The organism is Streptomyces sp. NPDC042102, assembly GCF_055582305.1.
The window spans coordinates 838,505-953,847 of the sequence record NZ_JBVJDL010000001.1 but is presented as its reverse complement, the minus strand read 5'-3'; the positions used below and the strand labels follow the sequence as shown (position 1 = coordinate 953,847).

Here is a 115,343-nt window from a genome sequence, read left to right as displayed (position 1 = left end):
GATCATGACGGACTCGAAGGGGAACATCAGGGTCGCGACCAGCACCGTGAACACGGCCCTGCGGCCCGGCCAGGCGGCGCGCGAGAGGGCGTAGCCGCCCATCGCCGCGAACACCAGGTTCGAGGTGACGGCGAGCGCGGCCACCGTGAGGGTGTTGCCGGCGTACGTCAGCAGCGGGAAGGACTCCGCGACGCGGACGTAGTTGTCGAGGGTGGGCCGCGCCGGGAGGATCCCGTCGTAGACGTTCTCGCCGCGGCCGCGCAGGGAGGTCAGGAACTGCCATACGAGGGGGCCGAGCATGACGACCAGCATCAGCAGCAGGGTCAGGTAGCGGACGGCCGGTCCGAGCCGGCGCCGGCGGCTCACGCCTCGTCCCCCTTCGACAGCCGGTGCCCCAGCAGGCTGAAGACCAGCGTGAGCAGGAACAGCAGCAGGGACAGGGCGGCGGCGTAACCGGTCTCGCCCGCGAAGCCGAGGCCGACCTGCCGGATGAGGAACGGCAGCGTACGGGCGCCGCCACCGGGGCCGCCGCTCTCGCCGCCGAGGATGTAGATCTCGGTGAAGACGCGCAGCGCGGAGATCGCCGACAGGGTGCCCACCAGCAGCATCATCGGCTTGACCTGGGGGACGGTGATGCTGAAGAAGCGGCGGACGGGCCCGGCGCCGTCCAGGGCGGCGGCCTCGTACAGGGAGACGGGGACGTTCCCGAGGGCTGCGAGGTAGAAGACCATGTAGTAGCCGAGGCCCTTCCACACGGTGACGATCATCGCGGAGAACAGCAGCATGGTGGAGTCGGTCAGGAAGGGGATGGGCTCCGAGACGATGCGCAGCCGCAGGAAGACGGTGTTGACCAGGCCGTCGCTGCGCAGCACCCACTGCCAGATCAGGCCGACGACGACGGCCGAGGCGATGACCGGGGTGTAGAACGCGGACCGGAAGAGCCCGATGCCGGGGACCTTCGTGCGGACCAGGACGGCGAGGGCCAGCGGCAGCAGCACCAGTGCCGGGACCACGACCACCAGGTACAGCACGCTGTTGCCGGCTGCGGTCCAGAAGTCGGGGTCGGCCAGCGCCCGGCGGTAGTTCGCCAGGCCGACGAAGCCGCCGCCGCGCAGGATCTGCGCGTCGGTGAGGGAGAGGATGACGGTGTTGACGAACGGCCAGAGGCTGAACAGCACCACGAGGCCCAGGCCGGGGGCGAGGAACAGGTAGGGGACCCACCACCTGCGGTGCACGAGGCCGGTGTCGGCCCCCAGGGGCGTGCGCGCGGTCACGAGCGGCCGGCGCCGGCCCGCAGCAGCCGGTTCGCCTCCTCCTGGGCCTTCTTCACCGCCGTCCGCGCGTCCTGCTCCCCCGTGATGGCCTTCTGCACCTCGCGGACGACCGCGTCGCCGACCTGATTGGTCCACTGCACGGGGGTGTTGGCGTCGAGCTGGGCGCCGCGCAGCTGTTCGGCGCCGATCGCGCGGGCGAGGGTCTCGGCGTCCGTGCCGTCGCCCCGGTCCGAGAAGTACGGGTCGTCCAGGCCCTTGGCGTTCGAGGGGTAGATGGTGGCCTGCTTCGAGAAGGCCACCTGGTTGGGGCCGTTGGTGACCCATTTGGCGAACTCGGCGGCGGCGTCGGGATGCCGGGTGTCCTTGCGGATGCCGAGGGACTGGGCGTAGATCCCGATGTGGCCGAGGGTGCCGGTGACGGCGCCGGCGACGTGGGTGTCGGCGTAGATCTGCGGGGCGTTGCGCTTGATGTCCTTGACGAAGCCCGGGGAGCCGGGGCCGAAGACGAGTTTGCCGCCGCCGTAGAGCTGGTTGACGTCGTCGGCCTTGAGCAGCGATTCCCTGGGCATGGCGCCGGCGGCGTAGAGCTTCTTCATCCGCTCCACCCACGCCACGGCCGCCTCGGTGCCGAAGGTGAACGCGTCCGCGCGGGCGTTGAGGATCGGGATGCCCATCTTCTGCCAGTCCCCGGGCAGCCGGCCCTTGGGGTCGGCCATGAACGCGGCGTACCGGCCGCCGGAGGTGGCGGCGATCCGCTCGGCGTAGTCGAAGAACTGCTCGACGCTGGTCGGCGGCCGGTTCACGTCCAGGCCGGCCTTCGCGAAGAGCTGCTTGTTGTAGGTGAGGATCTCCGGGGTCACGTACCAGGGGTACGCGTAGACGCTCTCGCCCCTGCCGGGGAGCTTGAACTGCTCCCAGGCGCCCGGGACGTAGTCCCCGGCGGCCCCGGGGTCGAGCCGGGCGACGTCGGCGAGCATGCCGCGGTCGCCGAGCAGCTGGAAGGAGTCGGTGGAGAGGTTGACGACGTCCGGCAGGGCCCCGGCCTGCGCGTCGGCGACGAGCTTCTCGTTGTAGCCGTCGCCGGGGACGTCCTCCCACACGACCTCGACGCCCGGGTACTTCTTCTCGAACGCGTCGATGACGCCCTGGACGTATCCGGTGAACGTGGGCTTCAGCTGGAGCGTGCGGAACGTGATCTTTCCCGCCACCTCGCCCGTTCTGCGGGCCTCGGGCACCTCCTGCCCGCTCCCGCCGACCCCGCAGGCCGAACCGGCCAGCAGGACGCCGGCCACCAGGGTGGTGAGGGCCGTACGGGACACCGTGGAACGAGTCATCGTCAGCCGCCTTGGAGGAGTCCCGGCCCCGCTGCCGGAAGGGCGCGGACCACGGTGTCCGCAAAGCGGGATGCCGTCAATGCGGCAGGCGCTCGCGCTGGCCGACACCGGCTCGGTCACCGGCCGCGGACGGCGGATTGCACGGCCCGCGGACCCGCCCGACGGCCATGCCGGCGACCTGGGCTGATGCGCTTTAGTCGCAAAGCCCCGGGCGGCGGGCCCGATTCCCCGCGGAACCGGTCCCGCCGCCCGAGGTTGACTTCTTATCGACGGTCCGGGAAAGCGTGCACTAATACGCTTTAGCTCCCGGCGGCTGCGGCTTCTGCCGCTCCTACTGCATGGCGTACTGGACCTTCTCCGCGAGCTTCCCGTCCTTGTAGCAGAACCGGAAGACCGTCTCCTTGCCGCCCTTGGGGTCCGCGCTGGAGATGAACCACGAGCAGGTCGCACCGGCCGGCTCGGCCGGACCGCCGTCCTTGAGGGCGGACTTGATGAAGGTCTCGCCGGTCGGGAGTTTGCCCCGGACCTCGCTCTCGGCGTCGCCGGTCTTGACCGCCTCGTAGACGGCGGGGTCGACGAGGGTCTTGTCGGCGGCGTCCAGGACGGCCCCGACACCGAAGACCAGAGCCACGACGATGCCGATGAGGGCCACCAGCCCCACGCCGCATCCGATCAAGCACCCCTTGCGCTGCGCCACGCCCGTTCCTCCATGCCCTGCACTGCTGCGATCTGCTGACGATCAGACCTTCGCAGGGGGGCGGGGCGCCGCGCTGTCCTCCAAAGTCGTGCGCCGTACCGACGATCGTCGCCCGGGTACGGGCGGTGCCGGTGCCGCCGGACGGTCCCTACAGGCGCTACAGGGCGCTACAGGTCTGAGGGATCGGTGTTGGCGCCGCACAGGACGACGGCGACCCGCTTGCCCAGGGATCCGGGGGCCTCGCGCAGGGCCGCGAGGGCGGTGGCGGCGCCGGCCTCGACCACGATCCGGTGCTCCTCCCACAGCGCGCGCCGGGCGGCGGCGACGGCGGGGTCCGGGACCAGGACCGACACCACGTCCGCGTGCCGGGCCGCGGCCAGGGCGTCCGCCGAGACCCGGGTCGCGCCCAGGGAGTCCGAGGCGATCGAGTCGACGGTGACGTCCACGGGCCGGCCGGCCTCCAGGGCAGCGTTCAGGGCCCGGCAGTTCTCGGGCTCGGCCGCGACCACCCGTATGCCGTGCGCGCGGGCGGCGGTGGCCACCCCGGCGAACAGCCCGCCGCCGCCCACCGCGACGACCACGGTGTCCAGGTCCGGCAGGCCGGCGCGGATCTCCTCGAGGAGGGTGCCCGCGCCGGCGGCGACGAGCGGGTGGTCGTACGCGTGGCTGCCGAGCGCCCCGCTGCGCGCGGCGAACTCCTCACAGGCGGCCTGCGCCTCGGCGTACCGCTCCCCCGCCAGTCGTACGTCGGCCCCGTAGCCGCTCAGCCGGTCGACCTTCACGCGCGGGGCGGTCACCGGGAGGAAGACGGTGGCGGGGATGCCGTGGGCGCGGGCCGCCCAGGCGCAGGCGAGGCCCGCGTTGCCGCCCGAGGCAATGGTGACGCCCGCGTCGGGGAGGGCGCCGGCCGCGCGGTGGGCGGCGAGGAAGTTGGCGGCGCCGCGCGCCTTGAAGGAGCCGGTGTGCTGGAGGAATTCCAGGGCGTACCGGACTCCGTCGGCGGCGGGCGCGAGGGCCACGGGGCGGATGTGTCCGGCGATCCGGTCGGCGGCGGCGCGTACGGCGGCGTGGTCGAGCTGCTGTTCCATCGGAGGACTCCACTTCGCGAAACGGGCGGGACGGGCAGGACGGGCGGGACGGGCAGGGCCCGCGGGGCGGCGCCGGGGCGACCGCCCCGGTGCGCACGCCGGGGTCCGCGGCGGTCAGCGGGCCGGGCGGGCGGCCTCGATGAGCTGGCGCAGGGCGCCGTAGTACACCTCGTGATCGGTCAGCGGCGGCAGTACGGCGGCCGTCTCGCCGCCGAGTACGGGGAACTCGGCCGGGTCGAGGGCGGCCAGGGCGGCGCGCGAGGCGGCGGTGACGGCGGCCGGGTCGCGGTGGTCGACGAACGCGGCGCTGCCGAGGGTGAGCAGGTACATCCGCCGGTACGCGGTCATGGCCTCGGCCGGGGTCATCCCGGCGGCGATGCTGTCGGCGAGTGCGGGTTCGACCAGGCGGGCGAGCAGCTGCCGGCCGAGCCAGGGGCGGCCGCCGCGCAGCACGAGCAGTCCGGGGTGGGCGGTGAGCAGCTGGTACAGGCGGGTGAAGCGCCGTTCGGTGGCCTCGGCCCAGTCGGTCCCGGCGGGCACCTCGGGGAGCCGGCCGGCGAGGTGTTCGGTGCACAGGTCCAGCAGGCCCGCGAGGTCTCCGCAGCGGCGCTGGACGGTGGCGTGCGAGACGTCGAGCCGGTCGGCGAGGGCGCGGAAGCTCAGGGCGTCCGGCCCTTCCTCGTCGATGAGGCGCAGGGCGGCCACCGCGATCGCCTCGGGGGTGGCGCGGTCCAGGGCGGCTGATCTCCTCGGCATGAGATACACCGTAACATACGACGTATCATCCTCTCCCCCCTCACCGCGACCGCACCCATATTGCTGGTCATGGCGGCACAAAACACCCTCCCGCGTTGACAGGGAGTAGCCGGACCGGTGCACTGAGCGAACAACAGCCCGTCGGTACGCCCCCCACGTCAAGGAGTCCTCGTGCCGCCTCGCCTGCGCGCGCTTCCCTGCCTGACCGCGTCCGCCCTGCTCGCCGTGGCGCTGGCCGCCGCCCCCTCGGTCGCGGAGCCCACCGCCACCTCGGACACCCCGCTCGCCCTCACCCCGCCGATGGGCTGGAACAACTGGGCGCACTACATGTGCGACATCGACGAGCGGAAGGTCGTCGCGAACGCCGACGCGCTCGTGTCCACGGGGCTCGCCGCCAAGGGCTACGACACGGTGACCGTCGACGACTGCTGGATGGAGAAGCAGCGCGACGCCGACGGCAACCTGGTCGTCGACCGGACGAAGTTCCCGCACGGCATGGCCTGGCTCGGCGACTACCTGCACGCCAAGGGGCTGAAGTTCGGCATCTACGAGGACGCCGGCTTCCTGACCTGCGAGCGCTATCCCGGCAGCGGCACCCCCGACGGCGGCGGGCAGGACCACTTCGCCCAGGACGCACGGCTGTTCGCGTCCTGGAAGGTGGACTACGTCAAAATGGACGGCTGCAACATGTGGGTGCCGCCGGGCCGGACGAAGGAACAGGCCTACCGCACCGCGTACGAGGCGGTCGCCCGGGCCCTGCGCGACACCGGCCGGCCCATGGTCCTGTCGGCTTCGGCGCCCGCGTACTTCCAGCAGGGCGAGTGGGGCGGCTCCGACTGGCACAAGGTGCTCGGCTGGGTCGGGCAGAGCGGCCAGCTGTGGCGCGAGGGCCGTGACATCAAGGTCTACCAGCCGGCCGCGCCCGCGACCTCGCGCTGGAGCTCGGTGCTCGGCAACTACGGCTACAACCGCTGGCTCACCCGCTACGCGGGCCCCGGCAACTGGAACGACCCCGACTTCCTGATCGCCGGGGCGCCCGGCCTGACCGACGCCGAGTCCCGCAGCCAGGTCGCACTGTGGGCGATGATGGCGGCCCCGTTCATCCTCTCCTCGGACGTCTCCCGGCTCACGCCCGGCGGCCTCGCCGCCCTCGGCAACACCGACCTGATCGCCCTCGACCAGGACCCCCTGGGCCGCCAGGGCGCGGTGGTCTCCGCCGACGGCGGCTCCGACGTCCTGGTACGTCCGCTGGCGGGCGGCCACCGCGCCGTCGCCGTGCTCAACCGGACGTCCGCCGCCCGGGACGTGTCGGTGGCGCTGGCCGACATCGGGCTGCGCGCCTGCACGGTGACCGCGAAGAACCTCTGGACCGGCCGGAGCGCCGAGGTCTCCAGCACGCTGACGGCGACGGTGGCCGCGCACGACACGGTGGTGTGGCGGCTGACCCCGCACGGCTGCGCGCAGCCGGTGGCCACCGGGCAGATCACCGGCGACGGCGTCCGGTGCCTCGACGGCCAGAACACCACCGGCGTGGGCGCGGTGGTGCTCTCCGCGTGCACGGGCGGCTCGGACCAGCGCTGGACCCTGGGCGAGGACTCCTCGCTGCGGCTCGGGGACGAGTGCCTCTCGGCCGGCGAGGGCGGCACGGTCGAGCTCGCCGCGTGCGCGGGCGGACAGGACGGTCAGCGCTGGACGGCGCTGCGCAACGGCACGCTGATGGAGGACGTGGGCGGGCAATGCCTGCGGGCCCCGGCGGCCGGCGCGACCGGATCCGCGGCCCGGCTGAGCCTGGCCGCGTGCGGCGACCACCAGGTGGACCAGCTCTGGGCACTGCCGGTCTGACGGCCGCGCCGGACGCCCGTCCCCCGCGCCGGAAGCCGGGTCCGCCGCGCCGCAAGCCGGGTCCCCCGCGCCGGAAGCCGGGAAAGATCACCCTCCCGTGGGAATCCGGGCACTCGTGAGGGCGACAGCGCCCCGGGCGGTTGGCGCCCGGGGCGGGGTACTCGGTTCACTGACCAGGTGTTGACCAGGGGCGGTCTCCGGAGGGATCCGGCGGCCGCCCCTTGCGATGCCCGCGACCGCGGTCACGCGACCACCCGGCCGCGCGACCGCCCGATCCACAGGAGTGCACCGAGCGATGTCCGAGACCGAGCAGGAGCGTCAGGCCGGGGCCGCGTCGTCCGCCGCCGGCGGATGGGCCCCCGCCGCCACACTGGAGTTGCTGGCCCATCTCGCGGCGGGGGTCGCCGACCTCGCCCTCGACCAGTTACGGCAGTCCGCCGACCGGGCACAGGACGCCATGCGCCGCTCCGATCTGCGCGAGCTGCTCACCGACGGCGTGGTGGAGCTGCGCAAGCGCGGGGAGCTCGCCACTCAGCGGGTCGGCGGCGGCACCGACAACTACCTGGAGATCATGGCCCGGCGCGCCGCCGAGAAGGCCGGCCGCCCCCGTGCATGACCACGCCGGCTTCAAGGAGCGCATCGACGGCGTGCTGACGGCCCTGGCCGACGAGGAGGAAACGGCCCTCCTCGCCCTGCACCCCGAACTCCATCCGCTGTCCGAACAGGTGCGGCGCTCACTGGCGCACGGCAAACGACTGCGGGCCGCCTTCCTGTACTGGGGGTGGCGGGCGACGGGGCAGCCGGACTGCGAGGGCGTGATCCGGGCGGCCGCCGCGATGGAGCTGGTCCACGCGGCGGCCTGTACGCACGACGACATCATCGACGACAGCCGGATGCGGCACGGCCGGCTCACCGCGCACGCCGCGTTCGCCGCGGCCGGACGGCGCCCGGTCGCCCTCGCGATGATCCTCGGCGATCTGCTGATGGGGTACGCGGGGCACGTCTTCACCACGTGCGGACTGCCGGGCGGCTACCTCGCCCGGACCGTGCCGCTGTGGTCGACGCTGCTGCGCGAGACCGCGGCGGGCGAGTTCCTGGAGGTGCTGCGCACCGACGCCCCCGCCCGCGAGCCGAGCGTGACGCAGTCGCTGGAAGTGGCCCGCTACAAGACCGCCAAGTACACGGTCGAGCGGCCGCTGCACCTGGGCGCCACCCTCGGCGGCGCCCCCCGCGCCCTGCTGGAGGCCTTCTCCGCGTACGGGCTGCCGCTCGGCGAGGCCTTCCAGCTGCGCGACGACCTGCTGGGCACCTTCGGCGAGCCGGACCTGACCGGCAAGTCGAACCTGGACGACCTCCGGGACGGCAAACCCACCGCCCTGCTCGCCCTCACCATGGTGGCGGCGACCGAGGACGAGCGCCGGCTGCTCGCCAAGCTGGTCGGCAATCCCGACCTCGGCGACGAAGAGGCGCGGTCGGTGCGCGAGTTGATGGAGCGCTGCGGGGCGCGCGAGCGCGTCGAGGACATGATCACCCGGCGCATCCACCGGGCCACGGGCGCGCTGGACCTCGTGGCGATGCCGGCCGAGGCGCGTACGGCGCTGCACGAGCTGGCCGGTACGGCGGCCGACCGGGCCCGGTGACGCGGCCGTCCGGGCCCCCGTGACAGCGGCGGAACGCTCCCGCCGCGACGACGACTTGATCTCGAGAGAACGAGGACCGAAGTGAACCCCACCCCCACCGCCCCGCCGCGCCCCCGCTACGACGACGCCGCGCTCGACGTGCTGGCCACCCAGGGCGATCCGCTCGCCGACGAGACCGTGGCCACGATGTTCGCCCGCGGCGAGGTCGGCGACCTCAACACCCTGATGCGGTTCTTCACCACCGCCGGCCACCAGCTGCCCGACCGGATGCCGGCCGCGGCGACCGCGTACTTCGAGGCCACCTCCGTACCTCCGTCCTGGGTGGACTGGGACGTGATGGAGCAGGCCCGGCTGTTCTTCATGGACAACGCCGCGCACATCAACACCGGCCTGTCCTTCGCGTCGATGCCCGCCTGCTACGCGATCCCGCGGGTGGCCCGGCTGCTGGCGGCGAGCCACTCCATGGACTACCCCTCGCGGCGGATGGCCAACACCGGCCAGTTCGTGACGTACCTGATGCAGACGAACGCCTTCGAGGACGGCAGCAAGTTCATCCCGGCCGTGCAGAAGGTGCGGCTGCTGCACGCGGCCGTCCGCCACCACCTGCGCGAGGGCGGCCACTGGGACGTCGCCGCGGACGGACTGCCGCTGTCCCAGGAGGACATGATCGGGGGTCAGGTCTGCTTCTCGCTGCTGGTGCTGGACGCCATGCACCGGCTCGGGGTGCACATGAGCGAGGAGGGCGCGGAGGCGTACTTCTACGCGTGGCGGGTGGTCGGCGCGATGCTGGGGTGCGACATGGACTCCGTACCGCGCGACCTGACGGAGGCGCGCCAGTACACGGACCTGTACCTGACGCGCAATCTCGGGCCGTCGCAGGACGGGGTGCGGCTGAACGCCCAGCTGATGCGGCTGTACGAGGACGTGGTGCCCGGCACCTTCTTCGACCCGATCGTGCCGGCGACCATCCGCTTCCTGGTCGGTGACACGATCGCGGACTGGCTGGAGATCCCGCGCGGCCCCTGGGACGCGGCCGCGAAGGCGGTGCCGGTCGTCCTCGGGCTGCTGGAGACCATCGAGGACAGCAGCCCGCTGGCCGAGTGGGCGATGGACAAGGCGGGCTCGCTGGTCACCGGCTTCGAGCTGGCCTCGCTCACCCGGGGGCGGGTGATGCACCACGCGATCCCGGCGGAACTGAGGACCGAGTACGGGGTGAAGCCGCCGCGCACGGGGCGCTGGGTGCCGCCGGCGCCGAGCCCGGCGTTCTGACGCGTCATGCTGGAAGGGTGAACGCGGACACGAACGACGTACGGCGGCCCCGGCACCAGAGGGGCCTGGCCGCGCTCGGCGGCCTGGTCGCCGCCTTCGCCGGACTGTGCGCGGCCGAGCTGGCCGCGGCGGCGCTGCGGCCGGAGGCGCGCCCGGTCAGCGCGGTGGGCGCGGTGGTGGTCGACGTGACGCCGGAGGCCGTGAAGCAGTGGGCGATCCGCCAGTTCGGGACCGCCGACAAACTGGTGCTGACGGTGGGGATCGTCGTCCTGCTGGCCGTCATCGCCGCCGCGGCCGGCCTGCTGGCCCTGCGCCGGCGCGCGGCCGGGGTGGCGGTGGCCCTGGCGTTCGGGGCGGCGGGCGCGGCGGCCGCGGCCACCCGCCCCGGGGCGACCTGGCGCGACGCCCTGCCGTCCCTGGCCGCCGGGGCGGTCGCGGCGGCGGTGCTCTGGCTCCTGTCCACGGCCCTGACCCGGCCCGGCCCCCGGCCCACCGGAAGCGGGGCCGACGCCCGGGGGGCCTGGGCCGTGGACCGGCGGGGCTTCGGCCGGCTGGCGGCCGGGGCCGTCGCGCTGTCGGCGGCCGCCGGGTTCGCCGGGCGGCGGCTCGGCGCGTACGGCTCGGCGGACGCGACGGCCTCCCGGGCCGGGCTGCGGCTGCCGCCGCCCGCGGTACCGGCCGGCCCGGTACCGCCCGGCGCCGACCTGCGGGTGCCCGGCACCCAGCCGTATCTCACCCCCAACCCCGACTTCTACCGCGTCGACACCGCCCTGGTCGTGCCCCGGATCGACGCCGGCACCTGGCGGCTGCGCATCGGGGGCGACGGGGTCCGCACCCCCCTCACGCTGACGCTGCCGGAGCTGCTCGCCCGCCCCCTGGTCGAGCGGGACATCACGCTGACCTGCGTGTCCAACGAGGTCGGGGGGCCGTACGCGGGCAACGCGCGCTGGCTCGGCGTACGCCTGGCGGACCTGCTGCGCGAGGCCGGGGTGCGGCCGCCGTCGCAGGGCGGTCCGGCGGACCAGCTGGTGGCGCGCTCGGTGGACGGGATGACGATCGGCACGCCCGTCGAGACGGTGATGGACGGCCGCGAGGCGCTGCTGGCGGTCGGGATGAACGGTGAACCGCTGCCGTTCACGCACGGCTTCCCCGTCCGCATGGTGGTGCCGGGCCTGTACGGCTACGTGTCGGCGTGCAAGTGGCTGCGCGAACTGCGGCTGACGTCCTTCGACGCGTACGACGCGTACTGGGTGCGCCGAGGGTGGGCGGCGCAGGCCGTCATCAAGACGCAGGCGCGGATCGACACCCCGCGCGCCTACTCCTCGCCCCGCGCGGGGCGCGTGGCGGTGGCCGGGGTGGCGTGGGCGCAGCACCGGGGCATCGAGCGGGTCGAGGTACGGGTCGACGGCGGCCCCTGGCACGAGGCCCGGCTCGGGGCGGCGGACAGCGCCGACACCTGGCGGCAGTGGGTGTGGCCGTGGGAGGCGACCCCGGGGCGCCACACCCTGGAGGTCCGGGCGACGGACGGCACGGGCGCCGTACAGACGGCGCGCCGCGCGGCCCCCGCCCCGGACGGAGCGAGCGGCTGGCACGCGGTGACGGTCACGGTCACGGACGGCTCCTGACCGGCGCCACGGCCGCGTGCGTCGCCGGGCCGGGGCCCACGGCCGTGGGCGGCTCCGGGCGGTGCCCGGGACGCATCCCGGGCGACTCCTTGCCGGGCACGCGACGGCCGCTCGATGATGGGCCTGCCCGGGTCGCATCGGACGGGCGGACGGGGACGGGGCCGGGCGGACCGACGGGGGACGACATGCTGGCGAGGGAATTCGGGTATCAGGTCGCGGCGCGGCCCGCGCTGTTACAGACGCCGGGCGCGGCGGCCGCGGTTCGGGCGACGTGGCAGGCACGCAAGTCCAAGGCGTGGGGGCCGGTCAATATCGCCCTCATGGTCTTCTGTGTCGCACTCCTCGTGGTCACGCTCGGCACGGTGAACCTCCTCTTCGCCCTGGCCGGCGCGGCGTTCTTCGCAGGCCTCTGGGGGTGGGCCTCGTCCCGTATGCGCAAGCCGCTGGCCGACGCGGAGGAGGTGCTGCGGACGCAGCCCTGGCAGGTGTGGCCCGTCCGGGTCGTCACCACGGGCGACAAGAACTGGCCGCACGGGCTGCATCTGCTGGCGCCCGACCGGACGGTGGCGGCGGCGTTCGTCTGCCGGATGCCCGAGGACGTGTGGCGGGGCATGACCGACGGACGGGGCCTGGTGTGGTTCTGCGGCGATCTGCGCTTCCTCTGCGTGGCCGCCGCCCCCGGCGGCAGCCCGGCGTGGGAGGCCTTCCCCGCGGCGCTGCCGGCGCAGCCCGTGGGCGGCGGGACCGGCGGGCTGGAGGACGAACTGGTCCGGGAGGCCGCCCGGGCCGCCGTCTGGAACCTCTTGCAGTAACCGCGCGCCGCCGTGGCGCGCCCTCGGCCATGGGGACGGATCGTGGATTGGCCGCATGGAGCTGACCGGTACGGCGTTCATGCTCAGCGAGCCGTGAGTGCCTCGTCAGTCAGGCCCAGGTGCCGTCGGAAGGCGTCGCGCCCCTGGTCCGTCAGCCGCACGACGCGGGAGCCTTCGGCCGGCACGAGCCAGGACTCCTGAACCGCATGGTGGAATACGGCCGCGGCGACCGCGCCCGCCAGATGCAAACGCCGCTCCGTCCAGTCCAGGCACGTGCGTACGTGTGGTGCCGTTTTCTGGGTGATGCCCGTGTCCGTGAGCCATGCGGCGCCCGGGGGAGTAAGGACCGGGCCGAACTCCCAGTCCAAAAATCCCTGTTCGGTCATCGCGTCGGTGATCGCCACGGACAAGGAGCCGCCGAGATGGTCGTAGCAGATGCGGGCGAAGGCCACGGCACGGTGCTGGCGGGCGGCAACGAGCGAGCGGACCGGGACGAGCTGCTGCGGTGCCCGGGCGGCAAGGGCTTCGATCATCTCGGCGATGGCGGGGTCCGCCAGGCGCACATAGCGGTGCCGGCCCTTGCGCTCCTCGGCCAGCAGGCCGCCGGTCACCAGCCGGTTCAGGTGGCTGGTCGCTGTGGACGGTGCGATCCCCGCGAGCTGTGCCAGTTCCGTCGCTGTCCACGCGCGGCCGTCGAGCAGCGCGAGGCAGAAGGCGGCGCGGGTGCGGTCGGCCAACAGCGCCCCCAAGGCGGCGAGGTCCGGTTCCTTGGCGTAGATATCGGGGCTGATCACAGCACCATTGTCGGCAGCCGATACTTCGACGCACATCGAAACGTCCCGCCCCTAGCGTCTTGAGGCATGACGACTGATGCCCACCTAGTGGTCCGGCCGAGCATCCTCTACTTCGGCACGCCCGTGGTCCTGCTGACCACCGAGAACGATGACGGCACGTTCAACCTTGCCCCGATCTCCTCCGCCTGGGCACTGGGACAGCACATCGTCCTGGGCCTGGGCAGTGAGAGCCGGACCGCACACAACCTCGCGGCGCGCTCCGAGTTGGTGATCAACGTTGCCTCGCCAGAGCTGTGGGAGCAGGTGGAGCGTCTGGCACCGCTCACCGGGGCCAACCCGGTGCCCGAGAGCAAGCGGGCGGTATACCGATACGAGCCCGACAAGTTCGCCGCGTCCGGGCTCACCCCGGCCGATTCCCACATCGTGAGGCCGCCGCGCGTCGCCGAGTGCGCGCTGCAGTTGGAGGCACGGGCCCGTGCACTGACGCCGGGCGGAGCGGGTCTTTTCTTCAGCGTCGAGTGCGACGTGCTCCGCGTCCACGCCGACGAACGCATCGTCGTGCCGGGCACGCACCACATCGACCCCGCGCTCTGGAACCCGCTCATCTACAACTTCCGCCACTATCACGGTCTGGCACCGGAGGTCGGGTACGGCTTCCGCTCAGAAACGGTGAATACAACGACCCGTGCTGCATGACAGCCCCTCGGCGTCCAACCGAACGGCAAACAGAGCCGCGACCGAATTTCAGAACGCTGTGACCGCGGAAAGAGGTTGTGACAGCTTCGCACGATGCCCCGAACTTGATCGCTCGGGCGGGTGATCGCCGGGCATGAGCTCAACCGTGGCCGCGTTGACGCCGGGCGGCTGCGGCGGACCCTTGCCACGCTGCCGCAGCCGAAGGCGGCCGACAACCGGCTCGTCCTCCTGGTGCCAGCTCCTCGATGCCGTCCGTCTCGGCTTGGAGGACGACGTCGCCGAGGGCGACGCGGACATCCTGATCGTCTTCGACGCCGGATACGACGCCCCGCGCATGGCCCACCTGCTCGACGGGCTGCCGGTCGAGGTGCTCGGCCGATTGCGCTCGGACCGGGTGATGCGCGGGCCCGTGCCCCTCCCCTGGTCTCGCCGCCTCAGGGCGGACGGCCACCCAAGCACGGCAAGGAATTCCGCTTCGTCAAGCCCGAGACCTGGCCAAAGGTCGACCATCTGCCTGGCGGCGGCGACCCGCTGCCGGTCTGGCTGTGGTCCAGGATGGCCAAGCAGACGCTCGGCTGGACCCGCCCGAAGATCCGTACCCCCCGAGGCGGCGGACCGGTGGACGTGGCTGATCATCACCGCCCACACCGGCTCCTCAAGGGGATTCTGGGGCGAGGAGCCGCCGCAGTGCCGTTGGTGTGCGGCCGAGGTAATGGCGCATCGTCCGGCAGAGGTGGGCCTGATCGGAGAAACCCAGGTCGGCGGCGAGGGTGGCGAGGCTGTCCTCGCCCGCGTCCAGCCGGTCGAGGGCCCGGCCGACACGGACCCGGTTGCGGTAGCGGGTCAGGGAGACTCCCAGCTCGCGGGTGAACGCGCGGCTCAGACGGTAGGGCGAGACACCCAGGAGCTCCGCGAGCGGCAGCAGTCCCTCGGAGGCGGGGTGGGCCTCGCCGATCGCGCGCCGGGCCGCGGCGACGAGCGTCGCCTCGTCTCGGGTGGGACGGGCGCCGGGCGGTACGGCGCCGGAGACGGCCTGGCCGACGGTGGCGGAGAGCAGTCCGAGGAGTTCCTCGGTCACCGCGTGGTCCACGTCGCCGGTACGGGTCGACGCGAGGACGCGGCGGTGGGCCAGGTCGAGCCGGGCGTCCACGTACACGCTCTGTCGAGCCGGGTGGGCGTCCTGACCCGCCACAGCCCTCCACAGTGCGGGCGTCATGCTGATCGAGGTGCACTCGTCGCCCCCGGCGGCCGGGTGCGCGAAGCGCTCCTCCTCGCCCGGCACGCCGAGATAGGCCACGGTCGGATCGACGTCGGCCGGGGTGCCGGCCGCCTGCCTGCGGAACCGGCCGCGCCGCACGAGTACCACCCGGTAGTCCTCGCGCACCTCCGCCTGTGACCAGCGGGTGTGGTCGTCCCGGCAGCTGACCGTGGTGATGCGGAAGTCGGGCCGGGTGGCGAGGACGGTGGAGGTGAGCACTTTTGAAAGCTACACCGGGGGTCGGACATCGGCCCCGCGCAAGGATCTTCAAGACCGGGATGGGGCGTGGCGAGCAAGCTGAGCGGCGTCGCACTCAAACCCGTACCGCGCTCAAGGAGTCGCCGTCATGTCCGCTCTCGCGAAGATCAGCACCGTCGTCATCGATTGTGGTGCCCCGGTCCCGCTCGCCGAGTTCTACAGTCAGGTCACCGGCTGGGAGATCACTTACAGTGGCGAGGACTTTGCCTCCCTGGCCGACGGGGAGCACCCCGGCCTGGCTTTCGTACGCATCGAGGGCTACCGGGCACCCGGCTGGCCCGACGGCCGCAATCACGCCCACCTCGACTTCACGGTCCCCGACCTGGAGGAGGCGGCCGACCGGATCCTCGCCCTCGGAGCGTCGAAGCCCGAGTTCCAGCCCGGCAAGGATCAGTGGGTCGTCCTCACCGATCCCGAGGGGCACCCGTTCTGCCTCACCACCGGCGCCTGACACGTCACCCGACAGGAGGAGGGCACATGGCTCACATCTACAAGGAATTCCTCATCGACAACTCCCCGGAGAAGGTCTGGGAGGCTCTACGCGAGGTCGGAGCCGTGCACCAGCGGCTGGTGCCGGGCTTCGTCACGGACACCCGTATGGAGACGGACACCAGAATCGTGACCTTCGCGAACGGTGTCGTCGTGCACGAACTGATCGTCGACATCGACGACGCGTCCCGCCGGGTGGCCTACGCGGTGATCGGCGGCTCGATGGCGCCGAAACATCATCACGCCTCGATGCAGGTCCTCGCCGACACCGACGGGCGCAGCCGGTTCGTCTGGACGATCGACGTGACGCCCGACGAACTCGCCGGACCTATCAGCGAGATGGCCGAGCAGGGCGCGCGCATCATGCAGGAGACGCTGAAGGCCACCCCGGTCCCGACGGACAGGTAGGGGGCCTCGCGCCGGGGGCCGGACCGAGGGGCTTCTCGGGCCGGCCCCCGGCGTTCCGATCACAGGTCGAGCTGGTACCGGACCGTCTCGTGCATGGGTACGTGCTGTCACCACGCCCAGCACAGCGATCACGCCTACGAGCTCCTGGTGGGGCCGGAGTGGTTCCGGGCGTGCGGCGGGAACGAAGGGGTTGGGCTCGTGGCCGGTCGGAAGTGGTGGATGGCGATGATGGTGGCGGCCTTGGTGTCGCCCGGGTGGGGTGGGCTGCCGGCGCAGGCCGAGGAGGCCAGGCCGGCCCTGGAGAAGGTCGCGCCCACACCGCTGGAGGTCACCGCGCTCACGTAGGCGCCTGTCCGTCGGAGCTGCCGTCCGGGGAGCGGTCGCTGGGTCCGCTCCCCGGTCGGGCAAGGCGTTCGCCCGGTGGTTCAGAACCAGGTGAGGGTGAGGGGGAAGGTGGTGGTGGCGGTGGCTCCGGTGGAGTCGGTGACGGTGGTGGTGATCTGGAGGGTGCCGCTGCCCCAGGGTTTGCCGCTGATGCGGCCGGTGGTGGCGTCGATGGTCAGGCCCCAGGGCAGGCCGGTGGCGGTGTGGCGCAGGGGCGGCTTGCCGCCGGTGGCGGTGATCTGGATGGTGCAGGACTGGTTGAACTTGCAGGTCTGCGGGCCCGGGTTGACGACCTTCAGATCACCGGCGGTCGGCGTGGGGGTCGGGGTCGGGGTGCCGGTGCAGCCCGGGGTGGCCTCGGGTGGCAGTGGGACCCGCCAGATCTGGGGGTCGTTCTCCGAGCCGACCAGCAGGGAGGTGCAGTCGGCGTACGTGAGGGTCTCGCCCTGGGACTGGGCCGGCAGGGCGACGTCGGCGAGCTTGGTACCGGAGGTGTCGTACACGGCGGCGGTGTTGGCGCCGAGCGGGCCGCCGCTGCGCAGCGCGTACGAGGCGCCGGAGGGCGAGAAGGCGCCGTCGGTGGCGAAGACCGGGCCCGGCCGGACGGCGGTGAGGGTGTTGACCCGGTCGGGCTGCGGCGGCAGCGGGGCCTTGTACAACTGGCCCGCCGCGCCGATCAGTTTGCTCGCGACGTACCACTGGCCGGTGACCGGGTCGGCGAGCAGGGACTCGGCGTCGTGCCGGCCGTCGGCGTACGCGAAGCGGTACGAGGTCGGCGTCACGGTGGCGTTGGCGAGGGTGTCGGGTTCGGGGAAGGCGTGGACGGTGATCTCGGCACGGCCGCTGAGGTTGTCGCCGATGTCGCCGACCAGGACGGTCGCCCGGCCGGTGGCGTCCTGCTCGAGGGCCAGGCCCTCCCAGTCGGTGTTGGCGGCGCCGGAGACGGTGAGGGTGGCCCGCAGCCGCCCGACGGCGGTGGAGCAGTCGATGGCGAAGACCTGGTTGGTGTTGCCGCTGTCGTTGACGGCGTAGAAGACGCCGGGGTGCTTGCGGCTCATGGCCAGACCGCTGAGCTCGGCCAGACCGCCGGGCAGCGTGCACTTCTTCTCCGGCGCGAGGGCGGCGGCCGCGAGGTCCGCGTCCGCGGCGGCACGGGCCGGGCCCGGCCACGGGACCTGCGCGGCGGAGGCGGTGGTCATCAGGGCGACCGCCGGCAGCGTCGCCGCGAGGGCCGCGGTCAGCAGGGCGGCGGCCCAGGGGGGTGTGAGGAGTCGGGGCATGCACCCAAGGTGACGGATCGTCAGTGGCTGGGCCAGGGGCGGCCATCCCCTCTTCGAACATGGTTCAATGCCGGGCCGGCATGACTGCGGCGCCCGGCGGCGCATTCCGGTCGGCATTCCGGTGAGCGTTCCGGTCGGCATTCCGGTGAGCGTTCCGGTCAGCGCGCGGGTTCCCGTACAGGAGCGTTGTGCCGGGCGTGGGCGATGAACGCGCGGGCGGCCCGGCTGAGCGGGCGCCGGGCGTGCGCGATGCCCACCGGGCGCAGCAGCGGCGGGGTGAAGGAGCGGATCTCCGCGCGGTGGCCGAAGGCCCTGAGCACCACGTCCCGGTACCAGATGAGCGAACCGCGGCCGTCGGTCACACCGGTCACCCAGGCGAGGCGCTCGTCGACCTCCAGCGTCGGTACGGGGCGCACGCCGAGGCAGCTGAACATCGCCTCCATCTCGGTACGGCGGCCCGTGCCGGGGGTGGGCAGCACCATGGGCAGGCCGTCGAGCGCACGGAAGGGCACCGGGTCGGGTATGGCGGAGCCGAGGGGTGAAATCAGGACGACTTCACGCTCCTGGATGTGGTGGGTGGACAGCTCCTTGTCGATGGGCAGGTCCACCAGCGCCAGCTCCGAGCGGCCCTCGGTGAGTTCCAGCACCACGGCCTCGCGGCTGCCGCACTGGTTGAGCCGCACCTCCACGCCGGGATGTCGCATGGTGAAGTCCGGCACCAGGTCGACGGCCAGGTCGAGGGCGAGGGTGGGAGTGGCGACGACGGCGAGTGTGGCCCGCGCGTTCCTGCCGTGCGCCGCCCCGATGTCGTCGATCGCCTCGACGGCGTCGAGCACGGTACGGGCGAGGCGGACCACGCGGGCACCCTCGGGGGTGAGATCCACTCCCCTGCCCCGGCGGGCGAGGAGTTCGACGCCCAGGTCACGCTCCATGGCCTGGACGGCCCGGGAGAGGGCGGACTGCGCGACGAAGACCGAGGCCGCCGCGCTCGTGATCGAGCGGCAGTCGGCGACGGCGACCAGGTAGCGAAGCTGCGCGAGTGTGGGGGTCATGCCGGGAAGGTAACGGCGGGACCGTTCCGCTGTAAGGGCCGCAAGGTGAACAACCGTCCGCTTCACCGGCAACCTTCATACCCGGTCGGCTCCGAGGCATACCGCTGCGGCATGACACGGCTTCCGACGCTCCGGGCGGCCGGCCGCCCGGCCCCATGTGAACCGCGGGTAACACCGCAGGCCACCGCTACGGAAGGGGATCCTCCGCGGTCGTCCGGGCGACCTTGGCCGGAGTCCGGGGGGCGATAGAACACGTTCTGCGCCGCCGTTGACACTGAACGGCGGTCACCGCACGATTCATCGCGGCATCAGGGACATTGACCACTGCTCAAGCCCGCTCTCCACGGCGGGCCGCCCGGCCACCCGAGCCCCCGCATCCCGGCGGTGCGGCTCGCGTACCCCCGCGTACCCCCCGCATCCCCCCGCTCCGCGTCGCGCCGCACCCGTCCCCCCGTGCAATAGCGCGCCGTGACATGTGACACCGCAACGGATTGCACCGGAAGAGGAGCGCCCGTGACCCCCACGCCCGCCGAGTCCGCCCCCGTTTCCGCCCCCGTTTCCGTCCCTGTTTCCACCCCCGCCTCCGCCCCCGTTTCCGTCCCCGCCCCCGCCCCCGACCGCGATCTCGTCGTCGCGCTCAGCCCCTTCGAGGAGCCGGGCGCCCGCGTCGTCGCGGCCGCGGCCCGGGCCGGGGCGCTCGGCCTGCTCGATCTCGGCCGGGATCCCGCCCCCGCCCGCCAGGCCTTCGCCGAGCTGGCGCGCCGGCTGGGCCGCCCGTACGGGGTGCGCGTCCCGGCGTTCTGCCCGCTCGGGCCCGGTGAGCTGCCCGAGGCCGTGGACACCGTACTGCTGGCCGATCCGGCCCGGTACGGCGAGGCGCCCGCCTGGGCGGACGGCGGACGGCGCCGCGTGTGGGCCGAGGTCACCGGGCCACGGGAAGCCCTGGCAGCGGTCGCGGCCGGAGCGGACGGGCTCGTGGCCAAGGGCCACGAGGCCGGCGGCCGGGTGGCCGGGAACACCACGTTCGTCCTGCTCCAGCAGCTGCTGTCGGACCCGCGCATCGGGGTGCCGGTGCGGGCCCTGGGCGGGATCGGCCCGCACACCGCCGCCGCGGCGGTGGCGGGCGGCGCGGCGGGGGTGGTGCTCGACGTCCAGCTGGCCCTGACCACCGAAGGCGAGGCGGAGCTGCCCGCCGACGTGGTGGCCGCGCTGCGGGCCATGGACGGCTCCGAGACCCGGGTGACGGACGGGCACCGCGTCTACACCCGGCCCGGACTGACCCGGCCCGCCGGGCCCGTCGCCGGGCTGCTGGGCGCGCGGGGCCTGGAGCGGCAGCTGCTGCCCGTGGGCCAGGACGGCGCGACGGCGGCCCGGCTCGCGCGGCGGTACCGGACCACGGGCGCGGTCGTGCAGGCCGTACGGGCGGCCGTCACCGGGCATCTGGCCGACGCCGTACGGGCCCGGCCGCTGCGCCGGCGCCCGGCGGACCGTCACCTCCCGGTGGCACAGGGCCCCATGACACGGGTCAGTGACCGGGCGGCGTTCGCGCAGGCCGTCGCGGCGGAGGGCGGCGTGCCGTACCTGGCGCTGGCGGTGATGCCGGGCCCGGACGTCGCGCGGCTCCTCGCGGAGACGGCCGAGCGGCTGGGGGACCGGCCCTGGGGCGTGGGGCTGCTCGGGTTCGCGCCGCCCGAGCTGCGCCGGGAGCAGCTGGCGGCGGTGGCCGGGGTGCGGCCGCCGTACGCGATCATCGCGGGCGGCACCCCGGCGCAGGCGGCGCCGCTGGAGGCGGCCGGGACGCGTACCCATCTGCACGTGCCGTCGCCGGGGCTGCTGGAGCAGTATCTGGCCGAAGGGGCGCGCCGGTTCGTCTTCGAGGGTCTGGAGTGCGGTGGCCATGTCGGGCCGCGGGCCTCCTTCCCGCTCTGGGAGGAGCAGATCGAACGGCTGCTGGGCTGCGGCGACGTGGCCGCGCTGGACGTGCTGTTCGCGGGCGGCATCCATGACGCGCGGTCCGCGGCGATGGCGGCCGCGGCGGCCGGGCCGCTCGCCGGGGCCGGCGCGCGGGTCGGGGTCCTGATGGGGACGGCGTACCTGTTCACGGCGGAGGCGGTGGCCGCCGGGGCGGTGCTGCCCGGGTTCCAGCAGGCCGCGCTGGACTGCGAGGAAACGGTTCTTCTGCATACGGCGCCGGGTCATGCCACGCGGTGCGCCGACACCCCGTACGCCGACACGTTCGAGGCCACCCGGCAACGGCTGGCGCAGTCCGGCACCCCGCCGCGCGAGGTGTGGGAGGAGCTGGAACGGCTGAACCTCGGCCGGCTGCGCGTCGCCAGCAAGGGGCTGCGGCACGGCGAGGACGGCCGGCCGGTGCCGGTGGACGAGGAGGTCCAGCGTACGGACGGGCTGTTCATGATCGGACAGGCGGCGACGCTGCGCCGGGCCACCACCACGGTCGCCGCACTGCACGCCGAGGTCGGCGAGGGCGCCACGGAGCTGCTGGAGCGGCGGGCCCGGGAACTGGCCGCGCCCACCGCACCGGAGGCCGCCCGCGGGCCGGTCCCCGACCCGCTCGACATCGCCGTCGTGGGCATGGCCTGCGCCTACCCGGGCGCGCCGGACGTCGACCGGTTCTGGGCGCAGGTCGTGGCCGGAACGGACGCGGTGACCGAGGTGCCCGCCGAGCGCTGGGACCCGGAGCTGTACTACGACGCCGACCCGGCGCGGGCCGGTGAGCGCACCCCGTCGCGGTGGGGCGGCTTCCTGGCACCGCTGCCCTTCGACGCCCTCGCGCACGGTATCCCGCCCGCCTCGCTCGCCGGGATCGAACCGGTCCAGCTGCTGGCCCTGGAGATCTCGGCGCGGGCCCTGGACGACGCCGGCTACGGCAAGGGGCGCGACTTCGACCGCTCCCGCACCTCGGTGGTGTTCGGCGCGGAGGCCGGGACCGAGCTGGCCGGCGCGTACGGGCTGCGCGCCCTGCACCCCTCCTACCTCGGCGAGCTGCCGCCCGGGCTCGACGAACAGCTGCCCCGGCTCACGGAGGACTCCTTCCCCGGGATCCTGGCCAACGTGATCGCGGGCCGGGTCGCCAACCGGCTCGACCTGGGCGGCGCGAACTGCACCGTGGACGCGGCCTGCGCGTCCTCGCTGGCCGCCCTGGACCTGGCCTGCCGTCAGCTGCGCGACGGCGACAGCGACATGGTGCTGTGCGGTGGCGCCGACGTGCACAACGGGATCAACGACTACCTGATGTTCGCCTCGGTGCGGGCCCTCTCCCCCACCGGGCGCTGCCGGCCCTTCGACGCGAGCGCCGACGGGATCGCGCTCGGCGAGGGCGTGGGCGCGCTGGTCCTCAAGCGGCTGGCGGACGCCGAACGCGACGGCGACCGGGTGTACGCCGTGATCAAGGGGGTCGGCGCGGCCAGCGACGGCCGCTCGCTCGGGCTCACCGCGCCCCGGCCGGAGGGCCAGCGCCGGGCGCTGGACCGGGCGTACGAGCGGGCCGGGATCAGCCCCGGCGAGGTGGGTCTCCTCGAGGCGCACGGCACCGGCACCGTGGTGGGCGACTCCACCGAACTGGCCGTTCTGACCGACCTGTTCACCGAGGCCGGGGCACCAGCGGGCAGCTGCGCCCTCGGATCGGTGAAGTCGCAGATCGGCCACACCAAGTGCGCGGCCGGGCTGGCCGGGCTGATCAAGGCGGCGCAGGCGGTGCACACCGGGGTCCGGCCGCCGACCCTGCACGTGGCGGAGCCCAACCCGGCGTGGCGCGACGGTGCCGGTCCGTTCGTCTTCGACACCGACGCGCGGCCGTGGCCGGTGCCGGTGGAGCAGCGGGTGGCGGGCGTCAGCGCGTTCGGCTTCGGCGGCACCAACTACCATGCGGTGCTCGCCGGTTACGGCGGCGCACCGGAGCCCTCCCACGCGTTGCGGGACTGGCCGGCGGAGCTGTTCTGCTTCCGCGGCACCGACCGGCGGGCGGCGGGCCGGGCGATGGCGCGGCTCGCGGCCCGGCTGGAGGAGAACGACGCCGCCGGGCGGCCGTGGGCGCTGCGGGACCTGGCGGCGGAGGCCGCGGCCGGCGGCTCCGGCGCGGTGCGGGTGGCCGTCGTGGCGGCGGACCTGGACGAGCTGGCGGAACGGCTGGAGCGGGCGCGCGCCTTCACCGCGGGCGACGGGGTGCACGTACGGGCCGGGTCGGCCGATCCCGGGCAGGTCGCCTTCCTCTTCCCCGGCCAGGGCAGTCAGCGGCCGGGCATGCTGGGCGGGCTGTTCATGGCGTTCCCGGCGCTGCGGCAGCTGCTGGACGGGGCGCCCGACGTGGCCGCGGCGCTCTTCCCGCCGTCGGCGTTCACGGCCGGGGCGAAGGCGGAGCAGCGGGCCGCCGTGACCGACACGCGGATCGCGCAGCCGGCGCTGGGGCTGGCCGGGGCGGCGGCGTACCTGCTGCTCTCGGCGGCCGGGGTACGGCCGGACTGCGTGGCCGGGCACTCGTACGGCGAACTGACCGCCCTGTGGGCGGCGGGCGCCTACGACACCGACACCCTGCTGCGGCTGAGCACCCGGCGGGCGGAGGCGATCGTGGCGGCGGCCGGCGACGACCCCGGGACGATGGCGGCGGTGTCCGCCGCGCCGGAGGAGATCCGGGACCTCGTGACGCGGTCCGGCTGCGCGGTGGCGAACCACAACGGGCCCCGCCAGACGGTGATCTCCGGCCCGGCGCAGGCGGTGGACGCGGCGGTCGCGGCCCTGCGCGCGGCCGGATTCGGCGCCGACCGGATCCCGGTGGCGTGCGCCTTCCACAGCGAGGTGGTGGCGGGAGCCTCCGCCGCCCTCGCCGACGAGCTGGCCGGGACGGTGGTTGCCGACGCCGCCGTCCCGGTCTGGTCCAACACGACGGCCCGGCCGTATCCGGCGGACCCGGACGGCGTACGCGAGCTGCTGGCCCGTCAGCTGGCCGAACCGGTGCGGTTCGTGGAGCAGATCGAGGCCATGTACGCCGCCGGGGTACGGACGTTCGTGGAGGCGGGCCCCGGGCGCGTGCTGACCTCCCTGGTCGGCCGGATCCTGGGCGAGCGCCCGCACACGGTGGTCCCGCTGGACGTACCCGGCGAACCGGGGCTGATCCGGCTGCTGAGCGCGCTCGCCGAACTGGCGGCGGCGGGCGTGCCGGTCACCCCCGACCCGCTCTTCCGGGGCCGCACGGCCCCGCTCCCGGACCGCGCCCCGCGCCGGCCGGGCTGGCTGGTCGACGGCCACCTGGTACGGACGGCGGACGGCGCCCCGGTGGCGGGCGGTCTGCGCCCGGCGACGCGGGTGGCGCCCGTGGCGGGGGTGGCCGGGGGCGAGGTGGCCGGGGGCGAGGTGGCCGGGGCCGGGGTGGTGCCGGCGGGCACCGGCCCGGCGGCCGCGACCGGCCCGGTTCCGGCCGGCCCGGTTCCGGCCGGCCCGGTGCCGCTGCGGGCCGGGGGCGGCGCCGACCGGCGCGAGGAGACGGTCATGGAGTACCTGCGGGGGATGCGCGAACTCATCGCCGCCCAGCGGGACGTACTCCTGGGGTACCTGGGCGCGGACCCGGCGCACCGGCCGGCCGCACCGCCGGCCCCCGTGTGGTCGGTCCCCCTCGACGCCGCCACGACGATGACGGACTACGGCGCCGATGCCGGTGCCGCTGCCGGTGTGACGGATTCCGGCCCTGGCCCGGGCGCGCAGGCCCCGGCCGGCGGGGAGGCGGACGCCCCCGTGGCCCGGACGGCGGCGGAGGTCATGGACATCGTCCTCGACATCGTGCACACGCGCACCGGCTACCCCCTGGACATGCTCGAACCCGAACTGGACCTGGAGGCCGACCTCTCCATCGACTCCATCAAGCGCGTCGAGATCATCGGAGCCCTGGCCGACCGCATCGGCCTGTCCCGCGAGCCCGGGGACTCCGCCGAGTCCGCCGTGGAGGAGCTCGCGCGGATCAAGACGCTACGCGGGATCGTCGACTGGCTCACCGCCCACCACGCACCCCGGCCGGAACCGGCACCAGCACCGGGGCCGGCGCTGAACGGCACGGTGCGGGACACCGCCTCACCCGGCGGCGTGGCAGCGCCCGAGGACCCACCGGCGCCCACCACTCCCGTACGGCGGCTGCGCGTCGAAGCCGTGGCACTGGACGCGCCGCGGTCCCGGGACGCCGGGGAGGCGCTCGGCGGGCGGCTGTTCGGGGTGGTCGAGGACGGGCAGGGCGTGGCGCTCGCGCTGACCGGCCTGCTCCGGGCGCACGGCGCCGAGGTCCGTCCGCTCACCGAAGGCGCGCTGGCCGGGACCGCCGACGCGGACGGCCCCTCCGACGGCACGGACGGGCCCGGCGGACTCGACGGGCTCGACGGGCTCGACGGGCTCATCGATCTGAGCGCCCTGCGGCCCGGACCGCATCCGGTGCTGCCCGAGACCTTCCCCGGGCTGAAGCGGGCCCTGACCGGCGGCGTGCGGTGGCTGCTGCTGGTCACCGCCGCGGGCGACACTGCCGCGGACCCCGTCCCGGGCGCCGGGCTGCACGGCTTCGCGCGCAGCGCCGCCATCGAGTACCCGGGCGCGCTGGTGCGCGCCGTGGACGTGGCCCCCAAGGACCGTACCGAGCGGATCGCGCAGCAGCTGCTGGCCGAGCTGTGCGCGCCGGAGGAACCGGCCTCCGTCGCATACTCCGCGGAGGGCCGTCGCCACGCCCGCCAGGCGGTCCCCGCACCCCTGCCCCCGGCCCGCGGCTCCCTGCCCCTGGACACCGGCTCCGTCGTCCTGCTCACCGGTGGGGCGCGCGGTATCACCGCCCGCACGGCCCGCGCGCTCGCCCGGGCCACCGGCTGCCATGTCGAGCTGATCGGCCGCACTCCGCTGCCCGCGGCGGACGAGGACGCGTTCCCGCACGCCGGCGACCGGGTCGCGCTCCGGGCCGCGCTCATCGCGAACGGGCTGCGCGCGCCCTCGGCCATCGAGGCCGCGGCGAGCCGGATCCTCGCCGGGCGCGAGGTCCGGGCCACGCTCGCCGCGCTCGACGGCACCGCCGCCTCCGTCCGCTACCACTGCGCCGACGTCACCGACGAGGCGGCCGTACGGGCGGTCGTCGCGGACGTACGGGCCCGGCACGGGCGGCTGGACGGGATCGTGCACGGCGCCGGCACGCTGCGCGACGCGCTGCTGTGCGACAAGGAACCGGCGGCCTTCACCGAGGTGTTCACCACCAAGGTGGCCGGTGCCCGCCACCTGGCCGCCGCGGCCGCCGAGCACGGTGCGGCTCCCGCGCCCGCGTTCCTGGCCCTCTTCGGCAGTGTCGCGGGCGTCTACGGCAACCGCGGCCAGTGCGACTACGCCGCCGCCAACGACGCACTGGACGGCCTGGCGCACTCCTGGGCGGAGTCCTTCCCGGGCCGGGTCCTGGCCGTGGACTGGGGCCCGTGGGCGGCAGAGGCGGGCGGGATGGTCACGCCGGAGCTCGAGCGGGCCTACGCACGGCGCGGCATCCCGCTGATCGCGCCGGACGCGGGCACGGAGGCCTTCCTGGCCGAACTCGCGCACCGTCCGGACGGTGGCGACGGCGACGACGGCCGCGGCGACGTCCAGGTGGTCCTCATGGCGGCCGACGACGCGGACGCGGCCACGGACACGGGCGAGGGGAGGAACGGCCGTGGCTGACCCGCGCCGGGGCCCCCGGCCGACGGACGCCGCGATCGTCGGCATGGGCGCGGTCTTCCCGGGTGCCGCCGATCTGGCCGCGTACCGCCGGAACCTGTTCGCCGGCACGGATGCCATCACCGAGGTGCCGCCCGGGCGTTGGGACCCGGAGGTGTACTACGACCCGGCCGGCGCCGAGGGTCCGGCGGTCAGCGACCGCTTCTACTGCCGGCGCGGCGGCTTCGTCGACGAACTCGCCGCCTTCGACCCGACGCGGTTCGGCATCATGCCGTCCGTCGTCGACGGCGCCGAGCCGGACCAGATGCTCGCCCTGCACGCGACGGCCGAGGCGATCGCCGACGCGGGCGGCGAGGACCGGCTGCCCGCCGACCGGTCGCGGATCGGGGTGGTGCTCGGCCGGGGCGGGTTCATGGGGGTGGCGACCGCCCGGCTCGACCAACGGGTGCGGACGGCCCATCAGTTGGCGCAGACCCTGCGCGAGCTGGCGCCGGAGCTGGGTGAGGAGCGGATCGCCTCGGTACGGGCCGCGTTCCAGGAGGCGCTGGGTCCGGAGCGGCCGGAGGCGTCGATCGGTCTGGTGCCGAGCTTCACCGCCGCCCGGACCGCGAACCGGCTGGACTTCCGCGGCCCCGCGTACACCCTGGACGCGGCCTGCGCCTCGTCGCTGCTCGCGGTCGACCAGGCGGTGGGGCTGCTGGCGGGTGGCGGGTGCGACGTGGTGGTCGCGGGCGCGGTCCACCACTGCCACATCGCCACGCTGTGGAGCGTGTTCACGCAGCTGCGGGCGCTGAGCCCGAGCGAGCGGATCCGGCCGTTCGACCGGCGCGCGGACGGCACGCTGCTGTCGGAGGGGACCGGGGTCGTGGTCCTCAAGCGGCTCGCGGACGCGGAACGCGACGGCGACCGGGTGTACGCGGTGATCCGCGGGACCGGGGTGGCCGGGGACGGCCGGGCGGCGAGCCTGATGAGTCCGCTGGTGGCGGGACAGGTGCGGGCGCTGGAGCGGGCCTGGCGAGGGGCCGGGCTCGATCCCCGGGCCGCGGACGCGCTGGGCCTGCTGGAGGCGCACGGCACGGGCACGCCGGTGGGTGACGCCGCCGAACTGGACACGCTGGCCGAGGTGTTCGGCCCGGCGGACGGCTCCGCCGCACCGGTGGCCCTGGGCTCGGTGAAGTCGATGCTGGGGCACACGATGCAGGCCTCCGGCATGGCCGGGCTGATCAAGGCGGCGCTGGCCGTGCACGCGGGGGTGCTGCCGCCGACGCTGCACGTGGAGGAGCCGCACGCCGGGCTGGCCCGTACCCGGATGCGCCCGGTGACGTCGGCCGAGCCCTGGCCCCGGGGCTCCGCCCCCCGCCGGGCGGGCGTCAACGCCTTCGGCTTCGGCGGCATCAACGCCCACGTCATCCTGGAGGAACCCCCGACGGCCGCCCGCCCGTCCCCACCGGCCCCGGCCCGCCGCTTTCTCCCACCCCCGAGGCCGACGGCCCCCCTGACGCCGGTGGGCGCGGCGCCCACCGGCGTCCCCGGCCCGGGCTCGGGAGCCGGGGTGAAGGGGGCCGCCGGTGCGCGGGACGACGTACTGCTGCTGGCCGCCGACGACCCGGAGGCCCTGGCGGCGCTGCTCGCCTCCGGCCGGCGTCCGGCCGCGGCCGGGGACGGGCCGTGCCGGCTGGCCGTACTGGACCCGACACCGCAGCGGCTCGCGCTGGCCGCCAAGGCGGTGGCGCGGGGGCGGGCCTGGCGGGGCCGCGGGGACGTGTGGTTCACACCGCGCGGGCTGCTGGAGCCGGGCGGCGGCGGCCGGGTGGCACTGCTCTTCCCCGGCCTGGAACCGGAGTTCGCTCCCGTCGTCGACGATGTCGCCGCCCGCCTGGCGCTGGAACCGCCCTCCCTGACGCGCGGCGGCGAGCTGATGGAGCGCGCCCTCGACGCGATCGCGGCGGGCCGCTTCTTCGCCGGGGCCCTGGGCGAACTCGGGGTCCGCGCCGACGTACTGGCCGGGCACTCCCTCGGCGAGTGGGCGGCGATGGTGGTGGCGGGGATGTATCCGCGCCGGGCGGTGGACACCTTCCTGGGCTCGCTGCGGCCGGACTCGCTCCGGGTGCCGGACCTCGTGTACGCGGCGCTCGGCTGCGGCGCCGGGCGGGCCGAGGCGGCGCTGGCCGGACTGGACGGGGTGGTGGTCAGCCACGACAACTGCCCCCACCAGTCGGTGGTGTGCGGGACCCCCGACGCGGTCGTGCAGGTCCTGGCGCGGTTGCGGGCCGAGGGGGTACTGGGCCAGGAACTGCCCTTCCGCTCCGGCTTCCACACCCCGATGTGGGAGCCGTACCTCGGACAGGTCCGCGCCGCCTTCCAGCGGCTGCCGCTGCGGCCGCCGACGCTGCCGGTGTGGTCGGCGACGACGGTGTCCGCTTATCCGGAGTCACCCGAGGCGGTCCGTGAGCTGGTCGTACGCCATCTCCTGGAACCGGTCGACTTCCGCCGGCTGACCCTGCGGCTGTACGAGGAGGCGGGCGTACGCGCCTTCGTGTCCGCCGGCCCCGGCAGCCTCACCGGCTTCGTCGAGGACACCCTGCGGGGGCGGGACCACCTGGCGGTGGCCATGTCCATGCCCCGGCTCTCGGGCCTCGCGGGCCTGCGGCGTACGGCGGCCGCGCTCTGGACGGAGGGCCTGACCCCCGACTGGTCCCGCCTGACCGGCACGGTGGGCGACCCAGGGGCGGCCGGCTCCCCGTCCGGCTCCACGTCCGGCACGCCCGGTACGGAATCCGGCACCGCGTCCGCCGACCCCACGCCCGGCACGCGTCCCGGCGCCGCCACCGGCCGCGCCGTCGCGTTGGACCTCGGCTCGCCCCTGGTGCGGCTCGGGCCGGCGGCTCGTGAGGGGGGTGGGCTGTCCGCCGTGGGGCGTGCCCCGGCCGGCCCCGGGCCGCGCCGGGCGGCGCCCGCCGGCTCGCCGGTGCTGCTGTCGGCGCTGGACGCCGTCCTGGACGACGCCCGCTCGGCGGCCGACGACGTCGCCGCAGCGGTGGCCGTCGCCGAGGCCCGGCGGGCGGTGGGGCCACCCGCCGACGGCATACGGCGCCATACCCTCCGCCTCTCCCTGGCCGCCCTGCCCTCCGTCCGCGACCACTGCGTGTACCTCCAGCCCGACGCGTGGCCCGAGGATTCCGACCGGTTCCCCGTCGTGCCCATGACCACCATGCTGGAGCTGGCCGCCGACGCCGTACGGCGCGACGCCCCCGGGGCCGTCGTCATCGGCTACGACGACGTACGGGCGCTGCGCTGGCTGCCCGTCGAGCCGGCGGTCGACATCGAGGTACGGACCCGGCGCGACGGGCCCGGGCGGGTGCGCGTCGAGCTCGGCGACTGCGCGAGCGTGGTCGTGCTCCTCGCCGGCGGGTATCCGCAGGCGCCGCCCGGCGGACCACCGGCGCCCCTGCGGGCGGAGGGGGCCGCGCCGGTCAGCGCCGAGGCGCTCTACCGGGACCGGTGGATGTTCCACGGGCCGCGGTTCGCCGGGGTGCACGAGGTGTCGGCGGTCGGCGACGACGGGATCCGCGGGGTGCTGCGGGCGCTCCCGGCACCCGGCGCGCTGCTCGACGCGGCCGGCCAGCTGTTCGGCCACTGGATGCAACTGCGGCTGCCCGTCGACCGGTTGGTCTTCCCGGCCACCGTGGAACGGGTCCGGTTCCACGGCCCGCCGCCGCCCGCCGGCGCGCTGGTGCGGGCCACCGCCAGGATCCGCGACGTCCGTGCGCTGTCCGTCCGCGGAGATGTCGAACTGCGTTCCCCGGACGGCGCGTTGTGGGCCCGGATCGAGGGCTGGACGTACCGCCGGTTCGCCGCCGACGAGCGGGTGTGGCCCATGAAGTTCACGCCGGAGGTGTGCGGGATCGGCGAACCCCAGCCCGGCGGCTGGTGCGCCGCCCGCCGCCGCTGGAGCGATCCGGCCTCGCAGGAGCTGGTGATGCGCCGCTACCTCGGCGCCGCGGAACGCGCGGCGTACGAGCGGCTGTCGCCGCGCGCCCGCTCGCCCTGGCTGCTCGGCCGGATCGCCGCCAAGGACGCCCTGCGGCAGCTGCTGTGGGACGGCGGCGCCGGGCCGGTGTTCCCCGCCGAGGTGCCGGTCGGCAACGACGCGGAGGGCCGGCCCGTGCCCGGGGGCGATCTCACCCGCGGCGTCCGGCTGTCCCTGGCGCACAAGGACCGGCTCGCCGTGGCCGTCGCCCACCCCACGGCGGCCGTCGGCATCGACGTCGAGACCGTCACCACCGACCCCGACGCCCTCGTACGGATCGCGCTCGGCCCCGGCGAACTGCGCCTGGCCGAGGAGCTGGCCGCCCGCGACGGCACCGGTGACGCCGGTCTGCCCGCCGCGCTGACCGCCCTGTGGTGTGCCAAGGAGGCCGCCGCGAAGGCGGCCGGCCAGGGCCTGGGCGGCCGGCCGCGCGAGTGGCGCGTGACCGGCGACCCGGCGGGCGGCGGCGGTCTGCTCGTGCGCTCGCCCCGAGGACGGGCGCATCCCGTACGCACGACCCTGCTGCCCGCCCCCGAGGGGCAGCCCCCGCTCGACCATGTCGTCGCCTGGCTCGCCGCACCGGCGGACCGGCCCTCCTCCCACCTCATGGAGACCACCCATGGCTACTGACCACGGCCCCGTCCTCGCCGAGATCACCGGCATGCTCGTGGAGATCGTCGGCGACACGTTCCTGATCGCCGAGGAGGTCACCATGGCGACCACGTTCAACGAGGACCTCGCCCTGGAGAGCATCGAGTTCGTCGCCCTCGCCGAGCTGCTGCACCACCGCTACGGAGCCGAGGTCGACCTCATGGGCTTCCTCGCCGAGAAGGACATGGAGGAGATCCTGGCCATGTCGGTCGGCGATCTCGTCGAGCACATCAGCCGCCTGACCCACGCGTCGCTCGCCGCCCGCCCCGCGCCCGCGTCCGTACCCGCGCACGCGACCGCGCCCGCCCACGCTCCGGCCGGCTGACGCCATGGCCGAGATCACCGCCAACTCCCTGCGCTTCCACGTCCAGCGGCTTCCCGCGCCGGCGGACGCCGATCCCGCGCGGCCCGTCGTCGTCTTCCTGCACGGGCTGGTCGTGGACAACCTGTCCTCCTTCTACTGTCCGCTGGCCCTGCCCGTCGCCCGGGCCGGTCACGAGGTCGTCCTCTACGACCTGCGCGGCCACGGCCGCTCCGAGCGGACACCCACCGGCTACGACGCCCGCTCCGCCGTCGCCGACCTCGTCGCGGTGCTCGGCGCGCTCGGTCTCGGCCACCGCCCGGTGCACCTGGTGGGCAACAGCTACGGCGGCACGCTCGCCCTGCACGCCGCGCTCGCCCGGCCCGATCTCGTCGTGGGCCTCACGCTGCTCGAACCACCCCTCAGCGGGGCGTGGGTGGAGAACATGGTGGACACCCTCTCGGCCGCCGCCCTCGGCCTGGAGGACAGCGCGGTCCCGGCCGAGCTGACCTCGCTGCGGCTGCGCAAGGCCGCCAACCTCACGGCGATCGCCGACGAACTCCTCAACCGGACCTCGCTGATCGACGACATCGCCGCCAGCCGGACCTTCACGCCCGCCGACTACGCCCGGCTGCACTGCCCGGTGCTGACCGTGTGCGGCGAGCATTCCGAACTGGTCCCGGGCGCACAGGAGTTGGCGAAGAACGCGCCGCGCTGCGCCCTGGAGATCCTGCCGGGCCTCGGCCACGACGTACTGAAGGAGACCAGTGGCATGCTGCGCGCGGCCGTCCTCGCCCATCTCGACGCGGTGACGGGAGCGCTGGTGCCATGAGGGTGCTGTTCGTGGTCCCGCCGCTGACGGGGCACGTCAATCCGACCGTCGCCGTGGGCGCCGAACTGGCCGCCCGGGGTCACGCGGTGGCCTGGAGCGGCCCGCCGGAGGCGCTGGCCCGGCTGCTGCCCGGGCACGCCCGGGTCCTGGCCTCCGGCGAGGCCGCCGGGGGCGGGTACGCGGCGCTGCACGACCGGTGGCGCGATCTGCGCGGGGTCGGCGCGCTGCGGTTCCTGTGGGAGGAGGCGCTGGTCCCGCTCGCCCGGGCGATGGCGCCGGGGGTCGCCGAGGCGGTCCGCGTCTTCGCGCCCGACGTGATCGTGTGCGACCAGCAGGCGCTGGCCGGTCCGGTCGTGGCGCGGCGGGCCGGTGTCCCCTGGGTGACGTCGGCGAGCACGTCCGCCGAGTTCACGCTGCCGTTCCAGGGGTTCCCGAAGGTCGGGGAGTGGGTGGCCGGGCAGATCGGCGGGCTGCTGCGGGAGCTGGGGTCCGACGGCGCCGACTGGGACCCGCGGTTCTCGGAGCGGCTGGTCCTGGTCTTCTCCACGCCCGAACTCGTCGGCGCGGGCCAGGAGTTCCCGGAACACTATGCGTTCGTCGGCCCCGCCTTCGGCTCCCGGCCGGCGGTGCCCGGGTTCCCGTGGCAGCGGCTCGACCCGGCCCGGCGGCGCGTGCTGGTCTCGCTGGGCACGCTCAACGGGGAGGCGGGCGGCCGCTTCTACGGGACCGTGCTCGACGCGGCGGAGCGGCTGCGCGACGAGGTGCAGCTGGTGCTGGCCGCGCCGGCCGCCGTGGTCGGCGAGGTGCCCGGCCACGTCCTGCTCCAGGAGCGCGTACCGCAGCTGGAGCTGCTGCCGCACCTGGACGCGGTGCTCTGCCACGGCGGCCACAACACGGTCTGCGAGGCGCTCGCGTACGGGTTGCCGCTGGTGGTCGCCCCGATCCGGGACGACCAGCCGATCGTCGCCCAGCAGGTGGCGGCGGCGGGTGCGGGGATCCGGGTGCGGTTCGGCCGTACCCGGCCGGAGGAGCTGCGCGACGCGCTGACGGCCGTACTCGACGATCCCGCGCACCGCCGCGCCGCCCGGCGCGTCCAGGCCTCCTTCGCCGCGGCGGGCGGAGCCGCCGCCGCGGCCGACCGGTTGGAGAAGCTCTCATGGGGATGACGGTGACGACGAGGTACGTGCCGGGCCGGGCGGTGCGCGCACGGCGCGCGCCATGGCTGTCGGTGGCCCTGCTGATCGGCCTCGGGGCGGGGACCGTGCGGGCGCGGCAGCGGCTGGCGGCGCTGCCGGTGCTGCCGGCGCCGGCCGCGGGCGCCGGCGGGACGGCCCTGCCGAGGATCGGCGGCTGGCGGCTGCTGACCGCCGACGGGGTGGAACCCGACCCGGGCACCTTCCTCTCCGCGTACGCGTACGCCGAACAGGAGGGCCTGCGCGTGCTGGACCTGGTCCCGGCGGACCTCGGGACGGAACGGGCCCTGGGACTGCTGCGGCTGCTGGACCCGGCCGCCTACCGCCGCGACCGGCTGGCGCCGGGGCGTGGTGCGGGGTACGCCGTCCTGGTCGCCGAGGAGGTCCTGGAACGCGCGGGCATCGACCCGGACCACCCGTGGCCGCCCGACCGGTCCCGGCCCTGGGCCGACCCTGTGGCCCCGGCCGACCCGGCGCTCGTCCCGGACCCCGCGGCCCCGGTGGGCCGGACCGGTCCTGCGGACCTGCCGACTCCGGCCGAACCGGCCGACCCGGCAGGCCTCATGGGCCCGGCCCGGGGCGCGGGACCGGCCGGTCAGTTGGTCCCCGCGAGCGCCACGGACGCCGCGCACCCGGGCCCGGCGGACGTGCCCGGCGCGGCCGACTGGGCCGCGTGGGCGCGGCAGGCGGGGCTCAACGGGCCGGTGGAGGCCGGGCGCGGGCGGGGCGTGCGGTGGGTGCGCGGCAAGGTGCGGGAGGTGGTGGTCCGGCGGGCGTTGGAGCGGGCTGCGGCCCACGCCGCCCACAGCGGACCCGGGCCGGCGGAACTCATGGCGCTGGTCGCACGGTTGAAGGAGTACGCCTCGGACGCCACCGGGATCGCCGTCGCCCCCGGGCTGCGCTGCGCCGGCGCCCGGGCCGGGGCGCGCGCCGAGGAGCTGCGGGCGCAGGGACTGCCGGCCGGGCCGCTGGCCGCCGCCCAGCTGGCCGGGCTGTCCCTGCTGACCTGGGCGGCCCTGCGGCAGGGCCGGTGGGGCGTGGCCGCCGCCGCGCTGTACTGGCTCCAGCCGTACGCCGTCCTCGGCGGACGGGGAGCCGGCGCCCTGCGCCCGGCCGACCTGGGGTCCGCGACCGCCGCCCGGCCGCTGCACTCGCTGGGCGCCGCCCTGCGCACCCGTGACCGTGACCGTGGCGTCGCGCAGCCCGCGGCGGCCACCGCCGCCGCGTACCGTGCCGAACTCGCCGACGGCACCGACCGGTTCCTCGAGCAGCGCCGCAACGACTGCCCGTGGTGCGGCGCGCGGCAGCTGGCCGTACGGGTCCGCGTGCCGGACCTCCTCCAGGGCAAGCCGGGCCTGTTCACCCTCGAGCAGTGCGCGGTCTGCGGGCACACCTTCCAGAACCCCCGGGTGTCCCTGGAAGGGCTGGAGTTCTACTACCGCGATTTCTACGACGGGCACGGCGGCGACGGAGCCGGGGCCGTCTTCGGACGGCTCGGCGACGCCTACCGGGCACGCGCCGAGATGCTCCGCCCGTACACCGGCGGCCCGGCCTCCTGGCTCGACGTCGGCACCGGCCACGGCCACTTCTGCAACGCCGCCCGCACCGTGTGGCCGGCCGTCCGGTTCGACGGCCTGGACATGGGCGACAGTGTCCGCGAGGCCGAGCGGCGGGGCTGGATCGGCACCGGATACCAGGGCCAGTTCCCGGAGTTCGCCGACAAGCTGGCCGGCCGGTACGAGGTCGTCAGCATGTACCACTACCTGGAGCACACCCGGGACCCGTTCGCCGAGCTGGACGCGGCGGCCGCCGTCCTCGCCCCGGGCGGGCTCCTCGCGATCGAGCTGCCCGACCCCGAGTCGAGGATGGCGCGGCTGCTCGGGCCGGCCTGGCTGCCCTGGTTCCAGCCGCAGCACCAGCACCTGGTGCCGGCCGCCAACCTGCGCGAGGCGCTGGCCGACCGGGGGTTCACGGTGCTGGCCGAGGAGCACGGCCCGGCCCACCAGGGCAACGATTTCTTCGGCGCGGTCGCCCTCACCCTGACCCGGCTCGCGCCCGACCCGGACAGCCCCTGGGCCGCTCCCGCCTCGCCGGTACGCCGGGCGGTGCGCCACGCCGTACGGGCCGCCGCACTGCCCTGCTTCGCCGTGGCCGCCGTCATGGACGGCGTCCGTACGGCCGCCGCCCACCGCGCCGACGGCGGCAACGCCTACCGGATGCTGGCCCGCAAGGACGCCCCGTGAGCGCCCCGGCCGAGCCCGACGCGGCCGGGCCCGACGCGGCCGGGCTGCTCGCCCGCCGGGCCACCGCCGACCCGCTGTTCCGGCTCGCCGCGTACGCGCTGGAGGCCGCGCACGGCCGGCCGCCGACGGCGGTGTGGAGCGCTCCGCACGCCTTCCGTCTGGGCTCGCCGGGACTGGTCGCGGCCGCCGGCTGGCCGGTGGCGGCGGCGGCCGCACCGCGCACGGACGGCCTGGTCCGGCTCAGCTCGCTCAGCCATCCCGCGCACAGCTGCGACCTGCCGCTGGCACTGTCGGGTCCGGCGCCCGCCGCACCGGACTGGGCCGCTCGCCCGTACGCGCTGCTGCGGGCGCTGGCGCGGGCCGGGTACGGGCGCGGGGGCACCGATCTGCACGTCCAGAGCTCGCTCACCCCCGCCGCCGGGCTGGCCACCGCCGAGCCCGCCGACTGCGCCGTGGCGCTCGCCGTGGCCGACGCCCACACCGGGACGGAGCCCGCCCGCGAGCACCTGGCCCGGCTGCTGGCGGGCGCGCTCCCGGACGGGGACGCGGCCCTGCGCCACGCGGTGCTCTTCGCCCGGCCGGGCCACGCCCTGCTGCTGGCCGCGGAACGCCCCGACCGGTCGTACCGCCCCGACGGGTCCGACCGCCCCGACCGGTACGTGGCGTTCGACCCATCCGCGGCCGGCTCCCGGCTGGTGCTGCTCGCCGTCCGCGGGGAGCCGGTGGCGGCGGAGCTGGCACGGGCCGTGGCCCGTGCCCGCCGGGCGGGGGCGATCAGCGTGTGGCCGCCCGGCGAACGGCCGGGCCGCAGCGTGCTGGTGCTGCTGCCGCAGGAGCGCGTGGCGGCGGTACGAGCGGCGGTCGCGGAGGACTTCCGCGGCCGGGGCCGGCCCGTACCCCGCTTCCTGAACATCGCCGTGGCCGGAGCGGCCCGGCGGGAGTCATGACACCCGAGGAGGAACACCACCCATGCCACCATCACCGAGAAAGCGGACCCGCTGGTCGGCCCTCGCGGCCGGACTGGGGGCGCTCGGCCTGCTGGGCGCGTTCACCGTGGCCAGCTCCCAGGCCGCCGAAGGCGGTCCGGAGCGGTCGCGGGCGGTCGCGGGCGCGGCGGCGCTGCCCTCGTACGACAAGGTCGTGGTCGTCGTCTACGAGAACAAGCAGTACGGCGAGATCATCGGCAGCGCCAACGCCCCGTACATCAACGGGCTGGCCAACGCCGGCGCGAGCCTGACCGGCATGAAGGCGCTGACCCACCCCAGTCAGCCGAACTACTTCAACCTCTTCTCCGGCTCCACCCAGGGCATCACGGGCGACGGCTGCTACACCCCGCAGTCGATGACCGCGGCCAACCTCGGCCAGGAGCTGATCGCCGCCGGGAAGACCTTCGCGACGTACAACGAGGACCTGCCGGCGGAGGGGTCGACGGCCTGCACCAACGGGCAGTACGCGCAGAAGCACAACCCGTGGTTCGCGTTCCGCAACGTGCCGCTGAACACGGGCAAGACCTGGGCGCAGTTCCCGCAGGGCAACTTCGCCGCGCTCCCCCACCTGTCGTTCATCGTGCCCAACCAGTGCAACGACATGCACTCGTGCCCGGTGGCGACCGGTGACACGTGGACCCGGAACAACATCGACGCCTACGCGCAGTGGGCGAAGGCCAACAACAGCCTGCTGGTGCTGACCTGGGACGAGGACAACTACCTGGGCTCGAACCAGATCGCGACCGTGTTCTACGGCGCGCACGTCAAGACGGGCAAGTACAGCACGCCCGTCAACCACCACCACCTGCTGCGCACGTTCGAGGACCTGTTCGGGACCACGCACGCGGGCAACGCGGCGAACGTCCAGCCGATCGCGGAGGTCTTCAGCACCGGCACGGAGCCGACGCCGACCCCGACGCCCACGCCGACCGCCGGTGATCTGAAGGTCGTCAACCCGGGCCCGCAGACCTGCAAGTTCAACCAGTCCTGCACCATCCAGATCACCGCCACCGGCGGCAAGCCGCCCCTGCGCCACACCGCCACCGGCCTGCCCTGGGGCCTGACCATCGACGCCACCACCGGCCGCATCAGCGGCAAACCCTGGGGCAGCGGCACCCTCCAGATCACCACCACCGTCACCGACTCCACCGGAGCCACGGCCACCACCACCTTCCCCCTCACCCTCACCTGGTTCTGACCCGGCCCGCACCGGCCCCTATCCCTGGAGAGTCACGTGTACCTGTCGGCCAACCGGGCGGCGGACGCCGCCCAGGGCGTTCCCGCGCCGGGCACGGCGCGGTGGCGCGGGCGCCGGGCCGTGCCCGGCACCGTCCTCGCGCTCGGGCTGGTCAGCCTGGTCACCGACGTCTCCGCCGAGATGGTCACCGCCGTCCTGCCGTTGTACCTGGTGGCCGGGCTCGGCATGACCCCGCTCGCGTTCGGCGCCCTGGACGGACTCCACCAGGGCGCCACCGCGCTCTTCCGGCTGCTCGGCGGCCGGATCGCCGACCGCACCCGGCGCCGCAAGCTGGTCGCGGGCGCCGGCTACGCGCTGTCCGCCGTGTGCAAGGCGGGCCTGCTCGCCGTCAGTACGCCGTGGACGGTGGCGGCGGTGCTGGCCGCCGACCGCACCGGCAAGGGCCTGCGCACGGCGCCGCGGGACGCGCTGATCTCCCTGTCCGTCCCGCCCGGGGAACAGGGGCGGGCCTTCGGCGTGCACCGGGCGATGGACACGGCGGGCGCCCTGCTCGGCCCGCTGGCCGCGTTCGGCGTGCTGTGGGTGGCGGTGGACGGCTACGACGCCGTGTTCACGGTCAGCGCGTGCGTCGCTGTTCTGGGCGTGGTGCTGCTCGCGCTGTTCGTACGGGAGGCTCCCGCGCCCGCCGCCCGGGCGGCGGGCCCGCGGCCCCGCCCGGCCGCCGCGCGCACCCTCGTGCGGATCCCGGGCCTGCGCCGGCTCTGCCTGACCGCCGCCCTGCTGGGGCTGTTCACTGTGGGCGACGCCTTCCTCTTCCTCCTGCTCCAGCGGCGCCTGGACCTGCCCGCCGCGCAGTTCCCGCTGCTGCCCGTCGGGGTGGCGGCGGCCTTCCTGCTGTGCGCGGTGCCCGCCGGGCGCCTGGCCGACCGGCTCGGCCGGCACCGGGTCTTCCTCGGCGGGCACCTGCTGCTGATCGGGGTCTGCCTGCTGCTGGTGGTGCCCGTACCGGCCTGGCTGCCCCTCGTTTTCGTCGTGCCGGCCCTGCTGGGCGTGTTCTACGCGGCCACGGACGGGGTCCTGATGGCCGCCGCCGGGCCGCTGCTGCCGGAGGAGCTGCGCACCACGGGCCTGGCGCTGCTCCAGACGTGCCAGGCGCTGGCCCGGTTCGCGGGTTCGGTGCTGTTCGGGGCCGCGTGGACGCTGTGGGGGCCGGACACCGCGCCGGCCGTCGCGGCGGCCGGGCTGCTGGCCGCGCTGGTCACGGTCGCGGCCACAGGGCGCGCCCGGTCGGGAGACCGGCGCCGCCGGTGACCGCGACCGGTCCGGCTCCGGCCGTCAATCCGGCCACGCGCGGCACGCAGCCGCGATAGTGGGCCCGCGGCACGCCGGCCACCCGGCATGCCCGGTAAGCCCCCGGCCCCGCACCGCACGACCGCACCGCACCCGTACCACCCCTGTGGAGTCCCCTTGAGCACCCCGCTGACGCTCGACGCGCACACCGCCCTCGTCCTCATCGACCTCCAGGAGGGCATCCTGGCGCTGCCCACCGCCCGTCCCGCCGAGGAGGTCCTGGCCCACGGCGTCGCGCTGGCGCGGGCCTTCCGGGCGCACGGGCTGCCCGTCGTACGGGTGAAGGTGGAGTGGTCCCCCGACGGCGGCGACCGGCCGCCCGCCGAGGTGGACCGGCCGGGCCCGGCCGCCGCGCCGCCCGCCGCGTTCTCGGCGTTCCCGGCCGCCCTGACCGACGGCGGCGCCGGCGACCTCGTCGTCACCAAGCGGCACTGGGGGGCGTTCACCGGCACCGAGCTCGATCTGCAGCTGCGCCGGCGCGGGGTCCGCCGTATCGTCCTGGCCGGCATCTCCACCAGCGCCGGGGTGGAGTCCACCGCCCGCAGCGCCTGGGAGCACGGCTACGGTCTGGTGTTCGCCGAGGACGCCACCGCCGATCTCGACGCGGACTCCCACGCCCACACGTTCACCAAGATCTTCCCCCGGCTCGGGCTGGTCCGTTCCAGCGCCGAGGTGATCAAGGCCCTGGGTCCCGTATGAGCGACGTATGGGAGCCGTCAGCAAGGGGGGCGAAGCCGTCAAGTCTGCGTCAGGGGCCGCAGCGGTGCGGGCCCGTAGGGGCATAGCGTCACGGCAGGCGCGCATCCGGCCGGTCCCGGCCGCAGCCGCCGTGACCACGTCCGCCCCAGGAGGACCGCATGACCGCGCACGCCCGCGCCGACGGCGCTGAACCCTTCGAACCCGGCCCGGCCGGACCGCTCTACGTCCCGGTCCGGCCGGGTCCCGCCGGGTACGTCACCCGTTTCTTCCGCACCCCGCCCGGGGCGCGCACCGCCGTCGGGTTCACCTCCCGCGAACGGCTGCGGGCCACCCTCGGCGACGACCAGCCCTGGATCCGGCTCTCCGTGCCGGCGCTGCGCGCCCTGGCCGCCCCGCTGGGGGTCACCGCGCTCACCGTCGACCCGCAGTTCTCCGCCAAACAGCCCGCCGCCTCCGCGGGGGCGGTACGGGGCCCGGCGGCCCCCGCGTCCGCGCCGGCACCCGTGCCCGCGTCCGTGCCTGCGCCGCCGCCCGTACCGGCCCCCGTACCCGCCGCGGTACCGGCCCCCGTACCGGCCGTCGCCCCCGTCCCAACGGCCCGCTGAGCGCGAGGAGAACGCCATGACCGCCACCCTCGACACCCCGGGCCCCGCCGGCCCGCTGCCGGCCGCCGACACCGGATGGCTGGGTGTCTGGCCCGCCTCGGCCCGCCCCTCGGCGGACGGGGACGTCAGCGTCGCCGGGGTCTCGCTGGCCGAGGCCGCCGATCGCTTCGGCACCCCGCTCTACCTCCTCGACGAGGAGGAGGTGCGCGGCCGGTGCCGCGCCTACCGCGCCGCCTTCCCGGGGGCGGACGTGCTCTACGCCGCCAAGGCCTTCCTCTCGCGGGCGATGGTCCGCTGGATCGAGGAGGAGGGGCTCGGGCTGGACGTGTGCTCGGCCGGCGAGCTGCTGCTGGCCTTCGCCGCCGGTTTCCCGGCCGAGCGGATCGTCCTGCACGGCAACGCCAAGAGCCCGGAGGACCTGAAGACCGCCGTCCGGCTCGGGGTCGGCCGGATCGTCGTCGACAGCGCCTCGGAGATCGCCAGGATCGCCGCCATCGTCCCGGCGGGCAGCCGCCAGCGGGTGCTGGTCCGCGTGGTGCCCGGAATCGCCGCGGGCGGGCACGCCAAGGTGCGGACGGGCACGGACGACCAGAAGTTCGGCCTGTCGCTGACCGACGGCTCCGCCCAGCACGCCATCGGCCGGATCCTCGGCCAGCCGGCCCTGGAACTCATGGGCGTGCACTGTCACATCGGATCGCAGATCACCTCCGTCAAGCCGTACGTCGCGGCGGTCCGCCGGATGGTGGGCCTGCTGGCCCGGGTCCACGAGCAGCACGGCGTCGAGCTGCCCGAACTCGACCTCGGCGGCGGCCACGGCATCGCCTACCGGCCCGGCGAGCCGGAACTCGACGTCCCCGCGCTGGCGGTCCGGGTCCGGGCGGAGCTCGCCGAGGGCTGCGCCCGCGCCGGGCTCGCCGTGCCGCGCCTGACCGTCGAGCCGGGCCGGGCGGTGGTCGGCCCGGCCGGCGTCGCGCTCTACCGGGTGCTGGCCGTCAAGCGCACCGGCGAGCGGGTCTTCGTCGCCGTGGACGGCGGGATGAGCGACAACCCGCGGCCCGCGCTGTACGGGGTGCGCTACGCGCCCCGGCTGATCGGCCGGACGTCCGCGGCCGAGCAGACCGAGGTCACCGTCGTCGGCCGGCACTGCGAGGCGGGCGACGTCCTGGCGGAGTCGGTGTCCCTGCCCTCCGACGTCCGCCCCGGCGACCTGCTCGCCGTCCCGGCGGCGGGCGCCTACCACCTGTCGATGGCCTCCGGCTACAACCTGGTCGGCCGGCCGCCGGTGGTCGCGGTGCGCGACGGTGCGGCGCGCACGCTGGTGCGCAGGGAGTCGCTGGAGGACATGAGCCGGCGCGACGTCGGCCTGTGACGTCGGCCGAGGAGGCCGTGTCGCCGACGTCCCGTCAGGTCCCCGGGCCCGGCCGGGCGTAGGGTCGGCCCATGCCGAAGACGCAGCCAGCAGCACAGCCGGCGCCGGCCGGGCCGCGCGGGACGCTCGCGGGCCGGGTCGCCCTCGTGGCGGGGGCGACCCGGGGGGCGGGCCGGGGCATCGCGGTCGAGCTCGGCGCGCAGGGCGCGACCGTGTACGTGACCGGCCGCAGCACCCGTACCCGCCGCTCGGAGTACGACCGTCCGGAGACCATCGAGGACACCGCCGACCTGGTCACGGCGGCCGGCGGGCGGGGCATCGCGGTGGCCGTCGATCACCTGGTGCCCGAGCGGGTGCAGGCGCTGGTGCGGCGCGTCGACGCCGAACAGGGGCGCCTGGACGTCCTGGTGAACGACATCTGGGGCGGTGAGCGGGCCTTCGAGTGGGGCAGCACCGTGTGGGAGCACGACCTGGAGGGCGGGTTGCGGCTGCTGCGGCGCGCGACCGAGACCCACATGATCACCAGCCACTTCGCGCTGCCGGTGCTGCTGCGCCGTACGGGCGGGCTGGTGGTGGAGGTGACCGACGGCACCCGGGCCTACAACGACGCCCACTACCGGGTGTCGTTCTTCTACGACCTCGCCAAGGCGGCCGTCCTGCGGATGGCCTTCGCCCTGGGCCACGAGGTGGGGCCGCACGGGGCGACGGCGGTGGCGCTGACGCCGGGCTGGCTGCGCTCGGAGATGATGCTGGAGAACTACGGGGTGACGGAGGAGAACTGGCGTGACGCCACCCGCACCTCGCCGCACTTCGCGATCTCCGAGACCCCTTCGTACGTCGGCCGGGCGGTCGCGGCGCTGGCCGCGGACCCCGGCCGCGCGCGCTGGAACGGGGCCTCGCTCTCCAGCGGGCAGCTGGCCCGGGAGTACGGCTTCACCGACCTCGACGGCAGCCGCCCGGACGCCTGGCGCTACCTGGTCGAGGTCCAGGACCGCGACCTCCCGGCGGACACCACCGGCTACCGCTAGGCCGTCCTACGACCGGTCGGCGGTGCGGGCCAGGCCGTCGAGGATGCAGCGCAGGCCGAAGTCCCAGACGAGCTCCGGGTCGTAGGCGCCGGCCGCGGTGCCGACGCGGGTGGCGAGCGGGTAGCGCGACTCGTCCACGGTCCGCTCCAGGAACGGTGCGCTGGCCGCCCACCACTCGTCGTCGGGCAGCCGGCTGTTGTGCGCGGCGGCGTCGGCGGCGGCCCGCGCCATGGCGTGGACGAAGCCGAGCAGGTGGCTGAGGGCCGCGTCCATCTCCACGTCGAGCAGGCCGATGCCCTCGAACGCCCACAGTTCGTACTCGTACTTGGCGAAGACACCGGGTCCCAGCGGCGGGCGGGTGACGGCCAGGCCGGCGATCCAGGGGTGCGCGCGCAGCAGGTCGCGGTTGTCCTCGGCCACGGCCGTGACCCGGGCCCGCCAGGGGGCGCCGGCGGGCACCGGGCGGTGCGCCATGTCCGCGTACGCCTGGTCCAGCATCAGGTCGAGCAGCTCGGCCTTGCCCGGGACGTACGTGTAGAGGGTCATCGGTGTCACGCCGAGGCGCTGGGCCAGCGCGCGCATGGTGAGCGCGTCCAGGCCCGCTTCGTCGGCGAGCCGGGTGGCGGCCGTGACGACGGCGTCCACGCTGAGCCCCTGCCGGGGTCCGCGGCGGCGCTCCTGGTCCTGGCCGGGCTCGCGCCACAGGAGTTCCAGGGTGCGGACGGGGTCGCCGGCCCCGCTGGTGTCCTTGGCCATGGGCTGCTCTCTTTCCGGCCGGGTGACCGCCCGTCAGCGGCCGCCATTTCTTCGTACAGCGTATAAAGTACAATGTACAGAGAAAGCCCGAGAGCCACCCCCACCGTGAGGAGTTCCGTGCAGACCACCACCCCCGTCCCCGCCCAGGCCGCCGACAGCCACCAGGTGATCCAGGTCCGGGGGGCGCGTGAGAACAACCTCGCGAACGTCTCGCTGGACATACCCAAGCGGCGGCTCACGGTCTTCACCGGAGTCTCCGGGTCCGGCAAGTCCTCCCTGGTGTTCGGCACCATCGCCGCCGAGTCCCAGCGCCTGATCAACGAGACGTACACGGCCTTCGTCCAGTCCTTCATGCCGAGTCCGGGCCGGCCGGACGTGGACGCCCTGCACAACCTCTCCGCCGCGATCGTGGTGGACCAGGAGCGGATGGGCGCCGGCTCCCGCTCCACCGTGGGCACGGCGACCGACGCGTACACGATGCTGCGGATCCTCTTCAGCCGGCTCGGCACCCCGTACGTCGGCACCTCGGGCGCCTTCAGTTTCAACCTGCCCGAGGGCATGTGCCCGCACTGCGAGGGCCTCGGCCAGGTCTCGGACATCGACGTCGACCAGGTGGTGGACCGCGAACTCTCCCTGAACGAGGGCGCGATCACGGCCCCCGGCTTCGGGGTGGACACCTGGTACTGGCAGGTGATGGCCAACTCCGGCTTCTACGACCCCGGCAAGAAGCTGAAGGACTTCACCGAGCAGGAGTGGGCCGACTTCCTGCACAGGCCCGCGGTGAAGGTGAAGGCGGGCACGAGCAACGTCACCTACGAGGGCCTGATCACCAAGATCCGGCGCACCTACCTCGCCAAGGACCGCGAGTCCATGCAGTCCCACATCCGGGCCTTCGTGGACCGGGCCGTGGTGTTCGCCTCCTGCCCCGAGTGCGGGGGCAGCCGTCTGACCCGGGCCGCGCTGTCCTGCCGGATCGACGGGCGGAACATCGCCGAGTGCGCGGCGATGCAGATCAGCGACCTGGCCGCGTTCATCGGCGGGATCGACGACCCGTCCGTCGCCCCGATGCTGGCGGGCCTGCGCGACTTGCTGCACTCGCTGTCGGAGATCGGCCTCGGCTACCTCAGTCTGGACCGGCCTTCCGCCACCCTCTCGGGCGGCGAGGCGCAGCGCGTGAAGATGGTCCGCCACCTCGGCTCCTCGCTCACGGATGTGACGTACGTCTTCGACGAGCCCACCACCGGTCTGCACCCGCACGACATCCAGCGGATGAACGACCTGCTGCTGCGGCTGCGCGACAAGGGCAACACGGTCCTGGTCGTGGAGCACAAGCCGGAGGTCATCGCGATCGCCGACCACGTCGTGGACCTCGGGCCCGGCGCGGGCACGGCGGGCGGGGAGATCTGCTTCAGCGGCAGCGTGGCGGGGCTGCGTGCCTCCGGCACCCTCACCGGGCGCCACCTCGGACACCGGGCGCGGCTGCGGGAGTCGGTGCGCATGCCGCGCGGGCACCTGTCCATCAAGGACGCCGATCTGCACAACCTCCAGAACGTCAGCGTCGAGGTGCCGCTCGGGGTGCTGGCGGTGGTCACGGGCGTGGCGGGTTCGGGCAAGAGCTCGCTGATCCACGGTCACCTCGCGGGCCGCGAGGGCGTGGTGGTGGCCGACCAGTCCCCGATCCGGGGGTCGCGCCGGTCGAACCCGGCGACGTACACGGGGCTGCTGAACCCGATCCGGACGGCGTTCGCCAAGGCCAACGGGGTCAAGGCGGCGCTGTTCAGCGCCAATTCGGAAGGAGCGTGCGCGCGCTGCAACGGGCTGGGCCTGGTCTACACGGATCTGGCGATGATGGCCGGGGTGGCGTCGGTGTGCGAGGAGTGCGAGGGCAGGCGCTTCACGCCGGAGGTGCTGACGTACCGGCTGAACGGCAGGAACATCAGCGAGGTGCTGGACATGCCGGTGGCGGAGGCCCACGCCTTCTTCCCCACCGGGCAGGCGCACCGGATCCTGGGGCGGCTCGCCGACGTCGGGCTGGGCTACCTGCGCCTGGGGCAGCCGCTCAACACGCTGTCGGGGGGTGAGCGGCAGCGGCTCAAGCTCGCCATCCACATGGCGGAGGCGTCCTCGACGTACATCCTGGACGAGCCGACGACCGGACTGCACATGGCGGACGTCGACAAGCTGCTCGCCCTGCTGGACCGGTTGGTGGACCAGGGCAATTCGGTGATCGTCATCGAGCACCACCAGGCGGTGATGGCGCACGCCGACTGGCTGATCGACATCGGTCCGGGCGGCGGCCACGACGGCGGCCGGGTCGTCTTCGAGGGCACCCCGGCGGCACTGGTGGCGCAGGCGGACACGCTGACGGCACGCCACCTGCGGCAGTACGTCGCCTCGTAGCCGACCGGCCGGGACAGCGCCCCGCCGCCGCCGCGCCCCGCCCCGCCCCGTCCGGCCCCGCCCTTGGGCGTGTCCGGGGGGCGGCGGGCCGCACGGGGGTAGGGTCGGGCGCTGTGAGACAGATCGTGCTGATGGCGCAGGTGTCGATCGACGGGTTCATCGAGGCGCCGGGCCGGGACATCTCCTGGCACCGGGTGGACGCGGAGCTGCACGCCCACATGAACGAGGTGACGCGCGACGCGGGGGGCATCCTCAGCGGCCGGGTCACCCACGAACTGATGGCCTCGTACTGGCCGACGGCCGACCAGGACCCCGACGTCAGCCCCGTGGAGGCCGAGTTCGCGGAGATCTGGCGCACCAAGCCCAAGTGGGTGTTCTCCCGGTCCCTGCGGCAGGCCGACTGGAACACCACCGTGCTCGGCGAGGTCGATCCGCGGCAGATCGCCGCCCTGAAGGCGGAGCCCGGCGGGGACCTCGCGCTCAGCGGCGCGAACCTGGCCGCCTCCTTCCTCGCCCAGGACCTGGTGGACGCGTACCGGATCTACGTCCATCCGGTCCGCGTCGGCCGGGGCACGCCGCTCTTCCCGGGCACGCCGGTCACCTCCCCGCTGCCGCTGGAACTCGTCGGGACCCGGACCTTCGGCAACGGCGTGGTGCTCCTGCACCACCGCCGGGCCTGACGTCCGGCGGGACCCACGAAACCGGCGGCGGACGGAGCCGGACTTTTGAACCCCCGCCCCGGAGCGCTCGTACTTCGGGGTATGACCCGTCCGTCACTGACTCTTGCCGCGACCTTCGCCGCCGACCCCCTTCTGCCGCTGCTGCGGGACGCGCTGGAGCACATCGAGGCCCCGCATCGCGTCGAGAGCGCCCCGTACGGTGTGCTCGTCGAGCAACTCGCCTGCCCGGCAAGCCTGTTCGTCCGCAACACCGACGGTGTCAACGTCGGCCTGGTGCGGCTCGCCGACTGGACGGACGGCGGCACCCGCGGCGCGGCGGGCCCCGAGCGGGTCGCCGCCTTCGTCGCGGCGGCCCGGGAGTTCGCCGCCGGCCGCGGCACCCCGACCGCGCTCGTGGTCTGCCCCGACCCGCCCGGCGCGCAGGGGCCGGGCCCCGGCACGCCCGCTCGCCTGCTGGCGCGGCTGCGGGACGTCCCCGGGCTCGCCGTGATCGACGCCGCCGACTGGTTCACGGCGTACGGGTGCTGGAACGTGCACGATCCGCACGGTGCCCGGACCGCCCGCGTCCCCTATACGGACGAGGCGTTCGCCGCGCTGGCGGTGGGCCTGGCCCGGGTCGTCCACTCCACGCTGATCCGCCCCCGCACGGTGATCGCCGTCGACTGCGACTACACGCTGTGGGGCGGCGCGTGCGGGGACGCGGCCCCCGAGGACCTCGATCTCGGCGGCCGCTACCTCGCCGTACGGCACCTGCTGCGGCAGAAGTACGACGAGGGGTTCGTGCTGGCGCTGTGCGGCCGCAACGACGAGGCCAGCGTGGAGCGGGTGTTCGCCGAGCGCGGGCGGGAGATGGTGCTGGAGCGCGAGCACTTCGTCGCCAGCCGGGTCAACTGGAAGCCCACGTCGCAGAACATCGCCTCGCTGGCGGAGGAACTGCGGCTGGGCCCGGACAGCTTCGTCCTGCTCGACGACGACCCGTACGTGTGCGCGGAGGTCGCCGAGACCCTGCCGGGCGTGACGGTGCTGCACGTCGGGCCGGAGACCGATCCGCCGGCCGTCCTGCGGCACGCCTGGGAACTGGACCGGTTCTTCGCCACGCCCGAGGACCGCTCGCGCAACGCCACCCACCGGGCCGACGCGCTGCGCCGGGAGGCGGCCGACCGCGCGGCGGACACCACCCGGCTCAACGAGCGCCTCGGCACCGTGGTGGTCGTCCGCCGCGCCGCGCCCGCGGACCTGCCCCGCATCTCGCAACTGCTGGCCCGCACGAACCAGTTCGCCTCCGGCACGGCCGACGGGGCGGACGTCCCCGCGCTGCTGGCATGGCAGGGCGCCGACGCGTGGGTGGCCACCCTGCGCGACCGGTTCGGCGACTACGGCACGATCGCGACGGCCGTCACCGCGCGGCTGGGCGAGGAGGTCCACGTGGAGTGCTTCGCGATGAGCTGCCGGGCGATGGACCGCGGGGTGGCCGAGTCGCTGTTCGCGGCGATCGCCGACCGCGCCGGTGTGCCGTGCCTGACGGTGCGCTTCCGGGAGACCGGGCGCAACGGCCCGGCGCTCGGCTTCCTCCGCGCCCACGCGCGGCCGGCGGCGGACACCGGTCAGGACGCCGGGCGGGATGCCGGTGACGACCGCGCCGGCGTACGCGACGACGGCGCCGACGACGCCTGCGCCGAGCGGCTGTTCGTCGTCGGCGCCGCGGCCCTGACGGTGCCCCCGGCCGTATCCCTCGGCGAGGGATCGAGGTAGCGCCGCGGCTCCGGCCGGTCGGCGGGTGCGGTCCTGGGCCGCGCGCGGTGTTCGCGCCAGGCGGCCAGCGCCTGGTCGCGGGTGCCGCCGGGTTGATCGGCGTGCCACGCGCGGAGGAACCGGTTGAGTTCGAACTGGGCACCGATGTCCTGGGGTTCGGCGGCCGCGCTGCGCGTGGCGTACCAGTGGGCCACCGCGTCGGACAGGGTGTGGCCGGCCATCTCGGCGACGTACGCGCGCATGAAGGCGTCGAAGTGGAACGCGGGCCCGATCTCGCCGACGAAGTACTCCCGGAGCACCTGGCTGCACCGCTGCCCCTCCGGCAGCACCGTGGCGCCGTCCACGGGCGCGGCCAGCTGGCGGCCGGCACGGCGGGTGCGCGGCGGGGCCGCCGGGAGCGGCCGGCCGTCGAGGGCTGCGGCGAGGCGCTCGGCGAGCGCCGCTTTCCCTCCCCCCGTGGGCACATCCATCCGCCGGGCGAGCGCGATCAGTTCGGCGAGGGTCCAGTACCAGCGGGCCAGTTCGTCACCGGAGAGGGCTGGGGTCGGGTCGGGCCGGGACTCACCGTGATTCGCACGCATGTTCCCATCATAAGCGCGCGGCGGGTGGCGGGCGGACGGCGGCGGGGCCCAGGAGATCCGCGGAATCATTTGGTCTAGACCTTGACAGGTTCAGACCATTCTCGGTTGAGTGGAAGGAGTTGCCGCCCCCACCTCGGCAACTCCCCCCACTCAAGGAGCAGTTACGTGATACGTGCGTTGCGCCGGCGCGCCCTCGCCCTGGCCGCGGCCGCGGCGGCCGCCGTCGGTCTGTTCGTCTTCTTCCCCACCACCTCCTCCGCCGCCGCCCCCTGCGCGGGAGCCTGGTCCTCGTCGGCCGTGTACACGGGCGGGATGACCGCCTCGTACGGCGGACACAACTGGCAGGCCAAGTGGTGGACCCAGGGCGAGACGCCCGGGACCACCGGGCAGTGGGGCGTCTGGGCGGACCAGGGAGGCTGCGGAGGCGGCGGCGAGGACCCGGGCGATCCGGGCGATCCGTCCGGATTCGTGGTCAGCGAAGCCCAGTTCAACCAGATGTTCCCGAACCGGAACCCCTTCTACACGTACAACGGCCTGGTCGCGGCGCTCTCCGCGTACCCCGGCTTCGCCCACACCGGCGACGACACCACCAAGCGCCGCGAGGCGGCCGCGTTCCTCGCGAACGTCTCGCACGAGACCGGCGGGCTGGTGCACATCGTCGAGCAGAACACCGCCAACTACCCGCACTACTGCGACCGCAACCAGCCCTACGGCTGCCCGGCCGGCCAGGCGGCCTACTACGGCCGCGGGCCCATCCAGCTCAGCTGGAACTTCAACTACAAGGCCGCCGGCGACGCCCTCGGCCTCGACCTGCTGGGCAACCCCTACCTCGTGGAGCGGGATCCGGCCGTCGCCATGAAGACGGCCCTGTGGTACTGGAACACCCAGAACGGCCCGGGCACCATGACCGCCCACGCGGCCATGGTCAACGGCGCCGGCTTCGGCGAGACCATCCGCTCGATCAACGGCGCCCTGGAGTGCAACGGCGGCAACCCCGCCCAGGTCCAGAGCCGCATCGCGAACTACCAGCGGTTCACCCAGATGCTCGGCGTCTCGCCGGGCGCCAACCTCTCCTGCTGACCGGCCACCGGCACAGCGGCGCGGGAGGCCGTACCGGAGCGGATCCGGTTCGGCCTCCCGCGGTGCGTTCCCTCAGGGGCGGATGCCGTCGCAGCTGATCGGCAGGTGCCGGGGGCCGCGCAGGACCGCGTTCTGGCGGTACGGCGGCGGGTCCTCCAGCAGCTGCGGGTTCTCCAGCCGCCGGGCCAGCTCGCTCAGCGCCAGCTGCGCCTCCAGCCGGGCCAGCGGGGCGCCGAAGCAGCTGTGGATACCGCTGCCCAGGCCCAGGTGCTGGATGTCCTTGCGGTACGGGTCGAAGCGGTCGGGGTCCTCGAAGCGGTCCGGGTCACGGTTGCCGGAGGCCAGGACCAGCCACATCGACGAGCCCTTGGGGATGGTCACCCCGCGGACCTCGATGTCGACGAGCGGGGTGCGCTGCGGCAGCAGCTGCACCGGCGGCTCGAACCGCAGCAGCTCCTCCACCAGCGGCACCACGAGCCCCGGCGTCTCGCGCAGCTGCTGGAGCACGTCCGGGTTGCGCAGCAGCGTGAGCATCCCGTTCGTGATCAGGTTGACGGTGGTCTCGTGTCCGGCGATCAGCAGCAGGGCGGCCGTACTGAGCAGCTCCATGGTGCTCATCGCCTCGTCCTGGCCGTGCCCGACGGCCAGCTGGGAGAGCATGTCCTCGCCGGGGTTCTTGCGCCGCTCCTCGATCAGCCCGGCCAGGTACATGCCCAGTTCCATCCGGGCGTCGTGGGTCGTGCGCTCCCGCTCCCCGGGGTCGGCGCCCGGATCGGGGTCCAGGCTGGCGGCCAGGGTGTCGGCCCAGACGTGGAAACGCGCCTCGTCCTCGCGGGGCACCCCGAGCAGCCGGCAGATCATGGTGACGGGGAACGGGTAGGCGAACTGGTCGACCAGGTCGATGCGGCCCGGGTCGCCGAGGTCGTCGATGAGACCGGTGACGATGCCCGCCAGGTCCTCGCGCATCCCCTCGATGCGGTGCGGGGAGTGCGGCGGCCCGAAGGGCCGGTTGGTCATCCGGCGCAGCCGGTCGTGCTCGGGGGGATCGAGCTTGAGGAAGCTCGGCGGCAGGGCCGCCGCCCCCTCGTCCCCGCTCTCGGCCAGCGGATCGCCCGCCGTCGCGGCCAGGTTGCGGGAGTCGGAGCTGAGCCGGGGGTCGTGGAGCAGGCTGTGGATGTCGTAGTAGGTGCTGACGACGTACGGGCCGTCCCCGTCGTGGAAGACCGGGGTCTTGCGCAGCTCCGCGTAGAGCGGGTACGGGTTCGCGCGGTTGGCGTAGTCGAGGATGTCGGTCAGGATGCCTTGCTTCATACCGGGTCCTTTGGAGGCACGCGGGTCAGTGCCCGGCGGGGGTGAAGGTCATCCGGCGGTCGGCCGGCGAGTACCCGCTGAGGGTGACGGTCGGCCCGTGCGTGGGCACGGACGGGTCGGGGAAGTCGGCGGGCATCGGCCGCTGCCCCTCGGAACGCCGGTCGACGGTGGGGTACGGCGGCGGGAAGGGCGCCGTGGACTCGATCTGCTGCTGGTAGAACGACAGCCAGCGGGCGTTGTCGAAGGTGACCGCCCCGATGACACGGCCCTGGTAGCCGTAGACGCCGGTGAAGCGCCGCTCGGCGCGCGACCCTTGAGTGATCATGATCTCGGTGCCCATCGAGGGCACGCCGACCGACTTGATGTTCACCCCGAACTGGGAGGACCAGAAGGCCGGGACCCAGATGTGCGGGATCCGGTCGGTGCTCTCGCTGAGCATGTTGTGGGCTGCGGTCTCGGCCTGGCAGACGGCGTTGCCCCAGTGCTCCAGGGACAGGAACTGGTAGCCGAACAACGGGTGCGGGGAGCGGGCGACGTCGCCGGCCACGAAGATGTCGTCGGTGACGATGCCCCGGATGTCGAAGGCGCGGCAGCCGGCGTCGCAGGCGATGCCGCGCGGCCCCGCGCCGAGCCCGGAGCCGGTGAGCCACTCGGTGTTGCGCTGGGCGCCGAGCGAGACGACGACCACGTCGCACTCCAGCATGGTGCCGTCGGAGAAGTGCGCGGCGCGGACGCGTCCGGTGGCGTCGCCCTCCAGGGCGGTGACCATGACGCCGGTCCGCAGGTCGACGCCGTGCTCCCGCTGGAGTTCGGCGGCGACGGCGCCGATGACCCCGCCGAGCGCGCCGACCAGGGGCCCGTCGCCGCGCTCGGCGACGGTGACCTCCAGCCCGCGTTCGCGGCAGGCGGAGGCGATCTCCGAGCCGGTGAACCCGGCGCCGATGACCAGGACCCGGCGGGGTCCGGCGTCCAGCCGGCGGGCCAGGGCCGCGCCGTCGTCGCGGGTGCGCAGCACGAAGACGCCGTCGAGCTCGCCCTCCGCCTGGTTCGGCCAGGGCCGGGCGCGCACCCCGGTGGTGATCAGCAGCCGGTCGTAGGGCACCTCGTCGCCGCCGGCGAGCCGGACGCGGCGGGCCGCCATGTCGAGGCCGGTGGCCGCCGCACCGAGCCGCCAGTCGGCGTCGAGGTCGCGGCGGCGGGGCAGCGCGGTGCGCTCGGCGGTGGTCTTGCCCAGCAGGACCTGCTTGGACAGGGGCGGGCGGTCGTACGGCTCGTAGGGCTCGTCGCCGATCAGGGTGAGGGACCCCTTGAACCCCTTCTCGCGCAGGGTCTCGGCGGCGCGCAGGCCCGCGAGCGAGGCCCCGACGACCACGATGCGGCCCTCGCGCCTGAGCCGTTCCAGGGCTGCGTCAGGCATCGGAGGCCCCCGAGGTGTCCGGGGCCCGGGACGGCAGGTCCAGCTCGTCCACGAGGATGGCCTGCACCGGGCAGGCGGCGGCCGCCTGGGCGACGCGGGCCCGCTGGGCCTCCTCGGCCTGCGGGTCGTAGAGAAGTCCTTCGTCACCGTGCATCGCGAAGACGTCGGGCGCGAGGAAGGCGCACTGCGCGTACCCCTGGCACCGGTTGAGGTCGACGACAAGCCTCAGCAAGACGCGGTCCTTTCGCTCGCCCCCCACACACACTTCTCACCGGCCAGCGTGCGCGGTGCGGGCCCGGACGGCGCGTCCGGGAAGCCGTTGGGGTGACGGCGGCGGCCGGTGCGTCAGCGGGCGCGGCGCCCCGCCCGCAGGACGTACAGGCTGATGACCAGGGCCCAGGCCGGGAAGACCAGCTCGGACCAGGCGAGGGAGGAGCCCACCACCAGCAGGACCAGGCCGACCGCGTAGCCGGCCAGGGCGAGCGGGCGCGGGAAGACGCCGAGCCTGCGCCCGATGGTGGAGGTGGCCAGGACGAAGACGGCCGCCATGCGCATCGCGTACGTCGTCAGCAGCGTGTACGCGAAGTGGCGGCCGAACTGCGAGCTCTGGTCGGCGTCGAGGACGGTCCCGGCGGCCGCGGCGGCACCGAAGAGGCTCGCGACGAAGAGCAGTCCGCTGCCCAGGAAGGCGGTGGCGACGAAGCGGTCCTCGGCGGCCCCGGTGTGCTCGCGCAGGGCGCCCATGAACCACAGGAAGGCGATGCCGGCGAAGGGGACGAGCTCCAGGGCCGTGCTCACCGCCTGCCGGTGGCCCGCGTCGAGCCGCGCCTCGGCGGCGGCCGCCCCGGGGGGCAGGGCCGTCCGCAGCAGCACGATCGCGGCCGCGAGGAGCAGGGCGAAGACGATGCCCGCCAGCCCGGCGGCCCGCGGTGTGCGCAGGATCTGTTCGCGGGAGGTCCCCGGTGCTCGCTCTCTCACCCGTCCAGCAAGCCGGGAACGGGCCCCGCGTGCCAGCGGGACCGCGCGCCCGGGTGACGGCGCGCGGTCCCGGGGGCGGGGGATGCCGGGGCCGGCCGGGGGCACCGGAAAGACGCCGGGGCCGGCCGGAGGTCAGGCGAGGGGCTGGGGCTCCGTCGTACCGGCCGCCCGGACGACCGCCGCGGGCGACTGCTTCGCGGCGGGCCCGGTGCCCGGGGCGGCCGGGGGCTGCGTGCCGGTCGAGCCCTCCGGGGTGCAGGTGACCTCGTCGCGCGGGGTGTAGTGGGTACGGTACGTCTCCCGCTTGACCTCCTTGCCGCCCTGGACGAAGAGCCGGTCGACGGAGACGTCGAAGCCCTCCAGCGGGGTCTGCACCTCGCACGTGGGAGCGGTTCCGGTGCGCTTGGCCGGCGGTACGACGTTGCTGCGCGGGCTCTGGGTGGCGCGGATCTCGTCGTACTTCTTGGTGCCCAGGAGGGTGATGGTCACCGAGGTGTCGGTGGACTGGGCCTGCACGTAGAGCGCGCTGTCCAGGTCGTTCTTCCAGCGCAGGTCGAGGGTGCCCCAGGCGACGGTGGCCTCGCGGCCCTCCGGGTAGCGCTCGATGTAGAAGGAGTGCGCGCCGTGCTCGACCTGCTTGACGCCGGCGAAGAACGCGGCGTTGTACATGGTCGTGGCGACGGCCGACACGCCGCCGCCGGGCGACTTCGTGTACTGGCCGTCATTGATCATGATGCCGTCGACGAAACCGTTCTCCTTGGTCCGCTCGCCGACCGTCTTGTTGAAGCTCCACGTCTCGCCCGGCCGCACCAGGGAGCCGTTGATCAGCTCCACGGCCCGCGCGATGTTGGTGGTGCGGTAGGGGGCGGCCGGGAAGTTCACGGTGAAGGAGGAGACCTTCTCCTTGATGCCCAGGCGGGCGGCCTCCGCGGCCGTGATGCTCGGCGGGACGGTCGTGACGGCGAGCTCCCCGGTACGGGCGGCGGCGCCGGTCCGGGTCAGCAGCGGCAGCACGGCGTCGCCCAGCGCCTTCTCGGTGACCTTCGCCCCGCTGAGCCCGTCCTCGGCGACGACGGCGCGGCCGGCGGCGTCGACGCGGAACGTGGCGTCCCGCGGCCCCTGGGTGAGCGCGTCGATCTGCCGGGCGACGGCGGGGTCGGCCAGCAGGCCCTTGGCGTCCAGCTTCGGCACGAGCCGGCCCTGTCCGTCGGCCTTGACCGTCAGGTGGTCGCCGAGGACGGCCGGGGATATGGAGATCGGCCGGCCGTTGAGGGTGAGGGTGACGGGGCCGGACATGGCGGGCTCGGCGAACTCCTTCAGGGCCCGCTCGGTCTCGCGCGCGTCCACGGCCGGGGCCTTGTGGACCACGGGCAGGGCGACCGGACCGGACTGGGGGCCGAGGTAGGCGGCGCGGACGGTGCTCGCCGTCGCCTCCGGGCGCACGGTGACACCGGTGACGGCGTCGGTGACGCGGGGGCGGCCGTCCTCGAAGGTGATGGCGCCGTCGCGGGCCTCGCGGCCGGCGGCGGCGATCCGGTCGACCTCGGCCGCGCTGGTGGGGCCGTCGGTGCGGACCACCGGCTGGACCTCGCGCTCCGTGTCCCCGGCGAACAGTCGCCCGATCACGGTGAAGGGGTCGGCTCCGTGCGGCGCGGCGCGGTCGACGGTGGCCCCGGTGTCCAGGGAGAGGCCGAACGCGGCGGGAACGGCCTTCTCGGTGCGGTCGCCGATGCGCAGCTCGATGGGGGCGGTGGCGGCGGGGCCGAGCTCGCGGTCGAGGGTGACCCTGGCCTGCGTACGGCTCATGCCGCCGATGTCGACGCCGCGCACGCTCGTACCGTCGGCGACGGTGTCGCCGGTCACGATCAGCCCGGTGACGTAGAGGCCTCCGAAGCCGAGTACGGCGGCCCCGCCCACCAGGGGCAGGGCGATCCGCCAGCTGTAGGTCCGGCGGTGTTCGCGTCGCATGTCTCTCCCGGTGGTGCTGGTACGTCAGTGCGATGCCTGGCATCCACCCGAGAACCCGCAAAGGAGGCCAGAACGGACACCATGATTCACCAATTCGGACTAAATGGGCCAAAAATGTGCCGGTTCTCACGGCCTGCCCGCCGGGCTCGCGACCGGCGGACGCCGACCGGCCACGACCCGGGGCACAGCAGGCCGGAAGAAGGGCCACTTACCCCGGATTGGCCCTGTCGAGGCGCCTCGACCATGCCACACCGTGATCCCTGTCGGTCTTTGGCTCCCAGAAAGGCTCCGCCGTGTCCGCCGTGTCCGCCGTGTCCGCCAGCCCTCCCCGCCCCGCACGCCGTCTCCCCCGGCGGCTGCTCCAGCTCTATGCCGGACTCGCCCTCTACGGTGCGAGCTCGGCGTTCCTCGTCCGCGCGGGCCTGGGGCTGGACCCGTGGGACGTCTTCCACCAGGGCCTCGCCGAGCGGACGGGCTGGAGCATCGGCACGGTCTCGGTGGCCGTCGGCGCCCTGGTCCTGCTGCTGTGGATCCCGCTGCGGCAGCGGCCGGGCCTGGGCACCGTGTCGAACGTGTTCGCCGTCGGCCTGTCCATGGACGCCACCCTCGCGGTGCTGCCGGACGTGCACGGCGCCGTGCCGCAGGCGGCCCTGCTGACGGCGGGCATCGTCCTCAACGGTGCCGCCACCGGCCTCTACATCGCCGCCCGCTTCGGCCCCGGGCCGCGCGACGGCCTCATGACCGGCCTGCACCGCCGTACCAGGCGTTCGCTGCGGCTGGTCCGCACCGGCATCGAGCTGACCGTCCTCGCGGCCGGCTTCCTCCTCGGCGGCACCGTCGGCATCGGCACCCTCGCCTACGCGCTGGCCATCGGCCCGCTGTCCCAGCTGTTCCTGCGGGTCTTCGCCGTGCCCGGGCCGACGGCCGTGGCGTCTCCCGCAGCCGCCGCGGACGCCGCAGACGCCGCGGACGCCGAGCGCGACGCTCCCGTGCCCGACCGGCTCGCCGCCTACTGCGGCCGCACCGTCTGACCGCCCGGCCCGGCTCCCGCGGCGTCCGCCCCGTCGACCCGGTCGAAGAGGATCATCGCGGCGTCGTCCGCGAGGCGGGCCTCGGTGTGCCGGAGCAGGTCCTGGTGGAGGCGGTCCAGGAAGTCCTGCGGGCCGCGTTCGGGCCGCGGCTCCAGCTGCGTCATCGCCTCGGGCAGCGCGAAGAAGGCCCGGCCCCTGTCGCGCGCCTCGATGACGCCGTCCGTGTGCAGCAGCAGGCGGTCGCCGGGCACGAAGGAGTAGCTCTCCGTGCGGCCGCGCGGACCGGTGATGAACTCCTCCAGGCCGAGCGGCGGCAGCGGGGAGGCGGGCATCAGGGCCTCCACCCTGCCGTCGCTCCACCGCAGCGGCGGCGGATGGCCGCGGTTGACCACCTCGACGACGGGGGCGTCCGGCACCTGGGCGACCAGGACGGTGACGAACCCCTCCACCAGCGCCTCCGGGTCGATCACGCCCGGTACGGCGGCGTCCCGGCGCAGCGCCGCCTCGCAGCGGTTGACGACGTCGACCAGATCGTCCTCGTAGTGCACGGCCTCCCGGAACGCGCCGAGCACGGCGGCGGCCGCCCGGACGGCCGGCAGACCCTTGCCGCGGACGTCACCGACGATCACCCGGACCCCGTACCGCGTCTGGACGGCCTCGTACAGATCACCGCCGATCTGGGCCCCCGTCTCGGCGGCCAGGTACATGCCGGCCACCCGTACCGGGCCCAGCCGGGCCGGTACGGGCCGCAGGACCGCCTCCTGGGCCGCCACGGCGATCCGGCGGACCTGACCGAGTTCGCTCTCCCGCCGGGTGCGGGCGGCACTGCTCGTCGCGACGCTGGCCAGCGACACCAGGGTCAGCGCCAGGAAGTTGGTGTACACCTGGTCGCTGCCCCACGCCCGGTTGTACGTCGCGGTGGCCACGCTCACGGCCACCGCCAGGACCACTGCCGCGAGCGTGCCCCGGGGGCCCATGGTCACCGCGGCCAGCGCCGGCGTCGCGATCAGGAGCGGGCCGGTGTAGAGGAAGTGGGCGGGGGTGAACTCGACGGTCAGCACCGCGAGCGCGATCGCGAAGGGCACGCACTCCGCGAGGACGAAGAGGACCTGGTGATGACCGCCGGCTCCCGGTCGACGAGTCCGGCGGGGGAACACCCGCATGCTCCCAGCCTGCCCTGTCGGCGCTGCTCACCGCCACCTTTCGCCCGGATGGGGCCCCGCCCCTTTCGCCCGGACGGAGCCCCGCGCACCGGCTGGGCGTGGCGAGCGGGGCCGGCGGGCGGGAGGCTTGCGTACGGGTACCGGAACCCCGGGCCCCGGAACCCCGTCCTCCCGAGCTTTGGCCCCGATCCTCCGAGCCCCGAGACCTGGAGCGCCGACCCCGGATGAGCAGCAGCCCCGGATGAGCAGCAGCCCCGCGCCCCCTCCCGCCGCCGGGGAGCCCCCGGTCCCCCGCGCGGAGTTCGACGCCCTCTTCGCGGCGGTCCGTACCTGGGGCCGCTGGACCCCTGCCGACCGGGGCGCCTGGAACCGGGTCTCCGCCGGCCACGTCTGCCGGGCCGCGGCCCTGGTCCGCTCCGGAACCGTGGTGCGGCTGGGGCTGCCCTGGGACACCCGGCCGGGGCCGGACAACGTCAGGCCCGCCCTGCACCTCATGTCCGACCTCGGTGACGTGGAGCCGCCGGAACCGGCCACGTACAAGGACTTCATCGGCGTCGACTACCACGGCAAGGGCGTCAGCCACCTGGACGCGCTGTCGCACGTCGCGTACGAGGGGCGCCTCTACGACGGCCGTCCGGCGCGGGAGGCCGTCGGCGCCGGGGGCGCGCGCTTCGGGTCGGTGGCCGCGCTCGGGCCGCTGGTCACCAAGGGCGTGCTGCTCGACCTGCCGGCCGCCCTCGGCGTCGACTGGCTGGAGCCCGGACGGGCGGTGCACTCGGGGGACGTCGTCGCGGCGGAGCGCGCGCTGGCGGTGACGGTCGACGAGGGCTGCGCGGTGCTGCTGCGCTCGGGCCGGTTCCGCCGCCGCCGGGAGCTCGGCCCCTGGGACTCGGGGGCGGCGAGCGCGGGCTTCCACGTGGACGCCGTACCGCTGCTGGCCGAGCGCGGCGTCGCGCTGATCGGCGCGGACGGGGACAGCGACCTGCGGCCCTCGCCGGTCGAGGGCGTCCACTCCCCCGTCCACGCGCTGGCGGTGGCGGCCATGGGGGTGCCGCTGCTGGACAACCTGGAGCTGGAGGCCCTCTCCGCCGCGTGCGCCGCCGCGGGCCGGTACGAGTTCATGATCGTCGTGGCCCCGCTGAACGTACCGGGCGGGACGGGCTCGCCCGTCGATCCCGTCGCGGTGCTCTGACCGCCTCCCGCGTCCCGCGCTGCGGTCCGGCCGGGAAAGCGATTCCGGCAAAGCGGGAGGAATATACTCGAAAAGCACTTACTCGATGCAAGCGCTCCGTGCGGCAAAGGGCCTCGGTGAGGAGAAGCGATGCGTATGGGGGTCACGGGAGACGAGATCGGTCCCGCACGCTCCCGTGAGCGGTTCCTGCTGGGCGAACCGGTCGCGGACGGGGTACGCGGCCCCATCCTGGACTCCTGGCTGCGCTGCCAGTCGCTGGGCCTCTCCCCGGACCAGACCGAACTTCCCTACCGGGACGACTTCGACCCGGACAGCCGGCTCGTCCACGCGGCCGGGCCCGTGCTCGACCGGCTGGCGGCCCGGTTCTCGGGCAGCCAGATGAACGTCTGCCTCGCCGACGGCAACGGAACGGTGCTCCAGCGCCGTTTCGGCGAGCCGTCCCTGGAGCACAGCCTCCCGCCCATCCAGAGCGTCCCCGGCTTCGTCTTCGCCGAACGTTTCGCGGGCACCAACGGGATCGGGCTCGCACTGGCCGAACGGCGCCTGGTCCAGGTCTACGGGGCCGAGCACTTCGCCCAGCGCTCCCAGGCGAACGCCTGCTCCGCGACCCCGATCCGCGACCAGCTGAGCGGACACGTCGTCGGTGTCCTGTGCCTCGGCTATCCGCACAGTTACGAGGACCCGGAACTGCCCGCCGTGGTGCGCCGGGCCGCCGAGAGCATCGAGCGGCGGCTGATGGAGCAGCGTTCGGCGCGCGAGCGCGCCCTGCTGCGGACGTACCTGGAGGCCGGCCACCTCACCCGGGCCGGCGGCGACGCCGTGAACGGGCACCTGCTCGCCCTGGACGAGCTCGGCGACAGCGGGCTCGACCGCGGCGACCAGATGATCCTCAAGGAGAAGGCCACCGAACTGCTGTGCTCGACGCAGCGGGCCGCCGTCGAGGTGTCCCTGCCGCACGGGCGCGGCGTCACGCTCGTGAGCAGCCCGCTCGTGAGCCGTTCCGGGGTGGCGGGGGTCGTCGTCGAGGCCGTGCTCACGGGCGAGGACCCGCCCGTACACCACCTCGCCGTCCCGCCGCACGGCGCACCCCGCGCCGGACCCCCCGCGGGAGCCCCCACCGCGGGCCCCGCCGACAGCGAGCCGGCCGGCCCCGGCGCCCCCGGCCGCGGGGTCAGGGGACTGGTGCTGGTCGGCGAGCCGGAGGTCGGCAAGTACGCCGTCGCGGCGCGGCGCCGGCTGGAGCTGCTGGCCGAGGCGAGCACCCGCATCGGAACCACCCTGGACGTGACCCGTACCGCCCAGGAGCTCGCCGAGGTGGCCGTACCGCGGCTGGCCGACTACGTCACCGTCGACGTGCCCGAGTCCGTCCTGCGCGGCGAGGAGTCGGCCGACCCGCACACCGAGCTGCACCGGGCGGTGGTCCACGGCATACGCGACGACTGTCCCTTCTACCCCGCCGGCCGGCGCGTGGACCTGCTCCCCGGCACCCCTCATATGCGCTGCCTGGACAGCGGCCGGGCGGTCCTGGAGGCCGATCTGCGCCACGCCGTCGGCTGGATCGACCAGGAGCCCGAGCACGCCCGCCACGCCCGCCGGATCCTCGCCCACGACGTGCACTCCCTCGTCTGCGTCCCGCTGCTCGCCCGGGGCGTACTGCTCGGCGTCGCCAGCTTCTACCGCTCGCAGGACCCCGCCCCGTTCGGCGACGACGACTGCTGGCTGGCCCAGGAACTCGCGGCCCGCGCCGCCCTCTGCATCGACAACGCCCGCCGCTACACCCGCGAACACACCCTGGCCCTGACCCTCCAGCGCAGCCTGCTCCCGCACGGCCTGCCCGAGCAGGGCGCCGTCGAGGTCGCGCACCGCTACCTGCCCGCCGAATCCGGCGTGGGCGGCGACTGGTTCGACGTCATCCCCCTCTCCGGCACCCGCGTCGCCCTCCTCGTCGGCGACGTCGTCGGCCACGGCCTGCACGCCGCCGCCACCATGGGCCGGCTGCGCACCGCCGCACGCAACTTCGCCGAACTGGAACTCGCCCCGGACGAGCTCCTCACCCACCTGGACAACCTCCTGGTGCGCCTGGACCGCGAGGAGGGCGGCGAGAACGCCGCCGGCAGCAGCGGGATCGTCGGCGCCACCTGCCTGTACGCCGTCTACGACCCCACGTCGCAGCTGTGCACCATGGCCCGCGCGGGCCATCCCCCGCCGGCCCTGGTCCACCCCGACGGCGGGGTGACGTTCCCCGACCTGCCCGCCGGACCGCCGCTGGGCCTGGGCGGGCTGCCCTTCGAGACGGCCGAGATCCAGCTCCCCCCGGGCAGCACGCTGGTCCTCTACACCGACGGGCTGATCGAGGACCGCGAGCGCGACCTCGACGTCGCGGTCGACCAGCTGAGCCGGGCCCTGGCCCACCCGGACCGCCCGCCGGAGGACACCTGCCAGGCCGTCATCGACGCCGTGGCGCCCGACCACCCCGCGGACGACGTCGCGCTGCTCGTCGCCCGTACGCTCGCCCTGCCCGCGGACCGGATCGCCACCTGGGACGTGCCCGCCGATCCCTCCCTCGTCTCCGGCATCCGCGCCGCGGCCACCGGCCAGCTGGCCGACTGGGGGCTGGACGAGCTGGCGTTCGCCGCCGAGCTGATGCTCAGCGAGCTGGTCACCAACGCCGTCCGCTACGGCGGCGAGCCCATCCAGGTGCGCCTGATCCACGACCGCAACCTGATCTGCGAGGTCTCCGACGGCAGCAGCACCGCCCCGCACCTGCGGCGGGCGGCCAGCACCGAGGAAGGCGGACGCGGACTGTTCCTCGTCGCGCAGCTCGCGCACGCCTGGGGCACCCGCTACACCCCCCACGGCAAGGTCATCTGGGCCGAATGCGCCGTGGACGCGGCCTGACCACGTACATATCCGTCATGTCCTGGTATCGACCAGTAGCATCACGGATGTCTCCTCTGTTCCCTCACTGTTCCCCTCGCTCCAGGAAGAACCTCCCCAGGCGGCCCCGGAGAAGTCCGTGCATGACACTCCCGTCACCCCGACGAGTCCGCTCCCGCGCCCCGGCGGGGCACCCCTCGTCCGGATCCGCGGCCTCGGCAAGCGGTTCGGCGGCACCGTCGCCCTGGACGGGGTCGGCCTCGACGTGTACGGCGGCAGCGTCCTCGCCCTGCTGGGCCCCAACGGCGCCGGGAAGTCCACGCTCATCAAGATCCTCGCCGGGGTCCACCACGCCGACGCGGGCGAGGTGACCGTGGCCGGGCACCCGCTCGGCTCGGACGCGGCCCGCCGCGCCATGTCCTTCATCCACCAGGACCTGGGGCTGGTCGAGTGGATGACGGTCGCCGAGAACATCGCCCTGGGCACCGGATACCCCCGCCGCGGCGGACTGATCTCCTGGCGGCGCACCCGCGAGCGCTGCGCCGGGGCGCTGGGGATCGTCGCCGGGCACCTCGACCCCGACGCGCCGGTCGCCGGCCTCGCCCCCGCCGAACGCTCCCTGGTCGCCATCGCGCGCGCCCTGGCCCGCGAGGCCCGGCTGTTCGTCCTCGACGAGCCGACCGCCACCCTCCCGGCCGCGGACTGCGCCCGCCTCTTCGGCGTCCTGCACACCCTGCGCGACCACGGGCACGGCATCCTCTACGTCAGCCACCGGCTCGACGAGGTGTACGAGGTGGCCGACACCTTCGCCGTGCTGCGCGACGGACGGCTCGTCAGCCACGGTCCCCTCGCCCCGTACGGTCCGGACCGGCTGGTCCGCGACATCGTGGGCCACGAACCGGTCGGCCGGCCCCCCGCCACCACCCCCACCGCTCCCGCCCCGCGCGCCCGCCCGCCCGTCCTGAGCCTGGACGGCGTGACGACCGCGCGCACCGGACCCGTCAGCCTGCACCTGCGCGCGGGCGAGATCCTCGCCCTGGTGGGCCTGACCGGCGCCGGCCACGGGCACCTGGGCCGGGCCCTGGCCGGAGCGCTGCCGCTGCTGGGCGGGCGGGCGCTGCTCGACGGGCGGCCGTACCGGCCGCGGGACGTCGCCGCCGCGGTCGCCCGCGGCGTCGGCCTGGTGGCGGGCAACCGTCAGGAGGAGGGCTGCGCCGCGGACCTGACGGTACGGGAGAACTTCCTGGCCGACCCCCGGGCCACCGGTGGGCCGGGACGCCACTGGCTCGGGCCGCGGCGCGAGCGTGCCGAGGCCGCCGCCCTGATCGAGCGGTTCTCGGTGTTCCCCCGCGACAGCGAGGTGCCGATCGCCACCCTGTCCGGCGGCAACCAGCAGAAGGTCATGGTCGGCCGTATGCTCCGGGGAAATCTGCGCCTGCTGATCCTGGAGGACCCGACGGCGGGCGTGGACGTCGGCGCCAAGGCCTCGGTCCACCGGCTGCTCGACGAGGCGGTGGCCGCGGGCCTGGCGGTCCTGCTCATCTCCACCGACGCCGAGGAGGTGGCCGGCCTCTGCCACCGCGCGCTGGTGTTCGGGCGCGGGAGCGTGGTGGCCGAGCTGACGGGCGGAGCGCTGACCGTCACCGAACTGACCCGTACGGCCTCGGCGCTGCCCGCGTTCACCGGGAACACCACGGCCACCGGACCGCCCGGACCCGCCGGACCGCCCGGGGACCCCGGCACACCCGGACCCTCCGGACCCGCCGGACCCCCGGAGAGGCCGTGACGCCGCCCTCCTCGCGCCGCTCCCGGCCGGGCCACCCGCACGGGCACGGCCACGGCCACGGCCACTTCCTGGGCCGGTTCGGTCTGCTGGCCCTCACCGTCCTGCTGTTCCTGGGCTTCTCCCTCGCCCTGCCCGGCACCTTCCCCACCCGGGACAACGTCTCCTCGATCCTGTCCAACCAGTCGATCCCCGCCGTCCTCGCCCTCGGCGCGACGATCTGCGTCGCGTGCGGCAAGTTCGACCTGTCGATCGGCTACGGGCTGGGCCTGGCGCACGTCATGGTGCTGCACCTCATCGTCGAGGAGGGCTGGCCCTGGCCGGCGGCCTGCCTCGTGGTGATCCTCGGGGGGACCCTGGCCGGCGCCGTGAACGGGGTCATCGTCGAGTTCGCCCTGATCGACTCCTTCATCGCCACGCTCGGCACCGGCAGCATGATGTACGCCGTCACGGGCTGGATCACCGACGGCGGCCGGATCGTCCCCGGCCCCGAGGGGCTGCCGGCCGCCTTCACCGGCCTCTACGACACCCGGGTCCTCGGCCTGCCGCTCCCCGCCTACTACGTCCTGGCCCTGGTCGTCGTCCTCTGGGTGGTGCTGGAGCGGCTGCCGTTCGGCCGGTACCTGTACGTCATCGGCTCCAACCCCCGCGCCGCCGCGATCATCGGCATCCCCACGCACCGGATGTGCGTGTACGCGTTCGCGGCGTCGGGCACGGTGGTCGGGTTCGCCGGGGTGCTGCTCGCCGCCCAGCAGCAGATCGGCAACCCCAGCGTCGGCCTGGACTACCTGCTGCCCGCGTTCGTCGGCGCCCTGCTCGGCGCCACCGCGATCAAGCCGGGACGCGCCAACGCCCTGGGCACCCTGGTGGCCGTGACCGTGCTCGCCGTCGGGCTCGCCGGGATCGGCCAGCTCGGCGCCGACTTCTGGGCGACCCCGCTGTTCAACGGCTGCACCCTGCTCGTCGCGGTCGGGCTGGCCGGCTACTCCGCCCGCCGCCGGCTGCGCCCCGACGCCGCCCCCCAGGTCCCCGGTTCCCCGTCCCAGACCCCGGCCCCGGCCCCCGGCCCCCGGTCCTGAGGACCCACCAGCATCAGGAGCACCGTGTACCCCAACCGCACGACCGCCCTCGCGGCCGCCGCCCTGCTGCTGGCGGCGGCTGCCGCCGTCACCGGCTGCGACAGCGGCCCCCCGGACGGCACCCGCCCCGACCCCTCGGCCGCCGGCTGTCCGGCCGTCCTCCAGGAGGCCAAGGCGAGCGTGGCGCGGGCCGAGAGCACGGACGCCACATGGAACGGCCCCACCACCGGCCCGGCGGCGGTCCCGGGCAAGAGCATCGTCTACGTGGCGCAGACCATGACCAACCCGGGCGTCGCCGGAGTGGCCGAGGGCGTCCGGCAGGCCGCGCGGACGATCGGCTGGGACGTCCGGGTGATCGACGGGGAAGGCACCCCGGCCGGCATCCAGGCGGCGCTCAGCCAGGCCGTCACGCTGAGGCCCTCGGGCATCGTCATCGGCGGCTTCGACCCGCGTCTGACCTCGCAGCAGGTGGCGCGGGCCGAGGCCGCGGGCATCCCGCTGATCGGCTGGCACGCGGTCAGTTCCCCCGGCCCCAGCGCCCGTCCCCGGCTGTTCACCAATGTCACCACGAAGGTGGAGGAGGTGGCGGAGGTCAGCGCGGACTGGGTCATCGCCCGGTCCGGGGGCGGCGCCGGAGTCGTCGTCTTCACCGACGACTCGATCCCGTTCGCCGGTACGAAGTCGCAGCTGATCGAGCAGCGGCTGGCCGACTGTCCCGGCGTACGGCTGCTGGCGCACGCCAACATCCCGATCCCGGACGCGAGCCGGCGCACTCCGCAGGAGGTCTCCTCGCTGCTGTCCCGCTTCCGGGACCGGTGGACGTACTCCGTCGCCATCAACGACCTCTACTTCGACGACGCGGCCCCGGCCTTCCGCGCCGCCGGCCGGCCTGGTGCCGGACCGCCGTTCAACATCGGTGCCGGTGACGGCGACCCTTCCGCCTTCCGGCGCATCAACAGCGAGCAGTACCAGGCGGCCACCGTGCCGGAGCCCCTCACGCAGCAGGGCTGGCAGATCGTCGACGAGTTCAACCGGGCCTTCGCGGACCGGCCCGCCAGCGGATACGTGGCCCCCGTGCACATCTCCACGGCCGCGAACAGCGCCGGGGCCACCTCCTGGGACCCGCGGGGCTACCGGGAGGCGTACGAGAAGATCTGGCGCGGCTGACGACCGGGAACGCCGTCAGGCGGGGATGTCGATCACGCCGATGGGGTCGGTGGTGGGCCCGGTGACGGCACCCACCGGTTCGACGGTGACACCGACGGCGGTGGCGTGGTCGACGGGGCCGTCCAGCAGCGCGATGTGCCACTTCTCCAGGGCGCCGGGGAAGGTGCCGGCCGGGCGCCGCGCGCCCGCGTCGTCGTACCAGAGGGCGTACACCTGGCCCGCGGAGAGCTTCGGCAGGCCGGAGGCGATGAAGGCGGCCCGGTGCGAGCTGCGGGAGAAGATCACGCAGCCGGTGGCCCCGTCGGCGAAGACGGTGGCGCTCATCCGGGCGTCGGGGGCCGCCAGGACCTCCGCGAGCTGGGCCGTCGGGTCCATCAGGGCGACGGCGAGGCCGGCCCGGGCCTCCTCGGCCTGCTCGTGCTGCCAGTACGCAATCCCGCCGGTCGTGACGACGAGCGCGAGGCAGGCGGCGAGGGCCCAGCGCAGGGCCCGGACGGTACGGGCGGTACGGGCCGCGGGAACGTGCGGTGGCGGCCCGTCCTCGTCCGCCGGCGGGCCCTGCGGGCTGGTGGCGATCCGTTCGAGGACCCGGTCGCGCAGCGCGGCCGGTGGCGCCACGGGGGGCAGCTCGGCCAGGGAGGCGGCGGCCGCGGCCAGGCGGACGGCCTCGCGGCGGCAGCGGTGGCAGTGCGCCAGGTGCCGTGCGAACGCGGCCTCCTCGTCGGGCGGGAGGGCGTGCAGGACGTACGCGGCGAGCGCCGCGTGCGGGTCGGGGGCGGGGGTCATCGGGACGCCTCCAGACAGTCGCGCAGCCGGTGCAGTCCGTCGCGCAGCCGGGACTTCACGGTCCCCTCCGGTGAGTCCAGGGTGCGCGCCGCCTCCCGGTAGGTCATGCCCTCGTAGAAGGCCAGCCGGACGGCCTCCCTCTGCTGCGGGCTCAGCGTGTCGAGGCAGCGGCGCACGCGGACCCGCTCGTCGCGGTCCAGGGCGGCGTCGGCCACCTCGTCGTACGGCGGGACGCGCTCCAGCCGGGCCGCCTTCTCCTCGCGGTCGGTACGGGCCTGGGCGGCACGGACCCGGTCCACGGCGCGGCGGTGCGCCAGCAGCAGCACCCACGCGCGCGCGGTGCCGAGCTCCGGCCGGAACCGTTCGGCGGTGCGCCAGACTTCGACCATCACGTCCTGGGTCACCTCCGCAGCCTGGGCCTCGTCCCGCAGGATCCGGCAGACCAGGCCCATGACGGGCGCCGACAGCGCGTCGTAGAGGGGGGTGAACGCCTCCTGGTCGCCGGTGGCGACCTTCAGGAGCAGCGCGTCCAGAGTGCCGTCGCCGGCGCCGGTCCCGGCGTCCGCATTGTCGGCCCTGTCCTCCATCAGACGTCCCGTGTCCTCGGGTGCACCTGCTCCCGATCCCACCACTGTCGCGGGCCGGGCGCATTCCGGGGACAACGGAAGGGGCAAGGCGGTGGGGCCCCGCGGACGCGGGGCCGCCGCCGCCCGCCTCATCAGCGGTGCTTGTAGGAGCAGTCCCAGTGGCCCTTCACCCAGATCTTGTCCCAGTGTCCGGGGACGTAGATCCACTTCCAGTGCCCGTGGCCGCTGCGGGAGGACCCGCTCCATCCGCTGTCGTGGTTCCGGCCCCGGTCCCCGTCGTCGTTCCCGTTCCGGTTCCGGTCACCGCCGTAGTTCCGGTCACCGCCGTAGTCGCGGTCACCGTTGCCACGGTCCTTGTAGTCGCGGTCCTTGTAGTCACGCTCCTTGTAACCCCGGTCCTTGTAGTCGCGGTCCTTGTAGTCCCGCTCCTTGTGGTCCCGGTCCTTGTAACCGCGGTCCTTGTAGTCCCGGTCCTTGTACCCGTCCCGGTCCTTGTAGTCCCGGTCCTTGTAGTCCCGGTACCCGTCCCGGACCCACTTCTTCTCCCAGTGGCCCTTGACCCACCGCTTCTCCAGGTGGCCCTTCTTCCAGACGCACCTCTTGCCGTGGTCCTGGGTGACGGACTCCGCGACGGCCGTCTGGGGAGCGGGAGCGGCGGAGGCCTGGGCGGCCCCGCCGAGTACCGCGCCGCCGGCGAGCGCACCGGCCGCCGTCATGGCGACCGCCAGGCGCCTGGCTCGGTTGGGAGCGGACATGGATCCCACCTCCTCGCCCTCACCTGCGTGAGAGCTGTGCACGATGTGGCACAAGGGATTCGACACAGAAAGCGGGACGGATGGGTCGTAACCCGACATTTTTTCTGGTGCGGCCCGCCGGTCAGGAGTCGAAGCGGCGGCGCGAGGCCTCGATGTGCCCGATGTAGCGGTGGGTCCATTCGCACAGACCTTCGATCGTCGCGCGCAGGGCCTGCCCCGGCTCGGTGAGCCGGTACTCGACCCGGGGCGGCACGGTGGGGTACACGGTCCGCTCCAGCAGCCCGTAGCGCTCCAGCATCCGCAGGTTCTGGGTGAGCATCTTGTGGCTGATGCCGTCGACCTCGTCCCGCAGCTCGCTGAAGCGCAGGGTCCGCTCACCGAGGGCCTCGATGATGAGGAGCGCCCACTTGTTGGCGACGTCGGAGAAGATCTCCCGCCCCAGGGAGTCGGCGCGCCGGAGATCGGCCTCGTCGACCGAGCCGTCGTACTTCGTGGTCACCATCAGGTTCCCCAGTCACTCAAAAGTGCGTTCTTCCACGTCAGCCGCCACTCTCCTACGGTTCTTGAGTAACCACAAGAGAGCGCGGGGCGGCACGGTCGTCCGTGCAGCGGGCGCCCGCGCCCCGCGGAACGAAGCAAGGAGACGTGCTCATGGCCATCACCCTCGTCAACCCCGGCGGGCTGCCGGAGATCGGCGCCTACCAGCAGGTGTCGATCGCGACCGGGTCGAAGCTGGTCTTCCTGGCCGGTCAGGTCGCCTGGGACGCCGACGGGGTCGCGGTCGGCGAAGGCGACCTCGCCGCTCAGGTCGAGCAGTGCTACCTCAACGTCGGCACCGCCCTGGCCGGGGCCGGTGCCACCTTCGACGACGTGGCGAAGCTGACGGTGTACGTCGTCGGCTGGACCCCCGACATGATGCCCCTGCTGATGGACGGCATCACCCGGGCGGCCACGAAGCTGGGCGTCACGGCGACGCCGCCGGCCACCCTGCTGGGCGTGGCGGCCCTGGACGTCCCCGAGCACCTCGTCGAGATCGAGGCCACCGCGGTCCTCGACTGACCGGTGGCCGCCGGGCTCAGCCGGTGTGCAGGATCCGGAAGCGCTCGGGGTCCGCCGGGTCCCGGTCGACGACCTGGACCGGCGGCCAGGCCCACTGCCACACGCTCGTGCCCGGCGTACGGGAGAACCGGATCCGCCCGCGGGTGCCCTCGACCGCGACGCGCGGCCAGGCGGCGGCGGTGCGCGAGCGTTCCACCCCGTGGGAACGCAGGCACTCGGCCAGGACGGCGATCGTGTCGTAGCCCTCGAAGGCGACGAAGGAGGGTGCCGCGCCCAGCCGCTCGCGCAGGTCGGCCGCCACGCGGGCGCCGAGCGGGCCGAAGCGCTCGGGCAGGTAGCGCAGGAACGGGATCCCGGCGCCGTCCCGGCCCAGTGCCCGCGCCCATGCGGCGAACTCCGGCTGCCCGGCCGGCGCACCCATCGTGATCCCGGCCAGCCGCCGGTCGCCGCGGACCGCCTCGACGACCGGCACGGCCGGGTCCGGGTGGCCGGCCAGGATCAGCAGGGCGCTCGCGCGCCCGTCGGCGAGTGCGTCGCACACCCCGGCGGGCCCGAGCGCCCGCAGGTCGAGCTCGCCGACCTCGGCGCCGCGCGGTGTGAGGTGTTCCCGCAGGATGCGGGTCCCGGCGGCCCAGTAGACGCTCGGCTCGGCCGCCACCGCGATACGGCGGTGGCCGGCGCCGAGGAGGAAGTCCGCGTAGATCCCCCAGCCGTGGGACTGGGCCGGGGCCAGGCGCGCGACCCCGGGCGCCGGCCGGTCGGTGAGCGCGTCGAGCACCGCCGACGAGCACAGGAAGGGCAGCCCGAGGGCGGCCGCCCGGGCGGCCGCGGCCCGCGCGACGACGCTGTGGTACTCCCCCACCACGGCGGCCACGTCCAGCGCTGCCCACTCCTCCACGGCCGCGGCGGCCCGCTCCGGATCGGCCGCGGTGTCCCGGACCAGCAGTTCCAGCGGCCTCCCACCGATCCCGCCGGCGTCATTGACGTCGGCCACGGCCCGTTCGAGTCCGGCGAGCAGGTGCCGGCCGGCCTCGGCCCAGCCGGGCGGGGTCAGCGGAACGAGGGCGCCGACCCGGACGGCCGATGGCTGCGCATGCATACGGTGGCGTCTCCCGGAACCGCTCCGGCCGCGCCGGCCCGGAACACGAAGTGAACGTCAGTACGACCGAGGGTAGCGGAGCCCGAAGCCACGGCCCCTGATCAGGGCCGGCGGGGACTCACGGCCGGTAGATCACTTCGACGGCCATCGCCAGGATCGCGGCCCACACCCCGATGCCCAGCAGCCACAGCGCCTCGGTCGCGGCGCCCGCGGCGATCACGGCCGTGCCCCCGGCCCCGAGGGCGAGGACGGCTCGCCGGACACTGCGGTCGGGACCCCAGGAGGACGTCATGGTTCCGAGCATCCCGCCGGACCGGCGCCGGGGCGAGGGTGCGGCGGGAATCCTGTCGGCTTCCTGATGCCCCGTGATGTCACCCGAGGCCGGGGATCTTCGGCACCGCCGCCCACGGCCTGGTGACGGCCGTGGGCGGCGGGGAACGCGATGAACGGGGCAGGCCCCGTCTCCCGGGACCGCGCGCCGCGGCGATCGTGGCGCGTCAGAAGCCCGTCAAAGCAGGGCGGGGGACCTTGCCCCGGCGTGTGCCGATGCGCTGGGATGGGTCCATGAACAGCGGTCTGCGCCACGACGACCGGCCACCGCATCAGGTGCCGCCGGCAGCGACCGCTGCCCGCCCGGCCGTCTGACCCCTGCCGCGCGTCGTCCAGGTCCGTCCCGCCGCCCGCCCCGGCTCACCGCAGCCGTGACGGCGGCCGCGCACCCGCCTGTTCCCCGTCTCACCACTTCACCGCGTGACGCGAGCCCGTACCCGTCCCTGCCCAGTGCCGGGGGCCGCGGCGTACGCGTCATGCCCGCATCCGGGAATCCGACATGTCTTCCACCCTGTCCGGCCGTACCGTCCTCGTCACCGGAGCCACCTCCGGCATCGGCTTCGAGGCCGCCCGCATGCTCGCCGACAGCGGCGCCACCGTCCTCCTCCACGGCCGTACCCCCGAGGAGGCCCGGGCGGCCGTGGACCGGCTGATCGCCGCAGCCGGTATCGACGGCGCGCTGCTGCGCCCGCTCGCCGCCGACTTCTCCCGTCTGGAGGAGGTCGAGAACCTCGCCCACGCCGTCGTCCGCGAACACCCGTACCTGCACGCGCTCGTCAACAACGCCGCCATGGCGGCCCCGGAGCGCCACACCCTCACCGCCGACGGCAACGAGATCGCTTTCCAGGTCAACTTCCTGGCCCACTACCTCCTCACGACGATGCTGGAGCCGGCCCTGACGAGCGAGCCCGGGGGCCGGGTCGTCAACGTCTCGTCCTCGCTGCACCGCACCGCCGCGATCCAGTGGAACGACCCGCACCGCACCCGGCGGTACGCCCGCCTCGCCGCGTACGCGCAGTCGCAGCTGGCGCTGACCGTGTTCGCCGCCGACCCGCGCGTGACGGCCGTCTCCGTCGACCCCGGCGTCTGCGAGACCGGCCTGCTCCCGCTGTACGGGCACGAGGGCGCGCCGGCGGCCGAGGGTGCGGCACACGTCGTACGGCTCTGCGACCCGGCGGTCGAGATCGTCAACGGCGCCTACTACGACCGCTCCGAGCGCGTCTCCCCGGCCGCCGCCGCCACCGAGGACCGCACCGTCAAGCGCCTCACCAAGCTCGCCGACCTCCTCGTCGGCCACACCGCCTGAAGGGATACCGCACCACCATGTCGAAGCGCGCACGCAAGAAGAGGGCCCGTCGCAAGAAGGGCGCCAACCACGGCCGCAAGCCCGGCCAGTAGTCCCCTCCCCGCCGGAACCCCGAGCCCACCGAACAGGCCGCACCCTGCCTTTTACTGGTCGATCGTGGCCAGGGTGGCCGATTCGGCCTCGACGGTCGGTTCCGTCGCACCTTCCGTTGTCCCGGCCGGTGGCTTGTACCCGGCGGTGAAGGGCAGGTACGAGTCGACGATCGACTGCAGATGGTGTGCGGCCAGGGCGTATTCGGCCTCGCGCCGCGGTCCGATCCGGTACTTCTGGCGCACCTTGTGGTCGATGTCCGCTGCCACGCTGGTGGCCCACAGCAACCGGTCGTCGCGGGCACTGTCCTCGCGGTCCTTGTACGTGTGGGCGGTGCAGGGCGTGGGTCCGTAGTCGTCCCACCGGTAGTCCGAGGATTCCCCGAACCAATGGTTGACGTTCGCCGGGAGCGGCTCGCAGATGGTGCGACGTGGGTCCACGGTGTTCCGGCTCGGTGGGCTGATTCAGCGGAGGACGCGGCAGCGCTCGCGGGCAAGGGAGCGATCGGCCTGCCGGCGCTGAGCGCCCTTGCCGGCCCCGGGTGCCGTCTGACGCTCAACCCCGCAGGACCGGGCCGTGGTGTGGGCGTATCAGCAGGACGGAGGCGGGTGGCGCGTGACTACGCTCCCCGTTGTGTCCGGCCCGTGACCAGGAAACCCCACGGCACCCACGCCGTCGAATGATTCGATGCGGTTCGAAGGTTCGGCCGGGCCACCGGGGGACTGTTGTGCTGTACGTACCGTCTTCACCGACTGCGATGTCGCCGAGTCCGAGAAGCTGTAGCAAGGACGAGCCCTGCGAACGGCTGGTCGCGCTGGGCACGGAGCGCGACCGGCTCCTGGTCGCCGACGAGGAGAACGAGTCCTGCCTGCTGATGCGGGACGTCGAGGGCAACGAGTTCTGCCTGGACTGAGCCCCGGGCCCGGGACCCGGGGCCGACCCCGCTCCATCCGACATTCGCTCGAGGCGGGCCCCGGTAGTCGACAGACTGGACCGGTGAAGCACTATCGACGCGTCGAGCACCCCCGGGACCGACCCGCTACGGCCGCCTCCGGGGTGCAGACCGCAGACCTCTCCCCCGCCGCGTGGCTGACCGAACGCCAGGCGGACTTCCGCACCGTCGCGGGCGCGACCGCGCCCGGTTTCCCGGTGTATGCCCGCGTCCTCCACCCCGCATACCTCGACGAGCAGCCGGTGCGCTGGGAGACCGTCGGCGCCGCGTACGGGCGCACCCCGGCCGGCGCCCTGCCCTGGCACGCCTTGATCGGGGTCACCCGGGACGCCTCGTACGGCGACCGGTCCCTGCCCGGTGTCTGGGACCAGGATCCCGGCGAGGGCAACACGCCGCCGGACGTCGCCCGCGCCCTCCTCCCCGTCCTGGCGAAGCACACCGGCACTCCGGACGACTGCTGGTACGCGCTGTGGTCGGGGTACGGGCAGTGGGACTGGGAGGCGGTGCCCCGGTTCGAGACCCCGCACCGCAACCCCATCCTGATGGCGGGCGCGCTCGCCGACGCCGACTCCCCGGCTGCCGACGACTCCGTGCTCCCCGACCTGTGGTGGCCCGCGGACCACGCCTGGGTCCTGGGCGGCGACACCGACCTGCGGAGCACGTACGTGGCCGGCTCGGCGGCCCTGGTCGCGGACCTGCTCGCCGACCCGGCGCTGGAGGGGCACCGGGTGGCGGCCGGCGACCTGCTGGACTGACGCCGTCCCGCAGGTGTGGCGGGTCCCGACGCCGCGCACTGCCGTCACGCGCGGCGGCGGAGCTCCAGCGTGCAGCATTTCACGCTGCCGCCGCCCTTGAGGAGTTCGGAGAGGTCCAAGCCGATCGGCTCGAAGCCGTGCTCGGCGAGCCGGTCGGCGAGCGCCGTGGCGGGGGCGGGCAGGACCACGTGCCGGCCGTCAGAGACGGCGTTGAGGCCGAAGGCTTCGGCATCGTCGTCAGTGGCGAGGATCGCCTCCGGGTAGAGCGTGCGCAGGGTCTCGCGGCTCTCGGCGGAGAACGCCTCGGGGTAGTACATGATCTGGTCCGTGTCGAGGACCGAGAGAGCCGTGTCCAGGTGGTAGAAGCGCGGGTCGACCAGGGTCAGACCCACCACCGGGAGGCCGAACATCCGCTCGACCTCGGCGTGGGCGGCCGGGGTGGTGCGGAAGCCGCTGCCGGCCAGCACGCGCTCGCCGACGAGCAGGTAGTCGCCCTCGCCTTCGTTGGTGTGGGTGGCCATGGCGATGTGCTGGTAGCCGCGGGCGCCGAACCAGTCCAGGAACGCCTGTGACTCGGCGGCTCGTTCGGTGTGCCGGAACCTGGCGACCAGAGCCCGGTCTGCGATGACCGTGGCGCCGTTGGCCGTGTAGACCATGTCCGGCAGGTCCGGCTGCGGCGGGATGAGGTCCACCGTGTGGCCGAGCTCGACGTACAGGTCGTGCAGGCGCTGCCACTGGCGGATCGCCAGGGCGGTGTCGGTGGCGTCGGCCGGGTTCATCCACGGGTTGATCGCGTAGTCGACCGTGAAGTAGGTGGGGCGGCACATCAGGTAGTGGCGGCGGCGGGCGATACGGGCGGGCTGGCGGACTGGCATGGTTTCACTGCTCCTTGAGCATCGTCGGACGGGGAACACGACGTATGTACGGGTGGAAGAAGAGGGGTGTGTGGGGCGGGGGTCAGCCGAGGCCGCGCGACAGCGGTGCGGTGCCGGGCCGGCGCACAGCGCTGCGGAGCACCCGCAGGAACGTGGCGAACACCTCGGCCGCGAACTCCCCGTCGACCAGGGCCTCCTGGAAGGTGAGGTCGGCCCGCAGGGTCGCATCGGGCTGGGGCCAGACCTCCAGCACGAGCTCGCCCACACCTTCCGCCGCGGCGATCCGCAGGGGCGTCACCGTGCAGCCGGTCAGGGGCAACTGCGGGTGCGGCGCATCCTGGTAGGCGAAGATGGTCTGGTAGAGGGGGGTGCGGCCGGTCCGTGGCGGGTTCACCAGGCGGATCACCTCGCCGAGCGGGACGTCCTGCGCGGCGAGTCCCTCGGTCGAGACCCGTGCGGTCGCGGCGACCAGGTCGTCCCAGTCCCCAGCGTCCCCGGACAGCCGGAGGCAGACCGAGTCCACCAGGCAGCCGACCGCCCGCCCGAGCAGCGGGTCCGCGCGCCGCGCGACCGGTATGCCCACACCGAAGTCGACCTGGCCGGTCACGGACCGGATCGCCGCCGCCCAGGCGCTCAGCAGCACGACGAAGGGCGTGGTGCCCTGGGCCCGGGCGAGCTCGGCGACCGTGGCGGTCTCCCGGCCGTCGAGCGTCACGCTGATCTCGCGGCACGACGCGGCGGACCGCTCGGCGGACGTGGCCGCCACGGCCGGGGCGGGACGGGGGAACTCCAGCTCGGGCAGCCCGCGCAGGGTCGACTGCCAGAAGGCGCGCTGCCGTTCGGCGTCAGCCATGGCCCTGATCCGCGCGAGGCGGTCGTCGACCTCGCGCAGGGTGGGTGCCGGTTGCGCGAACTCCGGCGCCCGGCCGGCGGCCCGCGCCGCGTAGCACGTCGCGAGCTCCTCGGCGAGTACGGAGGTGGAGTGGCCGTCGAAAGCGATGTGGTGGACCACCAAGCCGAGCAGGCTCGTTCCGCCGGCGGCCACCGGCACGACAGCCGCCCGCCACAGGGCACCGCGCTCCGGGTCGAGCGGGGCGAGCAGGACGGCCCGCAGGGTTTCGAGGGCCTCGGGGTGGGAGGCGCGGGGAGCCGACCGGACGAGTTCGGGACCGTCCGGGGAGCGGTCCGCCGCCGTGACCGGGAAGGCGGCCGGCCGGGCCGGGCGGACCGCCGGGTCGAGCTGGTATTGCGCCCGCAGCGCCTCGTGTCGTTCGGTGAGGTCGCCGAGCGCGAGGGCGAGGGCCTCGGTGTCCACCGGCCCCACAACCTCCCAGGCCAGGGGGCACAGAGCGGAGAGGTCCTCAGGGTGCAGCCGGTGCTGGGTCCAGTAGCCCGTCTGCACCGTCGACAGGGGTACCGGTCCGGGCCCGGCGGCGCCGGCTCCGCCCGTGCCGAAGACGGTGGCGGCGGGTCCCACCAGGGCGAGCCGGGGTTCCAGCCACTGCGCCAGCGCCCGCGCGGACGGCCTGCGGAGCACTTCCGAGATGGGCACGGGCGTCCCCGTCTCGTCGGCGAGCCGGGTGCACAGGACACCGAGCTGCAGCGACGTGCCGCCAAGGTCGAAGAAGGCGGCCGTCGGGGAGACCCGGGGAAGTTCCAGGACCTGGGCCATGGTCTCGGCGATGGTCCGTTCCAGGCCCTCGGAGGGTTGGCCGGCGTCGGCGGCGGGCGGCTGGGGGCCCGCGTCCGCGACGGCCTTGAGCAGCGCGGCGGCGTCCAGCTTGCCGTTCGCGGTCAGGGGCACGGCTTCGAGCTGTACGGCCCGCTGCGGCACCAGGTGGCGCGGCAGCCGTTCCCGCAGCGCAGCCAGCACCTGCGTCGCGTCCGTGGCCGCGCCCTCCGTCACGGTGAAGGCGAGTACGAGCTCGCGGTAGCCGCCGGAGCCGTCGGGGACCGGTACGGCCGCGCACCGGCGGACGCCGGGCAGCAGACCGGCCGCCTGCTCGACCTCAGCGGGCTCGATCCGCTGCCCCCGGATCTTCACCTGGCGGTCGGCCCGCCCGTCGAAATGGAGCCGGCCGTCCGGGGTGCGGTGCACGAGGTCGCCGGTCCGGTAGACCCGCACCGGCTGCCCGCCCAGGTCCAGGAGTGGGAAGCTCCGGGCGGTCCGCTCCTCGTCGCCCAGGTAGCCGAGGGCCAGCCCGGCCCCCGAGACCAGGAGTTCGCCCACCTCGTCCGGAACGCACTCGCGCTGCCCGTTCCAGATGTACAGCCCGGTCCGCGGCACGGGGCTGCCGAGCGGCACGCCTTCGGCATGGGTGCAGTCCTCGGGGCGTACCCGGTGGACGGTCGTGAAGATCGTGGCCTCCACCGGTCCGTAGCAGTGCAGCGCGGCGGCTTCGGGGTGGGCGTCCACGAAGGCTGCCAGGTGCCGTGGGGAGACGCGCTCCCCGCCGACGAGGAGGTGGTGGATGCCGGCCAGGGCGTCGAGGTCCTCGTCCACGAACAGGTGGAACAGCGCGGAGGTCAGGAAGACCATGTTGACCCCGTGCCGGGCCACCAGGTCGCGCAGCGTGGCCGGCAGCAGATAGGGCTCCTCGACCACGACGGAGCAGCCGCCGTTGATCAGGACGCTCCACAGTTCGAGGGACAGGGCGTCCCAGGGGACGGCGGCGGCCAGCGGCATCACCGTCGCGGGTCCCAGGTCGGCGAACGGGCAGTCCTGGAAGAGCCGGACGGTCCCTGCGTGCGGGGAGAGCGCCCCCTTGGGCTCACCCGTGCTGCCCGACGTGAAGATCACGCATGCCGGGGCGTCCTCGGCGACCGGCACCGGCGTGGTGGCCCGCGGTGCGGCCGCCACCGTGGCGAACTCCTCGGGTCGGACCGGGCAGACGCGGCGGGCGTCAAAGGCGAGCGGTGCGTCGCAGACGGCCACGGCCGAGTCGAGTAGCCCGACCAGCCGGGCGAGGCGGGCCTGCGGCCAGGTGGGGTCGAGAGCTGCGTAGGCGGCGCCGCGCTTGAGGACGCCGAGGAAGGCCACCACGAGGCGGACGGACCTGGGCATCATCACGGGGACGAGGTCGCCCGGGCCTACTCCGGCTTCCGCGAGCTCGGCGGCGAAGTCCTCGGCGAGGGCGTCGAGTTCGCGGTAGGTCACGGTGGTACTGCCGTGGACCAGCGCCGGGGCGTCGGGCGTCAGGCGCGCCCACCGTGCGAACAGCTCGTGGATGACGCCGGGGCTCGGTGCGGCGGCCCCGTGCGCGGCCGTCCGGTTCATGACCATGCGCGATCTCCTGTGGTATCCAGCGCGGTGTGGGTTGCGGCTATTCGGCGAGGTCGGGCTCGGCCCGCCGGATCTGATCGAAGATGGGCTGGAAGTTGAGCCAGCCGATGAAGTCGTCGCCGAGTTCGCCCCGGGTGTGCAGCGCGTGCTCGTGGCTGATCGGAACCACCGTTCCGGCGGCCTTGGCCAGCAGCTGGACCTGGCATGAGCGCTCCATCGTGATGAACCACCAAGCGGCGGCGTCGACCGTGTCGCCGACCGTCAGCAGGCCGTGGTTGCGCAGGATGACGGCCTTGTACTGGGCCAGCGCGGCGGCCACCCGCCGACCCTCCTCCAGCGCGGTGACCGGCCCCGTGTAGTCGTCGAACAGACCGTGGTCCTGGTAGAAGGCGCAGACGTCCTGGGTGATCGGTTCGAGCGGTTCGCCGAGCGCCGACAGGGCCCTTCCGTAGGTGGAGTGGCTGTGGGCGGCCGCCACCACGTCCGGCCTGGCCTCGTGGATCTGCGAGTGGATGGCGAAGGCGGCCTTGTTGACGTGGTAACGGCCTTCGATCACCTTGCCGTTGCTGTCGACCAGGATGAGGTCGCTGACCCTGATGTGCTTGAAGGTCATCCCGAAGGGGTTGACCCAGAAGTGGTCGGTCAGCTCAGGGTCGCGGGCCGTGATGTGCCCGGCGGTCCCCTCTTCGAAGCCGAACCTGCCGAACACGCGCAGGGCGGCGGCGAGCCGTTCCTTGCGGTGGGCGCGCTCCTCCTCCAGCGTGTCGAACATCGGCGGCATGGGCATGATCAGCTGCTGGGACATGGGTCCCCTTCCGGTGTGACGGGGGTGGGATGGGACGTGACGACGGTGCCGCGGGGCGCCGGGGCCCGGCCGACCGGTCCTGATCGGCCGGGCCCGTGGCAGTCACAGCCCGCGCGCCTCCAGCGCACGGTGGATGCCGTCGGCCAGGCCCTGCACGCAGGGCGGCTCGATCAGCGTGGAGTAGTCGCCCGGCAGCACTTCGAGGGCCGGCTCGCCCGGCAGTACGTCGTCCCAGCCGAGCGCGTCGTGCTCCGGGATGGTGCGGGATCCCTCACTGCGGAAGATCACCGTCGGCCGGGCGTCCATCCCGTCCGCGGCGTACGTGCGGACGTACTCGCGCACCGCGTGGAGGTTGCTGCGGTAGACGCCAAGCATGCACTCCAACTCCTGTGGTCCGGCGTCCGGTTCGACCAGGCCGTGCGCGCGCAGCTCGTCCAGCAGCAGGGCCTGCCGCTCGGCCTCCGGCACGCTGCCCGCCTCCGGGAGGGCCGGGTCGAGCCCGTACTGGGCGGCGAACCGGCGCAGCAGCGTCGACTCCTCCAGGCCGGTCCAGAAGGGGTCGTTACTCGTCCCGCTCTCCATCTCCTCCAGGGCCCGCGGGTTGGGCGCCGGGCTGTCGATCAGGACCAGGAGGGCCGTCTCCTGGCCCTGCTCGGCGAGCCGGCGGCTCACCTCGTGGGCGAACATTCCGCCGAGGCAGCGGCTGCCCAGCAGGTACGGGCCGCTGGGCTGGACCGCACGGATCGCCGACACGTAGCGGTCGGCCATCGCCCGCAGGTCCGCGACCGGCTCCTCGGAGCCGTCCAGGCCGGGCGCCTCCAGGCAGTGCACCGGACGGTCGGCGGGCAGTGCGCGGGCCAGTTCCGCGGCCCAGATCGCGCTGCCGCGGCCGCCGTGGAAGAGGAACAGGGGCTTGCGTCCCGCACCGGCCTTCAGCTGGACCAGCAGCTTGTGGCGCGTGGTGCGGGCCTCCTGGCGGCGCAGCAGGGCAGCCATGGCCTCCACGGTGCGGGCCTCGAAGATCTCCGACAGCGCCAGCTTGCGGCCGAGTTCCTTGTGGATGCGGACGGTGAGCTTCACCGCAAGCAGCGAGTGGCCTCCGACGTCGAAGAAGTCGTCGGTGACGCTGAGGCCGCTGCGGTCCAGCAGCTCCTCCCACATGGTGACCAGCGCCAGTTCCACCGAGTTGCGGGGGCCGACCCCCGTACCGGCCGCCTGGTGGGCGGGCTCGGGCAGCGCGGCCCGGTCCACCTTGCCGTTGGGCGTGCGGGGCAGCGCCGCGAGCCGTACGAAGACGCCAGGGACGTGCTGTTCGGCCAGCCGGTCCCGCAGGTGCTGCCGGAGTTCCGGATCGGACGGGTCCGCCGTGGGCGTCACGAGGTACGCGATCACCCTGCTGCCGCCGTGCGGGTCTGTGACCGGCAGCACGAAACAGTCCTGGACGTCCGGGTGGGACCGGATGGCCGCGTCGATCTCGCCGAGCTCGACCCGGAAGCCGTTGATCTTGATCTGGTCGTCGGTCCGCCCGAGGAAGTCGAAGGTGCCGTCGGGCAGGCGCCGTACCCGGTCGCCCGTGCGGTACAGCCGGACCGGCGTCCCGTCCGGGCCCGCGGTCTCGACGAACCGCTGCGCGGTCAACTCGTCCTGCCCGAGGTAGCCCTCGGCCAGGCCTGGGCCGCTGACGCACAGCTCGCCCGGCACCCAGTCCGGCACCGGCCGCAGCGCCTCGTCCCGTACGTGCAGCTCGTTCGCGCCGAGCGCGGGACCGAGCGGGACGACCGCGCAGCGCCGGTCCAGGTCCGCACCGTCCACCCGGTGCGCGCTGACGCCGATGGTCGTCTCGGTCGGGCCGTAGTGGTTGACCACCATGCAGTCCGGCGCCAGTTCGGCGATCCGGTCCAGCAGCGCCCAGGTGCAGGCCTCACCGCCGGTGATCAGCAGCCGGCGTGGGATCAGGGCGGCGGGCTCGGCGGCGGCCGCGAGCAGCGCCGTCAGGTGGGACGGCACGACTTTGAGGCAATCGATGCCCTCCGTCCGCAGGAGCTCGCCGAGGGCCGTCGGGTCGGTGCTGGTGTCCTGGTCGACCACGTGAAGCGCACCGCCCGAGCACAGCGCGGCCAGCAGCGCCGTGTAGCCCAGGTCGGCTGCCAGCGTGGAGACGAGGGCGAACCGGGGCACCGGGCCGAGCGGCAGGCGCTCCATCGCCGCGTCGGTGTAGTGGGCCAGCTGCTCGTGCCCGACCACCACGCCCTTGGGGCGGCCGGTGGTGCCCGAGGTGTAGATGACGTAGGCGGAACTCGACTCGCGCGGCTCCGCACGGCCGACCGTGGTCGGCTGCGCGACGGACACCGCCTGCGGGCCGTCCTCGGGGAGCAGGCCCACGGTGCCCGGCTCGGTCACCACGAAGCGGGCGCCCGTGTCGTCCAGCACGAAGGCCAGCCTCTCGCGGGGCTGTTCCGGGTCGACCGGTACGAAGCAGCCGCCGGCCGTGAGTACAGCGAGCATCGCGACGACCGCGTCGGTGCCCCGGTGCAGGAGGAGGGGGATCCGCTCCCCCGGCTCGGCGCCCAGGGACTGGAGGTGGGCGGCCAGTGCCTGCACCCGGTCGTCCAGCTGACGATAGGTGAGCCGCTCGGCGGGGCCGACCAGCGCTTCGGCGTCCGGCGTCAGGGCTGCCTGCCGGGCCACCCGCAGGTGCACCGGCGTGCCCGCGGTGCGCTCCCGGCGGGCCTGCCCGGCGGACTGCTCACCGGTGCGTGCGGAGGTCAGCGGCAGCGCCGTCGGCGCGACGTCGGACGCGTCGGCCAGCGCCGCGGCGTATGCGTCGGCGAGGAGGGCCAGCTCGTGCTGTCCGAAGGTGTGCGGTGCGGCGAGGCGCAGGGACAGCAGGTCGCCCTGACGTACGCAGGTGACCGTCAGCGTCCGCGGAGCGGCGGAGCGGCGGACCGACCGGATGACTGCGGTCAGGCCGAGGACCTCGCGCGCCGTCGGCAGCTCGACGAACTCGAACGCCGTGCCGAACGAGAGTGCGGCGGAGCCGTCGGCCAGCGGGTCGTGGAAGTTCTCGTGCGCGCGGGCCTCGGCGACCGCGGCGGCCACGGCCTGCGCCGCGGACGACAGCGTCGGGTGGGCGGTGGCGTCCCAGCGCACCGGCAGGGTCCGGGCCAGGGGTCCGACCGCGGCGGCCAGGTCGCTGACGGCCCGGCCGTCGGTGATGAGCCCGGTCGTCCCGGACTCCTGGTCGGCGAACCGGGCCTGCACTGCTTGCCAGACCGCCAGCATCAGGTCCGCGACGGGGACGCCCAGGGCGGCGGCGCGCGCGGTGACGGCCGCCATGGTGTCTGCGGGCAGCTTGAGCTCGTGCGTGGGCGCCCGACGCTCGTCGCCCTCCGGCACGACGTACTCGAAGGGGAAGGCCGCTGCGGGGGCAGGCTGTGCCGCCGCGTCTGCGGTCCAGAACTGCCGTCCTCCGGCGGTCTCCTGGTCGTCGAGCAACTGGACCAGCCATTCGGCGAGGTCGGCGTACTGCAGCGGCTCCGCGGTGGCGCCGGAGCCGGGATCGGCGTAGGCGTCGAGCAGCTCCTCCACCAGCAGCACCAGGCTCCGTGTGTCGCCCAGGACGGCGGGCAGTCCGAGCGCCAGCGTGGCGGGTTGGTCCGCGCACCCGAAGACCACGGTCCGCAACTGCGAACCCGGGCCGCCGGCGAACCAGTGCAGCGAAAGCTTCTCCAGGTGCGCCGACAACTGCTCGGGCCGCTCGTCGGCCGGGACGTACGCCAGGTCAACGTGCTCGACGGGCGCAGCGGCGGGTCCCGCGATCAGCTGTACGGGGAGGACGAAGGACGGCGCGCGTTCGACCGTCGTGCGCAGGATCTCGTGGCGTTCCGTCAGCACCGCCACCGCCCGGTCCAGCCGCGCCGCGTCGAGCGGGCCGTCCAGCTCCACGATGCACCAGACCCACGGCGTGGCGTCCGGGCCGGTCAGCCGTCCGGCCTGCTGCCAGACCTGGTGCTGCTGCGGCGAAACGCGGAAACCCTCACCGGGCCCGGTCACAGCGTTCTCCATCACTTCTCCCCCTGAGTGTTTCCGTACGGCTCGGCCATCGAGACGAGCACCTTGCGAGGCCCCGCGTAGGGCTGACGCCCATGCGAGGCAAGGATGTTGTCCACCAGCAGGACGTCGCCGGTCTGCCAAGACTCGGCGACCGTCTCGGCTTCGAAGGCGGCCCTTACCTCGGCCAGGTCCTGGTCGGAGATCTGGCTGCCGTCGCCGAAGAGGACGTTGCGCGGCAGGTCCTCCTCGGCGAACGTCCCCAGCAGCGACTCCCGGACCTCGGGGCCCAGGTTCGACGGGTGGAAGAGGTGGGCCTGGTTGAACCACGCCCACTCGCCGGTCTGCGGGTGGCGCACCGCCGCCTGGCAGACCTGGCGGGTGCGCAGGCGGTCCTCGTCCAGCCAGCGGTACTCGATGCCGGCCACGCGGCAGAACCGCTCGACCTCGGCGCGGTCGGTGGTCTCGAACACCCGCTGCCACGGCAGGTCGAGCCCCGCACCGTAGTTGCGCACGTACATGACACCGTGCTCGATGAAGCGGTCGCGCAGGCCCGGGTCGAGCCGGGCGAAGACCTTGCGGTTGTCGGCCAGGGGCGTCGCGCCGCCCTCGGCCGCCGCCACCGTGCACAGGAACCAGAGCTTCATCGGCCAGGTGCTGGCGTACGCCATCTCGCTGTGCTGTGGGATCGTCTGGTCCGCCGGGTACTCGGTGGACGTGTACACCCCGGCCGACTCGCGGCTTCGCGGGGTGGAACCGTAGACGTAGTCGAGGGTGGCCGGCGACAGCGCGGTGACCAGTTGCTCCAGCCCCTCGGCATCGGCCACCGGGAAGCCGCGGAAAAGCACCGCGCCCCGCTCCCACAGGTGGCGGTGGACCTCGTCGCGGTTCTGTCGCAGCCACTGTGTCAGGTCGAGCCCGGGCGCGGTCGCCCGCAGCACGCGCGTCAGGTCGGCGGGGCCGGCCGGCTCCGCGGTCACCAGGCGGTCGGCCGCGGGAGCGACGACCCGGCGGCGGGTTCCCGCCAGCGGTATTCCCGGAGCGGTCCTAGGAAGCGTCGGTTGTGTCACTGAACTGCCCTCTCAAGTGCAGGGGAAGAGGTGTCAAGGGGTGGGCGCGCGGCGGTCGTGCCGTCGTCATCGCCGGCCGTGGAACGCGGCTCGTGGTCGTCCGTCGCGGGGTGGTCCGGCAGCGTGCGCAGGCTGCGCAGCGGCGACAGGGCGAGGAGGACGGGCGAGACGAGCAGGCCGCAGGCGGCAGCGAAGACCGCCGCCCGGAGGCCGAAGAAGGAGCCGAGGGCGCCGCCGAGCAAGGATCCGATCGGCATGGTGCCCCAGACGACCGTCCGCATGATGGAGCTGACCCGCCCCATCAGGTGGTCGGGGGTCACGGACTGCCGCAGCAGGCGTGAACTCACGTTGTAGAGCGGGAAGCTGAGCATGAAGACGAAGTTCCCCGCGGCGGCGGAGGCCAGTGCCGGGTACGGGCCCCCGCCGGCGAACGCGAGCATCCACACGCCCGCCGCCGTGGCCAGCGTCGAGGCGATGAGCGAGGGTCCGGTGCCGATACGGTCGGTGAGCGGGCGCAGCACGGCCAGGCTGCACATCGCGCCGATGCTCCCGCTCATCACCACCACGGCGACGCCGCCGGCACCGAGGTCCAGCTCCTTGAGGAGGAAGAGGAAGAAGACCGCGAGCATGGCGTGGATGAAGACGTTGCCGACCGCGCCGGTCAGCGCCACCCAGCGCAGCAGCCGCTGCCGGGACACCCATGCGAGGCCGTCGCGGAGCTCGGCGGACAGCGACCGCTTCGCGGCCGACGGTCCGGCGGGCGGCTCCTCGGCCGAGATCCCGCGCAGCAGGAGCGCGGAGGCCAGGTAGGAGACCGCGTCCACGACGATCGCGACCGGCGCGGTCAACAGACTGATCAGCAACGAGGCCGCCCCGGGGCCGGCCAGGTCCGCGGTCGAGCTGGTGAACTCCAGCTTGCTGTTGCCCTCCAAGAGCTGGTCGCGGCGGAGCAGGCTCGGCAGCATCGACTGGTGCGCCACGTCGAACAGCACGGCCAGCAGCCCGACCAGGAAGCCGACGGCGTAGAGCTGGCCCATGCCGAGGACGCCGAGCAGCGATGCCACCGGGATCGTGAGCATCAGCAGGGCCCTGCCCAGGTCCGCGGCGACGAGCAGGGGCCTGCGGCGCAGCCGGTCGACCCAGACACCGGCCAACAGGCCGAAGCAGAGGTAGGGGAGGCGCTCGGCCGCACCGAGGAGGCCGGTCTCGAAGGGGCCGGCGTCGAGTATCGACACCGCCGTCAGCGGGAGTGCGAGGAGGGTGACCTGGCTGCCCAGGAGGGACACGGCCTGGGCGCCCCACAGAAACCGGAAGTCCCGGTGCCGCAGTAGTTCACCGCCCCACAGCCGGGATGTGGAGGTCATGTTCGTCTTCCTGTCGGATCGTCGTGAGCGGACGCGGACTACGGCTGGGTGCGTCGGCGTCGGGCGGCGGCGAGCGAACCGGAGATCCGGTCGCTCAGTGCCGTTCTGGCCTGGGTGCGGGACTCGGCCTCGGCGCGGCTCACCACCTCGTCCAGGGCCGAGAGCCGCAGGTCCGGGTCGTCGGCCACCGCGCCGAGCACGGTGAGCAGTCCCTTGGCCAGGGCCGCGGCCGTCGCGGCGGGGATCAGGTCGACCTGATAGTGGATCAGGCCCTCGATCCTGCCGTCGCGGTCCGCCAGGTCGAGCCGGACCGGAAGCCTGGCCGGCAGGTTCTCCACGCCGAGCGCTTCCGTCTCCGTGCCGCTCAGCAGCAACGGCAGGGTGGGCGCGTCGGTGTATCCGAACCACGCCTGGATCGGGGGGCCGCCCGCTCCCCAGACCGGGTCGCGTACTTCCTCGATGACCTTCTCGAAGGGCAGTTCCTGATGGGCGTAGGCGCCGAGCGCGGTGGTGCGGGTCCGCAGCAGCAGTTCCCGGAAGGTGGGGTCTCCGGAGCAGTCGGTGCGCAGCAGCAGCGTGTTGGCGAAGAACCCCTGGACACGGCTGAGTTCAGGTTGCTGGCGGTTGGCCGCCGAGGTGCCGATGGCGATGTCGTGCTGGCCGCAGAGCCGGCCGAGCAGGGTCTGGTAGGCGGCGAGCAGGAACATGAAGAGGGTCGCGCCGCTCTCCCGCGCCCGCGGCTCCAGCGCGGCGCGCAGCTGCGGCGCGATGGTGAACTCGTACACCGCCCCACGTGCGGACGGTACCGGGTGCACGTCGGCGGGGGCGGGCAGGGCCAGGGGCTTGAGGCCGGTGAGGGTGGTGCGCCAGTAGGCAAGGGCCTCGGCCGCCCAGGGCTGGGTCAGGCGCTGGTGCTGCCACTGGGACCAGTCCGCGTACTGCACCGGCACCTCGGGCAGATCGGGAACCCGACCTTGGACCTCGGCCTCGTAACAGGCGGAGAGCTCCTCACAGAGCACCCCCATCGACCAGCCGTCCGTAATGATGTGATGCAGCGTCACCACCAGAACATGCTCCTCCGACGCGCACCGCACCAGATGAGCACGGAACGCAGGCGCCGCAGCCAGATCGAAGGGCGCCGCCGTCTCGGACTCCAGAAGGTCCCGCAGCCGCGTAGCACGCTGATCGGACGGCAGCACACTCAGATCCGTACGCGTCAGCGACACCTTCGCCGCGGCATCGACGCGCTGCACGGGCTCACCGTCCACCAGCGGAAACGTGGTCCGCAGCGCCTCGTGACGAGCCACCACGCGCGCCAGCGCCTGCTCCAGCGCGGCCACATCCAGCACGCCCCGCAGTCGCCACACCATCGGAAGCTGATAGCGCCCGGGACCGGACAGCCACTGATCAGCGAGCCACAACTGCCGCTGCCCCGCGGACAACGCCACGTCCCCCACCACCTGCCGACGCGGCACACCCGACACCGCGTCCTCCGCCGGAGCCCCGACGCGGCGCGCCAGCTCGGCGATCGTGGGGGCCTCGAAGACGGCGCGTACCGGCATCCGGGTGTCGAACTCGCGGTTGATCGACGAGACCAGCCGCATGGCCGTGATGGACGTCCCGCCCTGGCCGAAGAAGTCGTCGTCACGTCCGATCCCCGAGGTCCGCAGGACCGTCTCCCACAGCCGCGCCATCCGCTCCTCGGCCGGCGTCCGGGGGCCGTCCGGCCGTCGCTCACCGGCAGCGCGCTTGGGCGGCGCGGGCAGCGCCCGCCGGTCGACCTTGCCGTTGACGCTCACCGGCAGCTCGTCCAGCAGGACGAATTCGGTCGGCACCATGTAGGAGGGCAGTGTGGACCGGAGGCCGTTGCGTAGCGCGTCGGCCGCCGGCGGCTCCCCGTGGGCGACCACGAAGCCGACCAGCCGCTGCTCGGCGGGCGAGTCGCCGTGGACGGCCACCAGGGCCTCCCGTACACCGGGGAGGGCGCGCAGGGCGGTCTCGATCTCACCGGGCTCGATGCGGTAGCCGCGGACCTTCAACTGGGCGTCCCGGCGGCCGAGCAGGTCGATGGTGCCGTCCGCGCGCCAGCGGCCGAGGTCGCCGGTCCGGTACAGCAGCTCACCCGGTCCGGCCCCGAACGGGTCCGCGGCGAAGGCCTCGCGTGTACGGTCCGGCTGACCGTGGTAACCCGCCGCCAGGGCGGTGCCGCCGATGTACAGCTCGCCGACGGCTCCGATCGGCTGCGGCTCCATGCCGTCGCTCAGGATCCGCACGCAGGTGCCGGGCAGCGGCCGGCCGATCGGCACCCGCTCCCCCGCCCACCCCTGGGGGATCTCGAACAGGGTGGAGTCCACGGTCGCCTCGGTGGGCCCGTAGATGTTGATCATCGCGAGGCCGGGCATCAGCCGCTGGGTGAGCTGTACGTCGGCGGGCGCCAGGGTGTCGCCGCCGAGGACGACCCGGCGCACGCTCGGCGGCAGCACGGCGGTTCCGTCCGCGACGGTGCGCAGGAGGCCGTGCCAGTACGCCGGCGGGACGTTGACCAGTGTGATCTCATGGCGGGCCACCTGGTCCAGCAGTTCCTCCGGGCCCCAGGGCGCGTCCCGCAGGACCACCGAGGCACCGGCCGCCAGCGGGACGAGGATCTGGTCGAAAGAGGCGTCGAAGCAGAAGGAGGCGAACTGGAGCACCCGGTCTGCCGGGGTGAGGGGCGTCTGCTGCTGGATGCGCGCCAGGTGGGTGGCGAGCGCCCGCTGCGTGACCAGCACGCCCTTGGGCTGCCCGGTGGAGCCGGAGGTGTAGATGAGGTAGGCGGGGTCGTCGGGGCCGGCCGCGCGGTGGGCGCGGTCGTGCGGCGCCGTCGTCGGCAGCACGGCGCCCGGCGTGAGGTCGAGCTCCAGGACCGGGCCGGCGAAGCCCGGGACGGAGCCGCCCGCCGCCGTGGCCACGACCAGGGCGCCGCTGTCGGCGATCATGTGGGCGAGCCGGTCGGTCGGGTACTCGGGATCGAGCGGCAGGTAGGTCGCGCCGACCCGGAGCGCCGCGAGCAGGGCGACGATCTGGGCGGCCGTCCGGCCCGCGCAAACACCCACCGCCGTGCCGGGCCGGACACCGGCACGGCGCAGCGTGTCCGCCGTGCGGTCCGCCAGGATGTCGAGCTCGTGGAAGGTGTACCGGTCCGAGGCGGTCACCAGGGCGACCGCGTCGGGGGTCGCGGCGACCCGGCGCCGGAAGACCTCCGTGAACAGGGGGATCGGCTCGGTGCACGCCGGGCCCTCGCCCATGGCGAGCACGGCCGCCCGGGACGCCGGCTCCAGCAGCCGCAGCCGGCCGAGCCGGCAGTCCGCGTCCTCGGCCACGTGCCGCAGCAGGGCGGCGAACTGCGCGGCAAGGCGCTCGGCCGCCGCCTCGTCGAACCGGTCGGCGTCGTATTCCAGGTAGCCGGCCAGGCCGTCCTCTCCGGTCGGCCAAAGGTTGACGGCGAGGTCCGCCGTGGCGGTGGCCTGGTGGACCTCGACGAGTTCGGTGACCTCCAGACCGGTCAGCCGCGGCGGGCGCGGCGCCTGCAGGAGGAGGTTGAACCAGGCCTGGACGGGAGGTCGGTCACCGCCGCTACCCACCTCTTCGAGGACCTTCTCGAAGGGGAGTTCCTTGTGGGTGTAGGCGCCCAGCGCGGTGGTGCGGGCCCGCCGCACCAGTTCACGGAAGGTGGGGTCTCCGGAGCAGTCGGTGCGCAGCAGCAGCGTGTTGACGAGGTAGCCCATGGTCCGGGCGAGTTCGGGCTGCTCTCGGTTGCCCATGGGCGTGCCGACGGGTATGTCGTGCTGGCCGCAGAGCCGGCTGAGCAGGGCCTGATAGGCGGCCAGCAGGACGGTGAAGAGCGTGGTGCCCTCGGTACGGGCGAGCGCCCGCAAGGGCGTCACCAGGTCGGCCGGCAGCGCCATCGGCAGCAGCGCCGCGCGGGCGGGCGCCCCGGCTGCACCGGACCGCTCGGCCGGAAGCTGGGGCGGGTTGAGGCCGGTGAGGGTGGTGCGCCAGTAGGCAAGGGCCTCGGCCGCCCAGGGCTGGGTCAGGCGCTGGTGCTGCCACTGGGACCAGTCCGCGTACTGCACCGGCACCTCGGGCAGATCGGGAACCCGACCTTGGACCTCGGCCTCGTAACAGGCGGAGAGCTCCTCACAGAGCACCCCCATCGACCAGCCGTCCGTAATGATGTGATGCAGCGTCACCACCAGAACATGCTCCTCCGACGCGCACCGCACCAGATGAGCACGGAACGCAGGCGCCGCAGCCAGATCGAAGGGCGCCGCCGTCTCGGACTCCAGAAGGTCCCGCAGCCGCGTAGCACGCTGATCGGACGGCAGCACACTCAGATCCGTACGCGTCAGCGACACCTTCGCCGCGGCATCGACGCGCTGCACGGGCTCACCGTCCACCAGCGGAAACGTGGTCCGCAGCGCCTCGTGACGAGCCACCACGCGCGCCAGCGCCTGCTCCAGCGCGGCCACATCCAGCACGCCCCGCAGTCGCCACACCATCGGAAGCTGATAGCGCCCGGGACCGGACAGCCACTGATCAGCGAGCCACAACTGCCGCTGCCCCGCGGACAACGCCACGTCCCCCGCCACCTGCCGACGCGGCACACCCGACACCGCGTCCTCCGCCGGAGCCCCGACGCGGCGCGCCAGCAGCTGCCGGCGTACGGCGTCCAGGTCGGGCCGACGCGGCGCGTCCGCGGCGTCCCGGTGGGCCTGCGGCTGCGGCCGGATCTCGGGTTGGGGCTGGTCAAGCATCGGATCACCCTCCGTACGGGCGTCGGTCAATGGTGTGCGGATCCCGGCGGGGCGGCCCCGGGAGGGGCCGCACGCTCAGCGCCGGGGCAGGAGGAGCGTGGCGAGATAGGCGGGGAACTCGGGCGCCAGGACGAACATGTGGCCGCCGGGTCTGGTCGCGGTCTCGAGGGCGCCGGAGACCAGCGCGCCCCAGGCGGCCACGCGGTCGGGGGTGGCGACCGGGTCCGTCCGTCCCGCGAGCACGGTGACCGGGCGGTCGACGGGCGGTCCGGGCCGGTGGTCGTAGGTCGTGCAGACCTCGATGTCGGCCCGCAGGGTCGGCAGCATGAGCCGGACGAGCTCGGGGTCCACGTCCTCGGGCATCCCCCCGAGTTCGCGGAACCAGTGCACGACCTCCTCGTCGGTGCCGTCGCGCAGCAGCGGCCGCTCGAAGCTCAGGGCGGGTGAGGCGCACCCCGAAAGGACGAGTCGCTCGGGCAGGGTGACACCCCGGCCGGCGAGCCGCTGGTACAGCTCGTAGCTGAGCAGGGCGCCCATGCTGTGCCCGAACAGGACGTACGGCTTGGGGTCGAGGCGCGCGAGGGCGTCGGCCATCGGGGGGACCAGGTCCGCCAGGGACCGGACCGCGGGTTCGGCGAGCCGGTTCTCGCGGCCCGGCAGCTGGAAGGCCCACACCTCGACATCGGGCGGCATGGCCGGCACCCAGCCGTGGAACGCTCCCGCCGCACCCCCCGCGTAGGGGATGACGATCAGACGCAGCCGGGCGTCCGGTCGGGAGCCGAGGCACTTGAGCCACCGGTCCGGTGCAGTCGGGCCCGTCATCGGGAACCGTCCTCGGTCATCAGGCCGGCGATCTCCTCGTCGGAGAGGGCCGCGATCTCGTCCCGGATCTCCAACATCTGTTCCAGGAACCCGGGGTCCGGGGCACGCTCGATGAGGACGCCGGTAAGGGCGCCGACCGACGGGTGGTCGAAGACGTCGCCTACGGAGAGGGGCACCTGCAGCTCGTCGGAGAGCCGGGCGGCCAGCCGGGTCGCCAGCAGGGAGTGGCCTCCGAGGTCGAAGAAGTTGTCCTGCGGCCCGATCCGGTCCACCCCGAGCATCCGCGACCAGATCTCGCCCACCCAGTCGGTGATCCGGTCCCGGGTGGTGAGCCCGGCACGGGGCCGCGGTTCGGCGACGTCGGGCGCCGCGGCGGCAGCGCGCGCGGCGGCTGCGTGCGCGGTGGCTGCGTGCGCGGTGGCTGCGTGCGCGGCGGCCGGGGCGGGTGGCACCGCGGCCGGCGGCTCGATCCAGTGGCGCTGCCGCTCGAAGGCGTATCCGGGCAGCGGGGTGCGGCGGGCGTCCTCGTCCGGGCCGACAGCGGCCCAGTCGATGCGGGCCCCAGTCGTCCAGGCCTGGCCGACGGCGGCCAGCAGCGTCTCCCGGTCGGTGCGCTGGTCGGAACGGTGCCCGAGCGCGTGGGTGATGCGGTGTGCGGGGCGTCGGCCCGGCACGGCGCGCAGGTGGCCGGCCAGGGTGCCGCCCGGTCCCACCTCCATGACGAGCAGGTCCCCGGCCGCCATCAGGGTGGCCGCGGCGTCGGCGAACATCACCGGTTCGCGGAGCTGACGGACCCAGTACGCGGGCTCGGTCACCTCCCCTGCCGTCGCCCAGGTACCGGTGAGGCTGGAGACGAACGGGATCGCGGGCGCCCGCAGGGTGATCCGCCCGACCTCCGCAGCGAACTCCGTCAGGACGGGGTCCAGCGCCGCGGAGTGGAAGGCGTGCGAGGTGTGCAGCAGCCGGGCCTCGATACGTGCGGCCGCCAGGCGGTCCCGGACCGCCGTGATCGCCGCCCGCGAGCCGCTGAGCACCACCGCCTCGGGGGCGTTGACGGCCGCGATCTCCACCCCCTCGCCCATAAGGGGCCGCAGGGCCTCTACGTCGGCCCGGGCGGCCAGCATGGCCCCGGGCGGCAGTTGCCTGATGAGACGGCCTCGGGCAGAGATCAGCCGCACGGCCTCGGCCACGTCGAAGACGCCGGCCAGGCATGCCGCGGTGTACTCGCCGAGGCTGTGGCCGATCATCGCGGCCGGCTGCACCCCGAAGGCAATGAGCTGCTTCGCCAGGGCGTACTGGACGGTGAACAGGGCCGCCTGCGCGACATCGGTGCGCGCCAGCCGCTCTGCTGCCGCCTCGTCACGGACGGCCGGATGCAGCAACGTGCGGATGTCCAGGCCGAGTTCGGAGTGGAAGGACTCGGCGCACTCGTCTACGAGGTCCCGGAACTCCCGCTGCCTCGCGTAGAGGTGCCCGGCCATACCGGGGTACTGGCTGCCCTGGCCGGCGAAGGCGAAGGCCGTGCCGACGATCCTGTCGACCGCCACGGCCGGGGCCGACGGCTGCTCGCGCAGCGCGCGGGCCGCTTCGGCGCGGGAGGCCGCGACCACGGACCGCCGTACGCCGAACTCACACCGCCCGGTCTGCAGGGTGTGGGCGACGTCGGGCAGGTGAAGGTCCTCGTCGGTGTCCAGCCGGTCGGCGAGGCGGCGGGCGCCCTCGGCGAGCGCCTCGGCGGAGCGCGCCGAGAGCGGCAGGACGACCGCTTCCAGCGTCCCGGGCCGGGGCTGCGGGACCGGCGCCTCCTCCAGGATCACGTGGGCGTTGGTACCGCCCATCCCGAAGGAGCTGACGCCCGCCCGGCGCGGCCCCTGCGACTCCCACGGCCGGCGTTCCGTCGTGACGTAGAACGGAGTGCGGTCAAGGTCGATCATGGGGTTCGGCTGCTGGAAGTGCAGCAGCGGCGGGAGTTCGGCGGCCTTCAGCGCCATGACGACCTTGATGAAGCCGGCCACGCCGGCGGCCGCGTCGAGGTGCCCGATGTTGGGCTTCGCCGAGCCGAGCGCGCAGAATCCGGTGCGGTCCGTCCCCTCCCTGAACGCCTCGGTCAGGGCCGCCACCTCGATCGGGTCGCCCATCCGGGTCCCGGTCCCGTGGGTCTCCAGGTATCCGATGGTGTCGGGGGCGACCCCGGCGGCGCGTTGGGCCATGGCGATGGCCCGGGCCTGGCCGTCCACGCTGGGGGCGGTGTAGCCGACCTTCAGGGCGCCGTCGTTGTTGACGGCGCCGCCCTTGATGACGGCGTGTACGTGGTCGCCGTCCGCGAGGGCGTCGGCCAGGCGCTTGAGCACCACGGCGCCGACGCCGTTGCCCGGGACCGTGCCCTGGGCCTGGGCGTCGAAGCTGCGGCAGTGGCCGTCCGGCGAGGTGATGCCGCCTGGCTCGTAGCGGTAGCCCCCGCGGAGCGGCAGGGTGACGCTGACCCCGCCGGCCAGGGCCACGTCGCATTGCCCGGCGAGCAGCGCATGGCAGGCGGTGACGATCGCCACCAAGGACGAGGAGCAGGCGGTCTGCACGTTGAGGCTCGGACCGTGCAGGTCGAGGGCGTAGGAGATGCGGGTGGCCAGGTGGTCCCGCTCGTTGGACAGGGCGAGCGACAGCTCACCCATCTCCGCGACCAGGTCGTCGTTCGACAGCAGGTTGCGGCGCAGGTAGTCGGGCTGGGAGCCGCCGACGTACACGCCGATCGGGCCGGGGTACCGCTGGTAGTCGCAGCCGGCGTGCTCCAGCGCGGTGTGCGCGCATTCCAGCAGGACCCGCTGCTGCGGATCGGTGATGGCGGCGTCGCGCGGGCTGAGGCCGAAGAACCCGGCATCGAATCGGTCGGCATCGTCGAGGACTCCCTTCGCGCCGACCGGGTGGCCGCCGGTGACGGACCGGCCTTCCTGCCCGTCGGTCGCGAACTGGGCGATGGTCTCCCGGCCCTGCCGGACGTTCTCCCAGAACTCGTCGATGGAGGCCGCACCCGGGAACCGGCCGGCCATGCCGATGACCGCGATGTCGAATCCGCGGGAATCTGTTGGGAACACAAACTTTGCCTTACTGGACGGTGCGGAACGGGCAGCGCGGGGGCCGCCGTGGCGCGGCCACGGCGGTGTCCGGGGCGGGGTGGTCAGGAGGTGCGACCGGGGTGTCCGGCGGCCTGCGCGGCCACCTTGGGCCGGACGCTGCCGGCGAAGGACCGGATGGTGGGGTAGCGGAACAGGTCCACCGTCGCGAACTCGACGCCCAGGTCCTGCTGGAGGCGGCCGGAGAGCAGCGCGAGCAGCATCGAGTCGCCGCCGATGTCGAAGAAGCCGTCGTCCAAACCGCAGTGGTCCAGGCCGAGGACGTCGAGCCAGGCCTGCTGGATGCGGCGCTCCAGCTGGTCGGCGGAGGGCAGGCCGGTGCCAGCTGCGGGCAGACCGGTCCCCACACCGGGCAGGGCCGTCGCCGCAGCCTCCGCCGCCGCCCCGCCGAGGGCCCGGCGTTCGAGTGCGCGCCGGTCCACCTTGCCGTTGGCTGTGACCGGGAGCGCTGCGACCGCCGTCCAGAGGGCTGGTCGGGAGTGGGACGGCAGCCGCTCCGCGGCCCAGCCCCGCAGGGCGGGCAGGCAGTCGGCCGGGGCCACCACGGCGGCCAGCAGCCGCTTGTCGGCCGCGTGCTCGCCGACGACCGTCACCACGCAGTCGCCGACTTCGGGATGTTCGGCCAGGCAGCGCTCGATCTCGCGGGGCTCCACCCGGAAGCCGCGGATCTTGACCTGGTCGTCCCGGCGGCCGACGAACCTGAGCCGGCCCTGGGCGTCCCATTGCACCAGGTCGCCGGTGCGGTACAGACGTTCGCCGTTGCCTGCGGTGCCGGATCCGAACGCGACCTGCTCCTGCTCGCTCGCGCCGCGGTACCCGAGGGCGAGCCCCAGGCCGCCGGTGTAGAGCTCGCCGACCTCGCCGTCGGCGACGGGAGCCCCGGCAGGGTCCAGGACGTGCACGGTGGTGCCGCTGATCGGCCGGCCGATGGGCAGCGGCTCGTCAATGTCCGCGGGGGTGTCGACGTGGTGGACGGTGGTGAATGTGGTGTTCTCGGTCGGGCCGTAGCCGTTGGTCACCCGGAGCCCCGGGTAGCGGTCGATCAGGCGGCGGACCTGCTCCACCGGTACCACGTCACCTCCCGTGATCACCTGTCGGACGTGGCCGAACGCCGCCGGCTCCAGGTCCACGACCAGGCGGAACAAGCCCGCGGTCAGCCACAGCACGGAGATCCGCTGCGTCTGCAGGAAGGCCGATATCTCCCGGGGGCCCGGCACACCCGCCGGATGGACGACCAGCGTGCCACCATTGGCAAGCGGCGCGAAGACCTCCAGCGTCGACGCGTCGAAGGCGAGCGGCGCCAGCCGGAGGAAGCGCTCGCCGGCACCGCAGTGCACGAATTCGGGCTCGGCGACCAGCCGGACGACGGCCCGGTGAGGGATCGCGACGCCCTTGGGCAGGCCGGTCGAACCCGACGTGAAGGTCACGTAGGCGAGGTCGTCGCCCGCGGCGCGGTGCGCGGGCGGAACCTGCGCCGCGGGGTCCGCGGCTGACGGCGTCCACACCTCGACGGCCGCGCAGCCGACCGGGGCCTGCCGCATGATGCTGTCGGCCGCGCCGGCCTCCGCCAGCACCGCGCGGGGCCCGCTGACCTCCAGGATCCGGCCCAGTCGCGCCGACGGCTGCTCCGGGTCGACGGCGACGTAGGCGGCGCCGGCCCGCAGGACGCCCAGCAGCGCGACCGTCTCCGCGGCCGACCGGGGCAGGGACACTGCGACGGTGTCCCCCGGGCCGACTCCGGCCCGTACCAGGGCGGCCGACTGCTCGGCTGCAGCCCGGGCCAGCCGGCGGTATGTCAGGCTGATCCCGGCCCCCGGGTCGACGAGCGCCTCCCGATCCGGGTGTGCCGCGACCGCCGCTTCGAAGAGCTCCCAGATCCCGGACGGGGCGCCGGTGGCCGACTCCAGATCCTGCATGTCGTCTCTCCCCTGTGACACGTGTGGTTGTCCCGCCGGTGGCGGGATCGCTGAGAAATGAGTGGAATGCCCGTTGTTGCACGTCGCCGGGCCGACGCGTACGTGAGACGTGCAGCTCACCGCTCCTGCCGCGGACCGCCTCCGGGCAGGGCGGGGCGCCGTCCGGACCGCAAGCCCGGACGGGGCAGGTGGGACCCGGACGGGCACTGTGGGGAAGGGGGCGCGGGTGGAACCCGTCGCCGTGGACTACCGGACCGGCCTCATGGACCACCGGACCGGGCGCCGTGGGCTACTGAACGCGTGCCAGGGTCTCGGCGAGTGCGCGCCAGATCTCCTTCGAGAGATCCACGTTGGAGCGACCCTCGGCTTCCTCGGCCAGGCGGCGCAGCCCCTCGATGCCCTGCGCACGGTCACCACAGAGGATCCGCAGCTGGCTGCGCAGGACGTCCCAGGCCAGGCGGTCCTGGTAGGCGAGCAGCAGGTCCTGCTCGTCAAGGCTGTCGAGGAGTCTGCAGGCCTCATCCAAGTCATCCCGCTGGAAGTTCAGTTGGGCCATGAGCAGCGTGTGCTCTTGGCGGTGCAGCGGGGTTCCGATCAGATCGACCGCGGGCGCCGCCTCGGCGAGGCAGCGCTCGGCGGCGTCGAGCCGGCGGGGGGACATCTGCAGGCTCAGAGAGGCCGCGGCGAGCCGCAGGCGCAGCCAGAGCAGGGGGTTGGTACGGCTGTCGAGCGACGCCAGCGCCCTGTCGAGCCGCTCTGCGGCGCCGGCGTGGTCGCTGTTGCGCAGGTGGACGTGGGCCGCGGTCCATAGCGCTTCCGCATGCAGCACTTCGCTGCCCCGATCCGCGATCTCCTCAAGCTCGGCCGCGTGCGCCTGGGCTTCGGCCAGGTCCCCGACCGCCACCTCCGTGGAGATCAGGACCATCAGGGCGCCGGCCCGGTCACTCGGCGGGAGGTCGTGCTCGGTCGTGATCGCCAGCGCCTCCTGGGCCGTCTCGTGCGCCTTCTCCATCTGCCCGAGCGCTCGCTCGCACCGCGCGAGGTGAAGTCGCGAGTACGCGCGCGCCTCGGCCACGTCGAAACGGTCCGACAGCTGCACCATCCGGACGAGGTTGCCCCTCTCCTGGTCCCTGGCCCCCTGCTGCCTGCGGTGTTCGGCGAGCAGGCGCAGGGCCTGCCAGCGCACGGCCGCGTCGTCCTCTTCCAACTCCGTCGCCAGCGCGGTCTCCAGCAGGTGCACCGCGCGGGACTGGTCCTCGGTCGAGGAAGCAACGGCCACCGCCTGGGCGATCGGGTCGACGACCGTGCCCTTGAAGGTGTCGGGGCTGACCTGCAGCCGTTCAGAGAGGTACTCGATCGCCCGCGCCGTGGGCGGTCGCGCACCCGACTCCAGCCGGGAGAGGTACCCAGCCGAGAGGCCTTCCCCAGCCAACTGCTGCTGGGAGAGCCCGAGCTTCACTCTGAGCTCACGCAGGCGCGCCCCGAACTCCGGCTGCTGAAGCGACATGGCCGCCCCTTCTTCAACTCTCGATTGACATCGCCACCCCCGCCCTGCCGGGTCGACAGTCAGCCACCCCAGCACCTTGCCAATTTTGGCAAAGTTGGCACCACTTGGCAAACGTCCAGCTCGCGACCCTCGGTGCGACCTACGGCCAGCCGATCTCGGCGGCGGTGACGACCGTGTACGCAGGCCGCGCCTGGGCCTCGGTCGCCTGCACGGCGAGCAGGGGGGAGAACAGGAGGGTCAAGCCGAAGGCGGCCCGGAGCAGGTAACGCATGACGTTCATCTTTCGGTGCGGAGCAGCAGCTTCGAACGACAGCGCCAACCGGCCCCCGCCCGATGCCCCGGGCGATGTTTGCGCCCGGACATCCAGAGACTATCCAGCCCGAACAGAGATTGGCAAGATCAACCGAAGATCACTTGCCCAACTTGGCAAGTTCTGGCATCACTGTGCCTCTCTGGGCAAGGACAATCTGTGGCGGCCACGGCCGGAGATCCAGGTCGCGATCCGCAGCGAGGCCTCGGTGCGGGTGGCGAACGTGTGCCGGTGGACGCGCTCGACCTTGAGCACCCTGTAGAACGCCTCGCTGACGGCGTTGTCGAAACATGCCCCGACGCGGCCCATGGACTGGGTCGGACCCAGCGGCGACAGGCCCTGCGGAAGCGCCTGGAGCCGTACTCACTGCCGCGGTCGCCGTGGAAGATCACGCCCTTCACGTCACCGTCGCGGGTGGCCGCGGCCATGTTCAAGGACGCCACGACCAACTCGGCGTCATGGCGTGCCCATCGCATAGCCGAGCAGCCGACGCGAGGACCGGTCGATGACGGTGGCCAGTTAGATCTTGCCCTCACCAGTTCTGATCTCGGTCATGTCGCCGCACCACACCTGGTCCGGAGCGTCCGCCGTGAAGTACCGCCGCGCGAAGTCCCGGTCCGCCGGCCGTTTGCCGGGCCGGGTCAGCCCGCACCGCCGCCGGACCTTCTGTCCGGCCAACCCGAGTTCGGCTTCCGCCCGCCCGGCACGGGCTCGGCCGGCCGGTCGGGGCCGATCCGTTGCGCCGCCATCGCAACACCCAGTTGTGCAGCGTGCGTCCCCCTGCACGTCCTGCGCCGGATCGCCGGGCACGGCTCGCTGACCACCACCCGGCGCTACCTGCACCCCGACGCCGGCCAGATCACCGCAGCCGGTTCAGCCCTCTCCGCGCACCTCGTGGTGCTCCATGCACCTCGTTCACTGCCACTCACGGCAATGACCGTCGTCTGACGCGCTCGGACCGGGTTGGTCCCCAACTGGTCCCCAAAAAACGAACGAGGCCGTATCGGATGCTTCCGATACGGCCTCTGACCTGCGTACTCGCAAGTCGGGACGACAGGATTTGAACCTGCGACCCCTTGACCCCCAGTCAAGTGCGCTACCAAGCTGCGCCACGTCCCGATGCCCCTCACCTGGGGTTTCCCCCCGGCGGCGGTGCAGAAAGAACATTACCGCACGCCGAGGGGTGCGTACGCATCGGCCGGGGCGGGTGGAGGATGAGGGGGTGAGCACGGGTGAGGGCAGGGACCGGGACGGCGAGGGGCGGGCGCGCAGTGCCCGGCCGCGGGACGGGCTGGGGCGGCCGCTGCCCTACGGGGCGCCCGGGGTCGAGCGGCAGCCCGAGGGGGTGGTGCGCACGCCCGAGGAGACGGTGGCGCAGGCGCAGCGGCTGCTGGACGCCGGGATGCCCTTCCACGCGCACGAGGTGTTCGAGGACGCCTGGAAGTCCCGGCCGGCGGACGAGGCGGCGTTGTGGCGCGGGCTCGCGCAGTTGGCCGTGGGGCTCACGCACGCCGCGCGCGGCAACGCCGTCGGGGGCGCGCGGCTGCTGCGGCGCGGCGCCCGGTCCGTCGAAGAGGCGGGCGGGACCCACGGGATGGACGTGCCCGCCCTCGTGCGGTGGGCCGGGGAACTGGCCCACCGCGTCGAGCGGGGCGAGGCGGTCGACGCCGCGCGGGAGGCGCCGCGGCTACGCGGTGGCGGGCTGGAGTAGGTCCCAGCGGTTGCCGTAGAGGTCCTCGAAGACGGCGACCGAGCCGTACGCCTCGTGGCGCGGCTCCTCCAGGAAGCGGACCCCTTCCGCGGTCATCCGGGCGTGGTCGCGGGCGAAGTCGTCGGTGTGGAGGAAGAAGCCGACCCGGCCGCCGGTCTGGTCGCCGACCCGGGCGCGCTGGGCGTCGTCCTTGGCGCGGGCCAGCAGGAGCGCCGACTCGGAGGCGCCGGGCGGGCGGACGACGACCCAGCGCGAGCCGTCGGGACGGAGGCTGTCCTCGGCCAGCTCGAAGCCGAGGGCGCGGGTGTAGAAGTCGATGGCCTCGTCGTAGTCGGTGACGACCAGCGCCGTGAGTGCGATGTGGGATGACATGCCCTCATTGTGGGGGCCGGTCCCGGTCGGTCCGGCTACGGGGCCACCAGGACGACGTCCAGCCGGCGGGGTCCGTGGACGCCCTCCACCCGGTCGAGTTCGATGTCGCTGGTCGCGGACGGGCCGGAGATCCAGGTCAGCGGGCGCGCCGGGTCGAGCAGCGCCAGCGCCTGCGGTACGGAGTCCACGACCTGGCCGGGTACGCGGACGAGGCAGATGTGGTGGTCGGGGACGAGCGTGATGCGCCGCCGCCCCTGGTCGGGACCGCCGTCCAGGACGAGGGTGCCGGTCTCGGCGACGGCCAGGGCGCACCCGGTGACGACGGCGTCGACCCGGTCCAGTTCGGCGAGGGTCTGGCCGGGCCGGTCGTAAACAAAGACCGGGGAGTGGTCCGTGGTCGGGGAGCGGTCGGGGGGCGGGCCGTCGGCCGGGGCGGTCTCCAGGTCGAAGCCCAGGGCCGGGGGCAGCTGGACCGTCCGCGCCCCGGCGAGCAGGTCGGCCACCACCTGGCGGCAGGTGCCGCGGGTCGCGCGGTGCACGTGCGCCCGGTACTCGGTGAGGTTCGCGGCCAGCAGCTCCACCCGCTCCTGCGGGGTGCGCGTGGCGTGCACCGTGAGGTAGTCGCGGGGGATGTCGAGGTCCGGACCCGGTTCGGGCACGGCCCGGCGGATCCGGGCGAGGATGCGCTCCCTGCTGCTCATCGCGCTCCCCCGCCCCGCACGTCGTCGCCGCCGCGCTCCCGGGCCCACCAGTCGCGGAACGGCTCCGCGGGCGGCTCGGGCAGGTCGCGGGTGTCCGTCCAGGCCCGCCCGGGTCCCGGCAGCCGCCGGGGCCGGACGCCCAGCCGCCGGGCGCGGGCCAGCAGGCGTTCGCCCGCGCGCAGGGCGCCCGGGTGGTCCAGCAGCCGGCGCGCCGCGCGCATCGCGGCGCGTTCGGCCGCGTGGCCCCGCCCCGGGCGGATCGTCACGCGGATGCCCTCGCGGGTCACCGGTCCGCCCTGGGCGACGCGTTCGCGCAGGGAGACCAGGATCTCGGGGATGTCGATGGCCACGGGGCAGACCTCGTAGCAGGCGCCGCACAGCGTGGAGGCGTACGGCAGCGAGGCGTCGACCGGGCTCGCGGTGCCCCGCAGTTGGGGCGTGAGGACCGCGCCGATCGGGCCCGGGTAGACCGATCCGTACGCGTGGCCGCCCGCCCGCTCGTACACGGGGCAGACGTTGAGACAGGCCGAGCAGCGGATGCAGCGCAGCGCCTGGCGGCCCGTGGCGTCGGCGAGGGTGTCGGTGCGGCCGTTGTCGAGGAGGACGAGGTGGAAGGCGGACGGCCCGTCGCCGTCGGCCCCGTTCGACGGCCCCAGCCCGGTCCACATGGTGGTGTACGGGTTCATCCGCTCGGCGGTCGAGGAGCGGGGCAGCGTCTGGAGGAACACTTCCAGGTCGCGCCAGGTGGGGATGGTCTTCTCGATGCCCACGACCGAGATGAGGGTCTCGGGCAGGGTCAGGCACATCCTGCCGTTGCCCTCGGACTCCAGGACGACCATCGTGCCGGTCTCGGCCACCATGAAGTTGGCGCCGGAGACGGCGACCTTGGCGCGCAGGAACTTCTCGCGCAGGTGCAGCCGGGCCGCTTCGGCCAGTTCGGCGGGGGTGTCGCCCAGCCCTTCGGGCGCGGGCCGCCCCCACGCGCCCATCTCGGCGCGGAAGAGCGCGCCGATCTCGGCCCGGTTGCGGTGGATGGCGGGAACCAGGATGTGGGAGGGCCGGTCGTGGCCGAGCTGGACGATGAGTTCGGCGAGGTCGGTCTCGTACGCGGCGATGCCCGCCGCCTCCAGGGCCTCGTTGAGGCCGATCTCCTGGGTGGCCATGGACTTGACCTTCACGACCTCGCGTTCGCCGGTGGCCAGGACGAGGCCGGTCACGATGCGGTTGGCCTCGGCGGCGTCGGCCGCCCAGTGGACGGTGCCGCCGGCCGCGGTGACCGCTTCCTCCAGCTGGAGGAGGTAGCGGTCGAGGTGGCGCAGCGTCTGGTCCTTGATGGCCCGGCCGGCCGCGCGCAGCCGGTCCCAGTCGGCGAGTTCGGCGACGGCGCGGGCCCGTTTGTCGCGGATGGTGTGGGTGGCGTGGCGCAGGTTGGCGCGCAGGGTGGTGTCCCGTACGGCCTCCCGGGCCGCCTCGGGGAACGGCGGGAAGGGAGGGGAGGGCGGCGAGGGCGGGACAGGCGGGAAGGGCGGCATGCCCAGGTCGGTCCGGCTCATCGCAGCGGGTCCTCCTCCGTCGCGGCCAGGATCTCGGCGAGGTGCAGGGCGCGCAGCGGGGCGCCCTCACGGCGCGCGATGCCGTCGAGGTGGGCGAGGCAGGAGTTGTCGGCGCCGCACAGCACCCGGGCGCCCGTCGCACACGCGTTGCGGATCTTGTCGGCGCCCATCGCGGCGGAGACGTCGGGGTTCTTGACGGCGAAGGTGCCGCCGAACCCGCAGCACTCCTCGGCTCCGGGCAGCTCGCGCAGCTGCAGGCCCTTGACGGCGGCGAGGAGGCGGCGGGGGCGCTCGCCGAGGCCGAGGGCGCGCAGACCATGACAGGACGGGTGATAGGTGACCGTATGCGGGAAATGGGCGCCGACGTCGGTCACGCCCAGCACGTCCACGAGGAACTCGGTCAGCTCGTACACCTTCGGTACGAGCGCCTCCGCGAGCCCGGCCAGCTCCGGCCCGCGCCCCTCCTCGGCGGCCTTCCGCCCGATGCGCGGGTAGTGCTCGCGGATCATCGCGGCGCACGAGGCGGAGGGCGTGACCACGTACGCGTACCCCTCGAAGGCCTCGGCGGTGCGCCGCATCAGCGGCTCCGCCTCGCGCCGGTAGCCGGTGTTGTACTGCGGCTGCCCGCAGCAGCTCTGCGCGGCCGGGAAACCGACGGTGACGCCCAGGCGTTCCAGCAGCCGGACGACGGCGACGCCGGTGGCGGGGTACAGCGCGTCGTTGACGCAGGTGACGAACAGGGCGGCACGCATGACCGGCAGGATAGCGGCCGTGCAGAATGGCGCGGTGAAGAAGTTCTCAGTGATCGGTATAGGCGCGGGCGACCCGGAGCACCTGACCCTCCAGGCGGTCAGGGCGATCGGCGCGGCGGACGCGTTCCTCATCCTGGAGAAGGGTGAGGAGAAGGCGGACCTGACCGGGCTGCGGCGCGCCATGCTCGACGCGCACGCCCGCCCCGGCCACCGGCTGGTGGAGGGCCGCGACCCCGACCGCGACCGCACGCCGGCCGCGTACGCGCCCACCGTGGACGGCTGGCGCAGTGCGCGGGCGGCGCTCTTCGAGCGGTTCATCGAGGAGGACCTGGCCGACGGCGAGACCGGGGCGTTCCTGGTGTGGGGCGACCCGTCGCTGTACGACTCGACGCTGGCGATCCTCGACGAGGTCGCCGCGCGCGGCCGAGTGGCCTTCGAGCACGAGGTGGTCCCGGGGATCAGCAGCATCTCGGCGCTGCTGGCCCGGCACCGCACCACCCTCAACCGGGTGGGCCGCCCGGTCCAGATCACCACCGGCCGGCGGCTGGCGGAGGGCTGGCCGGACGACGTGGACGACGTGGTGGTGATGCTGGACGCGCGGCACGCCTTCACCCGCCACCTCGACCAGGACCTGTACATCTACTGGGGCGCCTACGTCGGTACGCCCGACGAGATCCTGGTCCAGGGCAAGCTGGCGGAGGTGTCCGACCGGATCGAGGAGCTGCGCACCGCGGCCCGGGCCCGCAAGGGCTGGATCATGGACACGTACCTGCTCCGGCGGAACTGACCCCGGCGGGCTCGAACGGCGAGGCCCGTTCCGCCGGGGTCCGTTCCGCCGCGGTCGGTTCCGCCGGGCCCCGGGCCACCGGGCCTCAAGGCCTCATCCCGCCGGCGGCAGGTGGTCCGGCAGGACGGCGGCGAGGCGTTCGTACTCCTCGGGGCGGTTGTAGATCTGGCCGCACACCCGGATCCCGCCGCCGCCCGGCCACGGCCAGATCAGTACCCGGATGCGGTGCCGCGCGGCGATCTCCTCCCGCAGGTCGCGCGCGGCCTCGGGGGTCTGCGCGACCCCGGGCGGCAGCCGCAGCGCGCGCATGGCCAGGCCGTCGGTGTGCGGGAGCGGGGCGAGCCCGGGAAGCTGCGCGAGCAGGGCGGCGCCGTACGCGGCGAGGGCGTTGTTGTGGGCGCGGACCTTGGCGGCGTCCAGGCGGGCGAGCAGTTCCAGGCCCTCGGGGGCGGCGAGCCAGCCGGTGTAGTCGGCGGTGGCGCGGTTCTCGACCGAGCGCGGGAAGCCGTGGTGGTCCTCCCAGGAGGGCACCAGGGGCCGGATCCGGTCGCGGTACGGGGCGGCGACGGCGAGCACGGCGGTGCCGGAGGGGGCGTACCCCCATTTGTGCAGGTTGCCGAACCAGAAGTCCGCCTGCACCGCGAGGGGGTCGGCGAGCATGCCGGGGGCGTGGGCGCCGTCGACGACGGTGAGCACGCCGCGCTCGCGCAGCTCGGCGAGCAGCCGGGGCGAGGCGATCACGCGGGCGGTGGGTGAGCTGATGTGGTCGAGGAGCACGGCCTTGGTACGGGGGGTGAGGCCGGCGAGGACGGCCTCGCGCACGGCGTCCTCGTCGGGCAGGCCGGGGTCGAGGCGCACGGTGACCAGGGGCGCGCGGCGGGCGGCGGCCGCGACGACCGTGCCGTAGCCGTGGTCGGTGACGAGGATCTCGTCGCCGTCGGACAGCGGGAGGGCGGCCAGGGCGAGGTTGGCGCCCTCGGTGGCGTTGGCGACGAACGCCAGCCCCTCCGGGTCGGTGTGCAGCAGGGCGGCCACCCGGCCGCGGGCCCGCTCGATGCGGTCCGGGGCGGCGATGAAGAAGGCGTCGGGATCGGCGTGCGCCTCGGCGAGGAGGGCCGCCTGGGCCTCCTGGACCGGCAGGGGGACGGCGCCGAAGGACCCGTGGTTGAGGTGGGCCACGGCCGGGTCGAGGCGGAAGAGGGCGGGGCCGCCGGGGAACTCGGCGGGCTGCACGGGCGCGGTCACGGGACCTCCGGTTGCGGCGGGGTGGCGTGTCGTACCGGATCATCCCCCGCGCGCCCGCGATCCGGTACCCCGTGTCCGCAGTCCGGGCGGCCGGGCCCGCCGCCGGGGGTCAGCAGCAGGAAGGGACCTCGCGGCCGCTGGTCACCGCGTAGTACTGGAGGTCCTGGACCGGCGCCTGTTTCCGCACCGGGTACGGCAGTTCGGCGGCCGCCGTGCCGGTGCCGCCGCGCACCACCCGCGCGGAGCCGGTGCCCGTACGCAGCGGCAGCAGTGCGGAGTGGAGGCCGGCCGGGGCCTCGTACGAGGAGCGGGCGGCGCCGACGGTGGTACGGACGGTCGCGGGCGCGGTCAGGAGGCTGAGCACCTCGACGGTGTCGCGGGCGGCCGCGCTGCCCCTGCGCAGGGACATCAGCCGCTGCTGGCCGCCGGCCGGGGCGGCCGCGGCGAACTGGGTGCGCGAGGTCAGGTACAGCGTGTCCCGGACGATCCGCGGCCACGCGCCGGTCTTGAACCGGGTCAGGTAGTAGGAGCTCAGGTCGAGGTAGGCGTGCCCGTTGTGCGCCGACGGGGCGAAGTGGCCGCCTTCGGAGTAGTCGTTCCACGTGGTGAGCTGCACCCAGTCGGCGCCGTCCTCGATGGCGCGGGTCCATGTCGCGCGCAGCGTCGCGGTGTTGCCCGCCTCGTCGTAGACGCCCTGGTTGGGGCGGGCGTCCTGGACCGAGACCGGCTGCATCCAGATCTTGCCCAGGGCGTGGGCGCGCCGGACGTCGGCCGTCGCGCTCTCCTGGCCGGTGTGGCTGCGGCTGCCCCATTCCGAGAAGCCGTGGCTGAGGGCCGCGAACGCGTCGGCGTGGGAGGCGAGGTCGAGGAAGAGGGGGACGAAGGCGGTGCGGATGCCGTGCCGCCGTTCCAGGACGTCCAGCGTCCGGGTCCACCAGGTGACGTCCTTGGCCTCCGCCTTGAAGGGGGAGAGCACCAGGCGGCCGTCGTCGAGGCGGTGCGCGGCCGGGTGGGCGCCGAGGGCGGCGACGGCGTCGGCGAGGACCGTCGGGTCGTCGGTCTTCAGGGACGTCATGTCCGGCATCAGCATGATCCTGAAGCCGGGGTCGACCGAACGGGCCGCCTCCATCAGGAGGTTCGCCCGCTCCCAGTGCGTGCCGGAGAGGGAGAGCAGGTCGAGGGTGAAGCCGTCGATGCCGGCGGCGCGGGCGGTGCGCACCTCCTGCTGGAGGTTGGCGCGTTCCCAGTCGCCGTCCTTCGGCGCGACCGGCAGCGGACGGTCGCGCAGCAGGCCGCCGTAGGGCGCGTGCTTGCCGCTCTCGCCGTCCGCCGTGAGGTAGTGGCGGGCGTAGTAGTCGGCCTCGGGGCGGGCGTTGTCGAGGGAGAGCGGGTACGGGGTGAAGTAGTGGGCGAAGACCAGCCTGCCCGGCCCGGCGGCGCGCAGGGCCGCCGGATCCGGCATGTCGAACGGGAGGGCGCCGGCGGGGCGTTCCCGCTCGTCTCCGGGGTACGGGTGGCCCGGTGCGGTGCCGGCGGGCCGGCCGCCGGCGGCGAAGGGGTCCCCGGCGATCCCGGCGGCGGCGCACACGCCGACCAGGAGGAGCCCCGAGACGAAGGCGGCGAGCCAGGACCGGCGCCCGGGCAGCCGGAAGCGGCGCCGGTGGTTGGCGTGCATCGTCAGGTCCCCTCCCCCGCGGCGGCCCGGTCCTGGATACGGATCCGGGTCCGGGTCCGCTCAGAAGTAGAGCGGATCCCCGGGGCGCGGACAACCGTTCCCGCCGCGGGGGCGGGGCCACGGGCGGGTCAGGGACCTCGCCGAGCCCTCAGCGGCGAGGGCGTCGACATGGGCCGGCGGACGGGTGCCGGGGCACGGCAGCGCGGCATCGTCCCTTCCCGTCGCCCCCGCGCGCCCGCGCGTCCCAACGGCCCCTGATTTACGGGGAATCTGTCCTTCCGCTGGCTATCCGTCACACCTGGCGGATAATCATCTGGGCACGGCTTGAATCGAGCCTCGGGCCGTGCACGGGGACACGTATGCATGGGGGGCATCGTGCCGATGGGGAATTCAGGGCATCCGGGGGCCCTTCCGGCGACGTCCGACGAGATGTCGCGGCTGCTCACGGCGGTCCGCCGGGGCCGCGTGCTGACCGTCACCGGACGTGTGCGGGAACAACGCGCCGTGCTGGTACGGGAGATCGCCCGGCGGGTCGCGTCCAACTTCTACGACGGCGTGACCTTCGTCAGCCTGGAGCGCACCACGGGGGTGCGCGAACTGGTGGAGGCGCTGGGCTGCGTACCCGGCATGCCCTTCCTGCCCTGCGGCGGCGCGAACGCCGCGTCCTGGCTCGCCGAGCGCGACATGCTGCTCGTCGTGGAGGGCTGCGACCGGCTCGACGCCGCGGCCCTGGGCTGGCTGCGCAAGCTGCTGGCGGTCGCCCCCGGCGTACGGCTGCTGGCGGCCGGCCGGTACCCGCTGATCATGGAGCAGGAGCGGATCCACCGTCTCTGAGCGCCCGGCGCCGGGACCCGGCCGGAAGTCGACTTGACGACGGACGGGTCCGCGCAAAGTTCCCCCGCGCCCTCGGGAGCCGGGTGACCATGGCCGTTTGCGGTACTCCGGGAAGATCGAGACCCAGACGACAGGAGCGCGACCGTGGCCGGCACCACCGGTGAACCGAACCACCCGACCGACCCCTTCGGACCCTCTCCCCTCCAGGACCTGATGTACGGGCACATCCACGGCGCCGCGCTGCGGGCCGTGGCCGTGCACCGGATCGCCGATCACCTCGGCGACGGCCCCCGCACCGCCGACGACCTCGCCGCCCGCACCGGCACCCACGCCCCGTCCCTGCGCCGGATCCTGCGGCTGCTGGCGATCCGGGGTCTCTTCCACGAGGACGACCGGGGCGCGTTCCGGCTGGACGACAGCGCGCAGGCGCTGCGCACGGACGCGCCGGGATCGCAGCTGGCCGCCGTCCTGATGATCACGGACCCGATGTTCGGGCGGTCCACGGACGGGCTCGCGGAAACCCTCCGTACGGGCGAACCCGCCTTCGAGCTCGCGTACGGCACGTCGTTCTTCGAGCACCTCCTGAAGGCCCCCGAGGACCGGGCCACGTTCGACGCCGGCATGGCCTCGATGTCCGGTCCGGTGGAGGAACTCGTCGCGCAGAGCTACACGTTCCCCGAGGGGGCGCGCGTGATCGACGTGGGCGGGGGCCGCGGGGGCCTGCTGGGCGCCGTACTGACCCGGGAGCCCACACTGACCGGCGTCCTCTTCGACCAGCCCGCGACGGTCGCCGAACACCTCCTGGACCTGCCCGGACTGGCGGGCCGGTGGCACACCGAGGGCGGCGACTTCTTCTCCGCCGTGCCGCCCGGGGGCGACTTCTACGTGCTCAAGCACATCCTGCACGACTGGAGCGACGAGGACGCCCTGCGGATCCTCGAGACGATCCGCCGCGCGGCAGCCCCCGGCAGCCGGCTGCTGGTCGTGGACGCCGTTCTGCCGGAGGGTTCCGCGCCGCACCCGGCGGTGAACGTCGACGTCGTCATGTTGCTGGCCGTCCGCGGACGCGAGCGCACCGCCGCCGAGTTCTCGGGCCTGCTCGGCCGGGCGGGCTTCCGCCTGGAGCGGATCCTGCCGACCCCGACCCTGCCCTCGGTCCTGGAGGCCGTCGCGGTCTGAGGTCTGAGCACCTCCCCGCACCGGCACTGCCGAGCACCCGCTTCTGCCCGCACCGGACTCCGCCGCCGTCGGCTATCGCGCCCCACGGCGGAGTCCGGGGCGGGCGGAGCGTGATCACCGGGCTGCTATGACTGCCGCATGATCTTTCACGTCGCCCCGCTCGCGGACTGGCTCGACGCCCCGGACGACCCGTACGCCCCGCCGTCCCTCGCCAAGGACGGCACCCTGCACTGCGCCCCCAGCGCCGAGGCGCTGCTCGCCGCCGTGAGTCACTTCCACCGCAGCGCGCCGGGGCCGCTCGTCGCGCTGATCGTCGACGAGAGCAGGCTCGACGCCCCGGTGGACCGGGTGCCCCCGGCCCCCGCGTCCCCACTGGCCGGTACGCCCGGAGCCGTCCTCTCCCGGATCCACGGACCCCTCGACCGCGCCGCCGTGGTCGCCGTGCTGGGCATCGTGCGCGACGGCGAGGGGCGGGCCCTGGAGCTGGTTGCCCGGCCCTGATCCCCCGGGGCCGGTCCTCCGGAGAGTGACACCGCGGGGCACCGGCCGCTGCCCCGTACGAGTGATGGCCGTTTCATCGGACCGGCGCGGTCGGCGCGACCGGTCCCCCCACCCCCCACCCGAGAAGGAGGCGCCGGGATGACGACCGCCGGCACCGTGCCGACCTGCCCGTTCCGCCACGACGTGGCCCTGGAACCCGACCCGTTCATGGCCCGGATGCGCGAGGAGGCGCCCGTCGCCCGCGTCCGGATGCCCTACGGGGAGGGCGACTGCTGGCTGGTGACGCGCTACGACGACGTGCGGACGGTGACCTCGGACCGCCGCTTCAGCCGCGCCGCCCTGGTCGGCCGGGACTTCCCGCGGATCACCCCGGCCCCCATCGCCCAGGCCGAGGCGATCAACCTCATGGACGCGCCGGCCCTCAACCGGGTGCGCAAGCTGGTCGTCAAGGCCTTCACCACTCCTCGGGTGGAGGCGCTGCGGCCCTGGACCCAGGCCGCCGCGGACACCCTGCTGGACCGGATGGCCGCCGCCGGCGGCCCGGCCGACGTCATGGCCCATCTCGCCGACGAACTGCCCCTCATGACGATCTGCCAGCTCATGGACGTCCCCCCGGAGGACCGCCCGCGGTTGCGGCGGTGGGCCATGGCGATGATGTCGATGAGCGCGGCGGACCGGACCTCGGCCGCCGAGGCGAAGGCCCGGCTGCGGGCGTACTGCGGCGAGCTGACCATGGCCCGGCGGCAGGCTCCCGGCGAGGACCTCGTCAGCGCCCTCGCCACCGCCCGCGTGGGCGAGGAGATGCTGGACGAGGGGGAGCTGGCCGTGCTGGCGATGCTCCTGCTCGTCACCGGGCACGACACCACCACCTACGACATCGGCGACATCGTCTACACCCTGCTGACCCACCCCGACCGGCTGGAGCAGCTGCGGGCCCGGCCCGAGCTGCTGCCCCGCGCCGTGGAGGAGCTGCTCCGCTTCATCCCCTTCCGCCAGGGCGTGGGCATTCCCCGGGTGGCGCTGGAGGACGTCGTCGTGGGCGGCGTCCGCATCGGGGCGGGCGACACCGTCCACGTGTCCTACCTGACCGCCAACCGCGACGGCCGGGTCTACGAGCGCCCCGACGAGCTCGACTTCGAACGGCCGGCGCCCGCCGGGCACCTGGCCTTCGGGTACGGCGGTCACCGCTGCCTGGGCGCCCACCTGGCGCGCATGGTGCTCGACGTCGCCGTCGGCACGCTGCTGCGCCGGTTCCCGGCGCTGCGGCTGGCCGTCCCCGCCGAGGAGGTGCGGTGGAACACCGTGTCGATCTGGCGCCACCCCCTCGCCCTGCCCGTCACCTGGTAAGGATCCCCCCGTCATGGCTCTTCTGTGCAGGCCCGCCATCAGCGTTCCCGACCACGTCATCACCCTGGAGGAGACCCTCGACCTGGCCCGCAGGCTGCACGCCGGCCATCCGCAGCTCGACCTCGCGTTACGGCTGATCGCCCACACCGGCGTGCGCACCCGGCACCTGGTCCAGCCCGTCGCGGCGACGCTGCGGCACCCCGGGTTCGCCGAGCGCAACGCGCTCTACGAGGCCGAGGCCAAGGCGCGGGTGCCGGAGACGGTACGCCGGGCCCTGGGCCATGCCCGGCTCGGCCCCGAGGACATCGACATGATCATCTATGTCTCCTGCACCGGTTTCATGATGCCGTCCCTGACCGCCTGGCTCATCAACACCATGGGGTTCAGGCCGCAGACCCGGCAGCTGCCGATCGCCCAGCTGGGCTGCGCCGCGGGCGGCGCGGCCGTCAACCGTGCGCACGACTTCTGCACCGCCTATCCGCGGGCGAACGTACTGATCGTGGCGTGCGAGTTCTGTTCGCTGTGCTACCAGCCGACCGATCTGGCCGTCGGCAACCTGCTGTCGAACGGACTGTTCGGTGACGCCGTCGCCGCCGCGGTGGTGCGCGGAGACGGCGGCGGGGACCCGGAAGGCCCTGGGGCCCGCGGTCCACGGGGGGTCCGGCTCGAACACAACGGGTCCCATCTGGTGCCCGGCACCGAGGAGTGGATCTCGTACGCGGTCCGCGACACCGGCTTCCACTTCATGCTGGACAAGCGGGTGCCCGGCACCATGGCGCAGCTCGCGCCCGCCATGGACGATCTGACGGCCCGGCGCGACTGGGACATCTCCGGCCTGGACTTCTACATCGTGCACGCGGGCGGCCCGCGCATCCTGGACGACCTGGGCGCCCACCTGCGCCTGCCGGCGTCGATGTTCCGCTACAGCCGGGCGACCCTGAGCGAGCGCGGGAACATCGCCAGTGCCGTCGTCTTCGACGCCCTCGACCGCTTCTTCGAGGACGGCGGTGCCGAGCACGCCGGCCGCGGGCTGATCGCGGGGTTCGGCCCCGGCATCACCGCCGAGGTCGCCCTGGGCAGCTGGGACGACGGCCGGGACGGCCTGCGCGACGAGGAGGCGGGCCGGGCCGAGGACGGACGGACCGAGGACGGTGGGGCCCAGGACGGTCGGGCCCAGGACGGACGGGCGCTGTGCGCGCTCAGTCCGGGTCGCGGCTGAGCCGGCGCCAGACGGGGGCCGGGCAGCGGCCCTGGGGGCGGGCGGTGAGGAAGAGGTGGTAGTCCACGCGGCGCGGGGGACGGCCGTACTCGACCCAGTGGTCGCGGCCGGAGACCTTGTCCCAGCCGTCGTTCGGCATCCGGATGTGGTCGGAGCGGCCGTCCTTGTCCTTGGTGGTGATCTGGGCGACCTCGGCGTGGTCGTCGTGGGCGGCCAGCACCACGCAGTAGTGGCGCAGCTGCCGGGCGGGGTCCTCCCGCAGCGGGACCATCGCCAGCCAGATCTCCCCCGGGGCCGGCCGGCGGCGGGTCAGAGTGGCGGACGGGCCGCCCCGGGACGCGTCCCACCGGCGTACGGCGGCGACGAAGGCGAGCGCCACCAGGCCCGCGGCCATGCTCTCGGCCGTCGCCCGGACGTTCCACAGGGGGTGGTCGCCGACCTGGCCGTGCGTCCACCACAGGGCGGCGGCGACGAGGGCGAGCAGGCCGGCGGCCCGGGCCAGGACCAGCCACCACACGAACGCGCGGCGGCGGCTCGCCCAGAGGGCCACGAACACGGCCACGACGACCGGGAGGGCGTAGGCGGTCAGGTGCTCCCCGAAGCCCTGGAGCCGCTGCGGGGGCGTCTGTTCGGCCAGCAGGTCGGGCAGGGTCAGCGGCACCGACAGCAGGTAGCCGACGGTCGGGAGGACGAGGAGGAACAGCAGCAGAAGCGCTCCGCAGCCGCCTCCCGCGCAGGACGTTCCGTCGCGCCGTGCCACAGCAGTCTCCCCCTCGCTCACAGGCGGTGAACGTTAGCGCACGCTCTCCCGCCATGTGGCCGAAAAGACGCAACCCCGCCCCGGCCGGGCGGAAGCCTGGCCGGGGCGGGGTGACGCACCGGTGGTACGCGTGGTACGCGCGGCGCGGGTGGTGCGGTGTCGCGCGGGGATCGGCCGCGCGGCGGGGTCAGCCCAGGATCGCGAGCGCCTGGTTGAAGGTCGCGGACGGGCGCATGATCGCCGCGGCCTTGGCCGGGTCGGGCTGGTAGTAGCCGCCGATGTCCGCCGGGTTGCCCTGGACGGCGATCAGCTCGTCGACGATGGTCTGCTCCTGCTCGGCCAGCGTCTTGGCCAGCGGGGCGAAGGCGGTGGCCAGCTCGGCGTCGTCGGTCTGCTTGGCCAGCTCCTGCGCCCAGTACAGGGCGAGGTAGAAGTGGCTGCCGCGGTTGTCGATGCCGCCGAGGCGACGCGAGGGCGACTTGTCCTCGTTGAGGAAGCTGCCGGTGGCGCGGTCGAGCGTGTCGGCCAGCACCTGCGCGCGGGCGTTGCCCGTGGTGGTGGCGAGGTGCTCGAAGGAGACCGCCAGCGCGAGGAACTCACCGAGGGAGTCCCAGCGCAGGTAGTCCTCCTTGACCAGCTGCTGGACGTGCTTGGGGGCGGAGCCGCCGGCGCCCGTCTCGAAGAGGCCGCCGCCGTTCATCAGCGGGACGACCGAGAGCATCTTGGCGCTGGTGCCCAGCTCCAGGATCGGGAAGAGGTCGGTCAGGTAGTCGCGCAGCACGTTGCCGGTGACGGAGATGGTGTTCTCGCCGCGGCGGATGCGCTCGACGGAGAACTTCGTGGCCTCGACGGGAGCGAGGATCTTGATCTCCAGGCCCTCGGTGTCGTGGTCGGCGAGGTAGGTGTTGACCTTGGCGATCAGCTGGGCGTCGTGCGCGCGGGTCTCGTCGAGCCAGAAGACGGCCGGGTCGCCGGTGGCGCGGGCGCGGGTGACGGCGAGCTTGACCCAGTCCTGGATCGGGGCGTCCTTGGTCTGGCAGGCGCGGAAGATGTCGCCCTCGGCGACCTCCTGCTCCAGGACGACGTTGCCCTCGGCGTCGACGACGCGGACGGTGCCGGCCGCGGCGATCTCGAAGGTCTTGTCGTGGGAGCCGTACTCCTCGGCCTTCTGGGCCATCAGGCCGACGTTCGGCACCGAGCCCATGGTGGCGGGGTCGTACGCGCCGTGGGCGCGGCAGTCCTCGACGACGGCCTGGTAGACGCCGGAGTAGCTGCTGTCCGGGAGGACCGCGAGGGTGTCGGCCTCCTGGCCGTCCGGGCCCCACATGTGGCCGGAGGTGCGGATCATGGCCGGCATGGAGGCGTCGACGATGACGTCCGAGGGGACGTGCAGGTTGGTGATGCCCTTGTCCGAGTCGACCATCGCCAGGGCCGGGCCCTCGGCGAGCTCGGCCTCGAAGGAGGCCTTGATCTCGGCGCCGAGGCCGTGCGGGACGGAGTCCAGGCCGCCGAGGATGGTGCCGAGGCCGTCGTTCGGGGACAGGCCGGCGGCGGCCAGCACCTCGCCGTACTGGGCGAAGGTCTTCGGGAAGAAGGCGCGCACGACGTGGCCGAAGACGATCGGGTCGGAGACCTTCATCATCGTGGCCTTGAGGTGCACGGAGAACAGGACGCCCTCGGCCTTGGCGCGGGCGATCTGCTCGGAGAGGAAGGTGCGCAGGGCGGCGGCGCGCATGACGGAGGCGTCGACGACCTCGCCCGCCAGGACGGGTACGGACGCGCGCAGCACGGTGGTGGCGCCGTCGGCGGCGACGTGCTCGATGCGCAGCGTGCCGGCCTCGGCGATCACCGCGGACTTCTCGGTGGAGCGGAAGTCGTTCTCGCCCATGGTCGCGACGTCGGTCTTGGAGTCGGCGGACCAGGCGCCCATGCGGTGCGGGTGGGCCTTGGCGTAGTTCTTGACCGAGGCGGGGGCGCGGCGGTCGGAGTTGCCCTCGCGCAGGACCGGGTTGACGGCGCTGCCCTTGACCTTGTCGTAGCGGGCGCGGTGCTCGCGCTCCTCGTCGGTCTTCGGGTCGTCCGGGTAGTCCGGGAGGGCGTAGCCCTGGCCCTGGAGCTCGGCGACGGCGGCCTTGAGCTGCGGGATCGAGGCCGAGATGTTCGGCAGCTTGATGATGTTGGCGGCCGGCGTCTTGGCCAGCTCACCGAGCTCGGCGAGGGCGTCGTCGATGCGCTGCTCGGCCTGGAGGGCCTCGGGGAAGCTGGCGATGATGCGGCCGGCCAGCGAGATGTCGCGGGTCTCCACACGGACGCCGGCGGTCGAGGCGTACGCCTGGACGATCGGCAGGAACGAATAGGTCGCCAGGGCCGGAGCCTCGTCAGTGTGCGTATAGATGATGGTCGAGTCAGTCACCGGGTACTCCGCTCCACGTCCACGTCTGCAACATTGCTTGACATCAAGATATCTCGTGATCGGGTCTCCTTCGACAAGGACCCCTGCCGCCGCTTCGGACGGATCTACGAGAGGCGGGTCACCCGGGGCGCCCGGGAGCGGTGCGGGCGCCCCGGAGGGCCTCAGGCCGCCCCGGCGTACTTGGGGTTGGGGCCCCACTTGTTCGGCTCGGTGCGGCCCTCGTCCGCCATGAAGACGAGGATGACGATCCAGCCGATCACCGGGATCAGGCCGATCAGCGCCCACCAGCCCGAACGGTCGGTGTCGTGCAGCCGGCGGA

The 115,343-nt window shown here is 74.2% G+C and carries 89 protein-coding genes, 1 tRNA gene and 3 pseudogenes (2 of these 93 running past the window's edge); 46 read left to right on the top strand and 47 right to left on the bottom strand.

Annotated elements, in window-relative coordinates; translation table 11 throughout:
- The 6 genes from ACZ6KO_RS04000 to ACZ6KO_RS03975 form a co-directional block, all read right to left on the bottom strand.
- A protein-coding gene (locus tag ACZ6KO_RS04000; protein WP_469301528.1) for a carbohydrate ABC transporter permease crosses the window boundary here: on the bottom strand, window positions 1–312 show its start. It extends 459 nt beyond the left edge of the window; only the first 312 of its 771 coding nucleotides appear in the window; the start codon lies at window positions 310–312; the stop codon falls past the left edge of the window.
- A 50-nt stretch (window positions 313–362) separates the two neighbouring features.
- On the bottom strand, window positions 363–1,235 hold the full coding sequence (locus ACZ6KO_RS03995) for a carbohydrate ABC transporter permease (RefSeq protein ID WP_469299624.1): 873 nt from the start codon (window positions 1,233–1,235) through the stop codon (window positions 363–365).
- Between the two features lie 35 nt (window positions 1,236–1,270).
- A complete protein-coding gene (locus tag ACZ6KO_RS03990; RefSeq protein WP_469299622.1) occupies window positions 1,271–2,608 on the bottom strand; it encodes an ABC transporter substrate-binding protein in 1,338 nt (445 codons plus the stop codon).
- Window positions 2,609–2,939: 331 nt separating this feature from the next.
- On the bottom strand, window positions 2,940–3,305 hold the full coding sequence (locus ACZ6KO_RS03985; RefSeq protein ID WP_469299620.1) for a hypothetical protein: 366 nt from the start codon (window positions 3,303–3,305) through the stop codon (window positions 2,940–2,942).
- Between the two features lie 167 nt (window positions 3,306–3,472).
- Window positions 3,473–4,393, bottom strand: coding sequence for a serine/threonine dehydratase (locus ACZ6KO_RS03980; RefSeq protein ID WP_469299618.1), 921 nt, complete (start codon window positions 4,391–4,393; stop codon window positions 3,473–3,475).
- A 114-nt stretch (window positions 4,394–4,507) separates the two neighbouring features.
- On the bottom strand, window positions 4,508–5,149 hold the full coding sequence (locus ACZ6KO_RS03975; RefSeq protein WP_469299615.1) for a TetR/AcrR family transcriptional regulator: 642 nt from the start codon (window positions 5,147–5,149) through the stop codon (window positions 4,508–4,510).
- A 171-nt stretch (window positions 5,150–5,320) separates the two neighbouring features.
- On the opposite strand from ACZ6KO_RS03975, the gene ACZ6KO_RS03970 reads away from it, so the two are divergent.
- The 6 genes from ACZ6KO_RS03970 (at window position 5,321) to ACZ6KO_RS03945 (ending at window position 12,337) form a co-directional block, all read left to right on the top strand.
- Window positions 5,321–6,991 carry a ricin-type beta-trefoil lectin domain protein gene (locus tag ACZ6KO_RS03970; RefSeq protein WP_469299612.1) on the top strand — a complete coding sequence of 557 codons (1,671 nt, stop codon included), beginning with the start codon at window positions 5,321–5,323 and terminating at the stop codon, window positions 6,989–6,991.
- A gap of 295 nt (window positions 6,992–7,286) precedes the next feature.
- The gene (locus tag ACZ6KO_RS03965; protein ID WP_469299609.1) at window positions 7,287–7,607 is read left to right on the top strand and encodes a hypothetical protein; all 321 of its coding nucleotides are present in this window, start codon (window positions 7,287–7,289) and stop codon (window positions 7,605–7,607) included.
- The gene (locus tag ACZ6KO_RS03960) at window positions 7,600–8,631 is read left to right on the top strand and encodes a polyprenyl synthetase family protein (protein WP_469299606.1); all 1,032 of its coding nucleotides are present in this window, start codon (window positions 7,600–7,602) and stop codon (window positions 8,629–8,631) included. The genes ACZ6KO_RS03965 and ACZ6KO_RS03960 overlap by 8 nt, the downstream gene beginning before the upstream one ends.
- A gap of 81 nt (window positions 8,632–8,712) precedes the next feature.
- Window positions 8,713–9,900 (top strand): oxygenase MpaB family protein, encoded by a 1,188-nt coding sequence (locus tag ACZ6KO_RS03955; protein ID WP_469299604.1) that lies wholly within the window; start codon window positions 8,713–8,715, stop codon window positions 9,898–9,900.
- Window positions 9,901–9,917: 17 nt separating this feature from the next.
- Window positions 9,918–11,525, top strand: coding sequence for a molybdopterin-dependent oxidoreductase (locus ACZ6KO_RS03950; protein ID WP_469299602.1), 1,608 nt, complete (start codon window positions 9,918–9,920; stop codon window positions 11,523–11,525).
- Between the two features lie 185 nt (window positions 11,526–11,710).
- Entirely contained in the window at window positions 11,711–12,337 is a 627-nt protein-coding gene (locus ACZ6KO_RS03945) for a hypothetical protein (protein WP_469299600.1), read from the top strand.
- Window positions 12,338–12,420: 83 nt separating this feature from the next.
- On the opposite strand, the gene ACZ6KO_RS03940 is transcribed toward ACZ6KO_RS03945, so the two are convergent.
- Window positions 12,421–13,131 (bottom strand): ArsR/SmtB family transcription factor, encoded by a 711-nt coding sequence (locus tag ACZ6KO_RS03940; protein ID WP_469299598.1) that lies wholly within the window; start codon window positions 13,129–13,131, stop codon window positions 12,421–12,423.
- Between the two features lie 66 nt (window positions 13,132–13,197).
- On the opposite strand from ACZ6KO_RS03940, the gene ACZ6KO_RS03935 reads away from it, so the two are divergent.
- Together ACZ6KO_RS03935 and ACZ6KO_RS03930 are read left to right on the top strand one after the other, a co-directional pair.
- A complete protein-coding gene (locus tag ACZ6KO_RS03935) occupies window positions 13,198–13,827 on the top strand; it encodes a flavin reductase family protein (RefSeq protein ID WP_469299595.1) in 630 nt (209 codons plus the stop codon).
- A gap of 214 nt (window positions 13,828–14,041) precedes the next feature.
- Window positions 14,042–14,476 (top strand): annotated as a pseudogene (locus ACZ6KO_RS03930) (transposase); the annotation flags it as partial.
- Window positions 14,477–14,482: 6 nt separating this feature from the next.
- On the opposite strand, the gene ACZ6KO_RS03925 reads toward ACZ6KO_RS03930, so the two are convergent.
- A complete protein-coding gene (locus ACZ6KO_RS03925) occupies window positions 14,483–15,304 on the bottom strand; it encodes a helix-turn-helix domain-containing protein (RefSeq protein ID WP_469299593.1) in 822 nt (273 codons plus the stop codon).
- A 127-nt stretch (window positions 15,305–15,431) separates the two neighbouring features.
- Between ACZ6KO_RS03925 and ACZ6KO_RS03920 the strand changes: the two genes are divergently transcribed.
- The 3 genes from ACZ6KO_RS03920 (at window position 15,432) to ACZ6KO_RS03910 (ending at window position 16,585) form a co-directional block, all read left to right on the top strand.
- The gene (locus ACZ6KO_RS03920; RefSeq protein ID WP_469299591.1) at window positions 15,432–15,794 is read left to right on the top strand and encodes a VOC family protein; all 363 of its coding nucleotides are present in this window, start codon (window positions 15,432–15,434) and stop codon (window positions 15,792–15,794) included.
- Between the two features lie 26 nt (window positions 15,795–15,820).
- On the top strand, window positions 15,821–16,240 hold the full coding sequence (locus tag ACZ6KO_RS03915) for an SRPBCC family protein (protein WP_469299589.1): 420 nt from the start codon (window positions 15,821–15,823) through the stop codon (window positions 16,238–16,240).
- A gap of 198 nt (window positions 16,241–16,438) precedes the next feature.
- The gene (locus ACZ6KO_RS03910) at window positions 16,439–16,585 is read left to right on the top strand and encodes a hypothetical protein (protein WP_469299586.1); all 147 of its coding nucleotides are present in this window, start codon (window positions 16,439–16,441) and stop codon (window positions 16,583–16,585) included.
- A gap of 80 nt (window positions 16,586–16,665) precedes the next feature.
- On the opposite strand, the gene ACZ6KO_RS03905 is transcribed toward ACZ6KO_RS03910, so the two are convergent.
- Together ACZ6KO_RS03905 and ACZ6KO_RS03900 are read right to left on the bottom strand one after the other, a co-directional pair.
- Window positions 16,666–17,904, bottom strand: coding sequence for a putative Ig domain-containing protein (locus ACZ6KO_RS03905; protein ID WP_469299584.1), 1,239 nt, complete (start codon window positions 17,902–17,904; stop codon window positions 16,666–16,668).
- 158 nt (window positions 17,905–18,062) lie between these two features.
- Window positions 18,063–18,956 (bottom strand): LysR family transcriptional regulator, encoded by an 894-nt coding sequence (locus ACZ6KO_RS03900; protein WP_469299582.1) that lies wholly within the window; start codon window positions 18,954–18,956, stop codon window positions 18,063–18,065.
- A gap of 513 nt (window positions 18,957–19,469) precedes the next feature.
- On the opposite strand from ACZ6KO_RS03900, the gene ACZ6KO_RS03895 reads away from it, so the two are divergent.
- The 13 genes from ACZ6KO_RS03895 (at window position 19,470) to ACZ6KO_RS03835 (ending at window position 43,118) form a co-directional block, all read left to right on the top strand.
- On the top strand, window positions 19,470–26,636 hold the full coding sequence (locus ACZ6KO_RS03895; protein ID WP_469299580.1) for an SDR family NAD(P)-dependent oxidoreductase: 7,167 nt from the start codon (window positions 19,470–19,472) through the stop codon (window positions 26,634–26,636).
- A complete protein-coding gene (locus ACZ6KO_RS03890; RefSeq protein ID WP_469299578.1) occupies window positions 26,629–31,293 on the top strand; it encodes a beta-ketoacyl synthase N-terminal-like domain-containing protein in 4,665 nt (1,554 codons plus the stop codon). The genes ACZ6KO_RS03895 and ACZ6KO_RS03890 overlap by 8 nt, the downstream gene beginning before the upstream one ends.
- Window positions 31,283–31,639: an acyl carrier protein gene (locus tag ACZ6KO_RS03885; protein WP_469299576.1), complete on the top strand. Its 357-nt coding sequence runs from the start codon at window positions 31,283–31,285 to the stop codon at window positions 31,637–31,639. The genes ACZ6KO_RS03890 and ACZ6KO_RS03885 overlap by 11 nt, the downstream gene beginning before the upstream one ends.
- A 4-nt stretch (window positions 31,640–31,643) precedes the next feature.
- Window positions 31,644–32,447: an alpha/beta fold hydrolase gene (locus ACZ6KO_RS03880; protein WP_469299574.1), complete on the top strand. Its 804-nt coding sequence runs from the start codon at window positions 31,644–31,646 to the stop codon at window positions 32,445–32,447.
- A complete protein-coding gene (locus tag ACZ6KO_RS03875; RefSeq protein WP_469299572.1) occupies window positions 32,444–33,613 on the top strand; it encodes a glycosyltransferase in 1,170 nt (389 codons plus the stop codon). The genes ACZ6KO_RS03880 and ACZ6KO_RS03875 overlap by 4 nt, the downstream gene beginning before the upstream one ends.
- 2 nt (window positions 33,614–33,615) lie before the next feature.
- Window positions 33,616–35,883 (top strand): methyltransferase domain-containing protein, encoded by a 2,268-nt coding sequence (locus ACZ6KO_RS03870; RefSeq protein ID WP_469299570.1) that lies wholly within the window; start codon window positions 33,616–33,618, stop codon window positions 35,881–35,883.
- Complete coding sequence (locus tag ACZ6KO_RS03865) at window positions 35,880–36,830, top strand: galactokinase (protein ID WP_469299568.1); 951 nt, start codon at window positions 35,880–35,882, stop codon at window positions 36,828–36,830. Before ACZ6KO_RS03870 ends, ACZ6KO_RS03865 begins: the two co-directional genes overlap by 4 nt.
- A 22-nt stretch (window positions 36,831–36,852) precedes the next feature.
- Window positions 36,853–38,067 (top strand): alkaline phosphatase family protein, encoded by a 1,215-nt coding sequence (locus tag ACZ6KO_RS03860; protein WP_469299565.1) that lies wholly within the window; start codon window positions 36,853–36,855, stop codon window positions 38,065–38,067.
- A gap of 36 nt (window positions 38,068–38,103) precedes the next feature.
- A complete protein-coding gene (locus tag ACZ6KO_RS03855) occupies window positions 38,104–39,378 on the top strand; it encodes an MFS transporter (RefSeq protein WP_469299563.1) in 1,275 nt (424 codons plus the stop codon).
- Window positions 39,379–39,534: 156 nt separating this feature from the next.
- On the top strand, window positions 39,535–40,116 hold the full coding sequence (locus ACZ6KO_RS03850) for a hydrolase (RefSeq protein ID WP_401452910.1): 582 nt from the start codon (window positions 39,535–39,537) through the stop codon (window positions 40,114–40,116).
- 158 nt (window positions 40,117–40,274) lie between these two features.
- Window positions 40,275–40,721: an SAV_915 family protein gene (locus ACZ6KO_RS03845; protein ID WP_469299559.1), complete on the top strand. Its 447-nt coding sequence runs from the start codon at window positions 40,275–40,277 to the stop codon at window positions 40,719–40,721.
- A gap of 16 nt (window positions 40,722–40,737) precedes the next feature.
- Complete coding sequence (gene lysA, locus ACZ6KO_RS03840) at window positions 40,738–42,090, top strand: diaminopimelate decarboxylase (protein WP_469299557.1); 1,353 nt, start codon at window positions 40,738–40,740, stop codon at window positions 42,088–42,090.
- 71 nt (window positions 42,091–42,161) lie between these two features.
- Window positions 42,162–43,118, top strand: coding sequence for an SDR family oxidoreductase (locus tag ACZ6KO_RS03835; protein WP_469299555.1), 957 nt, complete (start codon window positions 42,162–42,164; stop codon window positions 43,116–43,118).
- A 6-nt stretch (window positions 43,119–43,124) separates the two neighbouring features.
- Here the strand turns inward: ACZ6KO_RS03835 and ACZ6KO_RS03830 are convergent, their stop codons facing one another.
- Window positions 43,125–43,874 carry a TetR/AcrR family transcriptional regulator gene (locus tag ACZ6KO_RS03830; protein ID WP_469299552.1) on the bottom strand — a complete coding sequence of 250 codons (750 nt, stop codon included), beginning with the start codon at window positions 43,872–43,874 and terminating at the stop codon, window positions 43,125–43,127.
- A 165-nt stretch (window positions 43,875–44,039) separates the two neighbouring features.
- Between ACZ6KO_RS03830 and ACZ6KO_RS03825 the strand changes: the two genes are divergently transcribed.
- The 3 genes and pseudogenes from ACZ6KO_RS03825 to ACZ6KO_RS03815 all read left to right on the top strand — a co-directional run.
- Window positions 44,040–46,274: an ATP-binding cassette domain-containing protein gene (locus ACZ6KO_RS03825; RefSeq protein WP_469301524.1), complete on the top strand. Its 2,235-nt coding sequence runs from the start codon at window positions 44,040–44,042 to the stop codon at window positions 46,272–46,274.
- A gap of 113 nt (window positions 46,275–46,387) precedes the next feature.
- Entirely contained in the window at window positions 46,388–46,954 is a 567-nt protein-coding gene (locus ACZ6KO_RS03820) for a dihydrofolate reductase family protein (RefSeq protein ID WP_469299550.1), read from the top strand.
- Between the two features lie 81 nt (window positions 46,955–47,035).
- A pseudogene (locus ACZ6KO_RS03815) lies at window positions 47,036–48,478 on the top strand (HAD-IIIC family phosphatase); the annotation flags it as partial.
- A gap of 80 nt (window positions 48,479–48,558) precedes the next feature.
- Here the strand turns inward: ACZ6KO_RS03815 and ACZ6KO_RS03810 are convergent.
- Window positions 48,559–49,287 carry a DUF6434 domain-containing protein gene (locus ACZ6KO_RS03810; RefSeq protein ID WP_469299546.1) on the bottom strand — a complete coding sequence of 243 codons (729 nt, stop codon included), beginning with the start codon at window positions 49,285–49,287 and terminating at the stop codon, window positions 48,559–48,561.
- A 177-nt stretch (window positions 49,288–49,464) separates the two neighbouring features.
- Here ACZ6KO_RS03810 and ACZ6KO_RS03805 point away from each other — a divergent pair, with 177 nt between their 5' ends.
- Window positions 49,465–50,367: a glycoside hydrolase family 19 protein gene (locus ACZ6KO_RS03805; RefSeq protein WP_469301522.1), complete on the top strand. Its 903-nt coding sequence runs from the start codon at window positions 49,465–49,467 to the stop codon at window positions 50,365–50,367.
- 72 nt (window positions 50,368–50,439) lie between these two features.
- On the opposite strand, the gene ACZ6KO_RS03800 is transcribed toward ACZ6KO_RS03805, so the two are convergent.
- The 5 genes from ACZ6KO_RS03800 to ACZ6KO_RS03780 all read right to left on the bottom strand — a co-directional run bounded on the left by ACZ6KO_RS03800 (window position 50,440) and on the right by ACZ6KO_RS03780 (window position 56,041).
- Window positions 50,440–51,678 carry a cytochrome P450 gene (locus tag ACZ6KO_RS03800; RefSeq protein WP_469299544.1) on the bottom strand — a complete coding sequence of 413 codons (1,239 nt, stop codon included), beginning with the start codon at window positions 51,676–51,678 and terminating at the stop codon, window positions 50,440–50,442.
- A gap of 25 nt (window positions 51,679–51,703) precedes the next feature.
- A complete protein-coding gene (locus ACZ6KO_RS03795) occupies window positions 51,704–53,095 on the bottom strand; it encodes an NAD(P)/FAD-dependent oxidoreductase (RefSeq protein ID WP_469299541.1) in 1,392 nt (463 codons plus the stop codon).
- Window positions 53,088–53,324: a ferredoxin gene (locus tag ACZ6KO_RS03790; protein ID WP_469301519.1), complete on the bottom strand. Its 237-nt coding sequence runs from the start codon at window positions 53,322–53,324 to the stop codon at window positions 53,088–53,090. Before ACZ6KO_RS03790 ends, ACZ6KO_RS03795 begins: the two co-directional genes overlap by 8 nt.
- 116 nt (window positions 53,325–53,440) lie before the next feature.
- The gene (locus ACZ6KO_RS03785) at window positions 53,441–54,073 is read right to left on the bottom strand and encodes a hypothetical protein (RefSeq protein WP_469299539.1); all 633 of its coding nucleotides are present in this window, start codon (window positions 54,071–54,073) and stop codon (window positions 53,441–53,443) included.
- 132 nt (window positions 54,074–54,205) lie between these two features.
- On the bottom strand, window positions 54,206–56,041 hold the full coding sequence (locus ACZ6KO_RS03780; protein ID WP_469299537.1) for a VanW family protein: 1,836 nt from the start codon (window positions 56,039–56,041) through the stop codon (window positions 54,206–54,208).
- Window positions 56,042–56,352: 311 nt separating this feature from the next.
- On the opposite strand from ACZ6KO_RS03780, the gene yczE reads away from it, so the two are divergent.
- Window positions 56,353–57,072 carry a membrane protein YczE gene (gene yczE / locus ACZ6KO_RS03775; RefSeq protein WP_469299535.1) on the top strand — a complete coding sequence of 240 codons (720 nt, stop codon included), beginning with the start codon at window positions 56,353–56,355 and terminating at the stop codon, window positions 57,070–57,072.
- On the opposite strand, the gene ACZ6KO_RS03770 is transcribed toward yczE, so the two are convergent.
- On the bottom strand, window positions 57,051–58,235 hold the full coding sequence (locus ACZ6KO_RS03770; protein ID WP_469299532.1) for a PP2C family protein-serine/threonine phosphatase: 1,185 nt from the start codon (window positions 58,233–58,235) through the stop codon (window positions 57,051–57,053). The genes yczE and ACZ6KO_RS03770 overlap by 22 nt on opposite strands.
- A 241-nt stretch (window positions 58,236–58,476) precedes the next feature.
- On the opposite strand from ACZ6KO_RS03770, the gene ACZ6KO_RS03765 reads away from it, so the two are divergent.
- From ACZ6KO_RS03765 to ACZ6KO_RS03745, 5 genes are all read left to right on the top strand, one after another.
- Window positions 58,477–59,427, top strand: a complete 951-nt coding sequence (locus ACZ6KO_RS03765) for a cyclase family protein (protein ID WP_469299527.1) — start codon at window positions 58,477–58,479, stop codon at window positions 59,425–59,427.
- 135 nt (window positions 59,428–59,562) lie between these two features.
- Window positions 59,563–62,325, top strand: a complete 2,763-nt coding sequence (locus tag ACZ6KO_RS03760; protein ID WP_469299523.1) for a SpoIIE family protein phosphatase — start codon at window positions 59,563–59,565, stop codon at window positions 62,323–62,325.
- Between the two features lie 118 nt (window positions 62,326–62,443).
- Window positions 62,444–64,090 carry a sugar ABC transporter ATP-binding protein gene (locus ACZ6KO_RS03755; RefSeq protein WP_469299521.1) on the top strand — a complete coding sequence of 549 codons (1,647 nt, stop codon included), beginning with the start codon at window positions 62,444–62,446 and terminating at the stop codon, window positions 64,088–64,090.
- Window positions 64,087–65,166 (top strand): ABC transporter permease, encoded by a 1,080-nt coding sequence (locus ACZ6KO_RS03750; protein WP_469299519.1) that lies wholly within the window; start codon window positions 64,087–64,089, stop codon window positions 65,164–65,166. Before ACZ6KO_RS03755 ends, ACZ6KO_RS03750 begins: the two co-directional genes overlap by 4 nt.
- A gap of 24 nt (window positions 65,167–65,190) precedes the next feature.
- Window positions 65,191–66,333, top strand: coding sequence for a substrate-binding domain-containing protein (locus ACZ6KO_RS03745; RefSeq protein WP_469299517.1), 1,143 nt, complete (start codon window positions 65,191–65,193; stop codon window positions 66,331–66,333).
- Window positions 66,334–66,348: 15 nt separating this feature from the next.
- On the opposite strand, the gene ACZ6KO_RS03740 is transcribed toward ACZ6KO_RS03745, so the two are convergent.
- From ACZ6KO_RS03740 to ACZ6KO_RS03725, 4 genes are all read right to left on the bottom strand, one after another.
- On the bottom strand, window positions 66,349–67,119 hold the full coding sequence (locus tag ACZ6KO_RS03740; RefSeq protein ID WP_469299514.1) for an anti-sigma factor: 771 nt from the start codon (window positions 67,117–67,119) through the stop codon (window positions 66,349–66,351).
- The gene (gene sigK, locus ACZ6KO_RS03735; RefSeq protein ID WP_469299511.1) at window positions 67,116–67,706 is read right to left on the bottom strand and encodes an ECF RNA polymerase sigma factor SigK; all 591 of its coding nucleotides are present in this window, start codon (window positions 67,704–67,706) and stop codon (window positions 67,116–67,118) included. Before sigK ends, ACZ6KO_RS03740 begins: the two co-directional genes overlap by 4 nt.
- Before the next feature lie 131 nt (window positions 67,707–67,837).
- Window positions 67,838–68,461 carry a hypothetical protein gene (locus ACZ6KO_RS03730; RefSeq protein ID WP_469299508.1) on the bottom strand — a complete coding sequence of 208 codons (624 nt, stop codon included), beginning with the start codon at window positions 68,459–68,461 and terminating at the stop codon, window positions 67,838–67,840.
- A gap of 121 nt (window positions 68,462–68,582) precedes the next feature.
- On the bottom strand, window positions 68,583–68,963 hold the full coding sequence (locus tag ACZ6KO_RS03725) for a winged helix-turn-helix transcriptional regulator (protein ID WP_469299506.1): 381 nt from the start codon (window positions 68,961–68,963) through the stop codon (window positions 68,583–68,585).
- 149 nt (window positions 68,964–69,112) lie between these two features.
- On the opposite strand from ACZ6KO_RS03725, the gene ACZ6KO_RS03720 reads away from it, so the two are divergent.
- Window positions 69,113–69,520 carry a RidA family protein gene (locus tag ACZ6KO_RS03720; RefSeq protein ID WP_469299504.1) on the top strand — a complete coding sequence of 136 codons (408 nt, stop codon included), beginning with the start codon at window positions 69,113–69,115 and terminating at the stop codon, window positions 69,518–69,520.
- A gap of 16 nt (window positions 69,521–69,536) precedes the next feature.
- Here ACZ6KO_RS03720 and ACZ6KO_RS03715 read toward each other — a convergent pair whose 3' ends face one another.
- Window positions 69,537–70,619 carry an ABC transporter substrate-binding protein gene (locus ACZ6KO_RS03715; RefSeq protein WP_469299501.1) on the bottom strand — a complete coding sequence of 361 codons (1,083 nt, stop codon included), beginning with the start codon at window positions 70,617–70,619 and terminating at the stop codon, window positions 69,537–69,539.
- Between the two features lie 118 nt (window positions 70,620–70,737).
- Window positions 70,738–70,911, bottom strand: a complete 174-nt coding sequence (locus tag ACZ6KO_RS03710; RefSeq protein WP_469299499.1) for a hypothetical protein — start codon at window positions 70,909–70,911, stop codon at window positions 70,738–70,740.
- 537 nt (window positions 70,912–71,448) lie between these two features.
- Between ACZ6KO_RS03710 and ACZ6KO_RS03705 the strand changes: the two genes are divergently transcribed.
- Window positions 71,449–72,255: an SDR family NAD(P)-dependent oxidoreductase gene (locus ACZ6KO_RS03705; RefSeq protein WP_469299497.1), complete on the top strand. Its 807-nt coding sequence runs from the start codon at window positions 71,449–71,451 to the stop codon at window positions 72,253–72,255.
- Between the two features lie 17 nt (window positions 72,256–72,272).
- Window positions 72,273–72,347, top strand: a complete 75-nt coding sequence (locus ACZ6KO_RS03700; RefSeq protein ID WP_393830707.1) for a 50S ribosomal protein bL37 — start codon at window positions 72,273–72,275, stop codon at window positions 72,345–72,347.
- Window positions 72,348–72,398: 51 nt separating this feature from the next.
- Here ACZ6KO_RS03700 and ACZ6KO_RS03695 read toward each other — a convergent pair whose 3' ends face one another.
- Window positions 72,399–72,785, bottom strand: coding sequence for a hypothetical protein (locus tag ACZ6KO_RS03695; RefSeq protein ID WP_469299493.1), 387 nt, complete (start codon window positions 72,783–72,785; stop codon window positions 72,399–72,401).
- A 356-nt stretch (window positions 72,786–73,141) separates the two neighbouring features.
- Here ACZ6KO_RS03695 and ACZ6KO_RS03690 point away from each other — a divergent pair.
- Window positions 73,142–73,258: pseudogene (locus ACZ6KO_RS03690) on the top strand (VOC family protein); the annotation flags it as partial.
- A gap of 83 nt (window positions 73,259–73,341) precedes the next feature.
- Complete coding sequence (locus ACZ6KO_RS03685) at window positions 73,342–74,052, top strand: hypothetical protein (RefSeq protein WP_469299490.1); 711 nt, start codon at window positions 73,342–73,344, stop codon at window positions 74,050–74,052.
- Between the two features lie 44 nt (window positions 74,053–74,096).
- Here ACZ6KO_RS03685 and ddaH read toward each other — a convergent pair whose 3' ends face one another.
- From ddaH to ACZ6KO_RS03620, 13 genes are all read right to left on the bottom strand, one after another.
- A complete protein-coding gene (ddaH, locus tag ACZ6KO_RS03680) occupies window positions 74,097–74,927 on the bottom strand; it encodes a dimethylargininase (protein ID WP_469299488.1) in 831 nt (276 codons plus the stop codon).
- A gap of 82 nt (window positions 74,928–75,009) precedes the next feature.
- Window positions 75,010–78,210 carry an amino acid adenylation domain-containing protein gene (locus ACZ6KO_RS03675; RefSeq protein WP_469299487.1) on the bottom strand — a complete coding sequence of 1,067 codons (3,201 nt, stop codon included), beginning with the start codon at window positions 78,208–78,210 and terminating at the stop codon, window positions 75,010–75,012.
- A 40-nt stretch (window positions 78,211–78,250) separates the two neighbouring features.
- Entirely contained in the window at window positions 78,251–79,015 is a 765-nt protein-coding gene (locus ACZ6KO_RS03670) for a class II aldolase/adducin family protein (protein ID WP_469299483.1), read from the bottom strand.
- A 102-nt stretch (window positions 79,016–79,117) separates the two neighbouring features.
- On the bottom strand, window positions 79,118–83,080 hold the full coding sequence (locus ACZ6KO_RS03665; protein ID WP_469299480.1) for a non-ribosomal peptide synthetase: 3,963 nt from the start codon (window positions 83,078–83,080) through the stop codon (window positions 79,118–79,120).
- Window positions 83,080–84,045, bottom strand: coding sequence for a TauD/TfdA family dioxygenase (locus ACZ6KO_RS03660; protein ID WP_469299478.1), 966 nt, complete (start codon window positions 84,043–84,045; stop codon window positions 83,080–83,082). Before ACZ6KO_RS03660 ends, ACZ6KO_RS03665 begins: the two co-directional genes overlap by 1 nt.
- A gap of 86 nt (window positions 84,046–84,131) precedes the next feature.
- Complete coding sequence (locus tag ACZ6KO_RS03655) at window positions 84,132–85,499, bottom strand: MFS transporter (protein ID WP_469299475.1); 1,368 nt, start codon at window positions 85,497–85,499, stop codon at window positions 84,132–84,134.
- Between the two features lie 38 nt (window positions 85,500–85,537).
- Window positions 85,538–90,292 (bottom strand): amino acid adenylation domain-containing protein, encoded by a 4,755-nt coding sequence (locus ACZ6KO_RS03650; protein WP_469299473.1) that lies wholly within the window; start codon window positions 90,290–90,292, stop codon window positions 85,538–85,540.
- 75 nt (window positions 90,293–90,367) lie between these two features.
- Window positions 90,368–91,114, bottom strand: coding sequence for a thioesterase II family protein (locus tag ACZ6KO_RS03645; RefSeq protein WP_469299471.1), 747 nt, complete (start codon window positions 91,112–91,114; stop codon window positions 90,368–90,370).
- Window positions 91,111–94,203, bottom strand: coding sequence for a type I polyketide synthase (locus ACZ6KO_RS03640; RefSeq protein ID WP_469299469.1), 3,093 nt, complete (start codon window positions 94,201–94,203; stop codon window positions 91,111–91,113). Before ACZ6KO_RS03640 ends, ACZ6KO_RS03645 begins: the two co-directional genes overlap by 4 nt.
- A gap of 83 nt (window positions 94,204–94,286) precedes the next feature.
- Window positions 94,287–96,158, bottom strand: coding sequence for a non-ribosomal peptide synthetase (locus ACZ6KO_RS03635; protein ID WP_469299467.1), 1,872 nt, complete (start codon window positions 96,156–96,158; stop codon window positions 94,287–94,289).
- Between the two features lie 289 nt (window positions 96,159–96,447).
- Window positions 96,448–97,665: a helix-turn-helix domain-containing protein gene (locus ACZ6KO_RS03630; protein ID WP_469299464.1), complete on the bottom strand. Its 1,218-nt coding sequence runs from the start codon at window positions 97,663–97,665 to the stop codon at window positions 96,448–96,450.
- Window positions 97,666–97,804: 139 nt separating this feature from the next.
- Window positions 97,805–97,936: a hypothetical protein gene (locus ACZ6KO_RS03625; RefSeq protein WP_469299460.1), complete on the bottom strand. Its 132-nt coding sequence runs from the start codon at window positions 97,934–97,936 to the stop codon at window positions 97,805–97,807.
- A 1,084-nt stretch (window positions 97,937–99,020) separates the two neighbouring features.
- Window positions 99,021–99,094 (bottom strand) — tRNA-Pro (locus ACZ6KO_RS03620).
- 103 nt (window positions 99,095–99,197) lie between these two features.
- Between ACZ6KO_RS03620 and ACZ6KO_RS03615 the strand changes: the two genes are divergently transcribed.
- Window positions 99,198–99,686: a DUF309 domain-containing protein gene (locus ACZ6KO_RS03615; RefSeq protein ID WP_469299457.1), complete on the top strand. Its 489-nt coding sequence runs from the start codon at window positions 99,198–99,200 to the stop codon at window positions 99,684–99,686.
- Here the strand turns inward: ACZ6KO_RS03615 and ACZ6KO_RS03610 are convergent.
- The 4 genes from ACZ6KO_RS03610 to ACZ6KO_RS03595 are packed head-to-tail and all read right to left on the bottom strand — an operon-like array spanning window position 99,663 to window position 103,064.
- Window positions 99,663–100,058: a VOC family protein gene (locus ACZ6KO_RS03610; protein WP_469299455.1), complete on the bottom strand. Its 396-nt coding sequence runs from the start codon at window positions 100,056–100,058 to the stop codon at window positions 99,663–99,665. The genes ACZ6KO_RS03615 and ACZ6KO_RS03610 overlap by 24 nt on opposite strands.
- 35 nt (window positions 100,059–100,093) lie before the next feature.
- A complete protein-coding gene (locus ACZ6KO_RS03605) occupies window positions 100,094–100,759 on the bottom strand; it encodes a LutC/YkgG family protein (RefSeq protein WP_469299452.1) in 666 nt (221 codons plus the stop codon).
- The gene (locus ACZ6KO_RS03600) at window positions 100,756–102,312 is read right to left on the bottom strand and encodes a lactate utilization protein B (protein ID WP_469299450.1); all 1,557 of its coding nucleotides are present in this window, start codon (window positions 102,310–102,312) and stop codon (window positions 100,756–100,758) included. The genes ACZ6KO_RS03605 and ACZ6KO_RS03600 overlap by 4 nt, the downstream gene beginning before the upstream one ends.
- A complete protein-coding gene (locus ACZ6KO_RS03595; RefSeq protein WP_469299448.1) occupies window positions 102,309–103,064 on the bottom strand; it encodes a (Fe-S)-binding protein in 756 nt (251 codons plus the stop codon). The genes ACZ6KO_RS03600 and ACZ6KO_RS03595 overlap by 4 nt, the downstream gene beginning before the upstream one ends.
- Window positions 103,065–103,098: 34 nt before the next feature.
- Between ACZ6KO_RS03595 and cobF the strand changes: the two genes are divergently transcribed.
- Window positions 103,099–103,851, top strand: a complete 753-nt coding sequence (gene cobF / locus ACZ6KO_RS03590; RefSeq protein WP_469299446.1) for a precorrin-6A synthase (deacetylating) — start codon at window positions 103,099–103,101, stop codon at window positions 103,849–103,851.
- A 93-nt stretch (window positions 103,852–103,944) separates the two neighbouring features.
- Here the strand turns inward: cobF and ACZ6KO_RS03585 are convergent, their stop codons facing one another.
- The gene (locus ACZ6KO_RS03585; protein WP_469299443.1) at window positions 103,945–105,096 is read right to left on the bottom strand and encodes an aminotransferase class V-fold PLP-dependent enzyme; all 1,152 of its coding nucleotides are present in this window, start codon (window positions 105,094–105,096) and stop codon (window positions 103,945–103,947) included.
- A gap of 109 nt (window positions 105,097–105,205) precedes the next feature.
- A complete protein-coding gene (locus ACZ6KO_RS03580; protein WP_469299440.1) occupies window positions 105,206–106,771 on the bottom strand; it encodes a glycoside hydrolase family 71 protein in 1,566 nt (521 codons plus the stop codon).
- A gap of 363 nt (window positions 106,772–107,134) precedes the next feature.
- Here ACZ6KO_RS03580 and ACZ6KO_RS03575 point away from each other — a divergent pair, with 363 nt between their 5' ends.
- The 5 genes from ACZ6KO_RS03575 to ACZ6KO_RS03555 all read left to right on the top strand — a co-directional run bounded on the left by ACZ6KO_RS03575 (window position 107,135) and on the right by ACZ6KO_RS03555 (window position 111,851).
- Window positions 107,135–107,605, top strand: a complete 471-nt coding sequence (locus tag ACZ6KO_RS03575) for a WH2 domain-containing protein (protein WP_469299437.1) — start codon at window positions 107,135–107,137, stop codon at window positions 107,603–107,605.
- Window positions 107,606–107,749: 144 nt separating this feature from the next.
- Window positions 107,750–108,784, top strand: a complete 1,035-nt coding sequence (locus ACZ6KO_RS03570) for a methyltransferase (protein WP_469299434.1) — start codon at window positions 107,750–107,752, stop codon at window positions 108,782–108,784.
- A 138-nt stretch (window positions 108,785–108,922) separates the two neighbouring features.
- Window positions 108,923–109,285 carry a DUF952 domain-containing protein gene (locus tag ACZ6KO_RS03565; protein WP_469299432.1) on the top strand — a complete coding sequence of 121 codons (363 nt, stop codon included), beginning with the start codon at window positions 108,923–108,925 and terminating at the stop codon, window positions 109,283–109,285.
- A gap of 138 nt (window positions 109,286–109,423) precedes the next feature.
- Window positions 109,424–110,632 carry a cytochrome P450 gene (locus ACZ6KO_RS03560; protein WP_469299430.1) on the top strand — a complete coding sequence of 403 codons (1,209 nt, stop codon included), beginning with the start codon at window positions 109,424–109,426 and terminating at the stop codon, window positions 110,630–110,632.
- A 13-nt stretch (window positions 110,633–110,645) separates the two neighbouring features.
- Window positions 110,646–111,851 (top strand): type III polyketide synthase, encoded by a 1,206-nt coding sequence (locus tag ACZ6KO_RS03555; RefSeq protein ID WP_469299427.1) that lies wholly within the window; start codon window positions 110,646–110,648, stop codon window positions 111,849–111,851.
- Here ACZ6KO_RS03555 and ACZ6KO_RS03550 read toward each other — a convergent pair.
- From ACZ6KO_RS03550 to ACZ6KO_RS03540, 3 genes are all read right to left on the bottom strand, one after another.
- Window positions 111,832–112,611, bottom strand: a complete 780-nt coding sequence (locus tag ACZ6KO_RS03550; RefSeq protein ID WP_469299425.1) for a hypothetical protein — start codon at window positions 112,609–112,611, stop codon at window positions 111,832–111,834. The two genes, ACZ6KO_RS03555 and ACZ6KO_RS03550, sit on opposite strands and share 20 nt — an antisense overlap.
- Window positions 112,612–112,798: 187 nt before the next feature.
- A complete protein-coding gene (locus tag ACZ6KO_RS03545) occupies window positions 112,799–115,024 on the bottom strand; it encodes an NADP-dependent isocitrate dehydrogenase (RefSeq protein WP_469299423.1) in 2,226 nt (741 codons plus the stop codon).
- Between the two features lie 161 nt (window positions 115,025–115,185).
- Window positions 115,186–115,343: the end of a DUF805 domain-containing protein gene (locus tag ACZ6KO_RS03540; RefSeq protein ID WP_469299421.1), read on the bottom strand. 199 nt of this gene lie beyond the right edge of the window; only the last 158 of its 357 coding nucleotides appear in the window; its start codon lies off the right edge, out of view; its stop codon occupies window positions 115,186–115,188.

What these genes read in the sequence shown, in the direction of transcription:
- ACZ6KO_RS03720 (WP_469299504.1), top strand. Translation starts at nt 69,113, where the DNA reads ATGGCCATCACCCTCGTCAACCCCGGCGGGCTGCCGGAGATCGGCGCC.
- ACZ6KO_RS03885 (WP_469299576.1), top strand. Translation starts at nt 31,283, where the DNA reads ATGGCTACTGACCACGGCCCCGTCCTCGCCGAGATCACCGGCATGCTC.
- ACZ6KO_RS03645 (WP_469299471.1), bottom strand. Translation starts at nt 91,114, where the DNA reads ATGACGGGCCCGACTGCACCGGACCGGTGGCTCAAGTGCCTCGGCTCC.
- ACZ6KO_RS03710 (WP_469299499.1), bottom strand. Translation starts at nt 70,911, where the DNA reads ATGACGTCCTCCTGGGGTCCCGACCGCAGTGTCCGGCGAGCCGTCCTC.
- ACZ6KO_RS03670 (WP_469299483.1), bottom strand. Translation starts at nt 79,015, where the DNA reads ATGTCCCAGCAGCTGATCATGCCCATGCCGCCGATGTTCGACACGCTG.
- ACZ6KO_RS03965 (WP_469299609.1), top strand. Translation starts at nt 7,287, where the DNA reads ATGTCCGAGACCGAGCAGGAGCGTCAGGCCGGGGCCGCGTCGTCCGCC.
- ACZ6KO_RS03860 (WP_469299565.1), top strand. Translation starts at nt 36,853, where the DNA reads ATGCCACCATCACCGAGAAAGCGGACCCGCTGGTCGGCCCTCGCGGCC.
- ACZ6KO_RS03605 (WP_469299452.1), bottom strand. Translation starts at nt 100,759, where the DNA reads ATGAGCAGCAGGGAGCGCATCCTCGCCCGGATCCGCCGGGCCGTGCCC.
- ACZ6KO_RS03835 (WP_469299555.1), top strand. Translation starts at nt 42,162, where the DNA reads ATGCCGAAGACGCAGCCAGCAGCACAGCCGGCGCCGGCCGGGCCGCGC.
- ACZ6KO_RS03675 (WP_469299487.1), bottom strand. Translation starts at nt 78,210, where the DNA reads ATGGTCATGAACCGGACGGCCGCGCACGGGGCCGCCGCACCGAGCCCC.
- ACZ6KO_RS03920 (WP_469299591.1), top strand. Translation starts at nt 15,432, where the DNA reads ATGTCCGCTCTCGCGAAGATCAGCACCGTCGTCATCGATTGTGGTGCC.
- ACZ6KO_RS03980 (WP_469299618.1), bottom strand. Translation starts at nt 4,393, where the DNA reads ATGGAACAGCAGCTCGACCACGCCGCCGTACGCGCCGCCGCCGACCGG.
- ACZ6KO_RS03560 (WP_469299430.1), top strand. Translation starts at nt 109,424, where the DNA reads ATGACGACCGCCGGCACCGTGCCGACCTGCCCGTTCCGCCACGACGTG.
- ACZ6KO_RS03880 (WP_469299574.1), top strand. Translation starts at nt 31,644, where the DNA reads ATGGCCGAGATCACCGCCAACTCCCTGCGCTTCCACGTCCAGCGGCTT.
- ACZ6KO_RS03990 (WP_469299622.1), bottom strand. Translation starts at nt 2,608, where the DNA reads ATGACTCGTTCCACGGTGTCCCGTACGGCCCTCACCACCCTGGTGGCC.
- lysA (WP_469299557.1), top strand. Translation starts at nt 40,738, where the DNA reads ATGACCGCCACCCTCGACACCCCGGGCCCCGCCGGCCCGCTGCCGGCC.
- ACZ6KO_RS03635 (WP_469299467.1), bottom strand. Translation starts at nt 96,158, where the DNA reads ATGCAGGATCTGGAGTCGGCCACCGGCGCCCCGTCCGGGATCTGGGAG.
- ACZ6KO_RS03740 (WP_469299514.1), bottom strand. Translation starts at nt 67,119, where the DNA reads ATGACCCCCGCCCCCGACCCGCACGCGGCGCTCGCCGCGTACGTCCTG.
- ACZ6KO_RS03830 (WP_469299552.1), bottom strand. Translation starts at nt 43,874, where the DNA reads ATGGCCAAGGACACCAGCGGGGCCGGCGACCCCGTCCGCACCCTGGAA.
- sigK (WP_469299511.1), bottom strand. Translation starts at nt 67,706, where the DNA reads ATGGAGGACAGGGCCGACAATGCGGACGCCGGGACCGGCGCCGGCGAC.
- ACZ6KO_RS03650 (WP_469299473.1), bottom strand. Translation starts at nt 90,292, where the DNA reads ATGCTTGACCAGCCCCAACCCGAGATCCGGCCGCAGCCGCAGGCCCAC.
- ACZ6KO_RS03665 (WP_469299480.1), bottom strand. Translation starts at nt 83,080, where the DNA reads ATGGAGAACGCTGTGACCGGGCCCGGTGAGGGTTTCCGCGTTTCGCCG.
- ACZ6KO_RS03730 (WP_469299508.1), bottom strand. Translation starts at nt 68,461, where the DNA reads ATGTCCGCTCCCAACCGAGCCAGGCGCCTGGCGGTCGCCATGACGGCG.
- ACZ6KO_RS03945 (WP_469299600.1), top strand. Translation starts at nt 11,711, where the DNA reads ATGCTGGCGAGGGAATTCGGGTATCAGGTCGCGGCGCGGCCCGCGCTG.
- ACZ6KO_RS03625 (WP_469299460.1), bottom strand. Translation starts at nt 97,936, where the DNA reads ATGCGTTACCTGCTCCGGGCCGCCTTCGGCTTGACCCTCCTGTTCTCC.
- ACZ6KO_RS03935 (WP_469299595.1), top strand. Translation starts at nt 13,198, where the DNA reads ATGACGACTGATGCCCACCTAGTGGTCCGGCCGAGCATCCTCTACTTC.
- ACZ6KO_RS03575 (WP_469299437.1), top strand. Translation starts at nt 107,135, where the DNA reads ATGGGGGGCATCGTGCCGATGGGGAATTCAGGGCATCCGGGGGCCCTT.
- ACZ6KO_RS03795 (WP_469299541.1), bottom strand. Translation starts at nt 53,095, where the DNA reads ATGCCTGACGCAGCCCTGGAACGGCTCAGGCGCGAGGGCCGCATCGTG.
- ACZ6KO_RS03800 (WP_469299544.1), bottom strand. Translation starts at nt 51,678, where the DNA reads ATGAAGCAAGGCATCCTGACCGACATCCTCGACTACGCCAACCGCGCG.
- ACZ6KO_RS03905 (WP_469299584.1), bottom strand. Translation starts at nt 17,904, where the DNA reads ATGCCCCGACTCCTCACACCCCCCTGGGCCGCCGCCCTGCTGACCGCG.
- ACZ6KO_RS03725 (WP_469299506.1), bottom strand. Translation starts at nt 68,963, where the DNA reads ATGGTGACCACGAAGTACGACGGCTCGGTCGACGAGGCCGATCTCCGG.
- ACZ6KO_RS03655 (WP_469299475.1), bottom strand. Translation starts at nt 85,499, where the DNA reads ATGACCTCCACATCCCGGCTGTGGGGCGGTGAACTACTGCGGCACCGG.
- ACZ6KO_RS03845 (WP_469299559.1), top strand. Translation starts at nt 40,275, where the DNA reads ATGACCGCGCACGCCCGCGCCGACGGCGCTGAACCCTTCGAACCCGGC.
- ACZ6KO_RS03760 (WP_469299523.1), top strand. Translation starts at nt 59,563, where the DNA reads ATGGGGGTCACGGGAGACGAGATCGGTCCCGCACGCTCCCGTGAGCGG.
- ACZ6KO_RS03595 (WP_469299448.1), bottom strand. Translation starts at nt 103,064, where the DNA reads ATGCGTGCCGCCCTGTTCGTCACCTGCGTCAACGACGCGCTGTACCCC.
- ACZ6KO_RS03900 (WP_469299582.1), bottom strand. Translation starts at nt 18,956, where the DNA reads ATGACCCCCACACTCGCGCAGCTTCGCTACCTGGTCGCCGTCGCCGAC.
- ACZ6KO_RS03630 (WP_469299464.1), bottom strand. Translation starts at nt 97,665, where the DNA reads ATGTCGCTTCAGCAGCCGGAGTTCGGGGCGCGCCTGCGTGAGCTCAGA.
- ACZ6KO_RS03715 (WP_469299501.1), bottom strand. Translation starts at nt 70,619, where the DNA reads ATGCATGCGCAGCCATCGGCCGTCCGGGTCGGCGCCCTCGTTCCGCTG.
- ACZ6KO_RS03580 (WP_469299440.1), bottom strand. Translation starts at nt 106,771, where the DNA reads ATGCACGCCAACCACCGGCGCCGCTTCCGGCTGCCCGGGCGCCGGTCC.
- ACZ6KO_RS03610 (WP_469299455.1), bottom strand. Translation starts at nt 100,058, where the DNA reads ATGTCATCCCACATCGCACTCACGGCGCTGGTCGTCACCGACTACGAC.
- ACZ6KO_RS03565 (WP_469299432.1), top strand. Translation starts at nt 108,923, where the DNA reads ATGATCTTTCACGTCGCCCCGCTCGCGGACTGGCTCGACGCCCCGGAC.
- ACZ6KO_RS03810 (WP_469299546.1), bottom strand. Translation starts at nt 49,287, where the DNA reads ATGCGTGCGAATCACGGTGAGTCCCGGCCCGACCCGACCCCAGCCCTC.
- ACZ6KO_RS03875 (WP_469299572.1), top strand. Translation starts at nt 32,444, where the DNA reads ATGAGGGTGCTGTTCGTGGTCCCGCCGCTGACGGGGCACGTCAATCCG.
- ACZ6KO_RS03770 (WP_469299532.1), bottom strand. Translation starts at nt 58,235, where the DNA reads ATGCGGGTGTTCCCCCGCCGGACTCGTCGACCGGGAGCCGGCGGTCAT.
- ACZ6KO_RS03975 (WP_469299615.1), bottom strand. Translation starts at nt 5,149, where the DNA reads ATGCCGAGGAGATCAGCCGCCCTGGACCGCGCCACCCCCGAGGCGATC.
- ACZ6KO_RS03780 (WP_469299537.1), bottom strand. Translation starts at nt 56,041, where the DNA reads ATGCGACGCGAACACCGCCGGACCTACAGCTGGCGGATCGCCCTGCCC.
- ddaH (WP_469299488.1), bottom strand. Translation starts at nt 74,927, where the DNA reads ATGCCAGTCCGCCAGCCCGCCCGTATCGCCCGCCGCCGCCACTACCTG.
- ACZ6KO_RS03600 (WP_469299450.1), bottom strand. Translation starts at nt 102,312, where the DNA reads ATGAGCCGGACCGACCTGGGCATGCCGCCCTTCCCGCCTGTCCCGCCC.
- ACZ6KO_RS03915 (WP_469299589.1), top strand. Translation starts at nt 15,821, where the DNA reads ATGGCTCACATCTACAAGGAATTCCTCATCGACAACTCCCCGGAGAAG.
- ACZ6KO_RS03555 (WP_469299427.1), top strand. Translation starts at nt 110,646, where the DNA reads ATGGCTCTTCTGTGCAGGCCCGCCATCAGCGTTCCCGACCACGTCATC.
- ACZ6KO_RS03705 (WP_469299497.1), top strand. Translation starts at nt 71,449, where the DNA reads ATGTCTTCCACCCTGTCCGGCCGTACCGTCCTCGTCACCGGAGCCACC.
- ACZ6KO_RS03765 (WP_469299527.1), top strand. Translation starts at nt 58,477, where the DNA reads ATGAGCAGCAGCCCCGCGCCCCCTCCCGCCGCCGGGGAGCCCCCGGTC.